We start from the raw sequence: 113,896 nt of genomic DNA, 5'->3' as shown, positions 1-113,896 counted from the left end.
TGACAGCGCCCGGCCGACGCTGCGCACGATCTTTGCCGTGGGTGACGAGAAGCAATCGATCTATTCGTTCCAGGGTGCCCGTCCCGAACGATTTTCGGAGGAGAGCGACCGCACAAGGCGGCGCGTGGCGGCGAGCGGCCAGCAATTCTCGTCGATCCGCCTGCCCCTCTCCTTCCGCTCGACGGCCGATGTGCTCGGCGCCGTCGATCATGTCTTCACCAGTGCGGAGAATGCCAGGGGGCTTAGCGCCGTCAACGAGCCTGTCGTGCACCGCTCCAGCCGCATCGGCCACCCCGGCGCCGTTGACCTCTGGGAGATAATCGCGCCAGAGCCGGCCGCCAAGGAAGAGGACTGGACGGCACCTTTCGATTCGACGCCGGAAAGCGCACCCGCGGCCATTCTGGCACGACGGATGGCACATACGATCGGCAATCTCGTCGGGCGGGAAACAATTATCGAGAAGGGCAAGGCCCGTTTTATCGAGGCCGGCGACATTCTGGTGCTGGTGCGCAAGCGCGACAGCTTCGTCAACGCGCTGACCCGCGCCCTGAAGCGGCGCGGCAACATTCCCGTCGCCGGTGCCGACCGTCTTGTCTTGACCAGCCATATCGCCATTCAGGATCTTCTGGCGCTCGGCCGCTTTCTGTTGCTGCCGGAGGACGATCTCTCGCTGTGTGCGCTCCTGAAAAGCCCATTGTTCGATCTGAGCGAGGAAGATGTCTTTGCCGTTGCCGCCTATCGCGATGACGAGGAAAGCGTCTGGAGCCATCTGCAGAGATTTGCAACCGACGGCCACGACCGTTTCAGCCAGGTGGTCGAACGGCTGAAGACTTTCCTTGCCCTCTCGAAGAGCCTGCCCGTGCACGATTTCTATGCGCGCGTGCTCGGCAGCTTCGGCGGCAGACGGAAGTTTCTGGCACGGCTCGGCACGGAGGTCAGCGATATCCTCGACGAATTCCTGACCTTCACGCTCGATCACGAGACGAGCGGCCTGCCCGGCCTGCAATCCTTCATCTCGACGCTGGAGTTGGAAGCGCCGACGGTCAAGCGCGAGCAGGACAAGGGCCGCAACGAAGTGCGAATCATGACGGTGCATGCCTCGAAGGGGCTGGAAGCGCCGATCGTCTTTCTCGTCGATGGTGGCGGCAAGGCCTTCACCCACACACATCTGCCGAAGTTGCGGCTGATCCAAACCAGAGGAGATGAGATCCCGCTGCCGGTCTGGGTACCAGTCTCGGCGCTCGCCAATTCGCTGACGCAGACCGATACGGCGCGGCTGCAGGCGCTGGCGGAGGAGGAATATCGCCGACTGCTCTATGTCGGCATGACCCGCGCCGCCGACCGGCTGATCATTTGCGGCTACCGTGGCGTCCGCGAGAATGCCGATACCTGGCATGCGATGATTTCAACCGCCCTGCGTGGCGATGAGCTGCGCTGCACGCAGAAGACTTTCACCGGCCCTGATGGCGATTGGCAAGGCTTGAGCTGGCGGGTTGCCCAGGTCCAGCTCGAATTCGAGACCGCTAAGGGGCATGAGAAGCGTTCCGAACGCGCTGGCCTGCCTGGCAGCCTCCACCGCCCCCTACCACCGCAAAGAAGCCTGCCGCGGCCTCTCAGCCCCTCCGGCGTCGGCACCGTCATCGATGAGGAAGCCGACGATCTGTTGGTGACTTCGGCGCTTTTCGGCGAGAAGGCGAAATCCGACCGCGCCCTGCAGAAAGGCCGCTTCATTCACCGGATGCTGCAGACCTTGCCCGAGATCGCGCCCGAGGAGCGCGCCGATGCCGCCCGCCGCTATGCCGAACGGGCCGCGCGCTTCTGGCCGCAGGCCGAGCGCGAGGCACTGGTAAAATCTGTCATGGCGCTGCTGTCGCATCCGGATCTGCAGGGCGCGTTCAGCACCCATGCGCAGGCCGAAGTATCGATCATGGGCACGCTAAAGCTCGGCAGTCGGTCCTATGCCGTCTCTGGCCGTATCGACCGACTCGCGGTGCTCGACGACCGTGTCGTCATTCTCGACTACAAGACGAATCGCGTGCCGCCTGACGAGGAAAACGCCATTCCCTTCGCGCATAAGGCACAGCTTGCCATCTATCGCGAGATCCTTGCGCCGCTTTACTCCGGAAAGCGCATCGACTGCATGCTGGTCTATACCGAAAATGCCTCGATCTACATGCTGTCGGACGGGGCGCTTGCATTGGCGCTTGCGGAGCTCGAGACAAAGTGAAATACCACATATTGACATATGGGCACCGCACCATCACATATCTTGCAACCCGCAAATCCTGGTAAGGAGCAGCCTATGGCTACCGTTAAAGTCGATACCTCCAACTTCGCCACTGAAGTGCTGCAGTCTGCAGAGCCTGTTGTCGTTGATTTCTGGGCCGAATGGTGCGGCCCGTGCAAGATGATCGCCCCGGCTCTGGAAGAACTCGCCGTGCAGTTCGAAGGCAAGGTCAAGGTTGCCAAGCTTAACATCGACGAGAACCCGGAACTGGCCGCCCAGTTTGGCGTTCGCTCGATCCCGACGCTCGCCATGTTCAAGGCCGGCGAAGTTGCCGACATCAAGGTTGGCGCCGCCCCCAAGACAGCCCTGCAGAGCTGGATTTCCAGCGCATCCTGATCCGTATCGATCGCATGGAACAAGAGCCCCGCTTCGGCGGGGTTTTTTGTTGGTGCGGAGAGAGCGAGCCATCCTCGCCCTTCGAGGCTTCGCACCTCAGGGTAAGGATGGGGCAGGCTCGTCGCCGTGGCAAAGCACAGGCAACGAAGAAATGAGCCCGGAGCGGCTGGGCGCAAAGGTTAGCCCTCATGCTGAGGAGGCCCCCAGGCCGTCTCGAAGCACGAGGGCGGATGGTTGACCACCCGACCAAAATCACCGCGGCGGCGTGCCGTTATCCGCAAGCACATCGCCGACCAGATAAAGCGAACCGCCGATCAGAATGCGCGGCGCTGACGAGTTCGGCACTGCGACGGCCTTGATGGCATCCAGCGCCTCGACGACATCAGACATGGGCTCGCCTATGAGGCCGGCATCATAGGCGGCATTGGCCAGGATGACCGGATCGATCATCGCTTCACTGCCGCGGATCGGCACGCAATAGACCTTCTCCGCAAGGCCAGCAAAGGCCTTGAAGTATCCCACTGGATCCTTGGTATTGATCATGCCGATGATCAGGAACAGAGGCCGCGGCTGACGTTCCTCGAAATTGGCCATGGCCTCCGCGATGACTTCGCCGGCGCCGGGATTGTGGCCGCCATCGACCCAGATTTCCGCACGCTCGGGGGCATGCGGTAGCAACTCGCCATCCGTCAGCCGCTGCAGGCGTCCCGGCCACTCGACCGATGTCATCGCTTTTTCCATCATCGCTTCGGTGACGACGAAACCGGCGGCCTTGACCGCCCGTATGGCGGCAGCGGCATTGCCATATTGATGACGGCCCGGCAGGCGCGGCAGCGGCAGATCGGCCAGACCGAACTCGTCCTGATAGACCAGCTTGCCATATTCCTCATGGGCGGAAAAATCCTGACCGAACACGGCCGTCGGGCAGCGAAGCCGCTCGGCCGTCGAGATCAGCACATCGAGCGCGGCATCATAGTCCTGATGGCCGATGACGACCGGATGGCCGGCTTTGAGGATGCCCGCTTTCTCGGCCGCGATCAGCTCGACGCGATCGCCGAGGTAGGGCTGATGATCGAGCGAAATCGGCATGATGACCGAGACGGCGGGATCGGAAATGACATTGGTGGCATCGAAGCGACCGCCGAGACCGACCTCGATGACGGCAACATCGGCCGGATGCTCGGCAAAGAGGAGAAAGGTCGCGGCTGTCAGGATTTCGAAAACGGTGATCTTCTGCCCGTCATTGGCCTTGGCGATACGCCTCAGCACATCGGCGAACACGGTATCGTCGACAAGCCTGCCGCGGCCGCCCTTGACGCCGATGCGGTAGCGCTCGTGCCAGTTGACGAGATGGGGCGAGGTATGGACATGAACGCTATAGCCGCCGGCTTCGAGCAGCGCGCGGCAAAAGGCCGTCACCGAGCCCTTGCCGTTGGTGCCGGCAACATGGATCACCGGCGGCAATTTCTGGTGGGGATTTCCGAGGACTTCGAGCAGCCTTGTTATTCTCTCCAGAGAAAGATCAAAGCCCTTGGGGTGCAACCCCATGAGCTTCTCTATCTCGCGTGCTGCCTCGCTCATTGCGGACTGATCCATAGACGTCATGCCGCACCTCCGCCCGTCGGCAATCGATGATGTCAGGCGCTCGCTGCTATCGCCAGTGCCGCGCCATTCTTGCTCTTGACCGATACGTCGTTTGCCGGCGCCTTGGTCAGGATCCTCAGAAGCGTCGCCAAAGTGTCCGGAATGTCGTGACGCTTGACGACCATGTCCACCATGCCGTGCTCCAGCAGGTATTCCGAGGTCTGGAAGCCCTCGGGAAGCTTTTCCCGCAGCGTTTGCTCGATCACGCGCTTGCCGGCAAAGCCGATTTCGGCGCCGGGTTCGGCGAGATGGATATCGCCAAGCATGGCGTAGGAAGCCGTGACGCCACCGGTCGTCGGATTGGTCAGAACCACGACATAGGGTTGGCCCGATTCCTTCAGCAAATCGACGGCAACGGTCGTGCGCGGCAACTGCATCAGTGACAGGATGCCCTCCTGCATGCGGGCGCCGCCCGAAGCCGGGAACATCACGACGGGGCATTTTTCGGCAATCGCGCGCTCGAAAGCCTTTACGATGGCTTCACCTGCTGCCATGCCGAGCGAACCGCCGATGAAGTTGAACTCATGCACGATGGCGACGAGCTTCAAGCCGCGAACCTTGCCGAGGCCGGAGAGGATCGTATCATCCTGCTCGGTCTTCAGGCGGCTATCCTTGAGGCGATCGGTGTATTTCTTCGAGTCGCGGAACTTCAGCGGGTCCTGCGCGACCTTCGGCTGCGGCAGGGCTTCGTATTCGCCATTGTCGAAGAGATCGGCAAGACGTGCCTTGGCCGGCATCTTCATATGGAAGCCGGATGCGGGGATAACCCACTTGTTCTCTTCCAGATCCTTGTGGAAGACCATTTCGCCGGTTTCCGGACATTTGATCCAGAGATTCTCCGGAACCTCGCGGCGGCCCAGCATGGAATTGATCCGCGGGCGGACGTAGTTCGTGATCCAGTTCAATTCGAAACTCCTAATCGACCGAATTAATCGATAGCTCAGTCGTCACCAAATGCCCATAGGCCTTTTCCTCAATCCGCAGCGGATTGCCGAAGGGCCTATATGGGGAAACTATTCGGCGGCAACAAGGCGGGCGGAACGAGTGCCTGTCGACAGACCGCGCACCAGGGTGGCCACGGCCTGGATGGTATCGGCCGTTGCCTTGCCGTCCTTGGTGAGACTGGTGGCGATCTGGTTGACGATCGCGGTGCCGACAACGACGCCATCGGCGGCAGCGCCGATCAGCTTGGCGTGCTCGGCCGTCTTGACACCGAAGCCGACGCAGACCGGCAGGTCCGTGTGCTGCTTGATGCGCGTGACGGCGCCGGAAACCAGCGACGGATCCGGTAGAGCCGAACCGGTGATGCCATTCATCGAGACATAGTAGACGAAACCGGTCGTGTTCTTCAGAACCGCCGGCAGGCGCTTATCGTCGGTGGTCGGTGTTGCGAGGCGAATGAAGTTGATGCCCTTGCGGATCGCCGGAATGCAGAGCTCGTCATCCATTTCCGGCGGCAGGTCGACCACAATCAGGCCGTCGATCCCAGCGGCAAGCGCGTCATCGAGGAACTTCTCGACGCCGTAAATATAGATCGGATTGTAATAGCCCATCATCACGATCGGCGTATCGGCATCGACTTTACGGAAATCGGCGGCGAGCTGCAGCGTCTTCTTCAGCGTCTGTCCGGCCTTCAGGGCGCGCTGGCCGGCAAGCTGGATCGCCGGGCCGTCAGCCATGGGGTCGGAAAAGGGCATGCCGAGTTCGATGACGTCGGCGCCGGCTTCCGGCAACGCCTTCATGATGCCGAGCGAGGTCTCGTAGTCGGGATCGCCGCCCATGAAATAGGTGACGAGTGCCGGGCGGCCTTCTGCCTTCAAAGCGGCGAAGCGTTTGTCCATACGTGCGGTCATGGCGTCTAACTCACATTCCCAGAATCTTGCCGACGGTGAAGATGTCCTTGTCACCACGGCCGGAGAGGTTCATCAGGATGATCTGGTCCTTGCCCATCTTCGGGGCGCGCTTGATCACTTCGGCGAGCGCATGGCTCGGCTCGAGCGCCGGAATGATGCCTTCGAGGCGCGTCAGCATCTGGAAGGCTTCGAGCGCCTCATGGTCCATGATCGGCACATATTCGGCGCGGCCGATATCGTTCAGCCAGGAATGTTCCGGGCCGATGCCGGGATAGTCGAGACCAGCCGAAATCGAATGACCTTCTTTGATCTGGCCGTCGCCATCCTGCAGCAGATAGGTGCGGTTGCCATGCAGCACGCCGGGCGAGCCGGCAGTGATCGAGGCGCAATGCTCATCGCCCTGCAAACCCTTGCCGCCTGCTTCGACGCCGACGATCTTGACGCCCTCGTCATCGAGGAAGGGATGGAAGATGCCGATGGCATTCGAGCCGCCGCCGACGGCCGCGATGACCAGATCCGGCAGGCGGCCTTCGGCTTCCAGGATCTGCGCTCGGGCTTCGGTGCCGATCACGGCCTGGAAATCGCGAACCATTTCCGGATAGGGGTGCGGGCCGGCGGCCGTACCGATCAGGTAATAGGTGTCTTCGACATTGGTAACCCAATCACGAAGGGCTTCGTTCATGGCGTCCTTCAGCGTGCCGCTGCCGGCCGTTACCGGAATGACCTCGGCGCCCAAGAGCTTCATGCGGAAGACGTTCGGCGCCTGGCGCTCGACATCGGTCGCGCCCATGTAGACGACGCAGGGCAGGCCGAAGCGGGCGGCAACGGTCGCCGATGCCACGCCATGCTGGCCGGCGCCGGTTTCGGCAATGATGCGGGTCTTGCCCATGCGCTTGGCGAGCAGGATCTGACCGATGCAGTTGTTGATCTTGTGCGAGCCGGTGTGGTTCAGCTCTTCACGCTTGAAATAGATCTTGGCGCCGCCAAGCTCGGCCGTCAGGCGCTCGGCGAAATAAAGCGGGCTCGGGCGGCCGATATAATGGGCGCCGAGAGCCTTCAGCTCCGCCTGGAAGGCCGGATCGTCCTTCGCTTTCGCCCATTCCTCCTGCAGATCCAGGATCAGCGGCATAAGCGTTTCGGCTACGAAACGGCCGCCGTAAATGCCGAAACGGCCGTCCTCGTCGGGGCCGGAGCGGAAGGAATTGGGTTTAGGCGTCTGGTTCACTTTCTACTCCCTGCTGCCGGTTCCGGCAGACATGCTTCTGCAAAAGCGTCGAAAAACTGGTCGATCTTGCCAAGATCCTTCACACCAGGCGCACTTTCCAGCGCGGAGGAAAGATCGATACCGCTGGCCCTGGTGGAGGCTAGCGCCTCGGCGACATTGTCCTTGTTGACACCGCCCGACAGCATATAGTCCACGCGATCGTCGACCCAGTTCATCAGGCTCCAATCGAAGGACACGCCGTTTCCACCCGGCAGCTCCGAACCAACAGGCGGCTTGGCGTCGAACAGGAAGCGGTCGGCGATGCCGATATAGGATTCCACCCGCTTCAGATCGTCAGCATCGCGCACCGACATGGCCTTCATGACGGGGACATTATAGACCGCTTTGATGGTCAAGACACGCTCGGGGCTCTCATTGCCGTGGAGCTGCAGCATATCCGGCTTCACTAGCGACATGATCTCGTCGAGATCGTCATTCGACGGATTGACCGTAACGGCAACGACCTTCGCCTTGCCGCGTGCGCGCTCGGCAAGCTCACCGGCGAGATCCGGCTCGATATAGCGCGGGCTCTTTTCAAAGAAGATAAAGCCGATATGGGTGGCGCCGCGCTCAAGAGCACGATCCACCGCTTCCGGCGTCTTCAGACCACAAATTTTGATATCGGGGTTCATGGCAGCGGAGTGACACGAAATTTCGCAAGAGTCGAGCCTAAAGGCGACGTTAGCGGGATTTTTGCGGTGTTCCAGAGCCATCGCATATGAAATAGAAAGTGCCCCTCACCCCGGCCCTCTCCCCGTTTTGACGGGCAGAGGGGGACGACAGCGCCAAATCCTTCGCTCCGTCCTGAGCTTGTCGAGAGGCGGGGAGAGGTGGACTCGAACAGTTGAGTGAAGCGAACTGTGAGAGGACGGATGAGGGTCCAACCTGCCTATACGCGAATGCCTTGCGCGCCATTATGCAGTTCAATCAAAATCAATCGCGTGCAGCTGGCTGCCATGGCGTTTCAGCCAGGCTTTGGCCTCGTCCATGTCGGGGCAAAGCTTGCGGCAGAGGGCCCAGAAGCGCGGGCCGTGGTTCATTTCGCGCAAATGCGCGACTTCATGGGCGGCGAGGTAATCGATGACCAAAGGCGGCGCCATGACGATGCGCCAGGAGAAGCTCAGGTTCCCTTGCGAGGAGCAGGAGCCCCAGCGGCTGCGGGTATCCTTCATGGTGATGGACGTGACGCTGGCGCGGATGGCCCTGGCGTGGACAGCCACAAGCTTTTCGAGATCGGCGCGAGCCTCCTTCTTCAGGAAAGTGGCGATGCGGCGGCCGGCATGTTCCGGCAGGCCGCTGACGCGCAGCACCGGAACGCCCTCGACGACGATGGCTTCGGTGAGGCCGCGCAGGGTTCCGGTATGCTCGATCCGGTGGCGCACGCCGCGCAGAAGGATTTCGCTGCCGCTGCGCAGACTCGTGTCGACGGAGAATTTTGCAAGCTTCGTCAGCAGCCAGCCCTGGTGCCGGTCGAGGAAGGCATTGACCTCGCGTGCCGCCAACCCACGTGGAATGGTCATCTTCAGCGACCTACCGCCGGGCTCGATCCGGAGCGTAATGCGCGTGGCCCGCTCGTGCTGACGGATTGTCAGCGGCATCAGCCGGCCGGCGACATCGAGCGTGCGCGTTTCCGGCGCGGCCAGCTTGGCTTGCGATTTGCGGGATCTGGAGAGCAGCGGAAACATGAGGCAGTTTTATATGATTCGCAGGGATTTCTGGCAAAGAAAAACCGGCATCGTTTGATGCCGGTTTTGACCTCGCGACGGAACTTCCGTCACGGCGTCTGGAATTCGGTCGGCGAACCGCCATTGTCATTGCGCTTGACGCTGTTGCGCTCGCGCATGAAACGGTCGAACTCCTCCTGATCCTTGGCACGGCGCAGCTCGCGGACATAGGTGTCGAACTCGGCGCGCATCTCGTCGAGCTTGCGGCGCTCCTCTTCGAGGCGCTCGAGTTCAGCCTTGCGCCAGTCGTCGAAGGCGACGTTGCCGGTGGAGAAGGAATGACGGTGACGGCCGCGATGACGGCCGCAGCCGGCAAACATGCCATCGGTCCTTTCGTTCACGTCGCGTTTGAATTCCCGCAAACGTTCTCCGAAGAGAATATAGGCGAGCATGGCAAAGCCCAGCGGCCAGAAGACCACGAAGCCAAGCACCATCAAGGCAATAGTAGCCGGAGTCCAATCCGGGCGAAGCAATGCAGATTGGTTCATTGTCAGGTATCCTCGCACGGCGCATCGCCCCTCGACCGACAGCGATCGATGGAAAGGCTTCTGCGCGGTTTTTAAAGCTCTACCTGCATCTCAGCGCGTTCCAAGGACGCGCGGCGCGGTAAACGGCCCGATCATCTCTGCGGTACCGCCGGAATCGAGATGGTAACCTCTTCGTGAGGCTTCAATGGGATCGCCAGGCGGAATCGGACAAGTGTTTGAATCGGCGCGGATAATTCAACAAAAGCTAATAGTTTGCACAGCAAAAGCGGTTCGGCTTCCAACGAAGCTCCGAACCGCTCTATCCGTTTGATTTTACTGTCTCTCAGGCGGATTTTCCGCCCTTGATGACCCGTTTGACCACCGGCCGGCCGGTGCGGGCATGCTCGCGGGTGAAGGCCAGAATGCGCGGCGCGATCTCGCGGCGAAAACGCGAACCGTTGAAGACTCCGTAATGGCCGACATCCGGCTGCAGATAGTGCATGCGCATATGGTCGGGGATATTGGTGCAGATGGTCTGTGCCGCATGCGTCTGGCCGACACCGGAAATATCGTCGTTCTCGCCTTCGACAGTCAGAAGCGCAATGTTGCGGATGGCGGAGGGATCGACCCGTTCGCCGCGATGCATGAGCTCGCCCTTGGGAAGCGCATGCTTGATGAAGACCTGATCGACCGTTTGCAGATAGAATTCCGCCGTCAGATCCATGACCGCCAGATATTCGTCGTAGAAATCGCGATGCTTCTCGGCCGGCTCGCCGTCATTCTTGACGAGGTGTACGAAGAAGTCCTTGTGAGCGATCATATGGCGATCAAGATTCATCGACATGAAGCCGGAAAGCTGCAGGAAGCCGGGATAGACGGGCCGCATGAAGCCCGGCTGCGGCCAGGGCACGTTCATGACGACATTGTCGGCAAACCATTCCAGCGGCTTTTCCTTGGCAAGCTGGTTGACGGCGGTCGGATTGATGCGGGTATCGATCGGGCCACCCATCAACGTCATCGACGACGGCGCCAGGCGATCGCCCGCCGCTTCCATCACGGCAGCGGCGGCCAGGACCGGCACCGAGGGCTGGCAGACGGCCACGACATGCGTATCTGGCCCGAGATGGTGCAGCATTTCGATGACGTAATCGATATAGTCGTCGAGATCGAACGTGCCTTCGGTCATCGGCACCATGCGGGCATCGATCCAGTCGGTAATATAGACATCGGCGGCCGGCAGCAGGGCTTCCACCGTGCCGCGCAGCAGCGTCGCATAGTGGCCCGACATCGGCGCGACGATCAGGATGCGCGGATCGGCGCTGTGGCCGGCGGGCAGGCTGCGCTCGAAATGGATGAGATTGCAGAAGGGCTTCTTCCAGACAATCTTTTCATGCACTGAGACCGATTTGTCGTCGATCGTCGTCTCCGGAAGTCCGAATTCCGGCTTGCCGTAGCGCCGAGTGGTGCGCTCGAAAACCTCTAGACTGGCCGTCAAGGTGCGGCCGAACGCCGTATGCGAAAGTGGATTAAGCGGATTGGAATAGGCCAGGCGCATCATGTCCGCCGCGGCACGAAAAGGTGCGAGAGCGGCGTGATTGAGTTCGTAAAACTGATAAAACATGGGGGGCTTTACCTCTTGCGATACGGGCATTTCGCCGCGCAAATCACTTAAATCATTGAAGCGCACGCGCCTTGCGTGTCGCTGCCTCGCTGCGGCGCTCCTCCGGTCGCGCTGTGCAGCAGGAGGATACGGCTCTCGGGCGCGATCCTCATCCTTCCTCTGATCCAACCTAGCAGTTTTTGCTGCAGAGCAACATAACTACAATTGGTTCTTATCTATAAAAAACGCCGGAGAATCGCTTCCCCGGCATCAACAATGATCTCGAAAGGTTAAAGTTCCTGAGTTTCGCAGGCCTTACGCGTCGGCGAGGAAGGTCTGGCGCTGCGTGCCCAAGCCTTCCATGCCGAGCTCGACGACATCGCCAGGCTTCAGATACTGAGGCGGTTTCATGCCCATGCCGACGCCGGGAGGTGTGCCGGTGGAAATGATGTCGCCCGGATGCAGCGACATGAACTGGCTGAGATAGGAAACGAGGTAAGCGACGCCGTAGACCATCGTCTTGGTCGAACCGTTCTGCATCATCTTGCCGTTGACCTTCAGCCACATGCCGAGATTCTGCGGATCGGCAATCTCATCCTTGGTAACGAGCCAGGGACCGATCGGGCCGAAGGTGTCGCAGGACTTGCCTTTGGTCCACTGTCCGGAACGCTCGGTCTGGAACGCGCGTTCGGAGACATCGTGGGAAACGCAGTAACCGGCGACATAGTCGAGCGCGTCAGCTTCGCTGACATATTTCGCCGTCTTGCCGATGACGACGCCGAGCTCGACTTCCCAGTCGGTCTTCTCAGAGCCGCGCGGGATCAGCACGTTGTCGTTCGGGCCGACGATGGCCGAGCTTGCCTTCATGAAAATGATCGGCTCCGGCGGCACGGTGGCGCCGGTTTCGGCGGCGTGATCCGAGAAATTCAGGCCGATGCAGATGAACTTGCCGGTGCCAGCAACGCAAGCGCCGAGACGGCCTTCCGGCAATTCAGGTAGGCTTTTCGGATCAAGGGCTGCGATCTTCGCAAGACCTGCGGGCGAAATGGCCTCGCCGCCGATATCGGCGACATGGGCGGAAAGATCGCGGATCTTGCCGTCGCTATCCAGAAGCGCCGGCTTTTCCTTGCCGGCTTCGCCAACACGCAACAATTTCATGGATTTTCCTTCCCTGCATTTTCAAAAGACGAGATTGATAACATCATATATGAACGAATTATTCACCAGTGTCATCAATCGATTTTCGAGAGCCTAGCATGGCTCGGGGGCTTCGCGCTGGAAAAACAGCTTTTCTAGTTCGGGGATAATGACCTGGCGATTTCGACGATGACGTCGAAAGCCATGGCGATATCGTCAACCGTCGACTCGAACTGGCCGGCCTGGAAGCGAATGACCAGCCGGCCGCTGACACGAGTCTGCGTCAGGTAGATGCGGCCGTCGTTATTGATAGCCGTAATCAGTCGCTGTGTGTGCTCTTCCTGACCGACACCCGCAGGCGCCTTGTGATCGAAAGAGAACAGCGACAGAAAGGGCTCGGTGACGATTTCGAAATCAGGCTCGGCAGCAAGACGCTTAGCCAGATTCTGCGACCAGGAGACATGGTTGCGGATCATCGTCCGCAATCCTTCCAAGCCGTGATAGCGCAACAGGAACCAGAGCTTTAGTGCGCGAAAGCGGCGCCCAAGCGGCACGGACCATTCCGAGTAATTGATGATGCCGTCATGGCCATGCGTGCGCAGATATTCGGGCTGGATCGCCAGTGTGCGGACCAGCGTCTCCGGCTCGCGAACGAACTGGACAGAGCAATCGAATTGCGCGCCAAGCCACTTATGCGGGTTGAAGACCACGGAATCGGCCTGCTCGACGCCTTGCCACAGGGTGCGGAACTCGGGGCAGATCATCGCCGAGCCCGCCCAGGCGGCATCGACATGCACATAAAGTCCGTGCGCATGGGCCACTTTGACGACAGCAGCGACATCGTCACAGGCGCCGACGCTGGTGCCACCGACGCAGGCGATGACGCCGGCCGGCAGCAGCCCGGCAGCGCGATCACGCTCGATCGCATCGGCAAGTGCTTTCGGATCCATAGCCTTGTTGGGACCACCAGAGGGAATCCGCACCAAATTTTCCTGCCCGACACCGGCAATCCAGATGGCACGGTCAATTGAAGTGTGGACCTGATCTGTAGAATAGATGCGCACTGCCTTGTTTGTCGCAAGGCCGCTTTTGTTGCCCTGCCAGTCCAGCGCCCTCTCGCGCATCACGAGGACGGCGGCAAGCGTGGCGGTCGAGGCGGAATCCTGAATGACGCCGGTGAAGGTTTCCGGCAGGCCGAGCGCCTGTCGCAGCCAATCGACGACCTTCGTTTCAAGTTCGGTCGCGGAGGGCGATGTCTGCCAGAGCATGCATTGGGCGGCGATGGCGCTGACCAGATATTCGGCAACCACCGAGACAGGAGCGGCGTTGGCTGGGAAATAGGCAAAGAAGCGCGGGTGTTGCCAGTGCGTCATGCCAGGCACGAGGATATCCTCAAAATCGCTGAAGATATCTTCCATGGCTTCGCCCGTCTCCGGTGGAGAATCAGCTATATGCGCCGATATTTCGCCCGGTGCCATCTTCGCCCGGACCGGTCTGTCGCGAAGCGATGCGCGATAATCGGCTCCCCAATGTGCCGCCTTCTCCGACCACTGCCGGAACTCTTCCCAATCCATGACGGCCCTCCCTATTCCATCGAACGAGGCGGACCTTAGACCGGTTTTGATATGTGGTCGAGTATCAGAACAGCTCGTCGAGAGCAGGTCCTAGCGGTACGATGCCACTGGGATTGAGCGTCGAAATCGAGTAGTAGCCGCGCTTGATATGATCGAAGCTGACGGTTTCGGCAATCCCCGGCCAATCCAGCATGCGACGGCAGAAGGACTGGAGGTTGGCATAATCCGACAGCCGGCGGAGATTGCATTTGAACAGGCCGTGATAGGCGAGGTCGAAACGGACGAGGGTGACGAAGAGCCTGATATCGCTTTCGGTAGGATTGATAGCAAAGAGGAAATCCTTGCCTTCCAGCTCGGTCTCGACCTGATCGAGGCAATTGAAGACTTCATTGAAGGCTTCCTCATAAGCGATCTGCGTCGTAGCGAAGCCTGCGCGATAGACGCCGTTGTTGAGAGCGGGATAGATCCGGGCATTGAAACCGTCGATTTCGTCGCGCTTTCCGGCCGGATAAAGATCGATGTCATGCCTTGCGAGATCGCCGAAACCGTCATTCAGCATGCGCAGGATATCGGATGACTCGTTGTTGACGATTGTACCGGTGCGCTTGTCCCATAGGACTGGCACCGTGGCGCGGCCGGTGAAGGCCGGATCGGCTTTCGTATAGATCTCGTGCATATAGGTGGCGCCGTTGATGGCATCGTTCGTGGCGCCTGGATATTCGCCGAACCGCCAGCCTTGTTTGGACAGGGCAGGTTCGACGATGGAAACGGAAATGGCCTCTTCCAGCCCCTTCAGTTTGCGACCGATCAGGGTCCGCGACGCCCAGGGGCAGATCAGCGCGACATAAAGATGATAACGGCCAGCCTCAGCTTTGAACCCGCCTTCGCCCGTCGGTCCTGCGCGGCCATCGGGCGTGACCCAATTGCGAAAGCTCGAAGTCTGGCGGACGAAGCCGCCCTTCTCATCCTTTGCCTGGACCGGCTGCCAATCCTCAGTCCATTTCCCATTTACCAGCAAGGCTCTGTCTCCACTCGCGCGCGTTCCTTCGTGAGGGCACCATAGCGGAACAGAATTTCACCGGAATAACGCAAACTTGAAACAGACTGTCTACCTGGCGAATGCGGATAGCTCTATGTATGCAATGATGCGTTTGCGATCAGCTTTATCGGACAAATCCTGTGGCGACATCCGTTTCCAACGTTAAAACCGACCATGCCAGCCGTTATCTCCAGCAGCTCTGCAAGCACTGGAGCCACCGCTTCAGCGTCGAATTCAATGCGACCGCCGGCAGGGTACCGTTCAGTGCGGAAAGCTTCCTCGATCTGGCGGCCCAGCCCGGCAACCTGATCATGACGCTGACAGTCGAGAAGCCCGAAGACCTCGAGCGCATGCAGAACGTTGTCGTGGATCACCTCAAGCGCTTCGCCTTTCGCGAGGAGCTCGACGTAAGCTGGGCTGCCCGAGTTTAAGTTCGCATCCTCTATCTATAACCAGCCAACGGCCGGTTTCGACCGCCTGCGACCGATCATCTCCAAGGAAAGAAGCCCTCATGACATCAAGCAACAGCCGCGAATCTCAATATCCGATCGACAAGCTCTTTCTCGACCGCTGGTCGCCGCGCGCCTATTCCAACGAGACCATGCCGGAAGCCGATCTGCTGACTATTCTGGAAGCGGCGCACTGGGCACCCTCCGCCTCAAACCTGCAACCCTGGCGCTTCCTCTATGCGCTACGCGGCTCGGAACATTGGGACAGGTTCCTGAGCGTCCTCATCGACTTCAACCAGGGCTGGGTGAAATCCGCATCCGCCCTGCTTTTCGTCATTTCGCGCACCCACAGTGGCGAGCTCGGCTCGGCCGAACAGAAGCCCAGCTACAGCCATTCCTTCGATGCCGGAGCGGCCTGGGGCTTCCTGGCGATCCAAGCGCATCTAGCCGGCTACGAAGCCCATGGCATGACCGGCTTCCATGTCGAAAAATCCTATGAAGTTCTCGGCATTCCCGACGGTTTCCGCGTCGAGGCCGCGGTCGCGATCGGCAAGGTCGGCGACAAGAACCAGCTTCCGGAAAAGCTGCGCGAGCGCGAGGTGCCGAGCCAGCGCAAGCCGCTCTCGGAGCTGGGCTTCAACGGCACCTTCATCGCCAAGTAATTGATAGAAAAGAAAAAGGCCCGCGAAACCTTCGGTGGGCCTTTTTGCATCTGACGTAAATGGTCAAATGTCGAGATTGGCGACGTTCAGCGCGTTGTCTTGAATGAACTCGCGCCGCGGCTCGACTTCATCACCCATGAGCCGGGCAAACAAGCCGTCGGCATCGGTCGCATCCGTTACCTTCACTTGCAGCAGGGAACGGACATTCGGATCGAGCGTCGTTTCCCAGAGCTGCTCGGCATTCATCTCGCCAAGACCTTTGTAACGCTGCAGCGTCAGGCCCTTGCGGCCGCCGGCAAAGATCGTATCCAGCAGCTGGCGGGGACCTGAAATCTCCGTCTCTCCATCGCGGCGAACAAGCTTCGGCGGTGTGACATAGACTTCCTTCAGCCGTGAGCCGAGTTGGTCGATGAGGCGGGCATCCTGCGAACCGATAAGCGCCATGTCGAGGAACACGACTTCCTTGACGCCGCGTACGGTGCGTTCAAAGCGCAGGCCACCCTCGCCGGTCACAGCGCCGCTCCAGCCGCGTTCGGTTTCTTCGGCGATGACATCGAGCCGCTTGGCAACGTCGTTGGCGAGCGCTTCCGCTCGCGTGGGATCGCTGACCATTTCGGCGTTGAGGGCCCCTGCAATAGCAGCCTGCTCGACGACAGCGCGATTGTAGCGGGAATGCAGATTGTCGATCAGCGTGCGCAGGCGCAGCGCATCATAGATCGCCTCGCGCAGATCCTGGCCGATGCGGACTTCGCCGTTGCCGAGGCGCAAGCTAGCATCCTCCGTGCCCTGGCCGATCAGATATTCTTCCAGCGCCTTCTCGTCCTTGACATACTGCACCGACTTGCCGCGCGTCACCTTATAGAGCGGCGGCTGGGCGATGTAGAGATGGCCGCGCTCGATGAGATCGGGCATTTGGCGGAAGAAGAAGGTCAGGAGCAGTGTGCGAATATGCGCGCCGTCGACGTCTGCGTCCGTCATGATGATGATCTTGTGGTAACGCAGCTTCTCGGCGTTGAATTCGTCCTTGCCGATGCCAGTGCCGAGCGCGGTGATCAGCGTACCGATTTCCTGGCTCGACAGCATCTTGTCGAAGCGGGCACGTTCGACATTCAGGATCTTGCCGCGCAGCGGCAGGATGGCCTGGTTTTCGCGCGACCGGCCCTGCTTGGCCGAACCACCCGCCGAGTCACCCTCGACGAGGAAGACTTCGGATTTGGCGGGATCGCGCTCGGAACAATCGGCAAGCTTGCCGGGCAGCGATGCGATATCCAGCGCGCCCTTACGGCGGGTCAGCTCGCGCGCCTTGCGGGCAGCTTCACGGGCGGCAGCGGCCTCGACGACCTTGCCGACCAGAACCTTGGCCTCGGACGGATGTTCTTCGAGCCAGGTGCTGAGCGCTTCGTTGACGAGACTTTCGACGACGGGACGAACTTCGGAGGAAACCAGCTTGTCCTTGGTCTGCGACGAGAACTTCGGATCGGGAACCTTGACCGACAGCACGGCCGTGAGGCCTTCGCGGCAGTCATCACCCGTCAGCGTCACCTTTTCCTTCTTGGTAATGCCCGAGGTGTCGGCGTAGGAGGTGATTTGGCGCGTCAAGGCCGCGCGGAAGCCGGCCATATGAGTGCCGCCGTCGCGCTGCGGGATGTTGTTGGTGAAGCAGAGCACGTTTTCATGGTAGCTATCGTTCCACCACATCGCCACTTCGACAGTAATGCCATCCTTTTCGCCGCGGATTGAGACCGGCTTGTCGACCAGCGGCTTCTTGGCGCGATCGAGATAGGAAACGAAGGCTTCCAGGCCGCCGTCATAAAGCATTTCTTCCTGCTTGATGTCGGAATGGCGCTTGTCGGTCAGCAGGATGCGGACGCCGGAATTGAGGAAGGCGAGTTCGCGCAGGCGATGTTCCAGCGTGCCGTAATCGAATTCCGTCATGGTGAAGGTTTCGGAACTCGGCATGAAGCTGACTTCCGTGCCGGTGGCATCGCCGGCATCACCCGTCTCCTTCAGCGGTGCATCGGCAACGCCATGGGTGAAGCTCATTTCGTGGATCTTGCCATGACGGCGGATCTTCAGGCGCAGCCAGACGGACAGCGCGTTGACGACCGAAACGCCGACGCCGTGCAGACCGCCGGAGACCTTGTAGGAGTTCTGGTCGAACTTACCGCCGGCGTGAAGCTGGGTCATGATAACCTCAGCGGCCGAAACACCTTCGCCGCTGTGAATATCCGTCGGGATGCCGCGGCCGTTGTCTGTGACCGTGACGGAACCGTCAGGGTTGAGCGTCACCGTTACGATATCGGCATGGCCGGCCAAGGCCTCGTCAATGGCGTTGTCGACGACCTCATAGACCATATGATGCAGGCCCGAGCCGTCATCCGTGTCGCCGATATACATGCCGGGACGCTTGCGCACCGCATCAAGTCCTTTCAGGACCTTGATGGAATCTGCGCCATACTCGGCGTTGCCGCCGTTGTCGGTTACGGATGTGTCGGTCATATATTGAAGTCTTTCCAGTGTTTTAGAGAACCCTGCCGATCGCTAGAGCGTGATGCCGAACGGTGTGAGCGGTTTCCGGACGACATCATGCTCTACTTCTTTGAGTTTAGAGCGGATTCGGATTTCCGGTCGCTGCGACCTGAAATCATCCGACCCTAACGAATCAGCGGTTTTTCCTAGCCTATATATAGGATGTTTCGCCCTGAAGTTCCAAACGGAAGGCCCCGAAATCAGGTATAAAACAGGGGATTACGGCGGTTTTCAGCCGGTTTTCCCGGCATTTTCCAAAACGCGGGTCAGTTCACGGATCGTCGCGGCGTCAAGGCTGCGGATCCTGCCGGCCAAGTGGTTGACAAAGGCCGTATATTCGGGCGCAAGCCCGGACGTATCGACAACCACGCGCGGATCGGAAAATCGGGCCAGCAGGAAGAGTTCTTCGGCTTCGTCCCAGATGATATTGAAATATCCGGCGATGCGCTGCAGCAAATCGAAGGTCGGCAGACCGCGCTTTCCGTGTTCTAAGGCGGATAAGTAAGCCGGAGTCACATTGAGGGCGGCCGCCATCTGCTTCTGCGAGACGCCCTTGCGCAGCCGCAGCTTGCGCACTGCTTCGCCGAACGGAGTCACGGCTTTTCCCCCTTCAAGCGCGACAGGCGGATATAAAGCGCACCCTCGCCACCGTGATGTTGTGCCGCCGTCTCATAGGAGGAGATCAGAAAGCGGAATTCAGGCTTGGAAAACCAGAGCGGCACGGCACGCTTCAGCGCACCCTCGCTACCCATGGAGCTGCCTTTGCCTGTTATGACCAGGACATGGCGAAGGCCGCGGCTATGAGCCCGCAGCAGAAAATCGAGAAGCATGGAATGCGCCTCGCTCTGGATGAGGCCGTGAAGGTCGATGCGGGCTTCGAGTGCCAGATGGCCTTTGGCGATCTTGCGCTTGACCGGACGTTCCAGCGGATGGTGCCGGCCGCTGGGCTGCTTCGCAGGCGCTGATGCTTCCTGGATTTCTGCTGGGGCAGGCGCCATCTTCGCCTTTGCGGCGCGGCTGTTTTCCTCATTTTCGGCTTCCGCGCGCAGCGCTGCTTCAAAAGCCTCGATATCGGCCATTCGGCCCGGCATGGGGCGGGTGCTCTTGGCGACCTTACCCCACAGGATGCGGTCTTCCGCGCTGAGCTTTCGATCCTTATTCTGCCGTTCCGGGGCCATCAGCCGAACCTCTGCGCCGCCGCCTTCGGAATGAGTATATAAAAATCGGCGTCATTGCGCACGGTGCCGGCGAGCTCTCCCGCATCATAGCCCGAACCGGTAAAGATATCGCCGCGCGCCGGCCCGACAATCGCCGAGCCCGTGTCGAGCGCCAGCATCAGCCGCGCGAAAGGCTTGCCGCCATCGAGATGGGTCAAGCTTTCAGACCGGATGAAGAAGGGAAAGCCGAAGGTGTGGATCAGCCGGTCGACCGCGAGGGAGCGGCCCGGTACCAGCGGCACCTTCGCCGCTGCGATCGGCCCGAGAGCGGGATCGCTGACATCGGCTTCACGGAAGAAGATATAGGATCGATTGTGCCAGAGGACCTCATCGACCTGATCCGGGTGGGCGTAGAGCCAGTCGCGGATCGTCTGCATGGAGATCGTCGCGCGGTCCAACACACCGCGGTCAATGAGCAGGCGCCCGACGGCCGAGAAGGGATGGCCGGCCTTAGCGGCATAGGTAATACGGCCGAGACGCCCATCCGCATAGCGCAGACGCGCCGCGCCCTGCACATGCACGAAGAAGACATCGACCTTGGATTTTGCCCAGGCGATCTCCAGCCCTTTCCCTTCCAGATAGCCGCGATCGATCTCGCCGCGATCGGGATAGGCGGAAATTGCGCCACCCTGAAGCCTGCCGAACATATAGGAAGGGTCAAGCTCGGCAGGCCGATTGCCGTCATCCAGATCGATCAGATCATCCGGTCTGCGATAGAAGGGGTAACGATAGGTTTCGTCCGCCTCGGCTGAAACTGCGATTTCCGGCTCATAGAAGGCGGTCACGAAACCGGTCGCACCGCCATTGCGACGAATGAAGAAAGGCCGGCAATGCTCCTCGAAAAAAGCCCTGGCCTCCGCTGCATCGCGCGGTTTCCATCCTTCGGCGGCATCGAGGAGTGTCAGGAGATCATCGGCCGTCAGTCCCGCCGCGCCCGTGCGATAGGGCTTCACGTCGCGAATATAGGTCCGGCAGTCCATCATCGTGCGAAAAAGGCTGGAAGGATCATCGTCCTTCCAGCCCTTCAGATCGGCGAAGGTTGCCGGCTCCAGCCTGAATTCCTGCGATGGGATCGTCATTGTTCGGATTCGGTCGCCACGAGTTTCCAGTTCGGATCGCGCGAACGCGTGTCGCGGGCGAAGGTCCAGAGATCGCTGATCTCGGCCACGGCTTCGGCATCGCCATCGATCAAAGTGCCGGCCTTGTCGTAGGTAGCCGAAATCATCTGGCTGACGATGCGCATGGTGATGAAAGATTCCGTGCCCTTCATCTCGGCGCTGAGGATATCGGCCTTGTCGATGCCGACGAAGGTCGATTTGACTTTCTCGCCCTTGGCCTCTCGGTCGGAGATGGCAGCATCGAATCCTTCGTAGACTTCGCGCGACAGCAGACCCTTCAGCGACTTGCGGTCCCCCTCGGCAAAGGCCATGACGATCATTTCGTAGGCCATGCGGGCGCCGTTGACGAATTCCTTCGGATTGAAGGCAGGATCGGCCTTGCTCACTTCACGCAGAGAATCGTTCAGCGGCGTGCCGGCTGGTGTGAATGTATCGATGGCAGCAAAACGGTCTTCCTCTTCGGCCGCGTCGCGCCGCGGCAGGGTCACGACCTTGCCGGCATCCGGCGGCGTCGGGCCATTTACCGGATCTGCGGAACCATAGAGATCGCGCGGCGGCTTCTCATTTCCCGTGCGGCGGCCAAGAACACTACGCAGCTGAAAGAAGATCAGCACCGCCGCCACCAGGAAAAAGATCGTCACAAAGTCGTTTGCACCCATCTCGTATCGGAACCACCGTTAAAATTGAAAGATCAATCCCCATATAGTCCGCATCGATCTATCATTCAAATAGCGGACCGGTTTCTTTATTATACGCGGAGAAACCAACGCCTAACCGAAGAAACCCGCTTTCAGGACCACCGTAACATGCGCCTATCACTTCTTCCTGTCTTCATTTCTCTGATGCCTCTGGCAGAAATTGCCGGATTCATCATCGTCGGAAAGATGATCGGCGTCTGGGCCACATTGGGGCTCGTCATCCTCAGCGTGCTGCTCGGTGCCGCTCTTTTGAGGATCCAGGGGATCGGCATTCTCCAGCGCATCTCGGCCGAAAGCCGCAATGGCGGCGATCCCGGCCGGGAGATGGTGCATGGCGCCATGATTGTCGTCGCCGCCTTCTTCCTGATGCTGCCCGGCTTCATTTCCGACATCATCGGCCTGCTGCTTTTCATTCCGGCAGTGCGCGATCTCGCCTGGACGGTCCTGCGCAAGCGCATCGTCGTCGTCGGCAATTCGCGTGCTTTCCGGCGAGGACAGGGTCCGGGCGCCGAACCGCAAGGCCGGCCGAATAAACCCGGAAACGTTGTCGATCTCGACGAAGACGATTTCCATCGCGAGCCGAACCGGAAGTCACCGTGGTCGGATCAAAAGCGTCTGGAAGACTAGGGGACGGCCTCGGGAGCGCCGGATCCATAAGGGTTGTAAGCCCCTTTTCTAAATGCTAGATGGCGACACCCATCGAGACGTGAGAGGACACCCCCATGGCCAACGAGACCAACGGCAACGGTGCAGCCAGCCCGAGCCTTAGCATCCTTGCTCAGTACACCAAGGATCTTTCCTTCGAAAATCCGGGTGCTCCGCGCTCGCTTCAGGCCCGGGAAAATGCTCCCGACATCAATATCAATGTGAACGTCAACGCCAATCCGCTGTCGGACGAGGATTTTGACGTGGTACTGACGCTGAACGCCGAAGCCAAGGATGGCGAGCGTGTTCTCTTCCATACCGAGCTGGTCTATGGCGGCGTCTTCCGCGTCACCGGCTTCCCGCAGGAGCACATGCTGCCGCTGCTCTTCATCGAATGCCCGCGCCTGCTGTTCCCCTTCGCACGCCAGATAATCGCCGATGTCACGCGCAATGGCGGCTTCCCGCCGCTGATGATCGACCCGATCGATTTCGCGCAGATGTTCACGCAGCGCATGGCCGAAGAACAGGCCCGCGCCCAGGTTTCGGCCGTTCCGAACTAAGCCTGAACTTTCCTATTCTGGAAAAGAAAATGCCCGGATTACAGGTCCGGGCATTTTCTTTTGGTGTTTTGGAAAGTGCTTTTACTCGGAAGCGCTATATTTCGACCAGATTCCCTTCGCGCCGAGTTTGGCGACCAGCGCCGCATGAGCCGCGAGTTCCTCCTCGGTCAGCCGGCCCGGCAGCGGAGCGGGCCGCGCGAAGATGTCGACGACGACTTCTTCCACGAGATCGTTCTGGCGTGAGCGCATCGACGAACCGGTGGCGCTGCCAAGCCCGAGTGCCGTCTGCCGGCCACCGATCATCTCGATATAGACTTCGGCCAGCAGTTCGGAGTCGAGCAGGGCTCCGTGTTTCGTGCGGTGCGAGTTGTCGATGCCGTATCGACGGCAGAGCGCATCGAGCGAATTCGGACCCATCGGATGCTTGCGCCGGGCCATGGCCAGCGTATCGATCACCATGTCAGGCAGGATCGGCGGACGGCCGAGTCTTGCAAATTCCGCGTTGACGAAACCCATATCGAAGGTGGCGTTGTGTGCGATCCACTTGGCATCGCCGAAAAATTCGAGGATCTGATCCACGACGGTTTCGAAGGGTGGCTTGTCCGCCAAGAACTCATCGGTAATGCCATGCACCGCCAGAGCATCGGGGTGTACTTTGCGGTCACCCGGATTGATATAGATGTGCAGCGTCTTTCCGGTCGGGAAATGGTTGAAGAGCTCGATGCCGCCGATTTCGATGATCCGGTCTGCCCTGTTGTCGAGGCCGGTGGTTTCCGTGTCGAAAATGATTTCGCGCATGTCGAAGTTCCGCTTTCCTATTTCTCAATCTGCTGTTTGCGCCGCAGATCCGCGATGATCTCTCTTACCTGCTTGCGGGCCTCATCGATACTGCCGCCGGTATCGATGACATAATCGGCGCGCGCCCGCTTTTGCGCATCCGGCGTCTGCCGGGAGAGAATCATGTTGAATTTTTCCTCCGTCATGCCCGGCCGGGCAAGCACTCTCTCTCTCTGAATCTGTGGATCACAGCTGACGACGACGATCTTATCGACCCTCTTGTCCGCGCCGGTTTCGAACAGAAGCGGGATATCCAGCACCAACATGTCGGCGCCGGCCTGCCGCTGGCGTTCCAGGAACTCACGCTCGCGCTCGCGAACAAGCGGATGGATAATGGCTTCGAGACGCTTGAAACCGGAGGGATCGTCTGCAAGCTTCCGGCTAAGTTCCTGCCGGTCGACCTTGCCGTCACTGGTCGCACCGGGAAATGCAGCCTCGACCAGAGGAACCGCTTCGCCGCTATAGAGATCATGAACGACCGCATCGGAATCGTTCACCGGGATTCCGGCTTCGGCAAAGAGCTTCGCCGAGGTGGATTTTCCCATGCCGATCGATCCCGTCAGCCCGATCCTGATCATCAGTGTTTTTCCATATCCGCGATGATCAACGCCCTCAAACTATCGTCAACCGCCGGACGCTTTCCGAACCATTTTTCGAAACCTGGCGCCGCCTGGTGCAACAGCATGCCAAGACCATCGACGATGGCAAAGCCCTGCTCCTCGGCCTGCGCCAGAAGCGGCGTCTTCAAGGGTACATAGACAATGTCGGTGACGGCAGCCCCTTGTGCAAGAGGCGAGAAATCGATCCGAGGTGCTGCTTCGCCGTCCATGCCGAGGGATGTCGTATTGATAAAGAGGCCGGCACCCTGCATGACCTCACCGAGCGCGGCCATCGGATGAGCATGGACCCGTTCGCCAAAGCGATCCGCCAATTCCTGCGCCCGCTCGACCGTGCGGTTGACGACGTGGATTTCCTTGAAGCCGCGGTCGCGCACGGCCTGGATCACGGCCCGGCTGGCACCGCCTGCCCCAAGAATGACGGCGCTATCGGTGCGATCCCAGCCGGGATGGCGCTCGTCGAGGTTCGCCGTGAAACCGCGGCCATCGGTATTCGTCGCATGCAGCAGCCCGTCCTCGAGCCACAAAGTGTTGGACGCGCCAAGTTCTTCCGAAAGCTCATCAGGCCGATCGGCGAGCTTGAACGCCGCTTCCTTGTGAGGGATCGTGACGTTGCCGCCGACGAAGCCGCTGGTGCCAGCTTTCAAAGACGCGACGAAGGCAGCGAAATCCTCTATAGAGACTTCATGGGCACGATAGGTCCCAGCCAAACCAAGCTGCTTCAGCCAATAACCGTGGATCAGCGGCGAGCGCGAATGCTTGACCGGATAACCCGTTACGAAAGCGTTTACGGGCGATGTTTCACGTGAATCATCCATCGATCGTCCCCAACTCACGCAGTTTTTCCAGCAGCGGCAGCATCGGCAATCCAACGATCGTGAAGTAATCGCCGTCGATTTTCGAGAAGAGCTGGATGCCCTCTCCCTCGAGTTGATAAGCGCCGACGCTTGACAATGCCTTCTCTCCGACGCGCCCGAGATGCCGGTGGATGAAGTCAGCCGCGAGGTCCCGCATGGTCAGATCGGCGTGAGACACGTGCTCCCAGATGATATCGCCATTGCGCGCCAGCGCCATGGCGCTGTTCAGGCGATGCGTCTTGCCCGACAGGGTTCGCAGATGATTTTCCGCATCCGCCATTGTTTTCGGCTTGTGAAAGACCTGGACACCAAGCGACATGGTCTGGTCCGAACCGATGATGAGGGAACCGGGGAAGCGATCGCTGACCTCCTTCGCCTTCGCCTTTGCCAGCACGAGCGCGACGGTATCCGGACTGGCGCCATCCCGTTCGAGCGGGGCTTCGATCGCGCGTTCATCGATATCGGCGGCGATGGCCTGGAAATGCAATCCGGCATTTTCCATCAGCATTCGTCGGAACGGGCTGGATGATGCAAGAATAAGGGGCGCGGTCATGAAGGCTGCCTCCGAGATAATAATGTGCAGCGCTTAACGCAGCTTGGGGCGCAGGGCAACAATGGCGGCGGCGGTCTCTTCGATCGAGCGCCGCGTGACATCGATGATCGGCCAATTGTGCCGCGCGCAGAGTGAGCGGGCATATTTCAACTCTTCGGAGATGGCGGCGCGATCCGTGTAGTCGCCACGATCGAAGCCGGGTGTCGTGCCGAGAATACGGTTTTCGCGTACCTGCGAGATCCGGTCGGTCGTTGCCACCAGTCCGACGATCAACGGCTTCGTCGCCCTGCTCAAGCTCTCCGGCAACGGCACGCCGTGGACAATCGGGATATTGGCGGTCTTGATGCCGCGATTGGCCAGGTAGATGCTCGTCGGCGTTTTCGAGGTGCGGCTGATGCCGATGATGACGACATCGGCTTCATCATAATCATCGGGCATCTGGCCATCGTCATGATCCATGGTGAAGTTCAGCGCTTCGATGCGAGCGAAATAATCGGCATTCATCACATGCTGCGCACCGACTCGGCGGCGCGATGCCGTGCCGAGATAGGTCTGGAAGACATTCATGACCGGTTCGAGAACGTTGACCGATGGTACGCCCATTTCCTTGCACCGCTCGGCAATGAAATCGGCGAGTTCACGATCGACGATCGTATAAAGGACGATGCCGGGGCTGTTATCGATCGCCTCCAGAACCGGCAGCAACTGCTTGCGGTTTCTGATCAGCGGATAGACATGCTCGATCGGCTGGCTGGCATGGAATTGCACCGAGGCGGCACGGCCGGCGGAGATGAGAGTCTCACCCGTTGAGTCAGAAATCAGGTGCAGATGAAAGAAGCTTGTTCGGTTTTCCACGCTACTTTCCATCACCTGTTGATATCTCGGGAGAAAAGACAGGTACGAGAAGGGGCCCGTCCTCGGCAAGTGGAAAACGGCCAAGTTTTCCACATTTGGAATTTTCGCGAGACGGCTTCCGCCGCGGCTGTGGGCAATGTGGACAAGATCGGTAGCGCCACTTCCATCCTCGATTTATCCACAGAACGGCGAGAGACAGATCTCTTTGCAAGCTCTTCAAAAGATTGAAGGATCATCTTTTCTTTCCACATATCGACAGCTCGCGTCAAAATCTTTGCAGATTCATGCCGAAGGCGCGACAAATTGGACAGGCGCTGGATGAACTTTAATCCTTGCTAGTCACCGACTCTAAGAAATAGAAACCTTTCAATATATGTTTGGTTTTATATAGGACGACGTCTGTGAGCGATGAACGCCGGAAGATCATGCGAGTGCTGAGCGGTGAAACGCTCACCCCTCCCCCTCTCTGGCTGATGCGGCAGGCGGGCCGTTATCTTCCCGAATATCGAGAGACTCGCGCAAAGGCAGGGAGCTTCCTTGATCTCTGTTATACGCCCGATCACGCCGTCGAGGTAACACTGCAGCCGATACGACGTTATGGTTTCGATGCCGCCATTCTCTTTTCCGACATCCTGGTCATCCCCGACGCATTGAAGCGGAATGTCCGCTTCACCGAAGGGCATGGGCCGGTGATGGATCCGATCGATGAGACCAGCATCCTTGCATTGAAGCCGGAGGGCATCATGGCGCATCTGGCGCCGGTCATGGAGACGGTACGGCGGCTGCGTCAGGAGTTGCCGGTGGAGACGACGCTCCTCGGCTTCTGTGGCGCACCCTGGACGGTTGCGACCTATATGATCGCCGGCCATGGTACGCCCGATCAGGCCCCTGCCCGGCTGTTTGCCTATCGCTATCCCAAAGCGTTCGAACATCTGCTGATGCTGCTTGCCGATATCTCGGCCGATTATCTCGTAGCGCAGATCGACGCCGGCGCCGATGCCGTGCAGATTTTCGATTCTTGGGCCGGCGTGCTCGGCGAGAAGGAATTCGAGGCTTTTGCGGTCAAGCCGGTTGCGAAAATGATCGCATCGGTGAAGGCACGGCGGCCAAAGGCGCGGGTGATCGCTTTTGCCAAAGGGGCCGGATACCTGCTGAAAACCTATCGGCAGAAGACGGGAGCCGATGCGATCGGTCTCGACTGGTCGGTGCCGTTGGCCTTTGCTCGGGAACTGCAGAAGGACGGGCCGGTGCAGGGCAATCTCGATCCGATGCGCGTGGTTGCCGGCGGCAAGGCTTTGGACGTCGGGATCGACGATATCCTGCAGCAGCTCGGGAATGGCCCGCTGATCTTCAATCTCGGACATGGCATTACCCCGCAGGCGGATCCCGATAATGTTGCCAGGCTTGTTGAGCGTGTGCGGGGATGGAGGAACTGATGACGGTGGAAAAGCAGACGGACGCCGCTCCGGGTCAGAGGGCTGGACGACGCGCCTATGTCATGATCCTCATTTTTGCGGTTCTGGCGATCGGACTTTTCGCCTGGCATCCGGCCGATCTCTATCTCTGGATCAAGGCGCTGCACATCATCGCCGTCATCTCCTGGATGGCCGGCATGTTTTATCTGCCGCGGCTGTTCGTCTATCACACCGACGCCGAACCCGGTTCGCAGCAATCCGAGACGTTCAAGGTCATGGAACAGCGACTGCTGCGCTACATCATCAACCCGGCAATGATTTTGACTTGGATTTTCGGGCTTTATCTTGCCTGGTCCGTCTATGATTTCCAAGGCGGATGGCTGCACGCCAAGATCGGGCTTGTCTTGATTCTCTCGGGCGTTCACGGCCATTTCAGCGCTGCGGTGCGCGCCTTTGCCCGCGATCAGAACAAGCATTCTGCCCGATACTGGCGGCTCATGAACGAGGCGCCGACGCTTCTGATGATCGCGATCGTCATTCTCGTGGTCGTCAAGCCCTTTGCGTGAGGCGGGGCTATATTAGACACGACGTAAAATTTCTTTCATTTTGCGTGCCCCCCTTGCGGTTCAGAAAGTGAGTCGCTATTTTCCCGCCATCTTCTCTTCGTGGCATGTATCCATTCTGTCTCCCGCGAGCGCCCCTATCGCGGTTCTGAATACGAGCAACATTGCCTTCCCCTCCTAAAAAATGAGTAACTCCCTTCATGGCTGAAATGAAGCTTCAGGAACTGAAAAATAAATCCCCGACCGATCTCCTGGCCTTTGCCGAATCGCTCGAGGTGGAAAACGCCAGCACGATGCGCAAGCAGGAATTGATGTTTGCAATCCTGAAGGTGCTGGCAAGCCAAGACGTAGAAATCATCGGCGAGGGCGTCGTCGAAGTTCTGCAAGATGGTTTCGGTTTCTTGCGTTCCGCGAACGCTAACTATCTTCCCGGTCCGGACGATATCTATATTTCCCCCTCCCAGATCCGCCGCTTCTCCTTGAAGACGGGCGACACGGTCGAGGGACCGATCCGCGGACCGAAGGAAGGCGAACGCTACTTCGCGCTGCTGAAAGTCAACACGATCAATTTCGATGATCCGGAAAAGATCCGTCACAAGGTTCACTTCGATAACCTAACGCCGCTTTATCCGAACGAGCGTTTTCGTATGGAACTCGACGTTCCCACGTCGAAGGATCTTTCGCCCCGCGTGATCGATCTCGTAGCACCGCTCGGCAAGGGCCAGCGCGGCCTGATCGTCGCACCGCCGCGTACCGGTAAGACCGTTCTCCTTCAAAACATCGCCCATTCCATCACCGCCAATCATCCGGACTGCTATCTGATCGTTCTCTTGATCGACGAACGTCCGGAAGAAGTGACAGATATGCAGCGCTCCGTGCGCGGCGAAGTCATCTCGTCGACTTTCGACGAGCCGGCCGTGCGCCACGTCCAGGTTGCTGAAATGGTCATCGAGAAGGCCAAGCGCCTGGTTGAGCATGGCCGCGACGTCGTCATCCTGCTCGATTCGATTACCCGCCTCGGCCGCGCCTATAACACCGTGGTCCCCTCCTCTGGTAAGGTTCTGACCGGCGGTGTCGACGCCAACGCCCTGCAGCGCCCGAAGCGTTTCTTCGGTGCTGCGCGTAACATCGAAGAAGGCGGCTCGCTGACCATCATTGCGACGGCCCTGATCGATACCGGCAGCCGCATGGACGAAGTTATCTTTGAAGAATTCAAGGGTACCGGTAACTCGGAAATCGTGCTCGACCGCAAGGTGGCCGACAAGCGCATCTTCCCGGCAATGGATATTCTCAAGTCCGGTACGCGTAAGGAAGACCTGCTGGTGCCGCGCCAGGATCTGCAGAAGATCTTCGTCCTGCGCCGCATTCTGGCGCCGATGGGTACGACCGACGCGATTGAGTTCCTGATCGACAAGCTCAAGCAGACGAAGAACAATCCGGACTTCTTCGATTCGATGAATACGTAATCCTTAGCCGGATTCCGTGAGCGTATCGCTTTAGAGATACGGTGCACATGCTATGATCGGGGTCGCCTTCTAGCGGCCCCGATTTCGTTTTATTGAGCAGAATTTCTTAGGCGAAGTATCAACGAAAATCGATTCGGATACGGATCAGTTCAATGACGGCAGACCAAACCATCTATGCACTCTCCAGCGGCGGCTTGCCAGCCGGCGTCGCCGTTATCCGCATCAGCGGTCGTTCCGCTTTTTCCGTCGCTGGGTCCCTTGCCGGAACGCTGCCAGCTCCTCGGCAAGCCGCGCTGAAAACGATTCGGACTCGTAACGGTTTAACTATCGACCGTGGTCTTGTTTTAATTTTTCCGGGGCCAGCCTCTTTCACCGGAGAGGATTGCGTCGAGGTTCATGTTCACGGCGGCAAGGCGGTTGTGAATGCGCTTCTGGCAGAGCTTGCCACTTTTGATGGGTGCCGTCTTGCGGAGCATGGAGAATTCTCGCGCCGTGCCCTTGAGAACGGCAAAATGGATCTTGTCGAGGTGGAGGGCCTGGCGGATCTCATTAGTGCCGAGACGGAAATGCAGCGCCGGCTCGCGTTGGAACACGCTGCCGGCGGATTATCGGAGCTCTATAATGGCTGGGCTGACCGGCTGACCCGCGCGCGGGCGCTGATCGAAGCCGAGCTGGATTTCGCAGACGAGGATGACATTCCCGGCTCCGTATCGGATATGGTATGGGCAGACATGCAGCGTCTGCATTCTGAGTTGTCCGACCATCTCAAAGGCGCCGATCTTGGCGAGATTATACGCGATGGTCTGAAAGTGGTGATTGCCGGGCCGCCGAATGCCGGCAAGTCCAGCCTCATGAATGCGTTGGCGAAGCGGGAGGTGGCGATCGTCACCGACATCGCCGGAACAACGCGGGACGTTCTGCATATCGATCTGAATATTGAGGGATATGCTGTCAAGCTTTATGATACGGCAGGCTTGCGGGAAACCGATGAGATTGTCGAGCGCGAGGGGATACGCCGCGCCCTTAACACCGTCGCTGATGCCGATCTTGTCCTATCGTTAGCGGAAATCGGCCATGGTCCGCAGCTCGATTTCCCCGGTTTCTCCGGCAAGATCGTCACGCTCGGGACGAAATCAGACTTACACCCTGGTCAGGGCGACGGCGAGTATGATGTGCTTATCTCCTCGGAGACGGGGGCGGGCTTGCCGGCGCTACATCAATTTCTCCGGCAAGATCTGCAGGATCGCTCGGAATCTCTGTCGTTGGCATTGCCGAGCCGCTTGCGGCATCGGATGCTGCTGGGTGAGAGTTTAGCTGCCGTCGCTGCGGCACTCGCCTCCGAGGACAGAGGTCTTGATATCAGGGCGGAGTATTTGCGACGGGCCGCTACGAGCCTTGGGCGGATCACAGGACGCGTCGATGTCGAAGATCTGTTGGATGTGATTTTCTCGGAATTCTGCATCGGCAAATGATTCACGTGAAACATGCCGATCGGATATCGAATTGGATTCGAACCGACGTTTCACGTGAAACCTTCTTGACTCCTGAAATTGGTGTGCCAAACAGACGGCACGACCGAGGACTTGATGATGTTCGATGAATCATATGATGTGATCGTTGTAGGTGGCGGCCATGCCGGCAGCGAGGCCGCGGCCGCGGCCGCACGCCTGGGCGCGCGCACCGCGCTGGTGACGCATAAACGAGATACGATCGGCGTCATGTCCTGCAACCCCGCCATTGGCGGTCTTGGCAAAGGCCATCTCGTGCGGGAAATCGATGCACTCGACGGCCTGATGGGGCGGGTTGCCGATGCGGCCGGTATTCAATTCCGCATGCTCAATCGCAAGAAGGGCCCTGCTGTCCGTGGGCCGCGCACACAGGCCGATCGTAAGCTTTATCGTTTGGCCATGCAGGCCGAAATCGGCGCGATCGACAATCTTGATGTCATAGAAGGGGATGCGTTTGATCTCGTCCTTGAGCACGGACGCGTTTCTGCAGTCACGTTGAAGGATGGCAGGATCATCCGGTGTGGCGCTGTCGTTTTGACGACAGGAACCTTTCTTCGCGGCCTTATTCATATTGGCGACAAGAAAATTCCGGCTGGGCGCGTTGGCGAAGAGCCTTCGGTAGGCCTTTCAGGCACGTTGTTGCGGCATGGGCTCGCCCTCGGGCGCTTGAAGACGGGAACCCCGGCTCGGCTCGATGGCACGACGATCGACTGGGCGTCAGTCGGAAGACAAGGCGCTGATGAAGATCCCACGCCCTTTTCCTTCATGACTGATTCCATCGTGAATCCACAGATCGAATGTGGCGTGACGCGAACGACGCCGGATACGCATAGGATCATCGCCGAGAATCTGAAACGTTCGGCGATGTATTCAGGGCAGATCGAAGGCGTTGGACCACGCTATTGTCCCTCTATCGAGGACAAGATCGTGAAGTTCGGTGAGCGCGATGGCCATCAGATATTCCTGGAGCCGGAAGGCCTCGATGACACGACCGTCTATCCGAACGGCATATCCACCTCCCTTCCGGAGGATCTCCAGGAGGACTTCATCAAAACCATTCCGGGTCTGGAACGAGTTACAATTCTCCAGCACGCCTATGCCATTGAATATGATCATGTGGATCCGCGCGAACTGAAACTCTCCCTGGAGGTGGAGAAGATTCCCGGTCTCTTTCTGGCCGGACAGATCAACGGCACAACGGGATATGAAGAGGCAGGCGCACAGGGCCTTGTTGCCGGCTTAAATGCGGCGCGTCTTGCCTCCGGTGGCAAAGCGATCGAATTCAGCCGAACGGACTCCTATATTGGCGTAATGATCGACGACTTGACCTCGCGCGGTGTCGCGGAGCCTTATCGCATGTTCACTTCCCGCGCGGAGTATCGTCTTTCGCTCCGAGCCGACAATGCGGATGTGCGCCTGACGCCGGTTGGCCTGTCCATCGGTTGCGTCGGTGCTGATCGCGCATCGCGTTTCGACCGATATGTGAGGAAGCTTGAACAAGCACGCATTCGTCTGAAAGATTTGAGGATCACTCCGAACGAAGCCGAAAAAGCCGGCATGCACCTGAACAAGGATGGTCAGTGGCGTTCGGCGTATGAACTCCTCTCGCATCCGGGTCAGTCGATCGAAGCGCTGTCGCGCCTTTGGCCGGAGCTGCAATCCATGGAACGGAGCGTCGCCGAAGCGGTCGAGATCGAAGCGGCCTATGCGGTCTATATGGATCGGCAGACTGCGGATATAACGCAGGCTCGGAAAGAAGAAGAGCGCGCTATTCCTTCTGGCTTCGACTTCGCCGTTCTCTCTGGTCTGTCCAACGAGTTGAAGCAGAAGCTGGCCGCAGCGAATCCGAAGAACATTGCTCAAGCGTCGCGGATCGACGGAATGACGCCAGCGGCCATTTCTCTGTTGCTGGCGCATCTTAAAAAGATGAGCACTCAGGATGCGCAAAAACTCGTATCTTGATACTACAAGGTTAGAGAGTCCAAAGCATGGAATTGAACGGTGTACGTGTTTCACGTGAAACACAGGAGCGACTGCAGCATTTCGCTGAGCTCTTCCAGAAGTGGGCGAAGACGATAAACCTTGTTGCGCCCTCGACCATTGATGATCTCTGGCGCCGCCATATTGCCGATAGCGCTCAAATTTTTCAGCTTCATCCCACGCCGAGCCATTGGGTCGATCTCGGTAGCGGCGGTGGCTTTCCTGGAGTGATAACGGCGATTCTCCTGGCCGAAACGGGCACCGGACATGTCGATTTAATCGAGAGCAATCAGAAGAAGGCTGCTTTCCTGCGGGTTTGCCTGCGAGAATGCGAAGCCCGGGGTGCAGTTCACGCGGTTCGCATCGAGGAGGCGCCGGGGATTGTCAGACATTGCGACTTGATCTCGGCGCGGGCTCTTGCGGAGCTGGACTTACTGCTGGACTATGCAGCGCCTTGGGTGGAGCGCAATGAAAATCTGCGCCTTTTCCTGCATAAAGGCCGGGATTACGAGCGTGAGCTTGAGAAAGCCCGTGGCCGTTGGGAATTCGATCTGGTAAAACATCGGAGTGTCGTCGAGCGAGATTCCGTTATTTTGGAGCTCAATCGCCTGCGACGCCTGAATTAACCATCATTGGATATGCGGCAGATGATCGGCGAGCGAAACCGGATTATTACCATCGCAAATCAAAAGGGCGGCGTCGGCAAGACCACGACCGCCATCAACTTGGCGACTGCGCTTGCCGCGATCGGCGAGCGCGTTCTGATCGTCGATCTCGATCCGCAGGGCAATGCCAGCACGGGTCTCGGTATCGAGCGCCGGGATCGGAAGCTGTCTTCCTATGATCTCCTGGTTGGCACTCATTCGGTCATGGATACCGTTCAGGAAACCGCTGTTCCCAATCTTTTCATTGTGCCATCGACAATGGACTTGCTCGGTATCGAGATGGAGATCGCGCAGCAGTCGGATCGCGTCTTTAAGCTGCGCCGGGCGTTAAATGCCTCGGAGGCCCTCGCCTTCTCTTATATTCTGGTCGATTGCCCGCCTTCTTTCAATTTGCTGACGATGAATGCCATGGCGGCGGCCCATTCGGTGCTCGTACCGTTGCAGTGCGAATTTTTCGCACTAGAAGGCCTCAGTCAACTCTTGGAAACCGTCGATCAGGTCCGCCGCACGGTCAATCCGTCTCTGGATATTCAGGGGATCGTTTTGACGATGTTCGATTCCCGCAACAATCTGGCGCAGCAGGTGGTCAGCGATGTCCGCACTCACCTGGGAGAAAAAGTCTACCATACGTTGATTCCGCGCAACGTACGCGTGTCCGAGGCGCCTTCTTACGGTAAGCCAGCCATTCTCTACGACCTGAAGTGTGCGGGCAGCCAAGCCTATCTGCAACTGGCCTCGGAAGTGATCCAGAGAGAACGGCAGCGCAAGGCTGCCGCATGAAATAGTATTGTTCCAGAGTGAGTATTGGTGATGAATGATGATCTTTCGAAGCGGCGTCTCGGGCGCGGATTGGCTGCTCTCATCGGTGAGATGGACCAGCCGACGCCGGTGGATGCGGGCAAGCCGGCTGTCAATCCGGATCGCCTTGTGCCGATCGAATTCATCAGCCGTAATCCGAGAAACCCGCGTCGCTATTTCGATGAGACCGAGCTGCATGATCTGGCCAGCTCCATCCGCCAACACGGCATCGTCCAGCCGGTTGTCGTACGCACGGTTTCGGCGGACCGCTATGAAATCATAGCCGGCGAAAGGCGATGGCGGGCCGCGCAGCTCGCCGGCCTGATCGAAATTCCGGTCATTGTCCGGGATGTCGACGACAAGACCGCCCTTGAAATTGCGATCGTCGAAAACGTCCAGCGCGCCGATCTCAACCCGCTGGAAGAGGCATTGGGTTATGAGCAGCTGATTGCCGAGCACGGCTATACGCAAAACGACCTTGGCGAAATCATCGGCAAAAGCCGCAGCCATGTCGCCAATTCACTACGGCTGCTGAAGCTGCCCGATACGGTGCGCGATATGCTTGCCGGCGGCAGTCTTTCTGCCGGCCATGCGCGTGCCCTGGTGTCGACCTCGGATCCGGCCTCGCTGGCCCGCACCATTGTCTCCAAAGGCATGTCGGTGCGCGATGCCGAGCGGCTGGCGCAGAATGACATCAAGGCTCAGAACGATCCCCGTCCCGCAGGCGCCCGCAAGGACGAAAAGGATTCTGACACGCTGGCGCTGGAACGCACGCTCTCCGATACGCTCGGTCTGGACGTTTCGATCAACCATCGCGGCAATGGCGGCCAGGTGAAGATCAGCTATAAGACGCTGGAGCAGCTCGAGGAGATTTGCCGACTGCTGGAGCGGCGCTAAAGGCAGCCCGTAGCCCTGGCGATTACAGTCAGCATACCGAGGCAAAACTGGGTCCATCAGGAATGGGCCCCGTAACTTTTCCTGTCATTTCCGGTGAAACATCAACCTTTTCGAGCCGATTGCAACGTGGTCGATAATAGGGTCTGTGTGGCAATAGTATCTTCCAGGCTAGCCCGCTGGCGTGTCTGGAGAATCGCTGTCTGCAATCTATTCATTTCCCGGGCAATGGCCGGCCCGGTCCAGCTTTTCAGTGCCTGTTCGATGATGGGCTTGCGGCGGAAATGCAGATAACGGCCATGTGTCTGCATGACCTGGGCGGGAGCGATCCGCCTTTCATCCATCTCTGCTCGCATCGTATCAAGCATCTGAAACTGCCTCAAACAGCCCTGAAGCACGAGGAACATCGGAGTTTTGGATGAAGCAATTCTCTGCATCGCGCGCAGAAAAGCCTCCGAATCACCCTTTAGGATGGCGTCGACCGCGTCATCTGCGGAAACCGCGCTGGCGTCGCCGATAATTTCGATGACGTGCTGCTCCTCGATCATGTCCTGACCGCGGCAATAAAGGGCAAGCTTGCGAACCTCATTGCGGGAGGCGATGCGATCGCCGCCGAGAAGCTCCAGCAGTGTCTGGCGAGCCGCCTGCGTGATGCGCAGCCCTTCGTTTGCCAGCTCAGTATCGATCAGGCTGTTGAGAGCCCTGATGTCATCAGCATAGCAAGGGATCGTGGCGATGCTGCGAGCCGGCTCCGCGACCTTGCGTAGCCCCGATCCTTTCTTGAGATCACCGGCTTCGATGATGACGAAGCTCGCATCTGGAGGATTGTCAGCAAGGATCTGCAGCGAATCGATGAGCACCTTTTCGTTGGCGGCACCGCGAATCCAGACGAGCTTCTCGCCGCCGAACAAACCGATGGCGTTTACTTCATCGAGCAGGCGGCCGGCATCATTCTGCAGATCCGCGACGTCGAGCTTGATGAGAGAGAAGGCGTCGTTCAGGTCTACGCCGGTCTTGCCGGCGATTTGGGCGGCACGTTCGGATACCAAGCCACGATCTGGCCCATAAATGGCAAAGATGCGGTAGTTTCGCGCGGCATTTTGGAGAAATCCGTCGAATTCGTGAGACTTGATTTCCGCCATGCCGCGCTCTTTGTCAGTGGCTGAGTGCAGCTGCTATGTCGGCAGCCACCATCTCGGCAACTTCGCGGGCTGCGCGGTCTTCCGAATCCCGGATCGCGCGCTGCTTGGCGAATTCCTGTGTCGGGAAGTCGACAAGCGACGTCACCGAGCGGCTACCGGATTTGAGGACCTTACCGGTGACTGCTTCCTTCAACGTAAAGGACGCTGTCACCGTGGTGCGGCCGGCTGCCGATGTACTGGACGACGGCAGATAGATAACGCCTCCCGTACCGGAGGTGACACTGAGGTCGACGGTATATTTCGGCGTCTTCGTTTCGCCGGCGCCCCGGCCCGCAATGAAGATCAGCTGATTGCGGACCTGCAGTCCGACGCGCGAACCGACGTCGGAGAAAGCGACTTCGGAGAGCTTCTGCGTCACACCGGTGCTGACGGCATACAGCGGCCGAACTTGGCAGGAGGACAGAAGGCCGGCAACAGCCACAAGGGAAGCGACGCCAGCGATGCGGGCGAACTTGAAAAGACTATCAGACGACAATGTTTACGATCCTCTGTGGAACGACGATGATCTTCTTTGGCGCCTGACCATTCAATGCGCTCGTAACGGCATCCAGGGCGAGCACGGCTTGCTGCACGGCATTCTGATCTGCATCGCGCGCGATTGTCAATTCGGCGCGCTTCTTGCCGTTGATCTGAACGGGATAGACGATTTCGTTTTCGATGACGAGCGCCTCGTCATAGACCGGCCATGCACTGGTCGCGACCATATGCGTGTTGCCGAGGGCGGCCGAGCATTCTTCGGCCAGATGCGGCGTGATTGGCGCAACCAGCGAAATCAGGATTTCGACGGCCTCGCGGACAGCAGAGCGATAGGCGCCATCCGCCTGACCGGCCGCCACCTTGCCGAGTGGTGCGGCCAGCGCATTGACGAATTCGTAGATGCGCGCCACGGCCTTGTTGAAGGCGAGCTTATCGTAATCACCTTGAACGGCCTTCAACGTACGATGGGCGACCTGCGAAATCGCCAGCCCCTCGCCTTCCTTAGCCGGAGTCGATTCAACTGTCTTCAGAGCATCGGCGGCTTCCGACACCAGCCGCCACATGCGCTGCGTGAAACGATGCGCGCCTTCGACGCCGGCTTCCGACCAGATGACGTCGCGATCGGGCGGCGAATCGGAGAGCACGAAGAAGCGAGCCGTATCGGCGCCGTAGGAGGCGATGATGTCATCCGGATCGACGACGTTCTTCTTCGACTTCGACATTTTTTCGATCGAGCCGATGGCGATGTCCTCGCCGGTCGACAGCAGCGTGGCGCGGCGCTGGCCGTCCACCTCCTCGATCTTGATATCCGCCGGCGAAACCCATTCGCGCGTCAGGCCATTGCCGCGGCTATAGGTCTCGTGCACGACCATCCCTTGCGTGAACAGGCCCTTGAAAGGCTCCTTCACGTCAAGATGGCCGGTTTCGCGCATCGCGCGCGTGAAGAAGCGCGAATAGAGCAGGTGCAGGATCGCGTGCTCGATGCCGCCGATATACTGATCGACCGGCAGCCAGTGGTTAGCCGCCTTTTGATCCGTCGGCTGGTTCTCCCAGGGAGCAGTGAAGCGGGCGAAATACCAGCTCGAATCGACGAAGGTGTCCATCGTATCGGTTTCCCGCCGCGCATCCTTGCCGCACTGCGGACAGGCGACATGCCGCCAGGTGGCGTGCCGGTCGAGCGGGTTGCCTGGCTGGTCGAAGGTGACGTCGTCGGGCAACCGGACCGGCAGATCCTGCTTCGGCACCGGCAGCACGCCGCAATCGTCGCAATGGATGACCGGGATCGGGCAGCCCCAATAGCGCTGCCGGGAAATGCCCCAGTCGCGCAGACGGAAATTCACCTTGCGCTCGGCCTGCGGCGCGTTGCCAAGACTCGTTTCCGAAAGCTTCGTTGCCACCGTCTCGAAGGCTTCCTCGGTGCTCATGCCGTCGAGGAAGCGCGAGTTGATCATGACGCCATCACCATCATAGGCAGTGTCGCCGACGGTAAAGCTCGCAGCATCGCCATCAGCGGGCATGACGACGGGAACGACGGGCAGGCCGTACTTGCGGGCGAAGTCCAGGTCGCGCTGGTCGCCGGACGGGCAGCCGAAGATGGCGCCCGTGCCATAGTCCATCAGCACGAAATTGGCGATGTAGACTGGCAGTTCCCAGGACGGATCGAAGGGGTGACGGACGCGGATGCCGGTGTCCATGCCTTTCTTTTCCGCGGTTTCCAGCGCGGCCAGCGAGGTGCCGGCACGACGGCATTCCTCGCAGAAAGCCTCGATCGCCGGATCCTTGGCAGCCGCTTCCTTGGCCAGCGGATGGTCGGCAGAGATCGCTAGGAAGGAGGCGCCGAACAACGTATCGGGGCGGGTCGTGTAGACTGTGATCTCGCGATCGCTATTGGGAGCGGTTTCGGCCACGATTTCCCAGCGGACGGTCAGGCCTTCCGACCGGCCGATCCAGTTCTTCTGCATCAGCCGCACTTTTTCCGGCCAATGATCGAGTGTGTCCAGGGCATCCAGCAGATCCTGGCTAAACTCGGTGATCTTGAAGAACCACTGCGTCAGCTCGCGCTGTTCCACAAGCGCGCCGGAACGCCAGCCGCGGCCGTCGATGACCTGCTCGTTGGCGAGAACGGTGTTATCGACCGGATCCCAGTTGACCTTCGATTTCTTGCGGTAGACCAGACCTTTCTCCATCATGTCGATGAAGAGCATCTGCTGGCGATGATAATAGTCCACATCGCAGGTCGCGAATTCGCGGCTCCAGTCCAGCGACAGGCCCATGGCCTTCAGCTGGGTGCGCATCGAGGCGATGTTCTGGTAGGTCCATTCCTTGGGATGCACCTTGTTGTCGCGCGCTGCGTTTTCTGCCGGCATGCCGAAGGCGTCCCAACCCATCGGATGCAGCACGTTGTAGCCGCGGGCGCGCTTGTAGCGGGCAACGACATCGCCCATGGCGTAGTTGCGCACATGGCCCATGTGGATGCGGCCCGACGGATAGGGAAACATCTCTAGAACGTAGTATTTCTCACGCGGATCGGCATTGTCTGTCACGAAGACCTTTTCTTCGTTCCATTTTTCCTGCCAGCGGGGCTCGGCATCGCGCGGATTATAACGTTCGGTCGTCATCTGATCTTGTATTCCGGAAAATCATGGGGAGTTAGGGGGTGACCTTCACCACGAAACTACCCAAGCGTCAAGTTTAGCGGTTGCGGCAAGTGCCTTATCTTGCAAAGCAAAGCCGGATTCGGCCGTATTCGCCCTTGGCAAAGCCTGCCCGCCTCATTACTGCAAGGGTTGAAAAAGCAAGCGAACATATCGAGGCGAAAAGATGGAACTTCAAGAGCGCCTGAACGAAGTCCGTTCCCATATCGCTGCGGCCGAGCGTCAGGCCGGCCGGCCGGCGGGTTCCGTGCAGCTCGTTGCCGTTTCGAAGACTTTCGATGCCGACCAGATCCGCCCGGCGATTTCGGCCGGCCAGCGTGTGTTCGGCGAAAACCGTGTGCAGGAAAGCCAGGCAAAATGGCCGGAGCTGAAGGCCGAAACGCCCGGGATCGAGCTGCACCTGATCGGCCCGCTGCAATCGAACAAGGCGGCCGATGCCGTGGCGCTGTTCGACGTCATCGAGACGATCGACCGGGAAAAGATCGCCCGCGCCATCGCCGATGAAATGAAGGTGCAGGGCAAGATTTTGCGGCTTTATGTGCAGGTCAATACCGGGCTGGAGCCGCAAAAGGCCGGGATCGCCCCTGATGACACAGTCGCTTTCGTCGATTTCTGCCGCAAGGAACTCGGACTTCCGGTCGAAGGCCTGATGTGCATTCCGCCCGCGGAGGAAAATCCGGGGCCGCATTTTGCCCTCCTGGCAAAGCTCGCCAAGCGGGCCGGCGTCGAAAAGCTCTCGATGGGCATGTCTAGCGACTACGAAATTGCCGTCGCCTTCGGCGCGACAAGCGTCCGGGTCGGTTCTGCGATCTTCGGGGCGCGATAAATTCGGTCGAAAATAAAAGCCACGGCTACCGCCTCGTGGTTCGAGGCTCCGGCCTCACGGCCTACGCACCTCACCACGAGGGCTAGTTTCCTATGCAAGACGGTACGTTAAACTGTGCCTCAGCTACAGGAGCTGGGCCTTACACCGCAGAGCGCTTCCATCCTCACCCTGAGCCCGTCAAAGGACGAGTTGGCCGTGTCTCCCGACAAAAAACCCCGGCTGTGAAAACCGGGGCTTCGTAAATCTGCGATGAAACCGGATCTTAGAACTGGTCGTCGTCCTCGTCGTCGCGGCTGGTCGACTTCAGCGACTTCAGCTTGGCGAAAACGGCGTCGGCGTCGATTTCCTTTTCCTTCTCGTCATCGCGATCATAGCTGAAGCCGAGCTTTTCGGTTTCCTGAGCCGGCTGCAGGGTCGCGCCGAGTTCGGCGGCGGTCGGCAGCGGACGGCCCTTGGAGGCCTTTTCGACTTCCATGTCAAGGTCTATCTGGCTGCAGAGGCCGAGCGTGACCGGATCCATCGGCGTCAGGTTGGCTGCGTTCCAGTGCGTGCGGTCGCGGATCTGTTCGATGGTCGACTTGGTGGTGCCGACGAGGCGGGAAATCTGCGCATCCTTCAGTTCCGGATGGTTGCGCACCAGCCACAGGATGGCGTTCGGGCGATCCTGCCGCTTGGAGACTGGCGTGTAACGCGGGCCGCGGCGCTTGGATTCCGGCACGCGGACCTTCGGCTCGGAAAGTTTCAGCTTGTGGTTCGGATTGGCTTCGGCGCGGGCGATTTCGTCACGCGTCAGCTGGCCGGTCGAGATCGGGTCGAGGCCCTTGATGCCCTGTGCGGCTTCACCGTCGGCAATGGCCTTCACTTCGAGCGGGTGCAGCCTGCAGAACTGCGCGATCTGGTCGAATGACAAGGCCGTATTGTCGACAAGCCAGATGGCGGTTGCCTTCGGCATGAGCAATTGTTGAGCCATGGATATAGTCCTTCTGTCAGTCCGCGCCGGTGTCGCGGTCCGGGGTGTAACACCACATTGTCCGGGAAATACGGCCCTATATAGCGACAGTGTCGCGGAATTGCAATTCTTTGCGGATGAAATGCACTTTGTCCAATTGCTGTCGTAGTTTGACCTGCTATTTATTGCGCGGAAAGAGTGCTCGCGGTTACAAATCGGAGTGCTAGGGATTTGAGGAGGAAACAATGTCGGAGAAGATCCATCCCGTGACGAAACCGGTTAAGGCACGCGCCCTGATCGACAAGGCGAAGTACCAGAAATGGTATGAGCAGAGCGTCGAGGATCCCGACAAGTTCTGGGGCAAGCACGGCAAGCGCATCGACTGGTTCAAGCCCTACACGAAGGTCAAGAACACGTCCTTTACCGGCAAGGTGTCGATCAAGTGGTTCGAGGATGGCGTCACCAACGTCTCCTACAATTGCATCGACCGGCATCTGAAGAAACATGGCGATCGCGTCGCCTTCATCTGGGAAGGCGACAATCCCTATATCGACAAGAAGATCACTTATAGTGAGCTCTATGAGCAGGTCTGCCGGCTCGCGAATGTGCTGAAGAAGCACGGCGTCAAGAAGGGCGACCGCGTCACCATCTACATGCCGATGATCCCGGAAGCCGCCTATGCGATGCTGGCCTGCGCCCGCATCGGCGCGGTGCATTCGGTCGTCTTCGGCGGCTTCTCGCCGGAAGCGCTTGCCGGCCGCATCGTCGATTGCGCCTCGACCGTCGTCATCACCTGCGATGAAGGTGTCCGCGGCGGCAAGTCCATTCCGCTGAAGGAAAATACCGATACGGCGATCCAGATCGCCGCCAAGCAGAAGGTCGCGGTCAAGACCGTGATCGCCGTGCGCCGCACCGGCGGCAAGGTTGCCTGGGAGCCCGGCCGTGATGTCTGGTATCACGAGGAAACCGCCAAGGTGAAGGCGGATTGCCCGCCGGCGAAGATGAAGGCGGAAGACCCGCTCTTCATCCTCTATACCTCCGGTTCCACGGGCAAGCCGAAGGGCGTGCTGCACACGACGGCCGGTTATCTCGTCTATGCGGCGATGACGCATGAATATACGTTCGACTATCACCCCGGCGATATCTATTGGTGCACGGCCGATGTCGGCTGGGTCACCGGCCATTCCTATATCGTCTACGGGCCGCTCGCGAATGCCGCGACCTCGCTGATGTTCGAAGGCGTGCCGAACTACCCGGATCAGGGCCGTTTCTGGGATGTGATCGACAAGCACAAGGTCAATATCTTCTATACTGCGCCGACGGCGATCCGTTCGCTGATGGGCGCCGGCGATCAGTTCGTCAAGCGCGCTTCGCGCTCCAGCCTGCGCATTCTCGGCACGGTCGGCGAGCCGATCAATCCGGAAGCCTGGGAATGGTATTACAAGGTGGTCGGCGACAGCCGCTGCCCGATCGTCGATACCTGGTGGCAGACAGAAACCGGCGGTCACATGATCACGCCGCTTCCGGGCGCGACCGATCTCAAGGCCGGTTCGGCCACCCTGCCCTTCTTCGGCGTGCAGCCGCAGCTGGTCGACAATGAAGGCAATGTGCTGGAAGGGGCGGCCGACGGCAATCTCGTCATCACCGACAGCTGGCCCGGCCAGATGCGCACTGTCTATGGCGACCATGAGCGCTTCATCCAGACCTACTTTTCCACCTACAAGGGCAAGTACTTCACCGGCGACGGCTGCCGCCGCGATGAGGACGGCTACTACTGGATCACCGGTCGCGTCGACGACGTACTCAACGTCTCGGGCCATCGTCTCGGTACGGCGGAGGTGGAATCGGCGCTCGTATCCCACAAGCACGTCTCGGAAGCCGCCGTCGTCGGCTATCCGCATTCGATCAAGGGCCAGGGCATCTATTGCTACGTGACGCTGATGGTCGGGATGGAAGGCACCGAAGCGCTACGGCAGGAATTGGTAAAACATGTCCGCGCCGAAATCGGCCCGATCGCCTCGCCCGACAAGATCCAGTTCACCCCCGGCCTGCCGAAAACCCGCTCGGGCAAGATCATGCGCCGTATCCTGCGCAAGATCGCCGAGGACGATTTCGGCGCTCTCGGCGATACCTCGACGCTCGCTGATCCTGCTGTTGTCGATGATCTGATCGCCAATAGGCAGAACAAGGCGGATGCGGCTTGATGCAAGTGGGAGCGCCGCTCCCACTCATATCGTAAAATCAGGAAATTTGCGTTGGCGAGGGCTTGTCTCTCGCCAATTTTTTTCACGTGAAACCTTCACTGATTTCGAGAGCTCATTGCAAAAGCCAGATTGGCAAGTCTGGATATTCCACGGATCGCCCTCAGCAATGAGCTTTCCTTCGTCAATAAGGGCCATTAATCGCGCATGCAGCATTATGTCGCCAACTTGGTAGTAGGGTTCGGAAATTGAACCCATTGTCTCTCCAATAATGCGCGCCTGGTTCCGATAGGGGAAGTACAGTTCATATCAACGTAGCGAATGCACTCGAACTTCGTCGAGAATCAAAAATCAATCGCGCGGCCGTTGATTTCCCAGTCGCCGAAGCGTGCGGGGTCGGCACCGCCGCGGCCGCCGATTTCGGGGGGAAGTTCGGCCTGCGCTTGAGCTTCCTGCGCCTTACGGCGCTCCTCGGCTTCGGCAAGCGCGCGCTTGGCGGCGGGCGAGAGTGGCTTGCGGGTGATATCGCCGGCTTCGGTGTCGAGTTTATTGTCGTTATCTGCGGTTTGCATGGTCTCGCGCGACCTCCGAAATATTGAAATGGAGGGAGGAATAGCCAAATCATAGTGCGTCCGGCCGCAAAGAGAAAGGTTTGGACGACAGATGTGTTGGAGACCTCTCGATGAATCTCATGCGTACTGCCATGCTGCTTGCCTTCATGACCGCTTTGTTCATGGGCGTCGGCTATCTGATCGGCGGTCAATCGGGCATGCTGATCGCATTGGTCGCCGCCGCGGGCATGAATTTCTTTTCCTACTGGAATTCCGACCGCATGGTGCTGTCAACCTATGGTGCTCAGGAGGTGGATGAGCGTAGCGCGCCGGAATTCTACCGCATCGTCCGCGATCTCGCCCGCAACGCCGGCCTGCCGATGCCTAAGGTTTATCTCTATGACAGCCCGCAGCCGAACGCCTTTGCAACGGGCCGCAATCCGGAAAACGCCGCTGTTGCAGCCTCCACCGGCCTGCTGCACGCGCTGACGCCGGAGGAAGTAGCCGGCGTGATGGCACACGAGCTTGCGCACGTGCAGAACCGCGACACGCTGACCATGACGATCACGGCGACGCTTGCCGGTGCCATCTCCATGCTCGGCAATTTCGCTTTTTTCTTCGGCGGCCGCCGCGACAACAACAATCCGCTCGGCATCGTCGGCGTTCTCGTGGCGATGATCGTCGCCCCCCTGGCTGCCATGCTGGTGCAGATGGCGATCAGCCGGACGCGCGAATATTCTGCCGACCGCCGTGGCGCGGAAATCTGCGGCAATCCGCTTTGGCTCGCCTCCGCGCTCGGCAAGATCGCTCGCGGTGCAGCGCATATTCCGAACGAAGAGGCCGAAGGCCATCCGGCGACCGCGCATATGTTCATCATCAATCCGCTCTCCGGCGAACGCATGGACAATCTGTTTTCCACCCATCCGAATACGGAAAACCGCATCGTCGCGCTGCATGACATGGCTCGTTTCGGTGGCGGCGGCGGCTCGCCTATGACATCCTCTTCCGCCCCATCTTCCGGCTTTGGCTCGACGGGGCCGTCCTTCACTGATAATCCGGGGCGCAAATCGCGTTCCGTGCCGAATACGGGTCGCGGTGGTTCGCAACCGCCGAAGGGTCCCTGGTCTTGAGTTCTGACACGAAAAACAAAGCTTCCAATAGAGACGGAAAACGATCGGGCAAGCGGCCGCAGCAATCGCGGCCGCTTGATTCGTCTCCGCCCAAGCCCGGGCTTGAGGCCCGCGCGGCGGCGTCAAAGATTCTGGGAGCCGTGCTCGACCGCAAGACGCCGCTCGACGGCATGCTCGATGCCGAAGGTGGCAGTGCCGCCTATACCACGCTCAGCGACAGCGACCGGGCACTGGTACGGGCCATCCTGAACAGCGCGTTGCGGCACCTGCCGCGCATCGAGGCGGCGATATCGTCGTTGCTGGATTCGCCGCTGCCGGAAGGCGCCCGTGCCCTGCATCATGTGCTCGTCGTTGGTGCTACGCAGATCCTCTATCTTGACGTGCCGGATCATTCCGCCGTCGATCTTGCTGTCGAGCAAGCCAATCGCGATCCGCGCAATCGCCGTTTCGCTAAGCTGGTCAACGCCATTCTCCGCCGCATCGGCCGCGAAAAGCAGGAAATCCTCGAGCGGGTTGCGAACGTGCCGGCCATGCCGGCCTGGTTCCTGTCCCGCCTGGAAGCCGCCTATGGCGCCCCCGCCGCGCTAAAGATTTCTGACACGCAGCTCGAGCCTGCCGCGATCGACCTCACGGTCAAATCCGATCCCGAAGGCTGGGCGAAGCGGTTGAACGGCGTAGTGCTGCCGACCGGCGGCGTGCGGCTTGCCGCTTTCGAAGGGTCCATTCCCTCGCTGGAAGGCTTCAATGAGGGTGAGTGGTGGGTTCAGGATGCCGCCGCCAGCATTCCCGCAAAGCTTTTCGGCTCGCTGACCGGCAAGCGGGTGGTGGATCTCTGCGCAGCACCTGGCGGCAAGACGGCGCAACTCATTCTCGCCGGCGCTAAGGTCACGGCCCTCGATCAATCCGCCAATCGGCTGAAGCGGCTGTCCGGTAATCTGGCACGCCTGAGCTTCGAGGCAGAAACCGTCGTTGCCGATATGAGCAAATATCGCCCTGACGAACTCTTCGACGCGGCTCTTCTCGATGCCCCCTGCTCCTCGACTGGAACGACACGCCGCCATCCGGACGTGCTGTGGACCAAGGGACCGGAGGATATCGCCAAGCTGGCCGCCCTGCAGGAGCGCCTGCTGCGCCATGCCCTGACATTGGTCAAGCCGGGCGGTGTGGTGGTCTTCTCCAATTGCTCGCTCGATCCCGAGGAGGGCGAAGATCTGGTCGCGCGCCTCCTCTCCGATACCGACAATGTCGAGCGCATACCGATCGCTGCGAGCAATTGGCTAGGTCTCGAAACGGCGATCTCGCCGCTTGGAGCGTTCCGCACCACGCCGGACATGCTGCCGCTTGCCGATGGCTTTGCTTCCGGTCTCGACGGCTTCTTTGCCGTCGTGCTTCGCCGCACGCGTTAGTTCCCCAGCTCAGATCGCTTTTACCGGATGGTTAAAAAACCGGTGAACATGTCTTTAATTGGTATATTTGTAACCTCTTTTTAACCACGGGTAGTGAGAGTAAGCAGAAGCAAATATGCAGATCTGCGGCAGGGTTTTGTGAGTTCATACATGCGGGAAGCATGGCGGCGGATGTCGCGCCGCGCGGCGTTGACGCGATTGCGTCTCACCCGCCACACGATGCGTGTGCCGGAGCGCTTGATCGTGGCACCGACCGACCTGCGTAGCATCGATCCCTTTTTCGTCGAAGAGCTTTTGAACGGCCGCATTCTGCTCGCCGGGCGCGTCCTGGAAACGCAGGGCGCATCGCCCTTTTCGCTGGAGCTGCCATCGCTGGCCTTTGCCGCCCGGCTGCATAATTTTCGCTGGCTGCGGCATTTACGGGCGGAAAAGAGTGATCAGGCCTCAGCCGCGGCGCGATCGATCCTCACCGACTGGATTGCCGTCCACGGCCGCCGGCTGCATGGCCTTGCCTGGTCGCCCGATATAGCGGCGCAGCGGCTGATCGCGCTTCTGTCGCATTCGCCTGTACTCCTGCAGGGCACGGATAGTGCTTTCTACCGCCGCTTCATGCGCATGCTCGTCTTTCATGTGCGCTTTCTGCGGCGGATCGTTGCGTCATCCCCTGACGGGATCACAAGGTTCCGCGTGCGTATCGCGCTTGCCATGGCCTCGGTCGCCATGCCGAGCAGTTCCCTTACACTGAAGCGAGCGGGGCAGGCACTCGACCGGGAGATCGACCGGCAAATCCTCCAGGATGGCGGCCATATCTCGCGCAATCCGCGGGCATCGCTCGAGCTCCTGCTCGATCTGCTGCCGCTCCGCCAGACCTATGTCAATCTCGGCCATGACGTGCCGATCCGGCTCATTCCCGGCATCGACCGCATGTATCCGGCACTGCGCTTCTTCCGCCATCAGGATGGCGATCTGGCGCTGTTCAACGGTGCGACCTCGACGCTCGCCAACGAGCTGATGTCGGTGCTGCGCTATGACGAAACAGCAGGGCAGGCCTTCAAGGCGCTGCCGCATACCAAATATCATCGGTTGGCGGCCGGTCCGGCCGTCGTCATCGTCGACGTGGGAACCGCGGCTTCGGCCGATCTCAGCCGCACGGCCCATGCCGGCTGTCTTTCCTTCGAAATGTCGTCGGGCAAGACGCGCTTCATCATTAATTCCGGTTCGCCGGAGTTTGCGGGTGATCGCTTTGCGCAAACCGCGCGGGCGACCGCGGCGCATTCGACCGTCACGCTCAACGACACCTCGTCCTGTCAGTTCTCCAAATCGAAATCGCTTGGGCCGATCATGGTCAGCGGCGTCAAGAAGGTCATCGTCGAGCGCGCCGAGACGGAAGACGGGCGAGACTATGTCCGCGCCGCGCATGACGGCTATCTCTCCGCCTTCGGCTATGTTCATGAGCGCGAGATCAGTCTGAATGCCAGCGGCACGATCGTCGCCGGCCGCGACCGGTTCTTCGCGCCGGAGGGCAAGAAGCATCAGCCGAAGGGTGAGGGCATCGCTTCGGCCCGCTTTCACATTCACCCCTCCATCAGCCTGCTGCAGACCGAGACGGATGCCGCGCTGCTGATCGCGCCGGATGGAGAGACCTGGGTCTTCTCCTCGCCCGGCAATGAAGTGCTTGTCGCGGAGGATATCTTCTTTGCCGATCCCTCGGGCATGCGCTCCTCCGATCAGCTCGAGATCGTCTTCCGGATCACGGAAAAGCCGGAAATCCGCTGGTTTTTATCGCATCGGCCATAGGCTAAGCGCGTGAGCTATGCTAACGGGGCGGCATTATCCGTCCCGCGCCTTCCCGCCGGACGCTTCATCTCCTCATTCCAGAGCGTTTCCGCTCTGTTTTTTGTTATCGCAACTCCGGACGGAAAACCGCCATACACTTTTCCTGGAGTTGCTCTAGACCGGAGAAAGCCCATGGCCGTCGTTTCCAAGAAAATTCCCGCTCCCGACAAGGTGAAGGTGAAAACCGCGCTTCTGTCCGTCTTCGACAAGACCGGCATCGTCGAGCTGGCGCGTGCGCTGAGCGAACAGGGCGTGCGCCTGCTGTCGACCGGTGGCACGCACAAGGCGATTGCTGCAGCAGGGCTTGCGGTGACCGACGTTTCGGAAGTGACAAATTTTCCGGAGATCATGGACGGCCGCGTCAAGACGCTGCATCCGAAGGTGCATGGCGGCCTGCTGGCCATTCGTGACGATGCCGAGCATCAGGCCGCGATGAAGGAACACGGCATCGAAGGCATCGATCTTGCCGTTATCAACCTCTATCCCTTCGAGGACGTGCGCAAGGCCGGTGGCGACTATCCGACGACGGTGGAGAATATCGACATCGGCGGCCCGGCGATGATCCGCGCTTCGGCCAAGAACCATGCCTATGTAACGACACTGACAGATCCCGCCGATTACGCCGAACTGCTGGCGCAGCTTTCCGCCGACGCCGGCCAGACGACCTATGATTTCCGCAAGCGCATGGCCGCCAAGGCTTTTGCCCGCACCGCTGCTTACGACGCGATGATCTCCAACTGGTTTGCCGAAGCGCTCGATATCGCCACGCCGCGCCACCGTGTCATCGGCGGCGTTCTTCGCGAGGAGATGCGCTACGGCGAGAACCCGCACCAGAAGGCGGCTTTCTACCTGACCGGCGAAAACCGCCCCGGCGTCTCGACGGCGACGCTCATCCAGGGCAAGCAGTTGTCCTACAACAACATCAACGACACCGACGCGGCCTATGAGCTCGTTGCCGAATTCCTGCCGGAAAAGGGGCCAGCCTGCGCGATCATCAAGCACGCCAATCCCTGCGGCGTTGCCACCGGCCCAAGCCTGGTGGAAGCCTATAAGCGGGCGCTTGCCTGCGATTCCACCTCTGCGTTCGGCGGCATCATTGCGCTGAACAGCCTGCTCGATGCCGAAACGGCCGAAGAGATCGTCAAGCTCTTCACCGAGGTCATCATCGCGCCTGAAGTGAGCGAGGAAGCCAAGGCGATCATTGCCCGCAAGCCTAATCTCCGCCTGCTCGCGGTCGGCGCCCTGCCCGATCCGCGTGCAGCTGGCCTGACCGCAAAGACCGTCTCCGGCGGGCTGCTGGTTCAGAACCGCGACAATGCTTTGGTCGAGGATATGGAGCTCAAGGTCGTGACCAAGCGTGCGCCGACGGCGCAGGAGCTGGAAGACATGAAGTTCGCCTTCCGCGTCGCGAAGCATGTGAAGTCGAACGCTGTCGTTTACGCTAAGGATGGCCAGACGGCCGGCATCGGCGCCGGACAGATGAGCCGCGTCGATTCTGCCCGGATCGCCGCTATCAAGGCCGAGGAAGCCGCCAAGGCCATGGGGCTTGCCGAGCCGCTGACGCGCGGTTCCGCTGTTGCTTCCGAAGCCTTCCTGCCGTTTGCCGACGGGTTGCTTTCGGCGATTGCCGCGGGCGCCACGGCCGTCATCCAGCCCGGCGGCTCGATGCGCGACCAGGAAGTGATCGACGCGGCCAACGAGCATAACGTCGCAATGGTCTTCACGGGCGTTCGCCACTTCCGCCACTGAGCGGCGGATATACCGGATTTGTAAAGCGTATATCCCGGTTGGTTTGCCAGCCGGGATTTTCTTTGCCTACTTCGCCTTGTCGGCTGGATAGGGTGTCGGCAACAGAAGCAGCAGGCCACCGGCGAGGAAGATGACGAGCGTCGTCATGCCGAGGCGGGCAGAGCCGCTCCAATAGGTCACCAGCGAGAAGAACAGGGTCGCCATGAAGCTGGTGGCGCGGCCCGAGAGCGCATAGATGCCGAAGTAACGGCCGGCCTCCGAAAGACTGACGCTGCGAGCAAGATAGGAGCGCGAGGAGGCCTGGACGGGACCGAAAGCGATGCCAATCAGCAGCCCATAGCCGATATAAGCTTTTTCCGCTGCCGTGCCGAACAGGCCGCCGGCATCGAGGGTCGAAAGCGGCACGAGGCCGAAGAGCGTAAAGCCCGGTCCGGTCGATATGATGCCGAAGGTGGCCACGAGCAGCAAAGTCAGGCTGATGACGACTGTTGTCTTCGATCCCAGCCAGCGATCGACATAGCCGGCGGCAAAGCAGCCGAAGATGGCGATGACGTTGAGAATGATGCCGTAGATGCCGATTTCGATCGTCGCCCAGCCAAACATGCCGGCCGCGAAAGTGCCTCCAAGGATCAAGAGCCCGTTGACGCCATCCTGATAGATCATGCGGGCGACAAGAAAGAGGCTGATGCCGCGCCGGCGCCTGAGCTCGACCAAGGTCGTGGAGAGTTCCTGCAGGCCGGAGCGGACTGCGGCGCGAAGCGGCAGGCCGCGTGCGGCATCCGGCGTGAAGAGCAACATCGGCAGAATGAAGATGAAATACCACACGGCCGAGATCGGCCCGGTGATACGCGCATCCTCGCCCAGCGTGGCGTCGAGGCCGAAGAGCGGGCTGAGGCCGAGAACGGTCTTGCCGGTCTGCGGATTGCCGGCAAGCAGGGTCACGACGGCGATCAGCACGATCATGCCGCCGAGATAGCCGAGCCCCCAGGCGGCGTTCGACAGCCTGCCGACATCGTCCTTGCCCACCAGCCGCGGCATCATGGAATCGTTGAAGACGATCGAGAATTCGGCCGAGATCGAAGCCAGGATCATAAAAATCACCGGATAGATGACGGGTGATCCAGGGGCTGCGCCCCAGAGGCAGAAAAGGCTTGCAATCTTGATGACGGCGAAGAAGGCGATCCATGGTTTGCGGGCGCCGGATTGATCGGCGATCGAGCCAAGGACCGGGGAGAGAATGGCGATGATCACCGAGGAGATCGTCGCCATATTGCTCCATGTCGTCTGGGCGGAGACGGGATCGGCCGTCAGCCGCGCGACAAAATAGGGGCCGAAGATGAAGGTGGTGACGACGGTGAAGAAGGGTTGGGCCGCCCAGTCGAAGAACATCCAGCCCCAGATACCGCGTGCCGGCACTTTTGCCGGCACGTTATCGTCAACAATTTCGGTCGCCACCAGATTCCGCCCTCATTCCCTCACCCGCATGACGGGGTCGGGCGGACTGTGTCATCTTGCCCGGCCGTTCGCAAGATCGGTGAGCAGACCGGCGGCGACGGTGATGCGCGCGAGATTGGGATCGCCGCTTTCGCTTAGGCCGCCGAGCTCTTCGGCGATGCGATTGATGCGGATACGGTCTTCCGCATGCCATGCCTGAACCGGCTGCTTGTCCTTCGGATGGTTGGACAATGCGGAAATGACGATATCGCGGCGAGCGCCGGCGATCTGGTCGAGGCTGCGCGCCAAAGCGAGGCTCTCATAATGATCGCCTGTCACGATCCGGCTGCCGGCGAGCAACAGACGGCCGACGCGGAAGGTCTGCGAGACGGTGAAGTAGCTTTCTGCGGCCCGGTTCAGCGTATCGCCAGTGCGCTCGGCGATCTGCATGATCTCAGGCACGAGGACGAGCGCGTAGATCGTGGCGATCTCCGAAGCGAGCTTCTCCGGCAGGCCGGCAGCCTGGTATTCGGCTTCGCGAGCGGCGATTTCGGCTGCAAAATCTGCTGGGATATGAGTCAGGAAGACTGGCCGCAGCTTCTTCAGGGCCGCACCAAGCCGGCTAACGGTTTCGTCGATATCGCCCTTGGTCGCTCCGGTCTTCAGGAGGAGGCGCGTCAGCGCGGTATAGACCTCGGTGATCTCGCCATAGACTCGGTTCTGCATCTGGCCGCCGACCTTACCGTCAAGCGCGTCGGTCTCGTTCCAGAGCCGGTCGAGATCGAAACCGTCGCGCGCGATGACGGCCGCCTTGACGACTTCGGCAGCCGATACGGCCGTCGCGTCCATCATACTGACGACAAAGCCCGGGCCACCACGGTTGATCGCTTCGTTGGCAAGCGCCGTGCCGATGATCTCGCGGCGCAGACGATGGTTTTCGATATCCGTGGCATTCGAGCGCTGCATCTTGGCCGGGAAATAGCGGCTGAGGGTGGCGGCGAAATAGGGATCGTCGGGCAGGTCGCTGGCAACGATCGCATCGAATAGAACGATCTTGGCGTAGGAGAGCAGCACACCGATTTCGGGGCGGGTCAACGGGCGTCCGTTGGCATAGCGTTCGGCGAAGGTCTGATCGTCCGGCAGGGTCTCCACCTTGCGGTTGAGCTGCTTGGCCGCTTCCAGCACGCTCATGAAGCGGCTGAGTTCGAGAGCGTTGCCTGTGCCCTTGCGCTCTGACAGCGAGATTGCCAAGGATTGCAGATAATTGTTGCGCAGAACGAGCGCTGCGACCTCGTCGGTCATGGAGGCGAGCAGCGTGTCACGCTTGGCGCGTGTCAGCCGGCCGTCATGCATGGCATTCGCAAGCGCGATTTTGATGTTGACCTCGACGTCGGAGGTGTTGACCCCGGCGGAGTTATCGATGGCGTCGGAGTTGCAGCGCCCGCCCTTCAGGCCATAGGCGATGCGGCCTTTCTGAGTGACGCCGAGGTTGGCGCCCTCGCCGATCACCCTGGCGCGAACCTCGTCGGCCGTGATGCGGATTGGATCGTTGGCGCGATCACCGACGTCCGAGTCCGTTTCAGCGGTTGCCTTGACGTAGGTGCCGATGCCGCCGAACCATAGCAGGTCCACCGGCGCCTTGAGGATCGCCGTCATGATCTCGAAGGGGGTTGCGACCGACTTCTCGATGCCGATGGCAGCGACCGCTTCCGGCGTCAGCGTGACCGATTTGGCCGAGCGCGAGATGATCATGGCGCCCTTCGACAGGACCGACTTGTCGAAGTCCTGCCAGCTCGAACGCGGCAGGTTGAAGAGGCGTTGCCGTTCGGCGAGCGTCTTGTCCATGTCCGGATCGGGATCGATGAAGATGTCGCGATGGTCGAAGGCGGCAAGCAGGCGGATTTTCGGCGACAGCAGCATGCCGTTGCCGAAGACGTCGCCGGACATGTCGCCGACGCCGACGACGCTGAAGGGCGTCGTCTGGATGTCGATGTCCATTTCGCGGAAATGCCGCTTCACCGTTTCCCACGCACCGCGGGCGGTGATGCCCATCTTCTTGTGATCGTAACCGGCCGAGCCGCCCGAGGCAAAGGCATCGTCCAGCCAGAAGCCGGCTTCCTGCGCCAGCGCATTGGCGGTGTCGGAGAAGGTGGCGGTGCCCTTGTCGGCGGCGACGACGAAATAGGGGTCGTCGCCGTCAAGCCGCACGGTGTCGGCCGGTGGAATGATATCGGCGCCGGAGATGTTGTCGGTGATCGACAGCAGCGTGCGGATATAGGTCTTATAGGCCTCGCGGCCGGCGTTGAAGATTTCGTCGCGGCTGCCGCCGACCGGAAGCTTCTTCGGATAGAAGCCACCCTTGGCGCCGACGGGCACGATAACAGCGTTCTTGACCTGCTGCGCCTTTACGAGGCCCAGCACTTCGGTGCGATAGTCTTCCGCACGATCCGACCAGCGCAGGCCGCCGCGCGCCACCTTGCCGAAGCGCAGGTGGACGCCCTCCACTTCGACGCCGTAGACGAAGATTTCGCGGAAGGGGCGCGGTTCGGGCAGGCCATCCAGCAGTTTCGGATCGAGCTTGAAGGCAAGCATGGCCTTTGGCGTGCCGTCGGTGTTCTTCTGGAAATAGTTGGTGCGTAGCGTCGCATCGATGGCGTTGACGTAGCGGCGCAGGATGCGGTCGTCGTCGAGGCTTGGAACGTCGGCAAGCTGGGCTTCGATGCCCGCATGCAGGTCGACAAGCTTTTTCGTGCGGTTCTTCTCGCTGAGCTTCGGATCAAGCGTGTCATGGAAGAGGCGGAAAAGCGAGGCAGCGATGCGCGGGTATTTGTCCAGGGTCGCGGCGATGTAATCCTGCGAATAGGCGATGCCTGCCTGGCGTAGATAGCGGGAATAGGCGCGGAGCACATTGGTCTCGCGAGCGGAAAGGTCGGCGGAGACGATCAGCCGGTTGAAGGCATCATTGTCGATCGTGCCGTCGAAGGCGGCGAGGAAAGCTTCCTCCAGTGCCGCGCCATGGCGGGCGAGATCGATCGTCGCGCCGCTGCGAGCTTCGAGCTCCATATCGTGAAGGACGACATGGCCGGTCGAGCCGTCCCTGGCAGTGACATAAATATCGAAGGTGCGCTCGCTCATGACGTTGAAGCCGAGATTTTCGAGGAGCGGCACGCGGCGCGACAGCGCCAGGTTGCCCTGGCCATGAAAGATCTTCAGCGAGAAAATGTCGCCGGCCTCATCCTTGCGGATATAAAAGGCGATGCGGATCGGTTCGGCGCCGGCGGTTGCCGTGATATCAGGCAGATCGGCAACAGCGTCTTCCGGCGAGAAGGCTTCCTGAAAGGCCTGGCTGACGGAGATGCTCGGCGCCTTCGGGCCTGCCAGCATGACGAAGCGTTCGTCCCAGCGGGCGGTGATGGCGCGGATCGCCTCTTCGAGTTTCGCTTGCGGAATATGCGGCGTCTTGCCGGCGCTGCGGCCGATGATGAAATGCACGCGCGCCACGCCGCCTTCCGGGAAGGCCGGATAATAGGCGGAGACGCGACCGTCATAGACTGACTTCAGGTAGTTGCCGATCTTTTCGCGGACGACGGAATCATATTCCTCGCGCGGAACATAGACGATCACCGAGACGAAACGGTCGAAATGGTCGATGCGCGGCAGCGCCCGCACCCGCGGCCGGTCTGTCAGGTCATTGATTTGTTCGGCGAAGCTTGCGAGCAGCGTGGTGTCGATCTGGAAGAGATCGTCGCGCGGATAGGATTCCAGCGTGTTTTCAAGCATGCGGCCGGAATGGCTCGTGGGATCGAAGCCGAAATGATCCTTGACCTTCTGTACTTTCGAGCGCAGCAGCGGCACTTCGGCTGCCGCACTGGTATAGGCTGTGGAGGTGAAAAGGCCGACAATGCGCAGTTCGCCCGTGACATTGCCGTCCGCATCGAAGCGCTTGACGCCGACATAATCCATATAGGCACGGCGGTGGACGATCGATTTGACGTTGGCTTTGGTGACGATCAGGAAATCCGGCCCGTCGAGGAAGGCGAGAATTTCCGGCGTCGTGGTGACGGCGTCCTTCCCCTGTCGGAGAACGCGCACATCCGGATTGGAGAGAATGCCGAGGCCGGTGCCCCGATCGCGCTCCACCTTGGCATTGGCGCCCTTGCCGGAATAGACATATTCGCGCATGCCGAGGAAGGTGAAATTACCATCCCGTAGCCAGGCAAGGAAGGCGAGCGCCTCGTCGCGATCGTTCTTGCGGCGGCCAGCTGCCTCATAGGTGGAAAGTTCGGAAATGACGGTATCGAGGCGCGACAGCATCGGCTTCCAGTCGGAAACGGTGAGATGCGTCTGATCGAGCACGGTCTGGACCCGCTTGGTCAGATCGGTCGCCTGCGCTGTCGTCAAGGGCGAGAGATGAAGCTGGATATGGCTGACGCGATGGGCTGGGTCGCTTGGCTGATCGGCGGAATAGAGGCTCGGCTGCTTGCCCTTCTCGATGACCAGGATAGGGTGCACCGCCATATAGAGATCGCGGTAGCTGCTGGTCACCTCGCCCATGATCGATTCGTAAAGGAAGGGCATGTTGTGGTCGGTGATGGAGAGGATCGACACGGCGGTGCCATCGGGCTCGATATTGGCGACCTGCTCGATGCTGACGCGCGGAGAGGTACCGCTCCAGGCTGCCAGTTCCCTGGCCGCGTGCCTCGCGGCAAGAGCTAGCATTTCCGGAGTGTACCGCTCCATATCGTCATTGCTGGCGCGACCGAACAGGATTTCGGGATCAAGATGCGCCTTGCCCGATGCCGCGGCTATTTTGCGTGCCGTGTCGATCTGTTTTTCCCGTTTCGGATTGGTTCTGGGCGCCATGAAATTCCTCCCGATTTTCAAATTCTGACCACAGTAGCAGAAGGTTTAGCGAAAAAACTGGCAAAAAGAATGCGGATTTGGTTGCTTTTGGACCGATTTCGCTCCGTTTTTTTAAAAATCTTGCTGGAATATGCGATCTGGATGCAAAGCAGATGAACATTGGCATGAAATTGGCGAAACACGGACGTCAACAGAGGTTTTCATGACTCTGTGAAGCGCGGTTGACAGAGTGGCGCCAAAGGGATCATCAACGGCGCCATGCAGTGCGAAGCCCTGAACTGAAAGCAAGATCATGTCGCAAATGTCGGCCGGCGCCGTTATCGTCATTTCCAGTCATGTCGTCAGAGGCTCCGTCGGCAATCGTGCGGCCGTTTTCGCGCTGGAAACGCTCGGCCACCCTGTCTGGGCGCTGCCGACCATCGTTCTGCCCTGGCATCCGGGGCATGGCCGCTCTACGCGGCTGACCTTCAACGAGGCGGATTTCGACCACGCCGTCGACGATCTCATAGCGGCACCCTGGCTTTCCGAGGTGAAGGCGGTTCTCTCGGGCTATTTCGGCAATGCCGCACAGGCGCGCTCCGTCGCCAGGCTGGTGACTGCCCTGCGGGAAAAGAATCCCGATCTTTTCTATGCCTGCGATCCTGTGATCGGCGACGCTGGCGGCCTTTACGTGCCCGAGGCAACGGCCGAAGCCATCCGCGATCTCCTGATCCCGCTAGCCTCCTTGGCCACGCCGAACCGTTACGAGCTTGCGTGGCTGGCCGGTGCGCCACTCGAGGATAACAACGCCATCATGGAGGCGGCCCTTGCGCTGGGACCTTCGCGCATGCTGGTAACCTCGGCTGTGCCGATGATGGCCGGCGGCATCGGTAATCTCTATCTCAGCGGCCGAAACGCGCTGCTTGCCGAGCATCGCAGCATCGAGGGGGCGCCGAACGGCCTTGGCGATCTCCTGTCCGCCGTGTTCCTGTCGCGCCTGCTCTCCGGCGTGGACGAGGAAAGGGCACTGCAGCTGACGACGGCCAGCGTCTACGAAGTGCTGGCGCGCGCCGTCAAACGCGGCAGCAACGAGCTGACGCTTGCCGTCGATTCAGCGAGCCTGTCGACGCCGATGGCGATGGTGCAGCTGCGGCACCTGGTCCATCCGGCGCAGAGGCGAAAAAAATAGCGGCTTACGACGGTTAACGCTTTTTGCAGCGCAACAGTTGCCATCGGCCAAACTGCGCTGTAATTCAATGTCATGCAAAGCTTTCCCGACACCCTTCTGAACGGTTATCGTAACTTCATGAGCGGGCGTTACGTCGATGAGCGCGAACGCTATCGCAATCTGGCCGAGCTCGGCCAGAACCCATCGACCCTTGTGATTGCCTGTTGTGACTCCCGCTCGGCCCCGGAGATCATCTTCGATGCCGGCCCGGGAGAGCTCTTCGTCATCCGCAACGTCGCCAACATGGTGCCGCCCTATGAGCCGGATGGCAATTTCCATGCAACGTCGTCGGCACTCGAATTCGCTGTCCTGTCGCTTAAGGTCTCCGATATCGTCGTGATGGGCCACGGCCGTTGCGGCGGTATCCGCGCCGCGCTGGACCCTGATGCCGAGCCGCTGTCTCCTGGCGATTTCATCGGCCGATGGATGGGCTTGCTGAAGCCGGCCGCCGAACAGATCCAGAGCAACGATATCATGACACCGGCCGAGCGCCAGACGGCGCTTGAGCGCATTTCGATCCGCAATTCGCTGGAGAATCTGCGCAGTTTCCCGGAGATCAAGGCGCGGGAAGAAGAGGGCAAGTTGCACCTGCATGGTGCATGGTTCGACATTTCGACGGGCGAGCTATGGATCATGGACCCAAGCACCCGCGATTTCATCCGCCCTGACGTTTAACGGCCGGACGTTTATTGGGGCGAACGGCAGATCAAATGAAAAGGCGCTGCGCACCATCCGGTCGCAGCGCCTTTTTAATTCATGGTATCAGGCTTACCTGCCGTCGATCTGCTGACCGATATAGGCGATCGCCTGCTGATAGACCCTTGCGTCATTCCAGCCGGCAATAGCGGAGAAATTCGGCTCGCCGGGCTGATAGCCGGCGCCGGGCTGCCAGCCATGGCCGCGCAGGAAGTTGGCCGTCGAAGCGAGTGCATCCGCGCGCGAGCCGACGAGGTCGACCCTGCCGTCGCCATCTTCGTCGACGCCGAAGGCAACGACGTTCTTGGGCATGAATTGCGTTTGGCCGATTTCGCCATGCGCCGCGCCGCGCGCCGACGGGCTGAGGTAGCCTTCGCCGACAAGCTTCAGGGCGGAGTAGAGCTGCTCGGTGAAGAAGGCCGAACGACGGCAATCATAGGCAAGGGTCGAAACGGCGGAGAGCGTATGCTGGTCACCCATATAGCTGCCGAAGCCAGTTTCCATGCCCCAGATCGCGATGATAGGGCCTGGGGGGACGCCGAAACGCTTCTCGATCTTGGCAAACAGTGCCGCGTTGGCCTGTTTCATGCTCCTGCCACGATTGATGATGGTCTGGCCGCCGCGCTTCTTCATGAATTCCTCGAAGGAAAGCTTGAAGCTCTTCTGGCCGCGATCGGCGCGGATGGTGGGCTGGTTGTAATGAACGTTGGCGAAGGCCCTATCGAGGATCGAGGCGCTGACGCCTTGTCCTTGCGCTTCGCGTTTGAATTCCTGCACCCAATTCTCGAAACCGGCGGAAGTGTTGCCACAGGATGCCGCATTTGCGGCAATCGGCGTCGCCAGCAACAACCCGCCCGCCACGAGAGTTGCCATTCCAGACTTTGTGATGCGCATTCAGTGTCCCCGAATTCTCACCGCGCCGCGGGCGCGGTAACCGTTTTGAAAGGCGCATAAACCCTCCAGTTTCCAGGCTTATGCGCTGTCTAGTTGCCACTGGACCATGCCAGCATCCAACCGTTCTGTCATTATCTCATTTTAGCGATCAATGTTTCGCTTCACGTGAAACACGACCCCCAAACCCATTTGCAAAAGCCCCGCCTTTCATCCGAAATGGCGAGGCTTTCATTCGATCCTGCTTAGCCGGCAAGGATTTATAAACCGTAAATTGGTTTACGGATCCTTACGCAGCCTGCTTGCGCGGCTTGATCAGGCCGCGGTTGACGAGCAGTTCGGCAATCTGGATGGCATTGAGCGCGGCGCCCTTGCGCAGGTTGTCGGAGACGACCCAGATGTTGAGGCCGTTTTCGACCGTTGCGTCCTCACGGATGCGCGAAATGTAAGTCGCGTCCTCGCCGGCGGATTCGTACGGCGTGATGTAGCCGCCGTTTTCCTGCTTGTCGATGACGAGGCAGCCGGGAGCTTCGCGCAGGATATCGCGGGCTTGGTCGGCGGTGATCTCGTTTTCGAACTCGATGTTGACGGATTCGGAATGGCCGATGAAGACGGGGACGCGCACAGCCGTGCAGGTGACCTTGATCTTCGGATCGAGCATCTTTTTGGTTTCGGCCAGCACCTTCCACTCTTCCTTGGTGTAGCCGTCTTCCATGAAGACATCGATGTGCGGAATGACGTTGAAGGCGATGCGCTTGGTGAACTTCTTCGCTTCGATCGGGTCGGCGACGAAGACGGCGCGGGTCTGGTTGAACAGCTCGTCCATGCCGTCCTTGCCGGCGCCGGAAACCGACTGGTAGGTCGAAACGACGACGCGCTTGATCTTGGCGAAGTCATGCAGCGGCTTCAGCGCAACGACGAGCTGCGCGGTCGAGCAATTCGGGTTGGCGATGATGTTGCGCTTGGTGAACTGCGTGACGGCATCCGGGTTCACTTCCGGAACGATCAGCGGCACATCGGCGTCGTAGCGCCATGCGGAGGAGTTATCGATGACGACGCAGCCCTGGGCGCCGATCTTCGGCGAGAACTTCTTCGAAACGTCGCCGCCGGCCGACATCAGGCAGATGTCGGTGTCGGAGAAATCGTAGTTCTCCAGGTTGGAAACCTTCAGCGTCCGGTCGCCGAAGGATACTTCGGTTCCCTGCGAACGGGCCGATGCGAGTGCCACGACCTCATCGGCCGGGAAGCCGCGTTCGGCCAGGATGTTGAGCATTTCGCGGCCGACATTCCCGGTCGCGCCCGCTACTGCAACTTTGAAACCCATTTCTCAAGCTCTCTTTCTCTTCTCTCCTCTTTGGCGAGGGGGGAACCGCGGTCATAACGACCGGTTCCTGTCCCCGGCCGAGCCGGGGAGAGAGCGGCAGGCCAGAGACGTCAGACGGTTTTCGTCGTCGTTTTGGCCTTGGTTTTGGAAGAAACCGGAAAATGGAAATCCCGCCCGGCACATTGCGCCAGGTGACTGAAGCTATCGAGCTGTTCGAAGCGAACCATGGAAGTCTTCCTTTTCCGTCGCCGGTTCTAAGATGTTTTCCACAGGAGTCAAGGATTTCCTCGCTTCCATCGGTGCGGAAGCGAGGAAATCGAGCGTGCCGAAACGGGCCTTCACCATGTTCGAAGGCGCGCCGTTTCAGTATCAGCGGTTGGACTTGCGTGTGGTTTCAAACAGGAACCAGGTACGGCGCTCGGTCTCGTCAATCCAGTTTTCCAGAAGGCTGGCTGTAGCGACATCGCCGTACTCGTCGCAGACGTCGTGGACGGCGCGCATTTCGGCAGAGAGCTTCAGATTATCGTCCGCCAGTTCTGCGAGCATGTCCTGCGGATCGACATATTCGGCGTCATTGTCCGGAATGCGCTGCAGCTTGGCGATTTGACCGATCGACCGCAGGGTCGTTCCGCCGATCTTCCTGGCGCGTTCGGCCATGGGGTCGGTCATATCGAAAATCTGCTCGCCCTGTTCGTCGAGAAGCAGATGATAGTCGCGGAAATGCGGCCCGCTCATGTGCCAGTGAAAATTCTTGGTTTTGAGATAAAGGGCAAAGACATCCGCCAGCAGGGCGCTCAAGGCTGCGGAAATATCGCGCGTTGCCTCCTCGCTGAGATTGGTGCGCGTACCCAATTTCGATTTGGTATTGGCGGTATTCATAAAGACGTCCTCCGTTGTTGTTCACGACAGCGATCGCCGGCGGATCTTAGGGGAGTTCGATGGCATTCGCTGCCGCGTAGGATCGCATTGAAGATAGAATCGTTTTGAAATCTCACGGCCTGATATTGCCGCTTTGCGGCCTGGCGGCTGTGATGCTTGGTCGGAAAACCCGAACGGATCTACTAAATAGGAAAATGAGGTGGTTTGGCAATTGTTTGCTAAAGTATCGACCGGGCGCGCGGTTGTGTCGCGCCCGGCAAACCGCCCTCCTCTCGGAGGGAAATATCGCGAACAGCGACTACTTCAGACCACCACCGACATAGAGGGTTTCGCCGGTTACCCAAGCGGCATCCTGCGAAGCGAGGAAGACGGCGACCGGAGCGATATCGGTCGGCTGGCCGAGACGGCCGAGAGGGGTCTGGGAGACGAGATGCTTTTCAAAATCGCTGCCGATAATACCTGCGGCGACGACGCCTTCGGTCTCGACGCCGCCCGGTGCCAAATTGTTGACGCGGATATTGCGTGAACCGAGTTCCTTGGCGAGGATCTTGGTGATGGAATCCACAGCGGCCTTGGTTGCCGTATAGACGGAGGCAGTCGGCAAGTTCATGCTGACGGCGTTGGAGCCGATGTTAATCACACTGCCGCCTTCGGAGCCGAAATGCTTTACGGCTTCCTGCGTAGTCAGCAATGTGCCCAACACATTGATATTGAACTGGCGATGAAATTCCTGCTCGGCGAATTCCTCGATCGAGGCGAATTGGTAGACGCCGGCATTGTTAACGAGGATATCGACGCGTCCGAAGGCCTGTTTAGCTTCGGCAAAGAGTTGCTTGACGTCGTCGGCCTTGGAAACATCGCCATGAACGGCGAGCGCCTTACCGCCCTTTGCCGTGATTTCCGCCACCACCTTATCGGCACCTTCGCGGCTCGAGGCATAATTGACGATGACGGCTGCACCCGCCTCGCCCATCGCCTTGGCGATGCCCGCGCCGATTCCCTTGGATGCTCCGGTCACGATCGCGACCTTGCCTGCCAGTTTGCTCATGTCATCTTCCTTCGGAAATTGTAAGACAGTTTTATAATCATCAAATCATTTGGCGCATGCGACCCGAAAACCGATCCGCATCGTCACTTTGATATTTAGATAATCATCTAACTGATACAAGAGCAGCGACAGCAAATGCTGGCGAGATTGTCGGAAGCGTCAGATCTTGGAAAGTTCCGCCATATAGGCGTTCAATGTATCGCGACGCAGGACAAGGTTTGCGAATTTGCCGTCCCGCTGGATCTCGATGAGACCGGCATTCTCAAGTTCCTTGATATGATGGGACATCGTCGCGGCGCTGACGGCATGGCACTCGTTGAGCGTGCTGCAGGGCATGGGTTCGCTGCGCGTGCCGATTTCCTTGAGGATCTGCACACGTCGCGGCTCGGCAAGTGCCCGGGAGATCAATCCCATCTGCCTTTCGCTCAAACGTATCGGCCCGGCATCCATGATTTTCATCGCAAATGAACGAAATCGGGTTGACCGCCTTCGGTGACCCGCCTCTCAGATATATGAATGTACGGCGGGCTTGGCAACCTTTGCGGCGCGGTTGCTATTGAAAGCTGCTTTTACCGCGCTGGTGGAAGCTTTGCCTTGGTTCATCGAGAGTTCTGTCGGTTCGATGCTGCGGATGCCGATAATGCGGATCGGATCAAGTGTTGGCTTGACCTGACTTGCTGCCCTTGAACAACTGCCATTTCGGCGTCGGCCAGCCGGCGGCGTTGATGCGGAAAAGCAGGCCGTAGCGGGAATAGACGATCGCCGTCATGAAGGAAAACCAGCCGCCGAGCGCCAGGCCGGCGATGACGTCGCTTGGATAGTGCGCACCGACCATGACACGCGTGATCGCCAGCCACAGAGCGCAGGCAGCAAAGATGTAGCGGTAGCGCGGGAACAGGAAAGCAAGCGCCACGAAGAGGGCGCCGATGGTGGTCGCATGGCCTGACGGGAAGCTCTCGAAGCTGGCCCGGCCGTTGAAGGGCGAGAAGCCGAACGGCCCCCAATCGGCAAAATGGGTCGGACGGGCGCGGCCGATGGCGCGCTTGAGCAGATTGGCGAGAAGGCCGGAAAGCACGACTGTCGTCAGCAGGTAGCCGCCGATCTGGCAGATACGCAACGCCTTGCAGCGACAGCGCTGCGAATGCAGCAGACGGCTACCGGCCCAGCCTTCGAAGAACAGGAAGGCGCTGATGATGATGATCCACTCGGAATCGCCGAAATTCGTCAGCATCTTGCCGAAGAAGTGAAGGGGTGGCGAAAGGTTCTTGATGGTGGCTCCGACAGGCCAGTCGAACAGAAGCGCCGAGAGCAGCACAATATTGGCTGTCAGGAAAAGGCAGATTTTCCAGTGAGACGGTGCCAGTGCCGCATCGCTTCGCCGCCAACGCCTGTCGAGAGACGTCAAGATCGCCTGCATAACCATTGCCCGTTCGATTTCCAATCAGCCGGATGACTAGCAGGTTCCTGTAACAGTATTTTTAAGAGCTCCGAGATCGGTCCGCCGATCCGAGGAAAAGCGGAAACGCTCTAATGAAAACCCCGCGCTGCGCTGCAGAGTGGGGTTTCGTGTTTCACGTGAAATATATCAGGCGATCTGTCTGGCTTAGGCTGAGAGCGCCTTGAATTCGGCGAGGATGGCGTCGCCCATTTCTGTCGTGCCGACCTGACGGCTGCCAGCCGACATGATGTCGGCAGTGCGGATGCCGCTGTCGAGCACGTTGGCGATCGCCTTTTCCAGCGCATCGGCTTCAGAAACCATGCCGAAGGAATAGCGCAGGCACATCGCGAAGGAGGCGATCATGGCGATCGGGTTGGCGATGCCCTTGCCGGCGATATCGGGGGCCGAGCCATGCACGGGTTCATAGAGCGCCTTGCGCTTGCCGGTCTTGGCGTCCGGTGCGCCGAGCGAAGCGGACGGCAGCATGCCGAGCGAGCCAGTCAGCATGGCGGCGACGTCGGAGAGCATGTCGCCGAACAGGTTGTCCGTCACGATGACGTCGAACTGCTTCGGCTGGCGAACGAGCTGCATGCCGCCGGCATCGGCGAGCATATGCTCGAGCTGCACATCGGCATATTTTTCCTTATGCGTTGCGGTGACGACCTGGTTCCAGAGCACGCCCGACTTCATGACGTTGCGCTTTTCCATCGAGCAGACGCGGTTGCTGCGGGTGCGCGCCAGTTCGAAGGCGACGCCGGCAATACGCTCGATCTCGTAGGTATCGTAGACCTGTGTGTCGATGCCGCGCTTCTGGCCGTTGCCGAGATCGATGATTTCCTTCGGCTCGCCGAAATAGACGCCGCCGGTGAGTTCGCGGATGATGAGAATATCGAGGCCGTCGACCAGCTCCGGCTTCAGCGATGAGGCCGATGCCAGCGCCGGGTAGCAGATAGCCGGGCGCAGGTTTGCGAACAGCTGCAGATCCTTGCGCAGGCGCAGCAGGCCCGCTTCCGGACGCACTTCATAAGGTACAGCATCCCACTTCGGGCCGCCGACGGCGCCGAAGAGGACGGCGTCAGCCGCAAGCGCCTTGCCCATGTCTTCTTCGGAGATGGCGGAGCCATGCGCATCATAGGCGCAGCCGCCGACAAGGCCTTCATCCGTGACAAAGCCGGCATTCTTTGCCTCGTTCATATAGGCGATGATCTTGCGAACTTCGCCCATGGCTTCGGGACCGATGCCATCACCCGGAAGGAGGAAAAGATTGCGCACTGTCATGGGAAAGCCTCCGCGAAAGAAAAAGTTGCGGGGTTTTTAGACCTGCAAATACGGCTTTTCAAGCGGGGAAAGGGCCGAAACGGTACGGTTTTCGGGCGTATTGAACCGAAAGCTTACCCTCGTCCCATCGGGGAGAGGGCGCGCGGAACGCGCGGGGTGAGGAAGCGTTACCGGAGATTTTAGGTAAATCTGGTAGCGGCAGCTTGGTGCCGCCCCTCATCCGCGCCCTCCGGGCACCTTTCCCCAAGGGGAGAAGGGATATCCGAACCTTACTCCGCCAGTCCGAGCGAAGCGAGGTAGGCGGCCGATGCCGGAATCTTTGACTTGTCCTTGATCTCGATGATCAGGCGCGGATTGCTGTTAAGCTTGGCAAGGGCGGCAAAGACGGCGCGCCAATGGATGCTGCCTTCGCCGAGGCTCCAGTGACGGTCGGCATAGCCGTCGGCGTCCTGCAGGTGGACATGCTGCAGGCGATTGCCGGCGGCGTGGACGTAGTAGTCGACCGGCGGAGCGCCCGTGTAGCCGTGGGCGTAATGGGCATGGCCGGTGTCGATCGAAACCGCGACGGCGGGCGAATTGAAGCTGTCGGCGAGGCCAACGCGGATATGGGGATCCTTGTCCTCGATATTCTCGATGACCATGGTCAGCCCGATATCTTCGGCACGCTTCACGGCTTCTTTCAGCGTCAGATGCGTGTATTCGATGATCTTTTCGCGCTCGCCCTTGTTGTTGTCGAGGTTGTTGTAGGACCACGACGTATAGGGGCTATGGATGACCATCTGCGTGGCGCCGATATTGGCGCAGACGTCAAGGGCCTGCAGCAGGCGCCTGGAGACGACGGCGCGGATATCCGGATCCTGAGAAGCGATGACGAAGCCCCAGAACGGGCCGTGGATGCCAAGGCGGCCCTGATGGCCGTCGAGCAGCTTGCGGGCGCGTTCGGCCAGCGGAGCCCAGTCGCCGTTGAGGATTTCGGCTTCGACGAAGCTCTGCAGTTCCAGGTCGCGCGGCTTTTCGAGCAGCCAGTTACGATGAATTTCGACGTCGTCAAGCGTCATTGCGGCGCCGACAATGGGAAGGGAGGTCATGAGGGGCTCCAATGCGTGGAGAAATTTAAGGGTGGGAGAGATGCCCGAAGGTTCTCGGCACGCCTGTATGGACCTCCTTCTTGTCGATCATATTACAGCGGATGAGAAAGGTGATGTCTCAGCTGTTTTCGCGGGATTTGCGTTTCCCGCTCCTGAGGTGCTGCAACTGCGGGATAGTCCCTTCTCCGCCTCTTCGACAAGCTCAGGACGGGGCGAAGGGGTTTGACGGAATTGCCCCTTTTTACGGGGAAAGGGGGGCGGGACAGGGAGTCCGTTTCGGCATGAAAAAAGCCGGGCGCAAGGCCCGGCTTCGAAACGCGAAATAATGATAAAACCGATCAGGCTGCCCAGGGGCGCGATGCGGCGTTCGTCTTTTCGAAATTGTTGATCGCGGAGGATTTTTCCAGCGTCAGGCCGATATCGTCGAGGCCGTTCAGCAGGCAGTGACGCTTGAATTCGTCAAGTTCGAACTTCAGCGAGCCGCCGTCCGGTCCGGTGATTTGAAGGTTTTCCAGGTCGACCGTCAGGATGGCGTTGGAGCCGCGCGAGGCGTCGTCCATCAGCTTGTCGAGGTCTTCCTGGCTGACCTTGATCGGCAGGATGCCGTTCTTGAAGCAGTTGTTGTAGAAGATGTCGGCGAAGCTGGTCGAGATGACGCAGCGGATACCGAAGTCGAGAAGTGCCCAGGGAGCATGCTCGCGCGAAGAGCCGCAGCCGAAATTGTCGCCGGCGACGAGGATCTTGGCGTTCTGATAGGCCGGCTTGTTCAGCACGAAATCCGGGTTCGGAGAACCGTCTTCATTGTAGCGGGCTTCAGCGAAGAGGCCCTTGCCGAGACCCGTGCGCTTGATGGTCTTCAGATAATCCTTCGGGATGATCATGTCGGTATCGACATTGACGACCGGGAGAGGTGCTGCGACACCGGTCAACTTCACGAACTTGTCCATGGGGTCCTGCCTTCATTCTCGTCTAAGCACGAATTATCTTGCCAATAGAGCAAATCCGGCCCGAAATGAAGGAGAATCTTGGAAATGCTATAAAAGGCGGCGCTTTGGGTCGCATTCCATCCTTCGAGCACGTGTCCGAGCTTGGGTGAATGCGTTCGGCAGCCCGCGAGAGGCTACCCTCACCTGTTTCGACCTCAGAGGTCGATGATCGTGCCGCGACCGTCGTTCCAGATGCGCATTTCGCGCTGGCCGTTCGTCTTTGCCTTGGCGTGCACCGGCGCCGGCTTCATGCGCAGCGAAATCGCGCGGGCTGCCATGAGCACGGTCAGGATGCCGCCGACGGCAAGCGTGACCGAAACGGTAAACAGCGCCATGGCTGCAAACACGGTAATACCGGCGAGCGCGATGAACAGGGAACGGATATTCTGCATGGTCGAGACCTCTCTACTCCGAGCAATGTGGTCCTCATCTCTGTCATCTGCAAGAGGAGCGTGGCTTTTTGTTGACTTGCCTGATGATCAAAAGCGCGGCAAAACAGCACAATGAGCCATTCCGCGAGCCAAGATTCCCCTTCCCGCCCCGCCCGCCTGCGCCGCTCGGTCTTAAGCGTTCCCGCCAGCAATCGGCGCGCGCTGGACAAGCTTTCAAGCCTCGATTGCGACGCCGTTATCTTCGATCTCGAGGATTCGGTCTCGCCGGAAAAGAAGGCCGAGGCGCGGGAGAATTTGCGGACCTTCTTTTTGGCCTCGCCGCTTCCGGGCAAGGAGCGGATCATCCGCATCAATGCGCTTTCCTCCAATTTCGGGGCCGACGACCTGGCGCTGGTCACGGAGCTGGAGCCGGATGCGGTCCTCTTGCCCAAAGTGGACGAACCGCAGAATGTGACCGGCGTCAGCGACAGGCTCGCGGAAGCCGATGCGCCGGAAAGCTTGCGCATATGGGCGATGATCGAGACGCCGCGCGGTATCCTGAACGCTGCTTCGATCGCCGAGGCCGGACGCACGGCGGGCAGCCGGCTCGATTGCTTCGTCGTCGGCCTTAACGATCTCAGAAAGGAAACCGGTGTCCTGCCGCAGCCTGGTCGCGCCTATCTCGTGCCTTGGCTGATGCAGGTGGTGCTTGCTGTCAGCGCCTATGGGCTCGAGGCTATCGACAGCGTCCTCAACGATTTCAAGGATGACGCGGCATTCGAGGCCGAATGCGGCCAAGGCCGCATCATGGGCTTTGCCGGCAAGATGCTGATCCATCCGAACCAGATCGAAGCGGCCAACCGGCATTTCGGCCCCGATGAAGCTGCCATCGCCGAGGCTGAAGCCATCATATCAGCCTTTGCCGAACCGGGCGCTGACGCTCTCAATGTCGTGAACCTTGGTGGGCGGATGGTGGAGCGGCTGCACCTTGTCCAGGCGGAGAGACTCGTCCATAAAGCTCGCCTGATCGAGCAGCGCTCTTCGGGCGCTGCCGGAACGCCCCGTAGCGACGTCTGATTGCTAAATACAAGAAAGATGCTTTGATGAAACTCTACCGCTTCCTCACTGGTCCCGATGACGCTTCCTTTTGCCACAAGGTAAGTGCGGCGCTGAACAAGGGCTGGGAGCTGTACGGTTCGCCGACCTATGGCTTCAATGCCGCGAGCGGCCGGATGGAGTGCGGCCAGGCCGTCATCAAGGACGTGGCCGGCAAGGATTACGATCCGGATATGAAGCTTTCCGAACAGTAAGCCATAACTGAAGTTCTTCCCCCGGCCGTCTTGCGGTCGGGGTGGTATCAGCGATCCGTTGCTTCTTCAGCGCTTGCCTCGATGCGCTCCATGTCCTCGTCGCTCAGGCCGAAATGGTGGCCGATCTCATGGATCAGGACATGGGTGATGATGTCGCCGAGGGTTTCGTCGTTTTCAGCCCAATAGTCGATGATCGGTCGGCGATAAAGGCGGATCTTGTTGGGCATATCCCCGGTCTGGGCGGTGAAGCGCTCCGAAATGCCGCGGCCTTCGAAGAGACCGAGCAGGTCGAAAGGTGTTTCCAGCGCCATGTCCTCGAATACCTCGTCATCCGGGAAATCTTCGATGAGGATGATGAGATCACCGGTGAGTGAGCGGAATTCATCCGGCAGATGGCTGTAAGCCTCCATTGCCAGAGATTCGAATGTGCTGATGGAGGGCGAGTGGCGATCCCGCCAATCTTCGCTCTGGTCGACGCGAGCCATGAATATTCCTTCCTTGGCTGGTCATATAGAGGCTTTGCGCCGCTTTTACGAGTGTAGATTGCGGCAGAGGAATATTTTCTCATGAAATGGTGTTGACTCTTTTCGCAAGCTCTGGAATCCATAAGAACATAACAGGAACATTATCGATCTGGAGTGAACGTCATGGCCGAGGCCGCCGTGGCGCGGGAAACGCTTTTTGCCCTGCGTGAAACCATTGCCAGACTGGAAGGCAGGCCGATTCCGGCACTGGCAGCGGCGGCGCATGAGATGCTGGCGGCCAAGCCGGCCATGGAATCGGCAGGTATTGCGAAACCTCTACCTGTCCAGCCAGGGTCTGCTCAGCCTAAGCCGGCTCAGCCGTTTCTTGCGACCGGCGTCGACGATCTCGATGTTGGCCTGCAAGGCGGCCTGCCGCTCGATGCGCTAACGGAAATCCGTTCGCTCGGCCTGCGCGATGCGGGGGCCGCGAGCGGCTTTACCCTTGCGCTTGCCGCGCGGCTTCACGCGCAAACGTCGGATACGGCCGTGGCCAAGTCTCCAATCCTGTGGATCGGCGATACGGTCGCCACGATGGAGGCGGGCCTGCCCTATGTCATCGGCATCCGGGATTTCGGCTTGGAACCTGAGGCTTTCCTGCAGGCGTCGCCGCGCAAGCTGGACGATGCGCTCTGGGTGGCGGAAGCAGCCCTTGGCAGTGCGGCCTTTGCCGTCGTCATTCTGGAAGTGCGCGGCAATCCCGCCCGTTTCGGCCTAACCGAAAGCCGGCGGCTGGCGCTGAGGGCCAAGGCGGCGGGGCGGCCCTTATTTCTGTTGCGACAGGGAGGCGAGGAGGAGGCAAGCAGCGCCCTCTTCCGCTTTTCGGTCGAACCCGCGCCGGCGCTGGCGCGACCCCTGCCGGACGGATCGGTGCTTGGCGGCAGCATCGGTCATCCGGCCTTTCGTCTGACCTTGGAAAAGAGCCGAAATCCGGCGCCCCTTTCCATAACCCTGGAGTGGAATGCCCATGACCGCCGCTTTGCCCCTATCCTCGACACTCAACGCCCCGCCTTTCCCGGCGAACACGCAGCGCATTCTGGCGCTGACCTTTCCGCATCTGCCGACCGACCGCATCGCGCGCAAGCGATGGGGTCTGTCTTGGCGTTCGACAGGCAGGCTTGAAGCGCCGCCGCTCGCCTGCGCCGGCAAGCTCAACAATGCCATGCGGCTGACCGCCCTTAACGAGCGCGCGGAGATGATCGGCCTGAAGCAGGGTCAGGGTGTGGCCGAGGCAAAGGCGATCTGTCCCGATCTCGATGTCGTCGAGGAGGACCTCGCCGCGGATCGCAAGCTTTTGGAAGCGATTGCCGACTGGTGTGACCGCTATACGCCGCTGGTGGCGATCGACGGCAAGGATGGCCTTTTTCTCGATATTACCGGCTGCGCCCATCTTTTCGGAGGCGAAGAGGCACTCCTCGAGGACATCCTGATCCGGATTTCCCGGCTCGGTCTCGATGTGCGCGGCGCCATTTCCTCCGCGCCCGGCCTGTCCTGGGCGGTTGCTCGTTTCGACGATAGCCGTGTCGTTCCTTCGGAAGCCATGGAGGAAGCCTTGGCGCCACTGCCTGTGGCGTCTCTGAGGCTCGGTGAAGAGACCATTGCCGCGTTGCAGAAGCTGGGATTGAAGCAGGTGGGCGACCTTCTGGCCGCGCCGCGGGCGCCGCTTGTCCGCCGGTTCGGCGCGCAGCTGCTGCTGCGGCTCGATCAGGCCGTCGGCCTCGTCGAGGAGCCGATCTCGCCGCGCCGTCCAGTCGCGCAATTATCGGCCGAGCGGCGGCTGGCCGAGCCGGTGCAGGCGGAAGCCGATATTCTCCAGCTTGCCCGCCAGCTTGCCGAAAGCCTGAAGTCGGGGCTGGAAGCCCGCGGCATTGGCGGTCGTTCCTTCGAGCTCCTGCTCTTCCGTGTGGATGGTGCGGTCTTCCGCATCGCGGCCGGCGCGTCGCAGCCGCTGCGGGAGCCGAGCAGGATCGCCAGCCTGTTCACGGAGCGCTTTGGCGCCATTCATGACGATCTCGATGTCGGCTATGGTTTCGAAATCATCCGCCTCAATGTGCTGCAGCATGCGCCCTTCGATGCCATGCAAGGTGATTTCGTCGGAGAAGGCCGCCAGGAAGGGTCGCTTGCCGCCTTTGTCGATCGCGTGGCCGCCCGGCTCGGACCGGACTGCCTGCAAGGATTCGAGCTGCGGCAGAGCCATATCCCCGAACGAGCCGTGCGGCCACTGCCGGCCATGACTATCCTCGCATCGAGGCGGCGGGCAGGTCAGGAGGATGCCGGCCACGGCTTCTTCCGCGGCGAGCGGCCGCTGCGGCTGCTTCGCATGCCGGAACTAGTCGAAACCATTGCTGCCGAAGTGCCTGACGGCCCTCCCCGGCAGTTCCGCTGGCGGCGGGTCATGCATCGGGTCAGCCGGGCCGAAGGGCCGGAGCGGCTTTCGGCGGAATGGTGGCTTGAGGAAAAGGAAGAACCTGTCCGCGATTACTTCCAGATCGAAGATGAAGAAGGTCATCGTTTCTGGCTGTTCCGCAAGGGGCTCTATGGCCGAGGCAGCACGACGCCGGACTGGTATATGCATGGGGTCTTCGCATGAATGCGCGCCCGAGCTTTCACGAACCCATGCCCTTCTTCGAGATCGGTGTGAGAACGAATTTCTCCTTTCTCGAAGGTGCCTCGCATCCGGAGGAAATGGTGGCGCAGGCCGCCATCCTGAAACTGTCGGGGTTTGGGATTGCCGACCGCAATTCGGTTGCCGGCGTCGTCAAGGCGCATGCGCATACCAAGGTTCTCTGGGAAAAATATAAGGAAGGCATTGAGAAAAATCTGACGCTTCGAGCCAAGGGCGAGCCAGAAAAGCCGCTTCTGAAGCCGGTCCCTTTCCAGCCGGGCGCCCGCCTCGTGTTTTCAGACGGCACCCCCGACATTCTTGCCTATCCGGAAAATCGCAAGGGCTGGGCGCATCTCTGCCGATTGCTGAGCGCCGGTAATCTGCGCGGCGAAAAAGGCATATGCATCCTTAATGAAAGCGACCTCGTAGAATGGGGTGACGAGATGATGCTGGCGCTCGTTCCCGATGCTGAAAGTGTCGAGGCGCCGGAGGAGCAGGCAAGGCTGGAACAATGTCTGAAGCGGCTCTGGATGCGCTTCGGCCGGAAGTTCCACATGGTCCTGTCGCCAGCCTATGACGGGCGGGACCGCATGGTCTTCGCGACGCTTTCCATCCTGGCGCAGCGCAATGGCGTGCGGCTGATCGCCAGCAACCAGCCACTCTATCATGCGACCGAACGCAAGCCGCTTGCCGATATCGTCGTTTCGATCCGTGAGCATGTACCGATCGCCGAGGCCGGCTTCAGGCTGGCGGCGAACGCCGAACGCTACATGAAGGACGCTGCCGAGATGGCGCGACTCTTCAGAGATTATCCGAAGGCTATCGCCAATACGCAGAAGTTTTTTAGCCGGCTGTCTTTCTCATTGGATGAGCTGAAACATAACTATCCCGACGAAAGCACCAAGGGCGAAACCGTTGCGGAAACGCTGAAGCGACTGACCTGGGAGGGCGCCAGATGGCGCTTTCCTGGAGGGATTCCTCCGAAGGTTTCGACGCAGATCGAACATGAACTCAAACTCATCCGGGAGCGGCAATATGAGCCTTATTTCCTGACGGTGCATCGCATCATGGAGTTTGCCCGCAGTGCGAATATCCTGTGTCAGGGGCGCGGATCGGCGGCCAATTCGACGGTCTGCTATTGCCTCCGGATTACCGAGGTCAATCCGGAAATAACAAGCTTGCTTTTTGAGCGCTTCATCTCGACGGAGCGCGAGGAACCGCCCGATATCGATGTCGATTTCGAGCACGAGAAGCGGGAAGAGGTGATCCAGTTCATCTACAGGCATTACAAAAAGGAGCATGCCGGGCTGACGGCGGCGGTCACTAGCTATCGGGCGCGCTCGGCTGGCCGTGAAGTGGCGAAAGCCTTCGGTCTGTCGGAGGATGTGCAGTCCGCCCTTGCCAGCGGTGTCTGGGGCTGGTCGACGGAAGAACTGTCCGAGCGTGAGGCGAAGATTGCCGGCCTCGATCTTACAAACAAGACGACGCAGAACGTCCTTTCCTATGCCTCGACGCTAATGGGGTTTCCGCGGCATCTGACCCAGCATGTCGGCGGCTTCGTCATCACCCGGGATCGGCTGGATGAGGTCGTGCCGATCATGCATACGGCGATGGACGATCGCTATATGATCGAGTGGAACAAGGACGATCTCGACAATCTCAACATCTTGAAGATCGACGTGCTCGCGCTTGGTATGCTGACCTGCCTTGCCAAGGCCTTCGACCTGCTGCTGCTGCATTACGACGTGAAGAAGCAGCTCTCCGACCTTGGCAGCGGTGAATACCCCGACCGGTTCCCGGTCTATGACATGATCTGTCGTGCCGATACGATCGGCGTCTTTCAGATCGAAAGTCGGGCACAGATGAGCATGTTGCCGCGTCTTCGGCCCCGCAAGTTCTATGATCTGGTCATCGAGGTAGCGATCGTCCGTCCCGGCCCCATTCAAGGAGACATGGTTCATCCTTACCTCAAGCGGCGGGATGACGATCTTCACAAGCGGCCGATCGAATATCATCGTCCGGAGTTGAAGGCTGTTCTGGAGCGAACTTTGGGGGTTCCGCTGTTTCAGGAACAGGCGATGCAGATCGCCATCACCGCAGCCGGATTTTCGCCCGCCAAGGCCGATCGGCTGCGCCGATCCATGGCGACGTTCAAGCGAACGGGGAGGGTCGATGAATTCAAGAAGGATCTGGTTTCGGGCATGGTCGCGAATGGCTATCCTCAGGACTTTGCCGAACGCTGTTTCAGCCAGATCGAAGGTTTCGGCGAGTATGGCTTTCCCGAAAGCCATGCGGCCTCCTTCGCTCTGCTCGTCTACGCCTCCTCCTGGCTCAAGGCCTATTATCCCGATGTCTTCTGTGCGGCGATCCTCAATGCCCAGCCGATGGGCTTCTATGCCCCGGCGCAGTTGGTGCGTGACGCACGCGAGCATGGCGTCGAGGTGCGGCCGGTGGATATCAATCGTTCCAGCTGGGATTGCCTGCTCGAGCGGGGACGCTTCGATAAGGATGCGGTCGAGCCGCGCCATGCGTCGATGCGCGGGATCATCAAGACGCAATGTGCCGTCCGCCTCGGCTTCCGGCAGGTCAAAGGCCTATCCGAGGAGGAGATGCAGCAGCTCGTCGAGCGTCGTGGTGATGGCTATCGGTCCGTGCGCGATCTCTGGCTGCGCTCCGGTCTTGCAAAGGCGCAGATCGAGCGTCTGGCGGATGCGGATGCGTTCGGCTCGATCGGCTTGAGCCGACGGGAGGCGCTATGGGCCGTGCGGGCCCTCGATGCCGGAAGTGCCGCCGAAAAGCTTCCCCTCTTCGATCTCGGCGATCATGCGGAGCTGCAGGTCGAGCCGGCGGTTGCGCTGCCGGAAATGCTGCCCGGCGAGCAGGTCATCGAAGATTATCGCTATCTGTCGCTGTCGCTGAAAGCACATCCGGTTTCATTCCTGCGCGCCGATTTCGCGCGGCAGGGCATCGTGCAAAGCCGGGATCTGCCAAAGGTGGCGAATGGGCAGATGGTGACGATCGCGGGCCTGGTGCTGGTGCGCCAGCGGCCGGGTTCGGCCAAGGGGGTGATCTTCATGACCTTGGAGGATGAGACCGGTGTCGCCAATGCGATCGTCTGGCGGAAAAAATTCGAGAAATACCGCGCCATCGTCATGGGCGCGCGGCTGGTGAAGATCCGTGGCCGGCTGCAGAGCGAGAGCGGCGTCATCCACGTGGTGGTCGATCATATCGAGGATATGACGCCGGCGCTCGGCATTCTTCAGCGCGAGGCACGGCGTTTCGGCGTCAGCGATCGGGCGGATGAGGCGCTGCGGCCGACTATGGACCACCGACGAAAGGAGAAGTCCCCTATGCTGCCAGGTGGAACCGCTGCCGGGACAGCGGCGGACGACCGCAGCAACGGTGCCGAAACGGCCAGAGTCATGCCGCGAGGTCGTAATTTCCATTGAGATTCCGGCCTTCGCATGCCAGGCGAAAGGTCAATGGCCTCATCGACGGATGAATTCGAATCGTTTCTTTCTTGACAAAGGGCGTCTTCTTTAGCAGATAACAAGACAGCGGATGTCATGTTTGACGGGCTGAACGAAGAATGCTGGTTTGCAGTTGTAATTACATCACCGACAAGGAAATCAGGGACGTCATCACTGAACTCCTCGATCAGGACTGTTGGCAGCTCATCGTTCCCGCCAAGGTTTATCACGCTATGGAAAAGCGCGGCCGTTGCTGCGGCTGTTTCCCAAATGTCGTTGATATCATTATACAGACAACCGAGGATTATCATGCCCGTCGCCACTCGACGGAAGCGGAAATATTTGATTTCATGTCCCGCCTGAAAAAATTCCATGAAGACAACAGGAGAGCGGACATTGAAAGGCGACAAAAAAGTCATCGAGCGGCTTAACGAGGCGCTGTTTCTCGAGCTTGGTGCAGTCAATCAATATTGGGTTCATTATCGACTCCTCGAAGACTGGGGCTACACCAAACTCGCCAAAAAGGAGCGCGCAGAATCCATAGAGGAAATGCAGCACGCCGATCGCCTCGTTGCCCGCATCATCTTCCTCGAAGGTCATCCCAACCTGCAGACGCTGGCGCCGCTGCGCATCGGCCAGAATGTCAAGGAAGTGCTGGAAGCCGATCTCGCTGGCGAATACGACGCCCGCACGGCCTACAAGAAATCCCGCGACATCTGTCACGATGCCGGCGACTATGTTTCGATGAAGCTGTTCGAAGAGCTCTTGGCGGACGAGGAAGGCCATATCGATTTCCTGGAAACCCAGCTCGAACTCCTCGGGAAGATCGGCGAAGCCAAATATGGCCAGCTCAACGCCGACTCCGCCGATTCCGCAGAATAGCTGACGCTTTGCAGAACCGGCCGCTTTCGCGGCCGGTTCTCTTGTAATCAGTCCTCGGCTTTCAGGCCCGCGAGATGGCTGAATTCCGAGACGACCCGCTCATAGACCGATCGCTTGAAGGCGACGATGAGTTCGGGTAGCGCCTCCATTGGCTTCCACTCCCATGCATCGAATTCCGGCTCATGGCCGCCCGGCGGCGGGTTGATGGCGATCTCGCTTTCGTCGCCATCGAATCGGAAAGCAAACCAGCGCTGCGTCTGGCCGCGGTATTTTCCCCTGAGGCCGATGCCGATCAGCTGCGGCGGCAGATCGTAGTTGATCCAGTCTTTCGCCTCCGCCAGCAGGGTCACGGTTTTCATACCCGTTTCCTCGTAGAGCTCGCGATAGGCGGCTTTCAATGGATCTTCGCCCTCGTCTATTCCCCCCTGCGGCATCTGCCAAAGCTGCGGCGAGCCGTCGTATTCGGAATTGCCGTCGGGAATGCGGCGCCCGGCCCAGACCAGACCATCCCGGTTCAGGATCATGACGCCGACACAGGGGCGGTAGGGCAGGTCTTCAGCTCTCACGGGCGCGTGGGGCGTGCTCATCTTTCTCTCCAGCGATCAGGGATGTTTCGGGTCTTCGGCAAGCGCCGAGACAGCAACGATTTCTATGCCGCGCATGGCGGCTTCCTCACTCCATTTGCCGATGGCGTCGACGCTTTCATCGAAGGCGGAGGCAACGCCGATCGCCGAACCGTTGCGGCGCGCAATGCGCTCCAGCTCATCGAGCTTCTTCAGGATCGCATCCTGCTGCAGCTCTCCATCGAGCTGGATATCGGCAAAGGCATGCGGCACTTCCAGCGTTTTCGACAGCATTCCGGATTTCGATTGTGCCGATGAGCCATCATCGAAGAACAGCAGGCCGCGTTTGCCGATGTCGCGCAGCACCGGTTCCAGCGCATTGGGATTGGCAAGGAAGCGGCCGCCGAGATAGTTCATGACGCCGGTATAATTGGTGATCTTGCCCATTGCCTTATGCAGGTTGTCGATATTCTTCGCCGACGACAGCGAGGTCAGCAGCGTATCCGGGCCGGGATTGTTGCTGGGATAATCAAAGGGCTCGAAGGGCACCTGGATAAGGATCTCGTGGCCGCCGCGCCTTGCTTCCTGCATCCAGCGCTGCAGGCTGTTGCCGCTGGCGGCAAAGGCGAGCGTGATTTCCTCCGGCAGCTTTTCGATGGCGCGCTGGGTGCCCGTCTGGCTGAGGCCGAGGCCGCTGACGACGATGGCGATGCGCGTGCCGCGGGTACCGGACCAGGGTCGCGCATATTGATCCATCGGTCTAAGCCCGCTCGGCGCGGTGATCGGCAGCTTGCCGAAGGGCGAATCCTCCAGCAGGCTTTCGTTCGGCGTTGCCGCCATGCGCGGATCCTGGCCCACCTGATTGGCGTTGATCAAGACCGGGCCGCTTCCGTCGCGATTGCCGGGGCTGAACATGGTGACGACCGAACCGTCGTCGGTGACGACACGCGTCGTATTGGCGCCGGATTGCGGATCGACCTGGGTCAGGGTCGATTGGCCGTTCGGCGTCGCCTTGGTCTCGGCTTGCGGCGCTGGCTCTTCCTTCTTTGCGGTCTCGATCGGCCGGGTTTTCTGAAGCTCGTCGCGCTGCAGCGCGGAATAGAGGGAGAAACAGGCAATCGCGATCAGACAGAAGCTGCCGAGAATGCGCCCAAAGGGTGGAAGACGCCGCTGGCGGCCGGGGCGGCGATTCTGTCCCAACGGTGCATGCAGATCCGTTCCCAAAGTTCCTATCCACCTCAAGCGGAAAACTGTATCGGCGCCGGGCACTCTCTCCCCCGCAGCCGAGCGGCAAGATGCCCGCAACACTCAAAGTTCCAAAACGTGAACAAAGCTGTTTTGAACAAGGCCGATGTCATCCGGCCAAGGGGAGCGGACCAACGCAAATGCTGCTCCCTCCTTCGTGAAAGCGCCGGGTCTGTTTCCAGCCCGGCGCCATCCCCTTACTTGGAGGAAACTGCCTTTTCCGGGTTCGGCGGGAAGGCCGGATCGGTCTTGGCGCCGCGCAGAAGGTCGAGCGCATAGTTGAGCTGGAGATCGTCCTTCGGGTCCGGCGGCACATAGGCCGAAGAGCCGGAGCCCTTGTCGGTTTCGCTCTGGCCCTTGATGTGGCCCGGCAGGCTGGATTCGCCTTCCGTCGTCAGCTTGCCCTTAAGGTCATCCGGCAGCGGCTGGTCGACCTTGATGTCAGGTGTGATGCCGGTGCCCTGAATCGAACGGCCCGAGGGCGTATAGTAGAGTGCCGTCGTCAGGCGCAGCGCGCCGTTGCCGTCGCCGAGCGGAATGATCGTCTGGACAGAGCCCTTGCCGAAGGACTGCGTGCCGAGGACGGTGGCGCGACGCAGATCCTGCAAGGCGCCTGCGACGATTTCCGAAGCGGAAGCCGAACCGCCGTTGGTGAGCACGATGATCGGCTTACCGTCGGTCAGATCGCCGGGAGTGGCGTTGAAGCGGCGGGTTTCGTCCGGATTGCGGCCGCGCGTGGAAACGATCTCGCCACGCTCGAGCACGTCGTCAGCGACATTGATCGCCTGGTCGAGCAAGCCGCCCGGGTTGAGACGCAGGTCGAGCACATAGCCCTTTAGCTTGTCGGCCGGAATATCCTTCTTGATCTTCGCGATCGCGGCTTCGAGATCCGGCGTTGTCTTTTCCGTAAATGAGATGATGCGGATATAGCCCACATCGCCGCCTTCCTCGCGCGACTTGACGGCGGCGACGGCGATGACGTCACGAACAACGGTGAGTTCGATCGGCTTGTCGACGCCCTTGCGCATCAAGGTGAGCTTAATCGGCGTCTTGACCGGGCCGCGCATTTTCTCGACGGCGTCTTCCAGCTTCAGGCCGCGAACGGACTGGCCATCGATCGCGGTGATGTAGTCGCCGGCAAGAACGCCGGCCTTGGCGGCGGGCGTGTCGTCGATCGGAGTGATGACCTTGACGAGGTCGTTGTCCATCGTCACTTCGATGCCGAGACCGCCGAATTCACCCTTGGTCTGGGTGCGCATGTCTTCGGCATCCTTAGCATTCATATAGCTCGAATGCGGGTCCAGAGAGGTCAGCATGCCGTTGATGGCGGCTTCGATGAGCTTGTCTTCCTGCGGCGGCGTCACATACTGCGCGCGCACGCGCTCAAAGACGTCGCCGAAAATCGACAACTCCTTATAGGTGGAAGTGCCAGCGGCTTCCGCCGGCGCTACCGCCGAGTAGATAACGCCCATCGCGGTCGCACCCATCAATGCGCCGACGAGAACAAGAGAAGCCCTACGTATCATTGCGTGCCTTTCCAGTGTCTTTGGAGGTCCACCAGGGCCGGGAATCGACTGGTTTTCCATCTTTTCGGAATTCAATGTAAAGCGTTGGCCGATCCGTTTCCAGCGCCAATGCGGTCGCGCTCGCGACTCTTTTTTGGCCCATCGTGGCGAGCGGCTCGCCGGCGAAGACAAATCTGCCTGGGCGCGTCTTGATCGCGTCCATTCCCGACAGCACCATGTGGTAACCGTCACCCGTATCCAGGATGATCATCTGACCGTAGCTGCGAAACGCGCCGGCATAGACAACCGTGCCATCGGCAGGAGCCGTGACGAGTGCTTCCGGACCTGTCGCAATGGTCAATCCCATCGCCGTATGACCGGTACCGTCGTCGTCGCCGAACTGGCGGAGGGTATCGCCCGCCACGGGCAGCTCCAACTTCTGTTTAAGGTCCGAGAAGGGATATGCGGGCGTAATGCGGTTTTTATCGGGCACACCGTTCTCGGCCAGGGCTTTCGCCTGCTCGCGCTGCTGTTCGGTCATTTGCGCCCGGCGCGCCTCTTCCGCACGCGCGGCAGCAGCAGCGTCGCGTACCGAGCCGATCTGGCTTTCCAGCGAGGCGACGAGTCCTTCCAGGCTGGTTGCCTGGCTCGCCAGTTCCTCGGCGCGCTTGCGCTCGGCGCCGAGCTGGGCGGCATTCTCCTTGCTGTGCTTGTCGTTTTCGGCAATCAGCAGATCCATGCGCCGCTCCTCCTCCAGACTGTTGGTCATGGTGGCGGTGAAGCTCGCCTTTTCGGCGGCCGTGTCGGCATGCAGCTTGCTGAGATCCGTGAGATCGGCGATGAGCTTGTCCGTCTCCTTGCGCATACCGGGCACGACGGCGCCGAGGAGAATGGCGCTGCGCACCGAGGCGAGCGCATCGTCCGGCGTCACCAGCAACGCTGGCGGCGGGTTGCGGCCCATGCGCTCGAGAGCGCCCAGCACTTCGGCCAGCAGGGCGCGGCGGTCATGCAGGGAAGCGCGGATCTTGCCTTCCTTGACGGCAAGGCCCGTCAGCGTCTTCTCGCTCTGCTGGATCTTGCGGTCGAGTTCCTTGCGGCGGGCGGCGCTGTCGATCAGCGCCTGGCGCAGGCTGTCGGTACTCTTGTCGAGAGAGGCGATGCTGTCTTCCAGCTCTTTCGTCTTGCCGGAGGAGAGATTGATCGTCTTCGACAGTTCATCCAGCTGAGCGCGGGTTTCGTCGCGCTTGCGAGCGAGATCCGCTGCCGGGTCGGGCGCTTCTTGCGCTGGCGGCACCGATGCGGTCGTCGCGGCGCGATCATCTGGCGCCTGGGGTGCAGTGCTATCGGCCTCCTGTGCCACGGCCGCGCTCAGCAAAGGGAAAGGGGCGGTCATATAGACGCCCACACCGAGACATGCCGCCAAGGGTGGCAGCAGAAGACGGGAAAGCATGGGCTGGGCTTTTCTCATCCAGTCGATTCGGGCCTGGTCCCTTCGGATCGCGTGAAAATAGGCTGATTTGCCGCGATCAGCTAGGAAGCATCGTCATTTTCAGGGCGAGAATCAAAACACGCCTCTGTGAGCGTTTCGTTAACGCAAAAAGCCCGAAAGCCAAACTGTTTTCGAAACGGGATGGGACGGTTACACCCTGTGGTAGGGATGGCCGGAGAGGATGGTGACGGCGCGGTAGAGCTGCTCGGCGATCAGGATGCGGACCAGCTGGTGCGGCCATGTCAGCTTGCCGAGGCAAATGGTCAGATCGGCCTTGTCGTAAAGGGACGGGTCGAGGCCGTCGGCGCCGCCGATGGCGATCGTCAGGTCGCGCTTGCCCTGATCTCGGTATGTCCCGAGCATAGCGGCGAAGGCTTCGCTGTCGAGCGCCTTGCCGCGTTCGTCGAGGAGAATGAGGACGCCGCCTTCCGGATGGGCCTTTTGCAAGAGACCCGCCTCTTCGCGCTTGCGGGTCTCGCTATTGGAAGCGCGGCTTTCGGCAACCTCGGTCATGCGCGCCAATTCCAGGCCGATCGCCGGTCCGGCCTTGGCGAAACGGTCGAGATAGCGAGCCGCAAGATCCTTTTCCGGGCCGGCTTTCAGCCGTCCCACCGCAAAAAGACCTATCCGCATTCCCGCTCCCAAGCCTATCCGCCGTCATGGCGGCACAAAACGAAACTCCTGCCGGAAGCTCATGTCCGGCGATGTAAAGCTGCCAACCGGGGCCGGGAAAGCGTTCCGGGGTCGGTTAGTGCAGCGTGCCTTCGTCGAGATCGGGTGCTGCCCACATCTTTTCGATGTTGTAGAACTCACGGATCTCGGGTCGGAAGACATGAACGATGATGTCGCCGGTGTCGATCAACACCCAGTCGCCGCCATCAAGACCCTCGACGCGGGCAGTGCCGAAGCCCTCGTCCTTAAGATCGGTCATGAGATGGTCGGCAATCGCCAGGACATGGCGGTTCGATCGGCCGGAGACGACGACCATGTAGTCTCCAAGCGCGGATTTGCCAGCAATGTCGATGGTGACGATATTCTCGGCCTTGGAATCCTCGAGGCTTGCGAGGACGGCTTGCAGGGCGCGGGCAGCGGCATCGGCGCCACGTTCCGAGCTCTTCGGGATAACGACAGGCGTTCTTCCCTTGGCGTGTACTGTTGTCAGTGCTCTTCCTTCCTTGAGTAACAGAACATGCACGGAGGTGATCTGAGTCGATCACCTCGTAAAGATAGGCATCAAAGCATTAAGGTTTCAAGACGCCAAAGGCCATCTTGGGGCGTTCAGGACAAGGATTTGTGTCCGACTAGGGCTCTTTCGCACCAGATATGGGTAAATATTCGCGCCGCGGGCCAAAAATCAAGCTTCCGGGCTCACGCCGTCGACAAGAAGGAGATTGCGGGTGAGGGCCCTGTCGCGGATGTCGAGCGCGGTTGCGTATTCCGGCGAGCGATACCAGGCTTTGGCCTGCTCGATGTCGGGAAACTCCACGATGACGAGGGCTCGCGGCGACCAGTTGCCCTCCAGTTGTTCGATTGGACCGCCGCGGACCAGATAGCGGCCGCCATAATGGGCTATGGAGGCGGCAGCGCGGGTCCGGTAGGCCTCGAAAGCTTCGGCATCCCTCGCCGTGACGTCGGAGATGATATAAGCCGGCATAGTGTCTCCCTCCCACGCGAAGCCGAATTCCCGCGCAATCCCGCTCGGGCCTCGGTTTCCATGTGGACGCGTCTTTTATATTGGAGATCAGATAGGCCGGTGTCGCCGCTCGTCCATTCCCGCCGGCATATACAGGCAGGCGGAGGCCGCGCCACCGCCGCTGTGGGTTTCAGCTCGAATTGACCTGAAATCTGAATCCGCGCTAGCATCAAATAGATAGAGCATGATGTTATCCGAAAATCGCTTACAGTTTTCGGCATCGTGTTCCCGGTAAACCAAACCGTTACAGATGCCATGACAAATGCTCCGCAACCGCCCTTGAAGCCTATTCTCCGGATCAGTTTTTCGGGGCAGGATCGGCTCGGGCGCGGCAAGATGGAGCTTCTCGAACATATACAGGAGACCGGCTCGATCTCGGCCGCCGGCCGCGCCATGGATATGTCCTACCGCCGGGCCTGGCTGCTCATCAGCGAATTGAACCATATGTTCCGCGAGCCTGTGGTGGAGTCGCAGCGCGGTGGGCAGAAGGGCGGCGGCGCGGCCCTGACGCCGTTCGGCGAGGAGTTGCTGCAGCGTTTCCGTGGCATGGAAACGACGCTGCGGGCAGCAATAGCCGACGATCTCAACTGGCTCGAGGCCAATCGCAACCCCGCTAAGGCTTCCCAGGAAAAATCCTGATCAATGTTCGAGCGCCACGGTCTTGATAACAGCATGGATCGGTAGGCCGATGCGTAATCCCAGCCGCTCGGCGGAGAATTGCGTGATGCGTGCAAGCACCGCGTCGCCGCCGCAATCGATCCTGATCTCCGCCGTTCCGTCCGCGGCCGCACCGATCCCCAGCACTTCGCCGTCGAGGATATTGAGGGCGCTGAGACCTTCTGGCCGCGTTGTCGCCAGCATGACGTCGCGGGCGGGGATATGGACGCGCACGGTCTTGCCGATAGCGACGGCCTGACCCGGCACCACCAGTTTCGCCGTCTTCAGGGCAATAACGGTCAGATGATGCTGGTCGTCCACCGACTCCACGCGGCCTTCCAGCAGTACACCGGCTTCGCGGCGATCGGCCGCCAGCGGGCCGGACAGCTGGCTGAAAATATCGACGGCGGCGCCGATCGTCTCGACCTTGCCATCACGCATGACGACGACGCGGCTGGCGAGGCGTGCCACCTCGGCCATCGAGTGACTGACATAGATGATCGGGATCTTCGTCTCGTCGCGCAGCCGCTCGAGATAGGGCAGGATTTCCGCCTTGCGGGCTTCGTCGAGGGCGGCAAGCGGCTCGTCCATCAATAGGAGGCGCGGCGAGGAAAGCAGGGCGCGCCCGATCGCGACGCGCTGCTTCTCGCCGCCGGAAAGTTTTGCTGGCCGGCGATCGAGAAGAGCACTGATGCCAAGGAGATCGACGACGCCGTCAAAGCTTTCACCGCGCTCGCTTTTGGGCGCAAACCAACGGCCGTAATTGAGGTTCTGTCGTACCGAAAGATGCGGAAACAGGCGTGCTTCCTGAAAGACATAGCCGAAGCGGCGGTGGTGACGCGGCACGAAGACCTGCCTGCTGGTGTCGGCAAGTACGGTATCGTCGAGGCTGACATGGCCGTGATCAGGGCGCGTGAGGCCGGCAATGATGCGGACGATCGACGTCTTGCCGGAGCCGGAGCGGCCAAAAAGGGCCGTCACGCCGCCATCGGACGTGAAGGCAGCCTCCAGCGAAAAGGCGCCGAGGCGGTGGCGGATATCGACCGAAAGCGTCATTCGAAATCCACCCTCCGTCCGGCGAGATAGGCAAGGAATTCAGAAGCGAGCAGCGCTGCCATGGAAATGACGATGGCGACGATGGTGAGCCGCATGGCGCCGGCATCGCCGCCCGGAACCTGGGTGAAGGTATAAATGGCAGACGATAGCGTCTGCGTCTCGCCGGGAATATTGGAGACGAAGGTGATGGTGGCGCCGAACTCGCCCATGGCCTTGGCGAAGGAGAGAATCATGCCGGCGATGATCCCGGGCAGGATCAAGGGCAGGGTGACCGTCAGAAAGGTCCATATGGGGCTGGCGCCCAATGTGCCGGCGGCTTCCTCCAGCTTGCGGTCGACGGCTTCGATCGACAGGCGGATGCTTCGGACCATCAGCGGGAAGCCCATGACGCCGCAGGCAAGTGCGGCACCCGTCCAGCGGAAGGAGAAAACGATACCGAGATATTGATCAAGCAAAGATCCGATCGGCCCCTTGCGGCCGAAGAGGATGAGGAGGATGAAGCCAGTAACGACGGGCGGCAGGATCAGCGGCAGATGGATGATGCCATTGAGGACCGATTTGCCCCAGAACCGACCGCGTGCGAGCAGGAGTGCGGCGACAATGCCGAAGGGCAGGCTGACCAGCATGGCGACGATGGAAACCCGCAAGCTCAGCTCTATCGCCGTCCATTCGTCGCTGCTCAGACCCAACGCTTCCAAATACCCGCCCCCTTAAACATCTCAGGCTCGCCACGAGCCTGCGAGCCTGATGGCTTGAACTTTTCATGCCTGACTTGCGGTGATGACGCTCACTGCTTCAGGATCGTGAAGCCCTCGTGCTCGAAGAATGGTCCAGCCTTAGCCGATTTCACAAAGTCGAAATAGGCTTGTACATCCGCGTTCTTGCTGCTGCTGGTGATGGCGATCGGATAGACGATCGGCGGGTGGCTGTCGGCCGGGAAGGTGCCGACGACGGCAACGCCCGGATCGGCCGAGACATCGGTCTGATAGACGATGCCGTAAGGCGCTTCGCCGCGCGAAACCAGTGCGAGGGCGGCGCGCACGCTTTCGGCGCCGGCGATCTTCTTTTCGACGGAAGCCCAGATGCCAAGTTTTTCCAGCGCCGTCTTGCCGTATTTGCCAGCCGGCACCGATTCCGGTTGGCCGATCGCTAGGCGGCCGTCGCCGAGCAGGCCGGCCAGGTCCAAGCCCTGCTTGATTTCGACGGGCTTCACCTTGTCCTTGGCGGCAACGAGGACGAGCTTGTTACCAAGAAGGTTGACGCGGCTATCGTCCTTGATCAGCTTCTTGCTGGCAACATAATCCATCCAGTTTGTGTCGGCGGAGATGAAGACATCGGCCGGTGCGCCGTTTTCAAGCTGTTTGGCGAGCGGGCCACTTGCCGCATAGGAGACGGTGACTTCCTTGCCGGTTTCCTTGGTGAAGGCGGCGTCGGCATTATCAAGTGCGTTTTTCATGCTAGCGGCGGCAAAAACCACGATCTTGTCGGCGGCGAATGCCGGCACAGGCGCGCTCGAGAGGCCCAGCCACGCGGCGGAAAGGGCGGCGGTTGCAAGCTTGATCCATCGGCGTCGGCTGGTGGCCATTTTATTCTCTCCAAAGATATCGACATATTTTGAGAGATATAACGACACGCGAGACTTGACTAGGGATGTATTTACAAAAATACATCGCGAAGCGATCGTGTAACCCTACGAATTCTATGGATTTTCCGTGGCGCAGCGCATACGAACGATCTTGGGCATTACAAAAATGCATGACTGGATTTGCCCAGTGGATTGGCGAACGCTCACGAAGCGAGACTTAACGTTACGAAACGTGGGGTCCCGTGCCATTCTTTCGCCGAATTAAGTTCGACAATGAAAATCAAATCCTGAAAAATTTGGAAAAGAAGCGTTTTTTGGGCAGAAAATTTTCAGAGACATGCGTCTGTTGCATTGCTGCATTGCGCAATCGGCCATTTATATATCGGTAAAATCTGCTAAAACATAATCATCGAAACGGCAATCTCCTCCTCCCAATGCCGTTCGATATGGATCAGCAACTCTCCTCCTCCCAGTTGCTGATCAGGTTCAAAAGCCCGACGCACCTCCTCCCGCGTCGGGCTTTTTATTTTTAAACTCTTCCTAAAAATTTTGGCCAGGAATTTGGATCGATTATTGTGCGTCGCGTAGGGCTGTCGAGCTGAGCGCCGAGCGCGGTCCGTGAATGAAGGTCCAGGCCGGCGCCCGCTTCTTCCAGAGCACGCGGGCGTCATCCTCGTCGACGCGCGCGTAATGGAAGGTCTTGGCCATCTTGGCCGAGAGATAGGATAGCGTCGATCCCGGCCGGTCAATGACGGCGATCGGGAAGGTGCGGGCGATTTCCTGCCATTTCTGCCAGCGGTGAAACGTATTCAGGCTGTCGGCACCCATGATCCAGATGAAGTGGACATGACTGTTGCGTGCCTTCACATGCGCCAACGTGTTGGCGGTGTAGCTCATGCCCAGCGTCTGCTCGAAGGCGGTCACCTTGATGCGCGGGTCGTGGAGAAGCCGTTCGCTGAGCGTGATACGTTCGGCGAGCGGCGCCAGATGATTGCGGCTCTTAAGCGGGTTGCCCGGCGTCACCATCCACCAGAGCTGATCGAGGCCCAGCCTTCGGATGGCGATCTCGGCCACGAGTGCGTGGCCTTCATGCGGCGGATTGAAGGATCCCCCGAAAAGACCGACCACCATGCCGCGCTCGGCATGGGGCATGCGCAGATAGCGTTGATCGACCTCTTCCTTCAGCACGTCAGGGCCGTATCTGTCCGGTGCCGCGAACGCGATATTTGAAAGAGGTGAGCTGCTCGACGCCAACAGGCCCGCGCGCGTGCATCTTGCCGGTGGCGATGCCGATTTCAGCACCCATGCCGAATTCGCCGCCATCGGCAAATTGCGTCGAGGCGTTGTGCAGCAGGATCGCCGAATCGATCTCGGTGAAGAAGCGTTCGACAACACGAGGATCTTCGGCAATCACGGCTTCGGTATGGTTCGACGAATATTTGCCGATATGGTCGATTGCTCCGGAAATGCCATCGACCAGCGCGACGGAGATGATCGCGGCCAGATACTCCGTCGTCCAATCCTCTTCCGTTGCCGCTTTGAGGCCGGGAACGACCTGCAGGACATCGGTGGAGCCACGGATTTCGCAGCCTGCCGCGGCAAGGCCGTCGAGCAGCGGCTTCAGATGGGTGGAGGCAACCTTCTTGTCGACCAGCAACGTTTCGGCGGCACCGCAAATGCCGGTGCGGCGCATCTTGGCGTTGACGACGATGGATTTCGCCATGTCGAGATCAGCCGACGCATCGATGTAGATATGACAAAGGCCCTCAAGATGGGCAAAGACCGGCACGCGCGCCTCGGTCTGCACGCGTCCGACCAAGCTCTTGCCGCCGCGCGGGACAATGACGTCGATATTGCCTTCGAGGCCGCGCAACATGGCGCCGACGGCGGCGCGATCGCTGACGGGCACGAGTTGGATAGCATGTTCCGGCAAGCCGGCAGCCTTCAATCCTTCGACCAGGCACTCATGGATCGCCTGCGAGGAGCGGCGCGAGTCGCTGCCGCAACGCAGGATCACGGCATTGCCGGCCTTCAGGCACAGTGCGCCGGCGTCGGCGGTCACGTTCGGTCGGCTTTCGAAGATGACGCCGATGACGCCAAGCGGCGTGCGGACGCGCTCGATCTTCAGGCCGTTGGGGCGGTCCCAGGCGGCAATGACTTCGCCGACGGGATCGGCGAGGGCAGCAATGGCGCGGATGCCTTCGGCCATCTCGGCGACGCGCTTGTCGTTCAGCGTCAGGCGATCGACGAAGGAGGCGAGCATATCGGTGCCTTCGACGTCTTTCAGGTCCTTGGCGTTCTCAGAGAGGATATGATCCTTTCGGGCCAGAATGGCATCCGCCATGGCATTCAGGGCCTTGTTCTTGCTTTCAGTCGACGCGAAGGCCAACGGTCGCGACGCAGCCCGGGCCTTGCGGCCGATATCATTCATCAGCGCATCGATGTCGGGGCTTTGTGCGACAGTATCAAGCATGAGCTTCATCCTTCTTCGATTTCTCGGCCTTCGTCTTGACGGAAGCGGTCATGACGAGGTCGTCGCGATGCACCATGGCGGCGCGGCCGGCATAGCCGAGGATCGCCTCGATCTCAGCCGATTTGCGGCCGGTAATCTGGCGGGCCTCTTCGGCGTCGTAGCCGACAAGGCCGCGGGCGATCTCGCGGCCGGAGGGCCCGATGACGGCAACGGTATCACCGCGGCCGAAATGGCCGACGACGCGGCGCACACCGGCGGGCAGCAGGCTCTTGCCGGCGCCAAGCGCGGTCACCGCGCCATCGTCGACATGCAATTCACCCGCCGGCTGCAGCTGACCGGCAATCCAGGTCTTGCGAGCGGTAACGGGTGTGCCTGACGGCGCGAACCAGGAGGAGCGGGCGCCGCTTTCGATCGCGTTCAGCGGCCGGTCGGTCTTGCCCGATGCGATGATCATGGCGCATCCGGCGCCGGTTGCGATCTTGCCCGCGTCGATTTTCGTGCGCATGCCGCCGCGCGAAAGTTCCGAGGCGGCACCGCCGGCCATGGCCTCGATCTCGGGCGTGATCTCGGCGATCGTATCGAGGAATTTCGCCTGGGGATCGAGATGCGGCGGGGCGGTGTAGAGGCCGTCAATATCCGACAGCAGCACCAAAAGATCGGCGCCGGTCATGGTGGCGACGCGGGCGGCGAGGCGATCATTGTCGCCATAGCGGATTTCGCTGGTCGCGACCGTATCGTTCTCGTTGATGATCGGCACCGCGCCGATCTTCAGGAGCTGGTTGATGGTGGCGCGGGCGTTAAGATAACGGCGACGCTCTTCAGTGTCGCCGAGCGTCAGCAGGATCTGGCCGGCGACGATATTGTCATGCGACAGGCTTTCCGACCAGGCGCGGGCCAGCGAAATCTGCCCAACCGCCGCCGCTGCCTGGCTCTCCTCCAGCTTCAGCGCTCCGGAGGGCAGGTCGAGCACGGAACGGCCGAGCGCGATCGCGCCCGAGGAAACCACCAGCACATCGATGCCCTTAGCTTTCAGTGCGGCGATATCCGCACACATGCCGTCGAGCCAGGATTTCTTCAAGCCGGTCTTGCGATCGACGAGAAGGGCAGAGCCGATCTTGATGACGATGCGGCGGTAGCGATCAAGCGGCTTGCGGGCAGTCATCCCTGATGATCCCCGTCGTCACTACGGCGATCATCCTCGCCCGCATCGTCGGAAAGCTGCATGTCTCGGTGCCGCAGCTTCGGCGTTTTCGCGGGCTTATCCGCTTCGCCGGCATTGGCTTCGACAATCACGTCGCGCAGCGCGCGCAACACTTCCGTCATGCCGCGTCCGGTGGCGGCGGAAATCTGGAAGGGCGTCTTACCGCAGGCCCGCGCCAGCTCGCGCGTCTTCTTCTTCAGCGTTTCCTCGTCCAGCACGTCGATCTGCGAGAGGGCGACGATTTCCGGCTTGTCCGTGATGTCGTTGCCATAGGCTTCCAGCTCATGCTTCACGGTCTTGTAGGCCTTGCCGACCTTCTCTTCCTGGGCGGAGACAAGATGCAACAGCACGCGGGTGCGCTCGACATGGCCGAGGAAGCGGTCGCCGATGCCGACGCCCTCATGGGCGCCTTCGATCAGGCCGGGAATGTCAGCCAGAATGAATTCCTGGCCGTCGATGGTGGCAACGCCGAGATTAGGGTGCAGCGTCGTGAAGGGATAGTTGGCGATCTTCGGCCGCGCGCGGCTGACGGCTGCAAGGAAGGTCGATTTCCCGGCATTCGGCAGACCGACGAGGCCGGCATCGGCGATCAGCTTCAGCCGCAGCCAAAGGGTCTTTTCTTCGCCCGGGAGGCCTGGATTGGCCCAGTCCGGCGCCTGATTGACCGAGGATTTGAAATAGGCATTGCCGAAGCCGCCATTGCCGCCGGCGGCCAGGCGGAAGCGTTGGCCCTCTTCCGTCAGATCGCAGATCAGCGTTTCCTGGTCTTCTTCGAAAATCTGCGTTCCCACCGGCACTTTCAGCGTCACGTCATCGCCCTTGGCGCCGGCGCGGTTCTTGCCCATGCCGTGCATGCCGACCTTCGCCTTGAAGTGCTGCTGGTAGCGGAAATCGATCAACGTATTCAGGCCGTTGACGGCCTCGACCCAGACATCGCCGCCGCGGCCGCCATCGCCGCCATCCGGGCCGCCGAACTCGATGAATTTCTCGCGGCGGAAGGAGACGCTGCCTGCGCCACCATCGCCCGAGCGAATATAGACTTTTGCTTCATCGAGAAATTTCATCTTACGTCCGTCACCCGGTGTCGGCGCATATCCCTTCGGATCGAATGGGATTCACAAAAGCCTATGCGCTCTTTTCAATATCTGCCGCTCTTTCTGCATCCAAAAGACACATCGGGCGGCCGTTTGCCCGTCATGTCGCCTTCGATATAGGCGCTTCGGGCTGAGGTCAAAGAATATCGTGCGGTTCCAGTGCCATAAAGAGGCGGAACTTCATGATTGGTATGACAGTCATCGCCGGACGAGCCGGCGATGACCTGTTCTCAGGGCCTTAGGCCGCCTGCGAGAGCCGCAGCGCGCCCGGCTTCAGCACGGTTTCGATATGCGGAACCATGGTGTTGCGGGCAAAGCTGTAGATCTCCGAGCAATCGGTGATCTCGAAGCCGAGCTTCTGCTGCAGCTTGAGCGATGCCGGATTGTCGGCGAAGACGCCGGAATGAACGGCGACTTCGGGCATGCGGCGGGCAAAACGTTCGAGCGAAGCCTTGACTGCTTCGGTCATGATACCTTGCCGCCAGTAGAAGCGGTTCAGCCAGTAACCGAGGTGCCAGCGGCCGTGGCGAAGCTCGATGCCGACACAGCCGATATGGGCATCATCCCGCTCGGAGATGGCGAGCTGCCAATCGACACCGAGGCCGGAGGTGTGCTCGATCAGCCAGTCGAGCGCATCCTGCCGGTCATAGGGCGCGGGAATGCGGGCCAGCATGCGGGTGACGGCGAAATCCGAAAGCGATTCCGCAATCATATCGGCGTCGCTGAGCCGGTGCGGGCGCAGCGTCAGTCGGCCGGTCTGGATGACCGGCGTCGGCCCGGGCATTAGGGTCCGGGCATCGCGGCGGGTGAGGGCGAGAGCGTTCATCTCATGCCTCCCCAGCTGCGCAGCGAGATCCAGGTCTTGCGGTCGAGCCTGTACCATTCAACCGGCACGGTGCTGCCAAGCGCCAGCGACGCGGCAAGGCCGGATCCCTGGAACTGGAAGCCGCACTTCTGCACGACGCGCCTGGAGGCGACGTTCGTCACCCGGCAGCGGGCATCGATCTGCGCGACGTTCTCACGCGTGCGGAAGACCATGTCGATGAGGGCATGGGCCGCTTCCGTGGTGTAGCCCTGGTTCCAGTAGGGCTCGCCCAACCAGTAACCGATCTCGACCGTATTCGGATCGCCAGTGGGCTCGACCCCGCAGCAACCGAGAAAGGCGCCATTGTCGGCTTTGGTAATGGCATAGACGCACTTGCCAATCTCGCCAAGCTTCGTGCGTCGCACGAAATCGGCGGCATCGGCGTTCGTATACGGGTGCGGCATACGCGATACCATTGTGGCGACATTGGCGTTGTTGGCGAGATGGGCAAGGGCGTCGATGTCTTCTTCGTGGGGCGCGCGCAGAACGAGCCTTTCCGACAGTAAGACAGGGCAATCGGTCCTTAATCTATCCGGCCTCAGCCGTTCTTCGGGAGACCTCGATTGGCCTTCCCTTAACAATTCGCCTTGCATGGTTCAGTCCTCCTTGGTTGAGGGTAAAGAAAAAGGGGAGATGGCGCCCCATCTCCCCTGTTTTCTGGACTGAACCTGATGCGGTCAGCCGGGTCGATGAGACGCCGGCTGTTTTAGAGCGCTACCGGCTTATTCCGCTGCTTCCGCTTTCGGCATTACAGACACGTACACGCGGCCGTTGGCCTTCGTACGGTAATTCACGTTGCCCGCCGTAAGCGCAAAAATCGTGTGATCCTTGCCGAGGCCGACATTGGCGCCCGGATGCCACTGCGTACCGCGCTGACGCACGATAATGTTACCTGCGATGACGGCTTCGCCGCCGAACTTCTTCACGCCAAGGCGCTTGGATTCGGAATCGCGACCGTTGCGCGAGGAACCGCCAGCTTTTTTGTGTGCCATTGGAGTTCTCCTTTAAACCTTGATCCCGTTACTTACTTGGCAGCCACGATGTCCGTAATGCGGACAACCGTGTGATGCTGGCGATGGCCGCGCGAACGCTTCGAGTTCTGACGACGGCGCTTCTTGAAGGCGATGACCTTCTTGCCGCGGTTGTGCTCGACCACTTCGGCCTTGACGGAGGCGCCCTTGACGAAGGGAGCACCAATCGCAGCGTCGGCGCCTTCGCCGATAACGAGGACTTCGGTGAATTCTACGGTGTCGCCGGCGGTGACTTCGAGCTTCTCGATGGTCAGCACGTCGTTGGCTGCCACACGGTACTGCTTACCGCCGGTCTTGATGACTGCGAACATTTTTTATCCTTTCATGTTCGTTCCGGCTCTCTCGCCCAAAGGACGAGCGGCCGTCTTTTTATCAGTCGAAACTTAGCAGGGATTCCAAAGGCTTGAGCCCTCAAAAAATTCTGCCGGTGAAACCCTGCGCGAAGCAGGGTGAGAAAGGCGCGGACTTATCCACACCTATTGCGTCGCACGGGATATATAAGCGCCCCTGATCTGTCAAGGCGAAAGGATGAAAAGCTTTCATATTCGCCCTTGCCATCCTCCTCTTCTGTCGCTATGAGACAGCCCGCGCTGAAAAACGCGCCGACCAGCATAACCGGAGAGGTGGCAGAGTGGTCGAATGCACCGCACTCGAAATGCGGCATACCTGCAAGGGTATCGTGGGTTCAAATCCCACCCTCTCCGCCATTTTGGGCCTGGGTTACCCCGCACTATACGAATCCGTTGAAGCTAGTTAGAGCCAGCGCTGAACTATGCTTTCGATAGTTCATCCACACCCCCGGCACTTCCATTTCGCCGAACGATGTCGTGCGATAGAGGCTGCCGTCTCACCGAAGTTCACCTAGGCACGAATCGAACAACGATTTAGATCTTGATTGAACTGATAGGAGCGGAGCCCATGCAATGAGCAAGCCTACCGACAGGCGCATTTCCTATATGGACGGAGTGGCGCTGGGGGCGTTTATTTCCACTCTGGTATTTCTGGTGGCATTCACGATGATCGATTTTCATTTGAAAGACGACGACTGGGTGAGCTTCTTCGGAAATATCGTAGTCGCACTTTTTTCGATTGGGGCAGCTCTTTTTGCACTCCAGGGGAACAAAGCTCAAATCCGTCAAGCATACGAGATCGAGGAAGAGCGACGGCAGCGATCGTTGGCTGCCGCGCGAGCGGTGTTACCTGCGATACTCTCCGAACTTTGCTTGATAGCCCTGAATAACATGAGGTTGAGGTTTGCGGAGGGGCACCAGCCTGTAGGCTATGAGTTACCTCCTGCAGTGGTATTCCAGACTGTGCCAGACCACTGCATTTCAGTTTTGAAGGAGGTAATTGAAAATGCAGACCTTATTTCACAAGAGAGATTGAGCAACCTTCTTAGGCACTTCCAGGTCTTTCAGGCGAGGCGCACGGGAACGGAGGCGGCTATCATCCTCCCCCACGTCGCAGAATTGTCATTGCCTGCTTATTCCGCAATATCCGAGGTAATTGGATGGGCCGTCGTATACGCCATGACGACCAGCGCTTTTGGATTTGCGCGGGGGACGCAAGCCGCCATTCCCAGCGCGGTTGAAGTTCCAGAGGTTCGAAATGCGTTCTTTTCCGCGGGTGTTGTCCTTGAAATCTATCCGAACCTCGAGCAGATCCTTGCCCTGCGTGCTGAAGAAGGTCGACTAGAGCTTAATTGGGCTCGCCAATAGATATTCTGCAGACAGCTAGCCCTTAGCTGTCAGTGCTTGGAATATTGGCTGGAACGATATGATTGCGATGATGCCGGCAACGGAGACAAGCCATATTGCATAAAAGATAGTCGCCACTTTCGACCCCAAATCCTCCCTTAACCATTTCACCTCGCTATAAAGAAGCATCAATGGAATTGTCACAAGGCAAACTCCCATCGGGAATGCAAAGACTAGCGTGCTCACATAAAGGGGCCAATAATACCAGTTAGGCCACCTTAGTGATTCTGTAATAAATTGAGGATTAACGTTTATCCAAACGAAGAGACCCCAGATAAATCCAAATCTTGTGATCATTCCTAGGTAATCTGAAACTAACTTTGCATTATTGAACCTTTTTGCTGCTTCTCCTGTGAATAAAACTTTACAGAATCCTAGGAAGTCGACTTTTTCCTTAATGTCGAGTGTAGATTCCGGATGTTTCAAAGCGGCTGAGTTTTCCATAATTAAATCTCGTGGTCGAAATTGCCGAGGCATCATTAGGCATAGAAGATTGCTGAATTGCTTCTTCGAGCGTTCGATTTCGACCGATTACAGGGAAAATGTAAGGCGGTCGCCCTAACGGGATTATTCTTGGCACTCCCTGCCGGGGCGCATCGTATATCGGTGTGAGCGCTCACCGGAGAGTATTCTAGTTAAGTGTAACTTCAATTTCCTTCGCGTTCACAAGGGCTGCGACGTCGGAATAGAGGTCGATGTTCTGGCCCGGAGCAGAGATCGAGATGACTAAAGCGTATCGGCCCGTATCGGTCATGCGCTTTTGCCCTGCGTGGGACTTCCACCAGCCCCCGACTGGATAGACGGCGATCGCGTCGTGCAGAGCCAAATCCGCTGCGTAGCCTCGCCACAGATCGCAATGCAACGATCCGGCCTGCACAGCTTTCGGTCCTAACAACCAATAGCTCTGCTCACTATCAGATTCCGTGCCGTCTGTTTGTTGACTTGCCGACACCCGGCTGCGGAAGTGTGCATCCGTCTCACCGCGCTTCTTCATATCGAAGCGAAGGCCGAAGGAGCGATAAGTGTCAGGTCGCGTGGCCGCTTTGCCGGTGAGGTTCGGTTCGATGAAGTAGGAGAGCGTCACTTTCATTGTGACAATCTCGTTTTCGAGCTGCTCCAGCGCTGTTTTCGGCCAGGGAAGGTCGTAGAAGTGCATCTCGTTGAAGACGCCGGTTCTACCGTCTGCACTGACGGCGAAAGGTTGGATCTCTGCCTGGGCAATCAACGTCGCATCGTTCTGCGCTGAGAGAATCGCTCGCTCTATATCAGGAACGCCATATCCAAATTCTCGAAGGTTTTTCTGCTTCTCTGCTTTGCTCCCGGTTTTCCAGTGCGCGCCGCGCCCAATGAAACGCTTACGAATAGGCTCTGGCCACCGAGCTGAGTCTACCGCCAGCGCGCGATGTGTTTCTGGCCATAGATCGGGCCTAGCGGATTGCAGGCGTCCAATAAAGTTGCCGGCCATGCCAGCTGCTGCGCTCGTCGCCCAAAAAGGCACCAGCGGCTCCCCAGTCACATCTGAACCCGTCGAGAGAAGCGATACCGCGGGGTCCCAGCCACAAAAGCCCGCTGCGTCAGATACCATGTTTCCCGCCTCGAAAAGGACTTCCGGCTTGATAGGCGTTAGGTCCTCAGGAAGCGATTGCGATCCCCGGCTGAACGGGCTGCGGTGGTTAGCCGGCACGGCAGGATTGAGTGCGGGTGGAGGTGTTGGCGCCTGTTCTTTTCGGGTGAACCCACCGACCGTTAGAGCGTTCCAGCTCTGCGAGGGATCTTCCAGCGACTGCGACGGAAGAACTTCAATCGCCATTCCACCGGACACGTTTCCGGTTGCCACGACCAGCAGACGCTTGGGGAGCTCAGCGGCGGGGACTTTACCATCCGCTTCACCAGGCATGGCGCCAGATGCGATCTGGTCGATCGCGCCGCTCCAGGTTGACGGTCGGCTTGAAGGGAAGTCCGTCGCGGACGTTGCGATGCAAAAGCTGCGAAGAATGCCCGGGCTTTCGATCTCGACTGAGCTGACTGCGCCCTGTGTAACTATGCCATAGCTTGGTGGCTCGGTCGGCGGAAAACCGTGCGGTGGCAGAAGCTTCATCGACTCCGCGCCGTGCGTCAGGACGACAGGTCGCATGTCACTCATGAGCGGCTCGAGATCGCCATATAGCACGAGTCCCACAAGTGGTGTTCCATGGCCGCCGTTCGGCTGGTGATCGTCTGGCCCCCAGGTTGCGTCATATGCCCACGCGCCACGAAGGCCAGGTGCGATCAGAGGATGCGCAGCGGCGACGCCGGTATCTAGGGTGCAGACGACGGGTGTCTCTTGCCCGGGTGCTGTGACACGTTGGGCAAGCTCTGCGACCCAATCATGCTGGCCAATGCCCGTCGCACCCCGATCAAGGAGCGGTTCAATAGTTCCTGTCGCCCGGCGAATTTCCGTAATGGCGCCTGGGACCATCGCCGCGAAGGTGAAAATCGTCGCCGCGGATGCGTGAAGAAAGAGCACCGTTGTATCGGGGAAGAGGAGCCGGTCTTCATGCGTGTCGATATTCGCATTGCGCGCTGCTGCAGCGATACGATCGGCCAGGGCGATCGGTTGGCGCACCCAAAGTTCCCACCAGAGAATATTCGGTGCATTCAGGTCCACCTTGCCGGTGAATAGCGAAGAAGCCTCTGACGCCCGGACTTCCTCGACGACTTCGAATCGTTCGACGTCCGGTCGGCGTTGATTGCCCGGAGCACGACCATATTCGGCTATTCGCCCTTGCAAAAAGGTTCGCGCATCGTCCGGCACGAAGAGCAAGGCACTCTCGGTGCGATCGTCATTACGTTGAGAACGAAGCACCATTACGTCCTGCGTCGGAAATTCGAGTGCAGCAGGAATTTTAACGGCTTTGGTGCGAGAATTTTCGGCCGGTGCGAGGGTCGTGATCTCGACAATCGTTCCTGGCTTCAACCCCTGAACCGCAAGGCGCGGATCGAAACTAGCCTGCGGCTGCTCTCCGAGAGCAGCGGCCAGTTGGCTCAGTAGCTGGGCAGCGTGTGCTGCATAATCATCACGGAGCGGTTTGCGCTCCTGATTTCGTGAGGGAAAAGTGTATGCCGCTGTGTCACGGAAGAGATCGATCAATATATGTGGACGATTTCTTGCGTCGAAATTACTAGACTCCGCCATAGGACCTGCTTGTGCAAGTGTGTTCCATTCAATCCGACCAGTGGAACCTGCCTAGTGGTCGAACTGACGACGAAACTTATACTTCAACGTCTGGCGGTTTTTCAAGGCGTTGTATAGCGCATCGGTTGAAACTTTCGATACGCCCTCAAGAATAGCGTCCTTAACAACTGCGTCGGTGGCCCTGACCAATTCGCCCTGGCTCAGACCTTCAAGCGCCGTCGCAAGTGCAGGCCAAGATTTGGCCGCGAACTTAAATTTACCCAGCCGTTGTTCGATGATTGCACGAGCAGATTCAGCATTGGGAAGAGTGTATTCAACCACTTCGTCAAAGCGCCGAGCCAAAGCCTCATCGAGGATTTCAACGTGGTTCGTCGCAGCTAGAACAAGGCTATCAGTCGAGTTCGGCTCTTCCATGAATGCCAGAACCGAGTTCAAAACACGACGTATCTCGCCGACATCATTTGGATCGCCACGGCGTGCGCCGATCGCGTCGAACTCGTCGAGTAAGTAAACTCCGCGGGTCTGCGCAATCTGGTCAAAGAGCAGACGCAATTTGCCGGCTGTTTCCCCGAAAAACCGGCTGAAAAGAGACTCCAGACGCACAGTAAAAAGTGGTAGGCGAAGTTCACCAGCCAACACCGAGGCCGTCATGGTCTTGCCAGTTCCAGGTGGACCGACAAGGAGCATATGCGTAGCGGGCGTCTGCCCATGCTCGCGTAAGGTCACACGCTCCTGTTGCTGTCGAACGATGCGCCTGAGACGGCCGGCGATGTCATCGGACAGCACCATGCTCGACAGCGTGACTTTAGGATAGGTGCTTTCGACAAGCCCCTGTAACTCGCCCCGCGGGCGGGCAAGCGGAATGGGGGTCTGACCACTCGCAGACTTACCGAGGCGTCGCTGGTCGCGGGCCTTCTGGACAAGCCGCTTGAGCTTATCGGCATCCTCTGGGCGCCCCTGGCGGGCCTCTTGGGCAGCGATCTGCAAGGCGATCGACAGAAGCTGATCTTCATCTCCGTCGATGTGCGAGTTAAGGAGCGCGAGAATTTGCTTCGTAGACATGCTCGCCTCCTTCGTGTTGAATCAAAGAAAGCGCAGAAACATTAAGTTTCCACGCCTATTTCCAGTTGAATATAGTATGATTCTTGTGTGATTCCTAGAGTCCGCGACTTGACTCGGTTAGAATCAATTGTGGAGAAGATTGCCGAATCTGCGCCGGGATAATCCTTGGTTCCCCTTCCGGGGCGTCCTACGCATGATCTTCAATATCGATTGGAGATTACATGGCGACAATTCGGAAGCTCAGAGGACGCTGGCAAGCACAGGTGCGTCGGCGCGGTATGAAACCCCGCTGCAAGTCATTCGATAGCAAGGTCGAAGCCGAGAAATGGGCACGCGATCTTGAGGCTCAGGTCGATCGCTTCGGTGCCGCGCCGGACACGAAGATCCTCGAAACGACAACGCTCGGTCAGCTTCTGGAGCGCTACCAGCTCGAAGTCTCGCCCATGAAGCGCGGCTCCGTTCAGGATGACCTGCCACTGAACTTTCATCCAACGGCGATTAGAGCCTCGGCGGTTTTGAATACGCCAAGTGGCGCGGTGTGAGCAACCGGCGGAAACGCGAAGCTTTCATCTTGCGCAGCGTTGGAGCCGGTTGCGGCGATGATCCCGGCGTAGCCTGCCGGGGTCTGATAACCGAGCGATGAGTGCGGCCGGAAATGGTTATAATCCTGCGCCCATTCGGAAATGGCGCTACGGGCGTGGCCGAGACCGAAGAACAGGCTCTCGTTCAGCAGCTCGTCGCGCATGCGGCCGTTGAAGGATTCGACGTAGCCGTTCTGCATCGGCTTTCCCGGCGCGATGTAGTGCCATTCGACCTTGTGCTCCTTCGACCACGCGAGGATGGCGTTCGAGGTGAACTCCGTGCATTGACCGTTCATCACCAGACAACTCTGAGCACATTCCGCAGCGTCGCTTGCGCGGATAGAAGAAATGTCGTCGCCGAAGAGATCCAAGCCGGTATAGACGGCGATCCGATTTGGGCGCTTCGTGAATTCTTCGATCGTTGAGAGTTTCGCTTGTGTCTGCGGCGTCGGCGTTGCGCTTACCGTTGTTTCTGTCGAGTGCGGCTGCTCCGGTGTCACCGGTTGCGTAGTTGATTCTGTTGTGCTCGTCGCGTTTGGGGCGGGCGGAGTTGTATCTGGTGCTGCCGACGCGCCGGCGGCAGAGGGCTTTAACGCATCGCCAGTTCGATTGAGCTTATAACGGTCAATCTCTTCTGGCGTGAAGACGTGCATGTCATTCGGCGGCGTCTTGAACATGACGCTCAACACGTCAACCGGAGTATCGAAGCGGTTGAGGACGTCAATGATGTCGGAAATCGTGAGCTGCGCTCCCACAAGGTCCGATGTATCAGAGGAAATCTGATGCACGCCGAGCTTGCCGTCAACTTTCCGCTCGATGCCGGCAAGAAACATATAAGCACATGCGGATAGGCATGCGCTGTCTTTCGGGATGTAGGTCGCGAGCTTTCGCTCATGAATATCATCCGCCATCAGCAGACCCATTTGCACGGCGCCGCCTGAGCTGTTCAAGGTAATAAGCTTAGCGCCGGGGGCTGCGTGAAGAGCCCGCCGGAAGTTGAGCGCTGAGCCGACGTCGATATCGCCGTTCATCACTATGACATCTGGCTTGGCGTCGTCCAAGACAAACGGACCAAAGACTTTCTCAGACGCGGCTGCAGGGCTGACCATTGTTGTTACACATAGCGCAGCGCTCAACGCGGCAGATCGAAGCAATTTATGCATGAACAAGCCCCCAGCCCAAGATTATCAAACTACATAGACCTCAAGCTGACAAGGTTGTTGTAGGCGCGAGGCTGTATATTCTGGATTGCGGTTAATGGACGACGCTCGTTCCGGGATAATCCTTGGCACCTCTCCAGGGGCATCCTACGCGTGATCTTCAATTTCGATTGGAGATGACATGGCAACGATCAGAAAGCTTAGGGGACGTTGGCAAGCGCAGGTGCGTCGTCGCGGAATGAAGCCCCGAGCAAAAAGCTTCGACAGCAAGGCCGACGCTGAGAAGTGGGCACGCGATCTAGAGATTCAGGTCGACCGCTTCGGTATCGCGCCGGACACGAAGATCCTCGAGACCATGACGCTCGGTCAGCTCTTGAAGCGCTACCAGCAAGAGGTTTCGCCAACGAAGCGCGGCTTTACTCAGGAAAGCCAGCGCATCGATGTCCTGCGGCGTCACGATATTTCCCATCGAACGCTGATCGGCCTGGCGCAACAAGACATCGTCTCCTTTCGCGATGAACGTCTCCGGGCTGTTGCGCCGTCGACAGCGCTAAGGCAGAAAGCTTCGTTCTCGACACTGCCTGCAAGCCGTTTTGAATCCGGCTTCAGAATATGGGTCGAGGGCGTCCCATCGACGGGAATGGAGATGGAGCTGCCCTCATCCACGAAAACCGGCAGCTTCTCTTGCACGCCCGCGAGAGACATGGAGACGCCGCGTTCGCCGACCAGGAAGGGTTTTGCGGGAAGCTCGTCCAGGATGCGCTCCAGTGCCGCCGCATCTGGCACGGGCTGCAGATGAATGCCCGGCTTGCGGGGTGCACCAATCGACAATGCGCCGGCGGTGTCCCGGCCGATATGGCCCAGCAGACCGACGATGTCCTGGGGAGACACTTTCAGCCGCTGGCCGATTTCGGCGAGGTGCGTTTCCGGGAGCAGATTGGCGAGCCAGGGCAGGAGCCTGTCGGCAGCGACGGGGCCCGAACGGAGCGGCATGGTCAGCGATGTCGGAAAGGCCGAGCGGCGCGCTTCCCAGCTCGGGTCATAGTCCAGCCGCCAATCGCCATCGAAGGTCAGGTGGCTGACAGGGAGGGCTTCGTAGAAGATCGTCGTCATCGACCGTCACCGAAGGTCGGTAGGAAGTCCAGGTCATCGTCAGGCGAGGTCGACGCGGCTTGGGCCGTCCTGAGATCGCCGATCTCGATGCCGACAGTGCGCGCTACGATCAACGACTTTTCAAGCTGGCGCTTGGCTTGCCGGATTCAAGCTCGACGATGAAGCGCTCACCCGTGCCGGACCGAGCGGCAAGCTCTGTCTGCGTCCAACCAAGCGCCTTGCGTTTCTCCCGGACGGCGGTGCCGAAATCGCGTGCGGATCTGAACATCGAGCATCGCCTGAGATGGCTTACCGTACAGGAAGATTTCTCGTAGATCAACGCGATCCTTACCGATCGGGAAGCGCGCGCAGACACGCTCTTCGGGAATTTCCGTGCTTCATCACGACGTCGAAAAATGAGATCCTTGAGATCCGGGTATCGCGGGCTTAATTGGCGGAGAGTCCCACCTTCTCCGCAATAAAAGTATGTATTATCATATATTTACGATGTTTATGCTTGCGATAGCCGTAGCGGGTTTTGCCTGTTTGCGATCACAATTGATCACAGGGCCACGCTGAAGGCGCCGCTCGGCGAATCTCTTTCTTGGAATTCAACTCAGATCTTGCATTGCCACGCATTGGCGATCAGGGGGATGCGGATTTAGGGTGTTGCGCATATGTTAAAGGAATCGAGTTTTTTTAACTTACTGAGTCGCACATGTTAAATCCGTCCTATCAGCTTCCTGATCTGACATCGCTTGGAGGGTTTGGAAACCATTGAAGTTTTCAAAGCGCTCGCCGCCGCGGAGGAGCAATGGGCAAACCGACAATCGTCCTGGCTGCAGCATTTTTGCTGGCCCCATTCACTGCACAGGCACAAAATACGCCCTGCAGCGGTCATAAGGGCGGCATCAACCATTGCCAAGGCAATACCTTCATCTGCAATGACGGATCTGTCAGTAGCAGCAAGAAATCCTGCCCAGCCTATACCGGAGGCCTCGGGATGGCCGCAGGCTTGCTGGGATCAGGCTCGACCGAAATGGCGCCGACGGAGACCGGCGACTGTTCCTGCGACAGCGGCAAATATTGCACCGGCCCTCGCGGCGGCCGCTTCTGCATGACCCATGAAGGAAAGAAGAGCTATATGCGGCACGATTGAGAGATTACGAAATCCAAGAGGAAAGCATAGTGGCAAACTCGGCAAGAGTGTTTTCCGGACTCCGATCGTCAGGCCACAGGGCCGACACTACCTTTTATCCGTTCTTACTTTTCGGTTTGCGGTTCGTCGTAAGCTCACGCCCATTGCGCGTGCGATGGTTCGCCAATCACGGCCGCCCATGCCTGGGATTCTCAAGAGTTCGGCGTTTTTGGAGCGCTGGAGGTCGTCCGGCGTCTCATAACCAAGCTGATGGAGTTCCGCGAGAAGGTACGGCTTCAGTTTCAAATCTGCGAGCTTTATGTCCATTACCTAATGGAACCCCGCGCGGCGGAAAAGTTCAATACGGTGAATTCTACAACAAGATTCACATTCGATCGCCATATCGCGGCCGGCGATAGTCCAGCCTGCGGTGCTCGAAGTAAAACCATTGCGCACCAAGCTTCATCACAAAATGCCATCGCCCGCCGGAACGGGCGCATTCTTACGATTACATGCCAAACGACACAAAGCTAGTAGGCGGCGGCGTTGCGTTGCGACCGCTAGGCACGGTTCTTCGCTGCGCTTCACGGTGGGCATTTGGCCGGTCCGATTAGTGATCAACCTATGGGCTGAGATGTCATTATATATCAGCCTTCAAGCTGATATATGAAAACAAGGATCAGTTTGTAGGCTGAAAGATGAAAGTGATACTCGAAAAGGGCTCGGCAGCGGCTCGATGAAAGACTTCGGGCGCTACAGCCAAGTGACCGGTTCAAGACATCGCCGAAGGGTTGGATACGAGCCCTTCGCGATGCCCTTGGCATGACGGTGCGCAGCTCAGCGCACGCATAGGAATCCGGCCGCAGACAGTTGAATCAATCGAAAAATCCGAAGCAGCTGGAACAATCCAGCTCAATACGTCGCGCCGTGCCGCTGAGGCATTAGATTGCACGCTCGTCTATGCTCTTGTCCCCAACACTTCGCTTGAGACCGTTGTCGAGGCGCGGGCGCGCAAGATCGCGATACGTGAACTCCAGCGTGTCGCCCACACGATGCGTTTGGAAGCTCAAGGCACGGATAATGCGGATTTCGAATCTCGTGTTTAGGCATATATCCGCAACAAGCTCGCTGAACGTGACCTCTGGAACGAGGCATGACAGATCTCTTTCAGGAACCTGAAGACGCTAGACCGCTCGAGCCGCAGGAGCGAGAGGGCTTGCTTCAGACGTGGATCACTCACCGACGCGACCTCAACGAGGCGGAGGAGGAAAATATCGTCGATGGTGCGGCTTGGGCGCTTGGCCGGCGGCGCTTGCCGCTCGAGCGGATGCTAAGCGAAGATTTCATGCGGATGCTTCATAAGCGGATGTTCGGTGACGTCTGGCAGTGCGCCGGCACGTTCCGAGCCACGTAACGCAATATTGGCATTCAAGCTTATCGCGTCGGAACTGAGCTCGCGAGCCTATTGAATGACGTTCGATATTGGATTGAGCATGAGACATTTCCCCCCGATGAAATAGCGGTCAGATTTCATCATCGCCTCGTCGCCATCCATCCGTTCCCGAACGGAAACGGTCGCCACGCGCGGCTGGCGGCCGACCTCCTAATCGAGCGCCTTGGCGGCTCGCTTTTCAGTTGGGGTGGCGGCAGTCTGGCCAATGTTGGCGAATTGCGAGCCCGCTACATCGCAGCGCTACGCGCCGCAGATAATCGTGATATCGCTCCGCTTATAGAATTCGCGCGCGGCTGATTGCAAAGATCCCAGTGCCCGTCCGTGTCGACGCGACTCTTCGGGACTGAGTCCTCGTCCGCCGTGCTCGCTGTGCCGGCGGGCCCATCTTTGCGGATCCGTCAGCACGATCAGAACTGAGTAGTTCTTGGCGGGGGAGTCCGAATTGCAGATCAGCACATTGAAGATGACTGCATCGAGAAACTTCAGGCGCTCGGCAGGCGAAACCAGACCGGACAAAGTCCAACATCATTTCCAGTGTCACGCCACATCCTGTTGAGGATCCCTTGTACTTCTGGCATGGGAAGCGGCGCAATTGGGAGCAGGGGGGAGCCTTAACCCTCGGGGAACCGATAGACCACCTCGCCAAAAGACCCGGTCGGAAACACGTAAAAGAACTTCAAATTAGCGGATGATTCATTGCGGATGCCGTGTTCGGCGTTGCCGGGGATGAAGACGGTCGTGCCTGGTTTGACCGTCGTTTCCTGGCCGTCGATCCGGACGATACCGGTTCCCTCGAAGATGAAGTAGATTTCCGATGGGTCGTGGCGATGCGGTTTGAGTTCGCCGCCGGGCGCAAGGTCGGCGATGCCGGCGCTCATGCTGTCGGTGGGGGTGATGTCGCTGCTGAGGAGCGTGTGCCAGGAGATGGAGCCGTGGACGGGGTCATTCCATCCGTCGCGCGGGCGTTCTTCGGCTGTGGTGATAACGGCTTGCGATCTCTTTGTCATTTTTCCTCGAAACGCTGGGTCAGCAACCAGCCGGAACGGTGTCACAGCCGTTGGGAATGTCAATTGAATGGTGCATCGAGTCAGTCGATATCGGCTATCGTTCGCCGAGTTTCGATGGCTTGTCGAAGCGCCATACGGCGAGGGGTGGTAGGCGTCGAGCTATGTCTTAATCGCCAGACGCGGGAAGGTCTCCCCGCTCCTGCGCTTTGCTTTGAATTCGATCTTGAACCGCGGGTTCAGGTTCGCCGCAGGAAGTCCACGATCAGGTTCGAGATGATTTCCGGGGCATCTTCGAAGCAGTAATGGCCGACGCCTGGGAGGCGCTCGATGGGAGCTGATGGGAATAGGGCGGAGAAGAGCGGCAGGAAATATTCGGCAAGCAGCGTTCGATCCGCCTCGCCCCAGATGGCGAGTGCCGGCTTGCTGCGGATGATGCGCTCGGCTGCCGGATCGGGCCTTTCGAATTCATGCGCGCCGGTCGCAAAGCCCTTGGCCCAGCCGAGCGCGCCGAGGCAATCGGCCTCCGTTGCGAAGGGTGCGCCATAGGCATCGAGCCAGGTGTCGGTGATGACGGCGTTGTTCTCGAAGCCGTTGAGCTTGAGCGTGCTGAGAATGTTGAAGCCGAGATTGTTGAGCACCGGTTCGAGCGTGCCGTCGGCTTCGGCCTTAATGATCCATTGAAACCAGGGCGATCGAGCGGCGTTCGCTACCGCCCGATCGACAGCATCCGGTTGGCCGAAGGATGTCGGCCCGTTTGCCGAGATGATGCGGCGGATGCGCTCGGGATGGCGGGCGGCGAAGGCCATGCCGACCGGTCCGCCGAAATCATGCATGACGAGGGTGATGTCGGTGAGGCCGAGCGCGAGCACGAAAGCCTCAAGATTGGCGATGTGATCCTGCAGCCAATAGCTGCGGCCAGCGGGCGTTTCGCTCTTGCCGAAGCCCATATGATCGGGAACGACGACGCGATGCGTGCGGCTCAGCGTCGAGATCAGATAGCGAAACAGATAGCCCCAGGTCGGCTCGCCATGCAGGCAGAGGATGATTTCGCCGTCGCCAGGCCCTTCGTCGACATAATGCATGCGGAAGCCGGGTGCTTTGGTGAAATGCGGTGCGAAGGGGTATGTGCCGGCGAAGGTCGCATCGGAAGGAATCACGGTCGCTCTCCTAATATGGTTTTAATTTGAAACCACGATCTCAATATCTCTTGTGGTTTTAGTTTGCAACCGATATGTTGAGATGGTGCTGCAGCTGTTTGCCTGCGTTCTTGAGGCAGCATCGGCACAGATGCGGAAGCAAGTGAGAAAGATCAGATGGCCAAGAGAGTAAGCCACAAGGATTCCCTCTGCGGGATAGCGCGGCCGCTGGATGCGATCGGCGACTGGTGGTCGCTCTTGATCATCCGCGATGCCTTCGATGGTCTGCGCCGGTTCGGCGAATTTCAGAAAAGCCTCGGCCTTGCCAAGAATATCCTCTCGGCTCGGCTGCGCAATCTCGTCGCCCATGGCATCATGGATACCGTGCCGGCTTCCGATGGTACCCCCTATCAGGAATATGTGCTGACGCAGAAGGGGCAGGGCTTGTTTCCGCTGCTGGTGGCACTTCGCCAATGGGGCGAGGATTTCTTCTTCGAGCCGGATGAGCCTCATGTGATGCTCGTCGACAGGGCGACGCATATGCCTGTGCGGCGGCTGGAATTGCGGGCGCAGGACGGGCGCATGCTTATGGCCGAGGATACGGTGGTCGTGGCGCCGCCGCTCGCCGCAGGTGAGCGCGAATAAGTTAGCCGTTCAAAATCTTTGCTCGCCCTTTAGCAGAGTTTGCTCGGCCGCCGGGCTCCCTCGGCGCGAAAACCAGGCGAAGCGTGTGTCTCTGATCTAGTCGACGATCTGCGAACCAAACTTCGCTAGAAAATGCTGAGGTGGGCATGAGGGGAGTTCAGTTCGAAGCGAAAATTCAATATCAGGATTTAGATGCATCCGCTGGTAGTTTTCGACAGTGAAAATACATGGAATGTAATATATTATCCCAGCTTCATTAATTAATGTGGTACTCCGGGCATTTATTTTATAATTATCGAATATTAAAGATCGAAAACCAAACAAAAAGTTCTTTAACCATATTCATATACGAATCCCACTCTCATCGAGCATCTTTTGAGAGGGGATGATGAACAAGGCCATACTTGCTGCAATAATCATGTCGATAGCAGCCTCGACTGCAAATGCCCAGACGATCGGCGTGGCCATGTCCGATCTCGATAAATTCCGAACCGCATTGCTCGACGGCATTGTCTCCCACGGAAAGACGATTTCGGGATTGAAGGTGGTCACCCAAACCGCCAAGGGCGACAATGAGCTGCAAAAGAAGCAAGTTCAACAGTTCATCGCGGACAAGGTCGACGCGATTATCGTTGCCGTTTCGGACGGTGACCTCGGCCCGCAAATGACGAAACTTGCCTCGGACGCCCATATTCCCCTCGTCTACATCAACAATGTGCCTTCCAATCTGTCGGACCTGCCCGAAACTCAGGCCGTCGTCGCGTCAGACGAGAAGGAATCAGGAACGCTACAGACGAAAGAAGTCTGCTCTCTGCTAAAGGGAAAGGGGCGCCTGGTGGTGTTGATGGGTGAACCCTTCCATGCGGCGGCGCGCGCCCGCACGCAGGATATCGATAACGTCCTCGCCACATCCGCCTGCAAGGATCTGCAGGTCGTCGAACGGCAGGCCGCCTATTGGTCGCGTGACTATGCCGATCAACAAATGCAGGAATGGCTGTCGGCGGGTGTGAAGTTTGATGCTGTGATTGCCAACAACGACGAAATGGCGCTCGGCGCAATCCGTGCGATGAAGCGCAATGGCATATCGATGAAAAACGTCGTTGTTGCTGGCATCGATGCAACCGACGATGCTTTGGCGGCAATGCAGGCTGGCGACCTGGCAGTCACTGTTCTTCAAAGCGCCTCTGGGCAGGGAGCAGCGGCGGTCGATGTGGCCATCAAACTTGCCAGCGGACAGAAGGTGTCACGGGAAAACAACGTGCCTTTCGAACTGGTGACGCCACAAAATATCACTAACTACCTGCCGAAGACCCAGTGACCGAGGGAAACACGATGTTACGTTTTTGGAATAAACTTGGCATCCGAGGCCAGATTACCGCGGGTTTCCTACCACTAATCTTGCTTATGAGCTTTCTTTCGATCAACGCCCTTTCCGGTATGGCTGGACTTTCCTCGATCTTCACGTCCTATCGCGGGACTGCGGGACAAAGCCTTGCCATTTCCCGCTACAGCGATGAACTTAGCGAGATCCAAAAGGCAGTGGAGGCCTTTCGATCGAGCCCGACGCAGGATGTGATTGATCGTTTTCATGCGGGCGTCAAGTCGTTTGCCGAGGACGATCCGCGCTTCGCCGGCAATGTTACGCTTCAAGCAGGTATGACGGCAATTCGTCAGGATGTCGGCGCCTACGGCGCAGCTTTTGAGCGGATCGTGACGCTACAGGCGAAGCGAGATTCCCTGATTTCCAAAGTCACGGAGTTTGGACCTTGGACCAGTATCGCGCTCAATGACGTGATGCGGAGCGCCTGGCGTCAGAACGACGTGGCGTTGCTGCATGCGACGGCTGCGACGCTCGAGGCCTTAAACCGCAGCCTCTATTTCTCTGAGCGATTCATCCATTCCGGCGACCTTGCCGCCTACGATAAGGCGCAGTCGGCCTTGAATGAAGCGATGGGGTTAAACGACGTGGCCGCGAAGGCGGCAAAGAATGAACTGCAGCACAAGCGTGTCATGGGTGCGGGGCAGCTCATGCAAAACTATACAAGCCGCCTTGGCGATGTTCGGGATGTCCTGCTGGCGACCAACAAGATCCGCGACAACGAACTCAATGTTCTCGCGCCGAAGATCGCCAAGGGCTTCGAGGATTTGCAAGCGTCCGTCATGGACACGCAAAAGACGCTCGATGGATCGGTTGATGCGACCGTCGCCGCCGCGAGTAGCTCTACGCTTGCGATTAGCGGAGTTCTGATCGTCATCGGTCTCGTTCTTGCCTATTTTATCGGGCAGCTGATTTCTTCCAACGTACGCAGCATGGCACGCTTGATGGAACGCCTGGCTCGTGGCGATGACACGATGACCATAAGCGGTACCGAACAACGTCACGAGCTCGGGGCGATGGCACGCTCATTGAAGGTCTTTCAGGAGACCGGGCGAGCCAAGCTCATTGCCGAAGCCACGGCCGAACGGGCACGCATCGCAGCCGAAGAAGACAGGCTTCGCCAAGAGGCCGAGCGGCTTGCCGATGCACAGGTGATGGAGCACGCGTTCCAACAGATTTCGCTGGGCCTGGATGCCCTGTCTAAGGGTGACCTGACCGCCAGGGTCGGTGACGTCGATGTCCGCTATGCCCGCATCCGGGATCACTTCAATAACTCGGTATCCAGTTTGGAGGAGGCTGTCGATTCCGTTATCGGCGCGGTTGCCACCATCAAGTCCGGCCTAGCCGAAATCTCGACGGCGTCCAACGATCTTGCGCGCCGCACGGAACAGCAAGCAGCCTCTCTCGAGGAGACCGTTGCGGCCTTGGGCGATGTGACGCGCGGTGTCAATGGAACTGCGGAGGGAGCAAGCCATGCTCAAAGCGCGATGGTCAATGCGCGCGCTAACGCAGAAAATGGTGGTGCGATTGTCGCCCGTGCGATCGCGGCAATGACCGAAATCCAAAACTCATCATCCCAGATCGGCAACATTATCGGTGTCATCGACGAGATCGCATTTCAGACCAACCTGCTGGCTCTGAATGCCGGCGTGGAGGCAGCTCGGGCCGGGGAAGCAGGCAAAGGTTTTGCCGTCGTTGCCCAGGAAGTGCGCGAGTTGGCACAGAGATCAGCAACGGCGGCCAGGGAGATCAAGTCGCTGATATCCATGTCCACGGATCAGGTGAAGACGGGCGTCCAGCTTGTCGGGGAATCCGGTACGTCGCTTTCCCACATCGTGGAGCAGGTAGGTGCCATGAGCTCGACGATTGCAGAGATTGCTGTCGCAGCGCGTGAACAGGCGGCAAGCCTGAGAGAAGTTTCAGCTGCGGGTGACCAGATGGATAAAGTCACCCAACAGAACGCGGCCATGGTGGAACAGACGACGGCGGCCGCGCAAAGCCTGACGCAGGAAACCGAAAATCTCGCGGACTTGGTGCATCGTTTCAAGACGCGCAGCACCGGCGTTTCTGAGATACGTCTTTATGCGATGGCATCATAAGTGAGTGAACTGTCCAACCTGTTTTGGTCGCAGATGTGTTGCGGCCTACCCTCGGGCTAGGCATTCTCGGCCAGAAATATCTGGATATCTGGCGCAATAGAGACTGCTTCTTCCGGGAGCCGACCCAAGAGTTTGACGATTGTCTCGACTGCCAGACGGGCTTCCAGGGTAAGCCCACGGTGAAGGCCGTCTTGCGATAGAGGGCTGCTGACTGCCACTCCTAGTGATAACACTAGGAGTGGTCATATGACGAAGCATCCAATTGAGGTTATCACGTCCGTAGAGCGCCGTCGTCGCTGGTCACGCGAAGAGAAGAATGTTGGTGTACGGCCGGAGCGGAATTGGCTCCGCTTTACGCTGAAAACAACAGGGTCGATGGTTCAGTCCTCCAAGAGCAAAATAATCATTCATGAAACCCGCTATTCAAATCGCACACAAAAACGAGAGTTTGTGGGGGTATAGACGGCGTCATAGCTGGCCGTTATGCTGGCGTAATGACCAACGCTGCGCCCCCGAAACGCACCTTCGATCCGATGCTGCCGCGAACGGGGCACTATCGGCCCATTCCCGAGACGGAAGACAAGGCCTTCAGTGTCTGGCTGCAGGGCCAGTTCGACGAGATCCTGTCTTTGTCCGAAGCGCCGCCACGTTGTCCGCATTGCCAAGGCGAAGGGACAGTCCTCAAGGCGCGTGCGTCACCTCCCAGGCCCGTTATACCCGTGTTCAGCTGTCAAACGTGCGAAATACATTTTCGCCGCACCACTGGGACACCGCTGTCAGGCCTCAAGTTTCGGAAGCTTAGCCTATTCGTCTGCCTCCTGTCGCAACAGCGGCCAGTCACCGAGGCAGCCGAGGCTATCGGTGTGAAGGCCGTCACGGTAAAGCGCTGGATCGAACGAACGCGTGAGTGGATCGTGCAGCTCGATCCGACCGGCCATTGGGACGCAAAGGTTCGGCTTGGCATGGAGATCCGTCCTGATATTCCATGCCCGAACTGCGGCGCAACAGATGGCATGCACTATCGCGGCTTTGATTCAGACACCGGCGATCGCCGGTTCCGTTGTGATGCCTGCGGGCGGTTTGCCCGTCTGTCAAACGTGCTGCGCGACCAAGAGCCAGGTTTCGTGCTCGAGCATCGTGTCGTGATGCGTCCGCCATCGACCCGCCGTAAGGTCTGATCTACCGCCGCGAAAGAAACGTGATGACTGACAATGACGAGCGCCCGGATGACACGGCGTTGCCACCGGAAGACAAGATGGGTGTTGCAGTTCCGAAAACCCCGGCCCACTCGCTCATGCTCTTGAACAGCTACATGCGGACCGACATGCTCCAGCACGTCCATTTGCGCCTCCATAAGATGAGGGATGCGGACGAGCCTGGCTCGCCGTTACATCATATGGCGAAAAGCCTCTAACAGGTTATCGACACCTGGGATGGGATTCATCTGTTCGAGTGTTTTACTCGCAACCGCTTCCACATCGATCCGAACTGCGAATTTCAGCCGGAGCATGACTATCTCCATGACATCAAGCTGATGAAGCATCACCTCAAATGCCATAGGAAAACGATCAAGGGGCTGGACCGCTGGCGCTGACCGCTCTTATGTAGGGTTTCTGTTCCGTTGCATCTACCCAAACTCCAATATCCGCTATGCGTGTTCCTATCCGCATTAAGCAAAGTCATTGGTGTAAAATTCACACAGGCTTTACCAAACTTACGCGAACTCCCCAAAGTTTACTCTCCATATCCGTGTAAAGATTGACGTTCGCTGCCAAGTCCATCAAGAGAAAGGATCAATATGTGCCGCATGACGCGGCCTGGGCGAGGCGAGAAGTAGGCTACATTTTCCGGCGAGAACCGCGGACGTGGCCTGGCCTCAAAAGGGCGAGAGCGTATCGTGGGCAAGCATCCAGGGCACGATTCCAGTAAATCGTTCAACGAGCGGACCGGAGCAAGCAGAGTCGTTCGGCGGCTGTTGCGCCTCGGACACCAATCGCTTGCTGTCACACTTAGCGCGCTCTTGTTTTTACAGCCGGCGATTGCCAATGCCCAGTCGGTATCGGCAAGCACCACGGCACCTGCCGCTAATCAGCCGGGTGTCGGAGCCGCCCCGAATGGCGTACCGCTAATCGATATCGTCACACCGAACGCCAGTGGTCTCTCGCATAACAAGTACGACAGCTTCAATGTCGGCACACAAGGGCTTATCCTCAACAACTTCAAGGGTGAAGTGGGCACGTCGAACTTGGGCGGCGCGACACCCGGCAACCCAAACCTCAACGCCTCCAACCCGGCTTCCGTCATTCTCAACGAAGTCACGTCAGGCAATCGCTCGGCGTTGAACGGACCGACTGAAGTGTTCGGGGGCCGGGCAGACGTCATCATTGCGAACCAGAACGGCGTGACCTGCAACGGCTGCGGCTTCATCAACACGCCACATGCGACGCTGACGACGGGTGTTCCGAATATTGGCGCCGACGGCAGCCTGTCAGGCTTCACCGTCAATGGCGGCGACGTCACCTTCGAAGGGGCAGGCGGAAACTTCGCGGCCGCCCCCGGCGCCGTCGACCTGTTCGACGTCGTTGCCCGCAATATCCATGTCAATGCGCCGGTCTACGGCAAGACCATCCGCCTGACGGGCGGCGCCAGCCAATACAATTATGCCACCGGCGA

At 59.4% G+C, this 113,896-nt stretch carries 104 protein-coding genes, 1 tRNA gene and 7 pseudogenes (1 of these 112 cut by a window edge); 44 read left to right on the top strand and 68 right to left on the bottom strand.

The genetic code is table 11. The features are described 5' to 3' along the window. On the top strand, positions 1-2,227 hold the 3' portion of the coding sequence (addA, locus tag DQ393_RS00675) for a double-strand break repair helicase AddA (RefSeq protein ID WP_112339903.1). 1,340 nt of this gene lie to the left of the window's left edge; only the last 2,227 of its 3,567 coding nucleotides appear in the window; the start codon falls outside the window, past its left edge; the stop codon is at positions 2,225-2,227. Positions 2,228-2,302: 75 nt separating this feature from the next. Beyond that, complete coding sequence (gene trxA / locus DQ393_RS00670) at positions 2,303-2,623, top strand: thioredoxin (RefSeq protein ID WP_112339902.1); 321 nt, start codon at positions 2,303-2,305, stop codon at positions 2,621-2,623. Positions 2,624-2,875: 252 nt separating this feature from the next. Here the strand turns inward: trxA and DQ393_RS00665 are convergent, their stop codons facing one another. From DQ393_RS00665 to DQ393_RS00615, 11 genes are all read right to left on the bottom strand, one after another. Then, positions 2,876-4,204, bottom strand: coding sequence for a bifunctional folylpolyglutamate synthase/dihydrofolate synthase (locus DQ393_RS00665; RefSeq protein WP_181592262.1), 1,329 nt, complete (start codon positions 4,202-4,204; stop codon positions 2,876-2,878). Between the two features lie 56 nt (positions 4,205-4,260). Further along, positions 4,261-5,172: an acetyl-CoA carboxylase, carboxyltransferase subunit beta gene (accD, locus tag DQ393_RS00660; protein WP_112339901.1), complete on the bottom strand. Its 912-nt coding sequence runs from the start codon at positions 5,170-5,172 to the stop codon at positions 4,261-4,263. A gap of 108 nt (positions 5,173-5,280) precedes the next feature. After that, positions 5,281-6,120, bottom strand: a complete 840-nt coding sequence (gene trpA / locus DQ393_RS00655; protein WP_112339900.1) for a tryptophan synthase subunit alpha — start codon at positions 6,118-6,120, stop codon at positions 5,281-5,283. 10 nt (positions 6,121-6,130) lie between these two features. Continuing rightward, positions 6,131-7,345 (bottom strand): tryptophan synthase subunit beta, encoded by a 1,215-nt coding sequence (trpB, locus tag DQ393_RS00650; RefSeq protein WP_112339899.1) that lies wholly within the window; start codon positions 7,343-7,345, stop codon positions 6,131-6,133. Next, complete coding sequence (locus DQ393_RS00645; protein ID WP_112339898.1) at positions 7,342-8,016, bottom strand: phosphoribosylanthranilate isomerase; 675 nt, start codon at positions 8,014-8,016, stop codon at positions 7,342-7,344. The genes trpB and DQ393_RS00645 overlap by 4 nt, the downstream gene beginning before the upstream one ends. 291 nt (positions 8,017-8,307) lie before the next feature. Beyond that, entirely contained in the window at positions 8,308-9,069 is a 762-nt protein-coding gene (locus tag DQ393_RS00640; RefSeq protein WP_112339897.1) for a M48 family metallopeptidase, read from the bottom strand. Positions 9,070-9,158: 89 nt separating this feature from the next. Next, on the bottom strand, positions 9,159-9,596 hold the full coding sequence (locus tag DQ393_RS00635; RefSeq protein ID WP_112339896.1) for a DUF2852 domain-containing protein: 438 nt from the start codon (positions 9,594-9,596) through the stop codon (positions 9,159-9,161). Between the two features lie 322 nt (positions 9,597-9,918). Continuing rightward, positions 9,919-11,196 carry a polyhydroxyalkanoate depolymerase gene (gene phaZ, locus DQ393_RS00630; RefSeq protein ID WP_112339895.1) on the bottom strand — a complete coding sequence of 426 codons (1,278 nt, stop codon included), beginning with the start codon at positions 11,194-11,196 and terminating at the stop codon, positions 9,919-9,921. A gap of 294 nt (positions 11,197-11,490) precedes the next feature. Beyond that, positions 11,491-12,333, bottom strand: a complete 843-nt coding sequence (locus tag DQ393_RS00625; protein WP_112339894.1) for a fumarylacetoacetate hydrolase family protein — start codon at positions 12,331-12,333, stop codon at positions 11,491-11,493. 134 nt (positions 12,334-12,467) lie between these two features. Further along, positions 12,468-13,886, bottom strand: a complete 1,419-nt coding sequence (locus DQ393_RS00620) for a pyridoxal phosphate-dependent decarboxylase family protein (RefSeq protein ID WP_112339893.1) — start codon at positions 13,884-13,886, stop codon at positions 12,468-12,470. 64 nt (positions 13,887-13,950) lie between these two features. Further along, entirely contained in the window at positions 13,951-14,904 is a 954-nt protein-coding gene (locus tag DQ393_RS00615) for a glutathione S-transferase family protein (protein ID WP_112339892.1), read from the bottom strand. Positions 14,905-15,065: 161 nt separating this feature from the next. Here DQ393_RS00615 and DQ393_RS00610 point away from each other — a divergent pair, with 161 nt between their 5' ends. Beyond that, complete coding sequence (locus DQ393_RS00610; protein ID WP_112339891.1) at positions 15,066-15,356, top strand: DUF2218 domain-containing protein; 291 nt, start codon at positions 15,066-15,068, stop codon at positions 15,354-15,356. Positions 15,357-15,436: 80 nt separating this feature from the next. Further along, on the top strand, positions 15,437-16,036 hold the full coding sequence (locus tag DQ393_RS00605; RefSeq protein WP_112339890.1) for a nitroreductase family protein: 600 nt from the start codon (positions 15,437-15,439) through the stop codon (positions 16,034-16,036). 63 nt (positions 16,037-16,099) lie between these two features. Here DQ393_RS00605 and gyrB read toward each other — a convergent pair whose 3' ends face one another. From gyrB to DQ393_RS00580, 5 genes are all read right to left on the bottom strand, one after another. Further along, on the bottom strand, positions 16,100-18,535 hold the full coding sequence (gene gyrB, locus DQ393_RS00600; RefSeq protein ID WP_112339889.1) for a DNA topoisomerase (ATP-hydrolyzing) subunit B: 2,436 nt from the start codon (positions 18,533-18,535) through the stop codon (positions 16,100-16,102). Positions 18,536-18,796: 261 nt separating this feature from the next. Next, on the bottom strand, positions 18,797-19,162 hold the full coding sequence (locus tag DQ393_RS00595) for a helix-turn-helix domain-containing protein (protein WP_112339888.1): 366 nt from the start codon (positions 19,160-19,162) through the stop codon (positions 18,797-18,799). Then, entirely contained in the window at positions 19,159-19,743 is a 585-nt protein-coding gene (locus tag DQ393_RS00590; RefSeq protein ID WP_112339887.1) for a Smr/MutS family protein, read from the bottom strand. The genes DQ393_RS00595 and DQ393_RS00590 overlap by 4 nt, the downstream gene beginning before the upstream one ends. Further along, positions 19,743-20,861, bottom strand: a complete 1,119-nt coding sequence (gene mltA, locus DQ393_RS00585; RefSeq protein WP_112339886.1) for a murein transglycosylase A — start codon at positions 20,859-20,861, stop codon at positions 19,743-19,745. Before mltA ends, DQ393_RS00590 begins: the two co-directional genes overlap by 1 nt. Beyond that, positions 20,858-21,559: a Tim44/TimA family putative adaptor protein gene (locus DQ393_RS00580; RefSeq protein WP_112339885.1), complete on the bottom strand. Its 702-nt coding sequence runs from the start codon at positions 21,557-21,559 to the stop codon at positions 20,858-20,860. The genes mltA and DQ393_RS00580 overlap by 4 nt, the downstream gene beginning before the upstream one ends. 147 nt (positions 21,560-21,706) lie before the next feature. Here DQ393_RS00580 and DQ393_RS00575 point away from each other — a divergent pair, with 147 nt between their 5' ends. Together DQ393_RS00575 and secB are read left to right on the top strand one after the other, a co-directional pair. Next, positions 21,707-22,225 carry an FxsA family protein gene (locus DQ393_RS00575; protein ID WP_112339884.1) on the top strand — a complete coding sequence of 173 codons (519 nt, stop codon included), beginning with the start codon at positions 21,707-21,709 and terminating at the stop codon, positions 22,223-22,225. Positions 22,226-22,320: 95 nt separating this feature from the next. Beyond that, on the top strand, positions 22,321-22,803 hold the full coding sequence (gene secB, locus DQ393_RS00570) for a protein-export chaperone SecB (protein ID WP_112339883.1): 483 nt from the start codon (positions 22,321-22,323) through the stop codon (positions 22,801-22,803). An 81-nt stretch (positions 22,804-22,884) separates the two neighbouring features. Here secB and dnaQ read toward each other — a convergent pair whose 3' ends face one another. The 5 genes from dnaQ to DQ393_RS00545 are packed head-to-tail and all read right to left on the bottom strand — an operon-like array spanning position 22,885 to position 26,522. Further along, a complete protein-coding gene (gene dnaQ, locus DQ393_RS00565; protein ID WP_112339882.1) occupies positions 22,885-23,601 on the bottom strand; it encodes a DNA polymerase III subunit epsilon in 717 nt (238 codons plus the stop codon). 17 nt (positions 23,602-23,618) lie between these two features. Next, complete coding sequence (gene coaE / locus DQ393_RS00560; RefSeq protein ID WP_112339881.1) at positions 23,619-24,218, bottom strand: dephospho-CoA kinase; 600 nt, start codon at positions 24,216-24,218, stop codon at positions 23,619-23,621. Continuing rightward, a complete protein-coding gene (locus DQ393_RS00555; protein ID WP_112339880.1) occupies positions 24,218-25,075 on the bottom strand; it encodes a shikimate dehydrogenase in 858 nt (285 codons plus the stop codon). Before DQ393_RS00555 ends, coaE begins: the two co-directional genes overlap by 1 nt. Beyond that, complete coding sequence (locus tag DQ393_RS00550; RefSeq protein ID WP_112339879.1) at positions 25,068-25,667, bottom strand: Maf-like protein; 600 nt, start codon at positions 25,665-25,667, stop codon at positions 25,068-25,070. The genes DQ393_RS00555 and DQ393_RS00550 overlap by 8 nt, the downstream gene beginning before the upstream one ends. 33 nt (positions 25,668-25,700) lie before the next feature. Continuing rightward, the gene (locus DQ393_RS00545) at positions 25,701-26,522 is read right to left on the bottom strand and encodes a pyruvate, water dikinase regulatory protein (RefSeq protein WP_112339878.1); all 822 of its coding nucleotides are present in this window, start codon (positions 26,520-26,522) and stop codon (positions 25,701-25,703) included. 401 nt (positions 26,523-26,923) lie between these two features. On the opposite strand from DQ393_RS00545, the gene hemE reads away from it, so the two are divergent. The 8 genes from hemE (at position 26,924) to DQ393_RS00505 (ending at position 35,814) form a co-directional block, all read left to right on the top strand. After that, entirely contained in the window at positions 26,924-27,958 is a 1,035-nt protein-coding gene (gene hemE / locus DQ393_RS00540) for a uroporphyrinogen decarboxylase (RefSeq protein ID WP_112339877.1), read from the top strand. Next, a complete protein-coding gene (gene hemJ, locus DQ393_RS00535; protein ID WP_181592260.1) occupies positions 27,958-28,503 on the top strand; it encodes a protoporphyrinogen oxidase HemJ in 546 nt (181 codons plus the stop codon). The genes hemE and hemJ overlap by 1 nt, the downstream gene beginning before the upstream one ends. A 197-nt stretch (positions 28,504-28,700) precedes the next feature. Next, a complete protein-coding gene (gene rho / locus DQ393_RS00530; protein WP_004127423.1) occupies positions 28,701-29,966 on the top strand; it encodes a transcription termination factor Rho in 1,266 nt (421 codons plus the stop codon). A 152-nt stretch (positions 29,967-30,118) separates the two neighbouring features. After that, positions 30,119-31,438 (top strand): tRNA uridine-5-carboxymethylaminomethyl(34) synthesis GTPase MnmE, encoded by a 1,320-nt coding sequence (mnmE, locus tag DQ393_RS00525; protein WP_181592259.1) that lies wholly within the window; start codon positions 30,119-30,121, stop codon positions 31,436-31,438. A gap of 117 nt (positions 31,439-31,555) precedes the next feature. Next, complete coding sequence (mnmG, locus tag DQ393_RS00520) at positions 31,556-33,436, top strand: tRNA uridine-5-carboxymethylaminomethyl(34) synthesis enzyme MnmG (protein WP_112339940.1); 1,881 nt, start codon at positions 31,556-31,558, stop codon at positions 33,434-33,436. 26 nt (positions 33,437-33,462) lie between these two features. Next, positions 33,463-34,080, top strand: a complete 618-nt coding sequence (gene rsmG / locus DQ393_RS00515) for a 16S rRNA (guanine(527)-N(7))-methyltransferase RsmG (RefSeq protein ID WP_112339875.1) — start codon at positions 33,463-33,465, stop codon at positions 34,078-34,080. 21 nt (positions 34,081-34,101) lie between these two features. Then, positions 34,102-34,899 (top strand): ParA family protein, encoded by a 798-nt coding sequence (locus tag DQ393_RS00510; RefSeq protein ID WP_112339874.1) that lies wholly within the window; start codon positions 34,102-34,104, stop codon positions 34,897-34,899. Between the two features lie 30 nt (positions 34,900-34,929). Further along, positions 34,930-35,814: a ParB/RepB/Spo0J family partition protein gene (locus tag DQ393_RS00505; protein WP_112339873.1), complete on the top strand. Its 885-nt coding sequence runs from the start codon at positions 34,930-34,932 to the stop codon at positions 35,812-35,814. 101 nt (positions 35,815-35,915) lie between these two features. On the opposite strand, the gene holA is transcribed toward DQ393_RS00505, so the two are convergent. Genes holA through leuS form a run of 3 tightly spaced genes read right to left on the bottom strand, consistent with a single transcriptional unit; the run spans position 35,916 to position 40,108 of the window. Further along, positions 35,916-36,953, bottom strand: coding sequence for a DNA polymerase III subunit delta (gene holA, locus DQ393_RS00500; protein ID WP_112339872.1), 1,038 nt, complete (start codon positions 36,951-36,953; stop codon positions 35,916-35,918). Between the two features lie 13 nt (positions 36,954-36,966). Then, a complete protein-coding gene (lptE, locus tag DQ393_RS00495) occupies positions 36,967-37,488 on the bottom strand; it encodes an LPS assembly lipoprotein LptE (protein WP_112339871.1) in 522 nt (173 codons plus the stop codon). Further along, a complete protein-coding gene (leuS, locus tag DQ393_RS00490; RefSeq protein ID WP_112339870.1) occupies positions 37,478-40,108 on the bottom strand; it encodes a leucine--tRNA ligase in 2,631 nt (876 codons plus the stop codon). The genes lptE and leuS overlap by 11 nt, the downstream gene beginning before the upstream one ends. A gap of 202 nt (positions 40,109-40,310) precedes the next feature. Between leuS and DQ393_RS00485 the strand changes: the two genes are divergently transcribed. Further along, entirely contained in the window at positions 40,311-40,970 is a 660-nt protein-coding gene (locus DQ393_RS00485; protein WP_112339869.1) for a YggS family pyridoxal phosphate-dependent enzyme, read from the top strand. 262 nt (positions 40,971-41,232) lie between these two features. On the opposite strand, the gene DQ393_RS00480 is transcribed toward DQ393_RS00485, so the two are convergent. Continuing rightward, the gene (locus DQ393_RS00480; RefSeq protein WP_112339868.1) at positions 41,233-41,940 is read right to left on the bottom strand and encodes a DUF1013 domain-containing protein; all 708 of its coding nucleotides are present in this window, start codon (positions 41,938-41,940) and stop codon (positions 41,233-41,235) included. Between the two features lie 224 nt (positions 41,941-42,164). Between DQ393_RS00480 and acs the strand changes: the two genes are divergently transcribed. Next, positions 42,165-44,123, top strand: coding sequence for an acetate--CoA ligase (gene acs / locus DQ393_RS00475; protein ID WP_112339867.1), 1,959 nt, complete (start codon positions 42,165-42,167; stop codon positions 44,121-44,123). 24 nt (positions 44,124-44,147) lie between these two features. Here acs and DQ393_RS00470 read toward each other — a convergent pair whose 3' ends face one another. Further along, the gene (locus DQ393_RS00470; RefSeq protein ID WP_281023919.1) at positions 44,148-44,423 is read right to left on the bottom strand and encodes a DUF3658 domain-containing protein; all 276 of its coding nucleotides are present in this window, start codon (positions 44,421-44,423) and stop codon (positions 44,148-44,150) included. Positions 44,424-44,464: 41 nt separating this feature from the next. Then, positions 44,465-44,692 (bottom strand): DUF1674 domain-containing protein, encoded by a 228-nt coding sequence (locus DQ393_RS00465; protein ID WP_112339865.1) that lies wholly within the window; start codon positions 44,690-44,692, stop codon positions 44,465-44,467. Between the two features lie 110 nt (positions 44,693-44,802). On the opposite strand from DQ393_RS00465, the gene htpX reads away from it, so the two are divergent. The 4 genes from htpX to purH all read left to right on the top strand — a co-directional run bounded on the left by htpX (position 44,803) and on the right by purH (position 50,792). Continuing rightward, the gene (gene htpX / locus DQ393_RS00460; RefSeq protein ID WP_112339864.1) at positions 44,803-45,801 is read left to right on the top strand and encodes a zinc metalloprotease HtpX; all 999 of its coding nucleotides are present in this window, start codon (positions 44,803-44,805) and stop codon (positions 45,799-45,801) included. Beyond that, on the top strand, positions 45,798-47,207 hold the full coding sequence (locus tag DQ393_RS00455; protein WP_112339863.1) for an RsmB/NOP family class I SAM-dependent RNA methyltransferase: 1,410 nt from the start codon (positions 45,798-45,800) through the stop codon (positions 47,205-47,207). Before htpX ends, DQ393_RS00455 begins: the two co-directional genes overlap by 4 nt. 150 nt (positions 47,208-47,357) lie before the next feature. After that, positions 47,358-49,004, top strand: coding sequence for a heparinase II/III family protein (locus DQ393_RS00450; protein WP_112339862.1), 1,647 nt, complete (start codon positions 47,358-47,360; stop codon positions 49,002-49,004). A 171-nt stretch (positions 49,005-49,175) separates the two neighbouring features. Beyond that, positions 49,176-50,792, top strand: a complete 1,617-nt coding sequence (purH, locus tag DQ393_RS00445) for a bifunctional phosphoribosylaminoimidazolecarboxamide formyltransferase/IMP cyclohydrolase (protein ID WP_069613893.1) — start codon at positions 49,176-49,178, stop codon at positions 50,790-50,792. Between the two features lie 66 nt (positions 50,793-50,858). Here the strand turns inward: purH and DQ393_RS00440 are convergent, their stop codons facing one another. Both DQ393_RS00440 and DQ393_RS00435 read right to left on the bottom strand, forming a co-directional pair. Next, positions 50,859-52,250: an MFS transporter gene (locus tag DQ393_RS00440; RefSeq protein WP_112339861.1), complete on the bottom strand. Its 1,392-nt coding sequence runs from the start codon at positions 52,248-52,250 to the stop codon at positions 50,859-50,861. Between the two features lie 48 nt (positions 52,251-52,298). Next, complete coding sequence (locus DQ393_RS00435; RefSeq protein ID WP_112339860.1) at positions 52,299-57,089, bottom strand: NAD-glutamate dehydrogenase; 4,791 nt, start codon at positions 57,087-57,089, stop codon at positions 52,299-52,301. Positions 57,090-57,381: 292 nt separating this feature from the next. On the opposite strand from DQ393_RS00435, the gene pdxY reads away from it, so the two are divergent. Together pdxY and DQ393_RS00425 are read left to right on the top strand one after the other, a co-directional pair. Beyond that, positions 57,382-58,257 carry a pyridoxal kinase PdxY gene (gene pdxY, locus DQ393_RS00430; RefSeq protein ID WP_112339859.1) on the top strand — a complete coding sequence of 292 codons (876 nt, stop codon included), beginning with the start codon at positions 57,382-57,384 and terminating at the stop codon, positions 58,255-58,257. Positions 58,258-58,329: 72 nt separating this feature from the next. Then, entirely contained in the window at positions 58,330-58,971 is a 642-nt protein-coding gene (locus tag DQ393_RS00425) for a carbonic anhydrase (protein WP_112339858.1), read from the top strand. Between the two features lie 93 nt (positions 58,972-59,064). On the opposite strand, the gene DQ393_RS00420 is transcribed toward DQ393_RS00425, so the two are convergent. The 10 genes from DQ393_RS00420 to DQ393_RS00375 all read right to left on the bottom strand — a co-directional run bounded on the left by DQ393_RS00420 (position 59,065) and on the right by DQ393_RS00375 (position 68,316). Then, a complete protein-coding gene (locus tag DQ393_RS00420; RefSeq protein ID WP_112339857.1) occupies positions 59,065-59,886 on the bottom strand; it encodes a lytic murein transglycosylase in 822 nt (273 codons plus the stop codon). Positions 59,887-60,172: 286 nt separating this feature from the next. Beyond that, on the bottom strand, positions 60,173-61,207 hold the full coding sequence (locus tag DQ393_RS00415) for an aspartate-semialdehyde dehydrogenase (RefSeq protein ID WP_112339856.1): 1,035 nt from the start codon (positions 61,205-61,207) through the stop codon (positions 60,173-60,175). 369 nt (positions 61,208-61,576) lie between these two features. After that, the gene (locus tag DQ393_RS00410; protein WP_112339855.1) at positions 61,577-62,086 is read right to left on the bottom strand and encodes a Dps family protein; all 510 of its coding nucleotides are present in this window, start codon (positions 62,084-62,086) and stop codon (positions 61,577-61,579) included. 298 nt (positions 62,087-62,384) lie between these two features. Further along, positions 62,385-63,134: an SDR family NAD(P)-dependent oxidoreductase gene (locus DQ393_RS00405; protein ID WP_112339854.1), complete on the bottom strand. Its 750-nt coding sequence runs from the start codon at positions 63,132-63,134 to the stop codon at positions 62,385-62,387. A gap of 159 nt (positions 63,135-63,293) precedes the next feature. Continuing rightward, complete coding sequence (locus DQ393_RS00400; protein ID WP_112339939.1) at positions 63,294-63,548, bottom strand: ArsR/SmtB family transcription factor; 255 nt, start codon at positions 63,546-63,548, stop codon at positions 63,294-63,296. A 238-nt stretch (positions 63,549-63,786) separates the two neighbouring features. Beyond that, positions 63,787-64,551, bottom strand: a complete 765-nt coding sequence (gene lpxE, locus DQ393_RS00395; RefSeq protein ID WP_112339938.1) for a lipid A 1-phosphatase LpxE — start codon at positions 64,549-64,551, stop codon at positions 63,787-63,789. Between the two features lie 186 nt (positions 64,552-64,737). Further along, positions 64,738-65,850 carry a 3-isopropylmalate dehydrogenase gene (leuB, locus tag DQ393_RS00390; protein WP_112339853.1) on the bottom strand — a complete coding sequence of 371 codons (1,113 nt, stop codon included), beginning with the start codon at positions 65,848-65,850 and terminating at the stop codon, positions 64,738-64,740. Positions 65,851-66,119: 269 nt separating this feature from the next. Next, complete coding sequence (locus DQ393_RS00385) at positions 66,120-66,938, bottom strand: sugar phosphate isomerase/epimerase family protein (RefSeq protein WP_112339852.1); 819 nt, start codon at positions 66,936-66,938, stop codon at positions 66,120-66,122. A 338-nt stretch (positions 66,939-67,276) separates the two neighbouring features. Further along, a complete protein-coding gene (gene leuD, locus DQ393_RS00380) occupies positions 67,277-67,885 on the bottom strand; it encodes a 3-isopropylmalate dehydratase small subunit (RefSeq protein WP_112339851.1) in 609 nt (202 codons plus the stop codon). A gap of 194 nt (positions 67,886-68,079) precedes the next feature. After that, positions 68,080-68,316: a hypothetical protein gene (locus tag DQ393_RS00375; protein ID WP_112339850.1), complete on the bottom strand. Its 237-nt coding sequence runs from the start codon at positions 68,314-68,316 to the stop codon at positions 68,080-68,082. Between the two features lie 111 nt (positions 68,317-68,427). On the opposite strand from DQ393_RS00375, the gene DQ393_RS00370 reads away from it, so the two are divergent. Continuing rightward, positions 68,428-69,372, top strand: coding sequence for an HpcH/HpaI aldolase/citrate lyase family protein (locus tag DQ393_RS00370; protein WP_112339849.1), 945 nt, complete (start codon positions 68,428-68,430; stop codon positions 69,370-69,372). A 26-nt stretch (positions 69,373-69,398) separates the two neighbouring features. Next, positions 69,399-69,605 carry a DUF1737 domain-containing protein gene (locus DQ393_RS00365; protein ID WP_112339848.1) on the top strand — a complete coding sequence of 69 codons (207 nt, stop codon included), beginning with the start codon at positions 69,399-69,401 and terminating at the stop codon, positions 69,603-69,605. Positions 69,606-69,652: 47 nt separating this feature from the next. Here the strand turns inward: DQ393_RS00365 and DQ393_RS00360 are convergent, their stop codons facing one another. Continuing rightward, a complete protein-coding gene (locus DQ393_RS00360) occupies positions 69,653-70,090 on the bottom strand; it encodes a metallopeptidase family protein (protein ID WP_112339847.1) in 438 nt (145 codons plus the stop codon). A gap of 162 nt (positions 70,091-70,252) precedes the next feature. Here DQ393_RS00360 and DQ393_RS33735 point away from each other — a divergent pair, with 162 nt between their 5' ends. From DQ393_RS33735 to bfr, 5 genes are all read left to right on the top strand, one after another. Next, positions 70,253-71,248: an ImuA family protein gene (locus DQ393_RS33735; protein ID WP_245430221.1), complete on the top strand. Its 996-nt coding sequence runs from the start codon at positions 70,253-70,255 to the stop codon at positions 71,246-71,248. A 40-nt stretch (positions 71,249-71,288) separates the two neighbouring features. Next, the gene (locus DQ393_RS00355) at positions 71,289-72,716 is read left to right on the top strand and encodes a Y-family DNA polymerase (protein WP_245430225.1); all 1,428 of its coding nucleotides are present in this window, start codon (positions 71,289-71,291) and stop codon (positions 72,714-72,716) included. After that, the gene (locus tag DQ393_RS00350) at positions 72,713-76,180 is read left to right on the top strand and encodes an error-prone DNA polymerase (protein ID WP_181592257.1); all 3,468 of its coding nucleotides are present in this window, start codon (positions 72,713-72,715) and stop codon (positions 76,178-76,180) included. Before DQ393_RS00355 ends, DQ393_RS00350 begins: the two co-directional genes overlap by 4 nt. A 140-nt stretch (positions 76,181-76,320) precedes the next feature. Beyond that, positions 76,321-76,632: a (2Fe-2S)-binding protein gene (locus DQ393_RS00345; RefSeq protein WP_112339845.1), complete on the top strand. Its 312-nt coding sequence runs from the start codon at positions 76,321-76,323 to the stop codon at positions 76,630-76,632. Continuing rightward, complete coding sequence (gene bfr / locus DQ393_RS00340) at positions 76,598-77,083, top strand: bacterioferritin (RefSeq protein WP_069611399.1); 486 nt, start codon at positions 76,598-76,600, stop codon at positions 77,081-77,083. Before DQ393_RS00345 ends, bfr begins: the two co-directional genes overlap by 35 nt. Before the next feature lie 47 nt (positions 77,084-77,130). Here bfr and DQ393_RS00335 read toward each other — a convergent pair whose 3' ends face one another. The 7 genes and pseudogenes from DQ393_RS00335 to DQ393_RS00305 form a co-directional block, all read right to left on the bottom strand. Further along, complete coding sequence (locus DQ393_RS00335; RefSeq protein ID WP_112339844.1) at positions 77,131-77,670, bottom strand: RNA pyrophosphohydrolase; 540 nt, start codon at positions 77,668-77,670, stop codon at positions 77,131-77,133. 15 nt (positions 77,671-77,685) lie between these two features. Continuing rightward, positions 77,686-78,870 carry a divergent polysaccharide deacetylase family protein gene (locus DQ393_RS00330; RefSeq protein WP_112339843.1) on the bottom strand — a complete coding sequence of 395 codons (1,185 nt, stop codon included), beginning with the start codon at positions 78,868-78,870 and terminating at the stop codon, positions 77,686-77,688. Between the two features lie 218 nt (positions 78,871-79,088). After that, positions 79,089-80,417, bottom strand: coding sequence for a S41 family peptidase (locus tag DQ393_RS00325; RefSeq protein WP_112339842.1), 1,329 nt, complete (start codon positions 80,415-80,417; stop codon positions 79,089-79,091). Further along, on the bottom strand, positions 80,407-81,846 hold the full coding sequence (locus DQ393_RS00320) for a murein hydrolase activator EnvC family protein (RefSeq protein ID WP_245430220.1): 1,440 nt from the start codon (positions 81,844-81,846) through the stop codon (positions 80,407-80,409). Before DQ393_RS00320 ends, DQ393_RS00325 begins: the two co-directional genes overlap by 11 nt. A 189-nt stretch (positions 81,847-82,035) precedes the next feature. Beyond that, positions 82,036-82,518: a 23S rRNA (pseudouridine(1915)-N(3))-methyltransferase RlmH gene (gene rlmH / locus DQ393_RS00315; protein ID WP_112339840.1), complete on the bottom strand. Its 483-nt coding sequence runs from the start codon at positions 82,516-82,518 to the stop codon at positions 82,036-82,038. Between the two features lie 115 nt (positions 82,519-82,633). Continuing rightward, positions 82,634-83,076: pseudogene (gene rsfS, locus DQ393_RS00310) on the bottom strand (ribosome silencing factor). 163 nt (positions 83,077-83,239) lie between these two features. Next, positions 83,240-83,539 (bottom strand): DUF1330 domain-containing protein, encoded by a 300-nt coding sequence (locus tag DQ393_RS00305; protein ID WP_112339838.1) that lies wholly within the window; start codon positions 83,537-83,539, stop codon positions 83,240-83,242. Positions 83,540-83,833: 294 nt separating this feature from the next. On the opposite strand from DQ393_RS00305, the gene DQ393_RS00295 reads away from it, so the two are divergent. Beyond that, complete coding sequence (locus DQ393_RS00295; protein ID WP_112339836.1) at positions 83,834-84,217, top strand: winged helix-turn-helix domain-containing protein; 384 nt, start codon at positions 83,834-83,836, stop codon at positions 84,215-84,217. Here DQ393_RS00295 and modC read toward each other — a convergent pair whose 3' ends face one another. From modC to rplU, 11 genes are all read right to left on the bottom strand, one after another. Continuing rightward, positions 84,218-85,291 (bottom strand): molybdenum ABC transporter ATP-binding protein, encoded by a 1,074-nt coding sequence (gene modC / locus DQ393_RS00290; RefSeq protein ID WP_112339835.1) that lies wholly within the window; start codon positions 85,289-85,291, stop codon positions 84,218-84,220. After that, positions 85,288-85,989, bottom strand: coding sequence for a molybdate ABC transporter permease subunit (gene modB, locus DQ393_RS00285; RefSeq protein ID WP_112339834.1), 702 nt, complete (start codon positions 85,987-85,989; stop codon positions 85,288-85,290). Before modB ends, modC begins: the two co-directional genes overlap by 4 nt. 89 nt (positions 85,990-86,078) lie before the next feature. Next, a complete protein-coding gene (modA, locus tag DQ393_RS00280; RefSeq protein WP_112339833.1) occupies positions 86,079-86,876 on the bottom strand; it encodes a molybdate ABC transporter substrate-binding protein in 798 nt (265 codons plus the stop codon). Between the two features lie 570 nt (positions 86,877-87,446). Continuing rightward, positions 87,447-88,028, bottom strand: coding sequence for a nicotinate-nucleotide adenylyltransferase (locus tag DQ393_RS00275; protein WP_245430224.1), 582 nt, complete (start codon positions 88,026-88,028; stop codon positions 87,447-87,449). Positions 88,029-88,065: 37 nt separating this feature from the next. After that, a complete protein-coding gene (locus DQ393_RS00270) occupies positions 88,066-89,349 on the bottom strand; it encodes a glutamate-5-semialdehyde dehydrogenase (protein WP_112339936.1) in 1,284 nt (427 codons plus the stop codon). Further along, complete coding sequence (gene proB, locus DQ393_RS00265; RefSeq protein WP_112339831.1) at positions 89,342-90,511, bottom strand: glutamate 5-kinase; 1,170 nt, start codon at positions 90,509-90,511, stop codon at positions 89,342-89,344. Before proB ends, DQ393_RS00270 begins: the two co-directional genes overlap by 8 nt. Further along, positions 90,508-91,614 (bottom strand): GTPase ObgE, encoded by a 1,107-nt coding sequence (gene obgE, locus DQ393_RS00260; protein WP_112339830.1) that lies wholly within the window; start codon positions 91,612-91,614, stop codon positions 90,508-90,510. Before obgE ends, proB begins: the two co-directional genes overlap by 4 nt. A gap of 268 nt (positions 91,615-91,882) precedes the next feature. Next, positions 91,883-92,470, bottom strand: coding sequence for a GNAT family N-acetyltransferase (locus DQ393_RS00255; RefSeq protein WP_112339829.1), 588 nt, complete (start codon positions 92,468-92,470; stop codon positions 91,883-91,885). Continuing rightward, complete coding sequence (locus tag DQ393_RS00250) at positions 92,467-93,102, bottom strand: GNAT family N-acetyltransferase (protein ID WP_112339828.1); 636 nt, start codon at positions 93,100-93,102, stop codon at positions 92,467-92,469. The genes DQ393_RS00255 and DQ393_RS00250 overlap by 4 nt, the downstream gene beginning before the upstream one ends. A 129-nt stretch (positions 93,103-93,231) precedes the next feature. Further along, entirely contained in the window at positions 93,232-93,501 is a 270-nt protein-coding gene (gene rpmA, locus DQ393_RS00245; RefSeq protein WP_112339827.1) for a 50S ribosomal protein L27, read from the bottom strand. Positions 93,502-93,533: 32 nt separating this feature from the next. Next, complete coding sequence (gene rplU, locus DQ393_RS00240; RefSeq protein ID WP_028753733.1) at positions 93,534-93,851, bottom strand: 50S ribosomal protein L21; 318 nt, start codon at positions 93,849-93,851, stop codon at positions 93,534-93,536. Positions 93,852-94,157: 306 nt separating this feature from the next. Here rplU and DQ393_RS00235 point away from each other — a divergent pair. Further along, positions 94,158-94,247 (top strand) — tRNA-Ser (locus tag DQ393_RS00235). Between the two features lie 216 nt (positions 94,248-94,463). Continuing rightward, the gene (locus DQ393_RS00230; protein WP_112339826.1) at positions 94,464-95,258 is read left to right on the top strand and encodes a hypothetical protein; all 795 of its coding nucleotides are present in this window, start codon (positions 94,464-94,466) and stop codon (positions 95,256-95,258) included. 15 nt (positions 95,259-95,273) lie between these two features. Here DQ393_RS00230 and DQ393_RS00225 read toward each other — a convergent pair whose 3' ends face one another. The 3 genes from DQ393_RS00225 to DQ393_RS00215 all read right to left on the bottom strand — a co-directional run bounded on the left by DQ393_RS00225 (position 95,274) and on the right by DQ393_RS00215 (position 99,534). After that, positions 95,274-95,741 carry a hypothetical protein gene (locus DQ393_RS00225; protein ID WP_112339825.1) on the bottom strand — a complete coding sequence of 156 codons (468 nt, stop codon included), beginning with the start codon at positions 95,739-95,741 and terminating at the stop codon, positions 95,274-95,276. 187 nt (positions 95,742-95,928) lie between these two features. After that, positions 95,929-98,472 (bottom strand): S8 family peptidase, encoded by a 2,544-nt coding sequence (locus DQ393_RS00220; RefSeq protein WP_112339824.1) that lies wholly within the window; start codon positions 98,470-98,472, stop codon positions 95,929-95,931. A gap of 51 nt (positions 98,473-98,523) precedes the next feature. Beyond that, positions 98,524-99,534: an AAA family ATPase gene (locus DQ393_RS00215; RefSeq protein WP_112339823.1), complete on the bottom strand. Its 1,011-nt coding sequence runs from the start codon at positions 99,532-99,534 to the stop codon at positions 98,524-98,526. A gap of 221 nt (positions 99,535-99,755) precedes the next feature. Here DQ393_RS00215 and DQ393_RS00210 point away from each other — a divergent pair. Continuing rightward, positions 99,756-100,001, top strand: a pseudogene (locus DQ393_RS00210) (site-specific integrase); the annotation flags it as partial. 17 nt (positions 100,002-100,018) lie between these two features. On the opposite strand, the gene DQ393_RS33730 reads toward DQ393_RS00210, so the two are convergent. Continuing rightward, the gene (locus DQ393_RS33730) at positions 100,019-101,278 is read right to left on the bottom strand and encodes an integrase core domain-containing protein (protein WP_245430219.1); all 1,260 of its coding nucleotides are present in this window, start codon (positions 101,276-101,278) and stop codon (positions 100,019-100,021) included. A gap of 178 nt (positions 101,279-101,456) precedes the next feature. Between DQ393_RS33730 and DQ393_RS33725 the strand changes: the two are divergent. After that, positions 101,457-101,849: pseudogene (locus tag DQ393_RS33725) on the top strand (site-specific integrase); the annotation flags it as partial. 260 nt (positions 101,850-102,109) lie between these two features. Here the strand turns inward: DQ393_RS33725 and DQ393_RS34260 are convergent. Next, positions 102,110-102,388: pseudogene (locus DQ393_RS34260) on the bottom strand (HipA N-terminal domain-containing protein); the annotation flags it as partial. Further along, a pseudogene (locus DQ393_RS00190) lies at positions 102,385-102,656 on the bottom strand (helix-turn-helix domain-containing protein). The pseudogenes DQ393_RS00190 and DQ393_RS34260, both read right to left, overlap by 4 nt. Positions 102,657-103,181: 525 nt before the next feature. Here DQ393_RS00190 and DQ393_RS00185 point away from each other — a divergent pair. Beyond that, positions 103,182-103,526 carry a hypothetical protein gene (locus DQ393_RS00185; RefSeq protein WP_112339822.1) on the top strand — a complete coding sequence of 115 codons (345 nt, stop codon included), beginning with the start codon at positions 103,182-103,184 and terminating at the stop codon, positions 103,524-103,526. Between the two features lie 87 nt (positions 103,527-103,613). Here the strand turns inward: DQ393_RS00185 and DQ393_RS33720 are convergent, their stop codons facing one another. Beyond that, positions 103,614-103,832, bottom strand: coding sequence for a hypothetical protein (locus tag DQ393_RS33720; RefSeq protein ID WP_112339821.1), 219 nt, complete (start codon positions 103,830-103,832; stop codon positions 103,614-103,616). Between the two features lie 387 nt (positions 103,833-104,219). On the opposite strand from DQ393_RS33720, the pseudogene DQ393_RS00175 reads away from it, so the two are divergent. Together DQ393_RS00175 and DQ393_RS33715 are read left to right on the top strand one after the other, a co-directional pair. Then, a pseudogene (locus tag DQ393_RS00175) lies at positions 104,220-104,611 on the top strand (mobile mystery protein A); the annotation flags it as partial. 47 nt (positions 104,612-104,658) lie between these two features. Continuing rightward, positions 104,659-105,255: pseudogene (locus DQ393_RS33715) on the top strand (mobile mystery protein B). Here DQ393_RS33715 and DQ393_RS33710 read toward each other — a convergent pair. The 3 genes from DQ393_RS33710 to DQ393_RS00155 all read right to left on the bottom strand — a co-directional run bounded on the left by DQ393_RS33710 (position 105,199) and on the right by DQ393_RS00155 (position 107,122). After that, positions 105,199-105,474 (bottom strand): hypothetical protein, encoded by a 276-nt coding sequence (locus DQ393_RS33710; protein ID WP_245430227.1) that lies wholly within the window; start codon positions 105,472-105,474, stop codon positions 105,199-105,201. The pseudogene DQ393_RS33715 and the gene DQ393_RS33710 sit on opposite strands and share 57 nt — an antisense overlap. Before the next feature lie 95 nt (positions 105,475-105,569). Beyond that, positions 105,570-105,965 carry a cupin domain-containing protein gene (locus DQ393_RS00160; RefSeq protein ID WP_112339820.1) on the bottom strand — a complete coding sequence of 132 codons (396 nt, stop codon included), beginning with the start codon at positions 105,963-105,965 and terminating at the stop codon, positions 105,570-105,572. A 236-nt stretch (positions 105,966-106,201) separates the two neighbouring features. After that, complete coding sequence (locus DQ393_RS00155; protein ID WP_112339819.1) at positions 106,202-107,122, bottom strand: alpha/beta fold hydrolase; 921 nt, start codon at positions 107,120-107,122, stop codon at positions 106,202-106,204. 156 nt (positions 107,123-107,278) lie between these two features. Here DQ393_RS00155 and DQ393_RS00150 point away from each other — a divergent pair, with 156 nt between their 5' ends. The 7 genes from DQ393_RS00150 to DQ393_RS00120 form a co-directional block, all read left to right on the top strand. Further along, entirely contained in the window at positions 107,279-107,746 is a 468-nt protein-coding gene (locus DQ393_RS00150) for a winged helix-turn-helix transcriptional regulator (RefSeq protein ID WP_112339818.1), read from the top strand. A 388-nt stretch (positions 107,747-108,134) separates the two neighbouring features. Then, positions 108,135-109,064: a substrate-binding domain-containing protein gene (locus tag DQ393_RS00145; protein ID WP_112339935.1), complete on the top strand. Its 930-nt coding sequence runs from the start codon at positions 108,135-108,137 to the stop codon at positions 109,062-109,064. 14 nt (positions 109,065-109,078) lie between these two features. Continuing rightward, on the top strand, positions 109,079-111,223 hold the full coding sequence (locus DQ393_RS00140) for a methyl-accepting chemotaxis protein (protein WP_112339817.1): 2,145 nt from the start codon (positions 109,079-109,081) through the stop codon (positions 111,221-111,223). 246 nt (positions 111,224-111,469) lie between these two features. Continuing rightward, complete coding sequence (locus tag DQ393_RS33145) at positions 111,470-111,685, top strand: hypothetical protein (protein WP_145645485.1); 216 nt, start codon at positions 111,470-111,472, stop codon at positions 111,683-111,685. Between the two features lie 32 nt (positions 111,686-111,717). Next, the gene (locus DQ393_RS00130; RefSeq protein WP_112339816.1) at positions 111,718-112,401 is read left to right on the top strand and encodes a DUF746 domain-containing protein; all 684 of its coding nucleotides are present in this window, start codon (positions 111,718-111,720) and stop codon (positions 112,399-112,401) included. A 23-nt stretch (positions 112,402-112,424) separates the two neighbouring features. Further along, complete coding sequence (locus DQ393_RS00125) at positions 112,425-112,637, top strand: hypothetical protein (protein ID WP_112339815.1); 213 nt, start codon at positions 112,425-112,427, stop codon at positions 112,635-112,637. Between the two features lie 561 nt (positions 112,638-113,198). Then, on the top strand, positions 113,199-113,896 hold a 698-nt coding region (locus tag DQ393_RS00120; RefSeq protein ID WP_245430223.1), incomplete at its 3' end, for a filamentous hemagglutinin N-terminal domain-containing protein.

Source organism: Martinezella tropici, assembly GCF_003287875.1.
Classification (GTDB): domain Bacteria; phylum Pseudomonadota; class Alphaproteobacteria; order Rhizobiales; family Rhizobiaceae; genus Rhizobium; species Rhizobium tropici_C.
This window is presented reverse-complemented; position numbering and strand designations above follow the sequence as displayed.

Bases quoted from the DNA above. Each gene is read 5' to 3' on its own strand.
- rpmA (WP_112339827.1), bottom strand. From the start codon at position 93,501: ATGGCACACAAAAAAGCTGGCGGTTCCTCGCGCAACGGTCGCGATTCC.
- DQ393_RS00185 (WP_112339822.1), top strand. From the start codon at position 103,182: ATGGGCAAACCGACAATCGTCCTGGCTGCAGCATTTTTGCTGGCCCCA.
- DQ393_RS00355 (WP_245430225.1), top strand. From the start codon at position 71,289: ATGCGGCTGACCGCCCTTAACGAGCGCGCGGAGATGATCGGCCTGAAG.
- DQ393_RS00230 (WP_112339826.1), top strand. From the start codon at position 94,464: ATGAGCAAGCCTACCGACAGGCGCATTTCCTATATGGACGGAGTGGCG.
- DQ393_RS00150 (WP_112339818.1), top strand. From the start codon at position 107,279: ATGGCCAAGAGAGTAAGCCACAAGGATTCCCTCTGCGGGATAGCGCGG.
- lpxE (WP_112339938.1), bottom strand. From the start codon at position 64,551: ATGCAGGCGATCTTGACGTCTCTCGACAGGCGTTGGCGGCGAAGCGAT.
- rlmH (WP_112339840.1), bottom strand. From the start codon at position 82,518: ATGCGGATAGGTCTTTTTGCGGTGGGACGGCTGAAAGCCGGCCCGGAA.
- DQ393_RS00420 (WP_112339857.1), bottom strand. From the start codon at position 59,886: ATGCGCATCACAAAGTCTGGAATGGCAACTCTCGTGGCGGGCGGGTTG.
- coaE (WP_112339881.1), bottom strand. From the start codon at position 24,218: ATGATCAGGATCGGGCTGACGGGATCGATCGGCATGGGAAAATCCACC.
- DQ393_RS00160 (WP_112339820.1), bottom strand. From the start codon at position 105,965: ATGACAAAGAGATCGCAAGCCGTTATCACCACAGCCGAAGAACGCCCG.
- leuD (WP_112339851.1), bottom strand. From the start codon at position 67,885: ATGGACAAGTTCGTGAAGTTGACCGGTGTCGCAGCACCTCTCCCGGTC.
- phaZ (WP_112339895.1), bottom strand. From the start codon at position 11,196: ATGTTTTATCAGTTTTACGAACTCAATCACGCCGCTCTCGCACCTTTT.
- DQ393_RS00635 (WP_112339896.1), bottom strand. From the start codon at position 9,596: ATGAACCAATCTGCATTGCTTCGCCCGGATTGGACTCCGGCTACTATT.
- DQ393_RS00275 (WP_245430224.1), bottom strand. From the start codon at position 88,028: ATGCCCCATGCCGAGCGCGGCATGGTGGTCGGTCTTTTCGGGGGATCC.
- DQ393_RS00385 (WP_112339852.1), bottom strand. From the start codon at position 66,938: ATGACCTCCCTTCCCATTGTCGGCGCCGCAATGACGCTTGACGACGTC.
- DQ393_RS00465 (WP_112339865.1), bottom strand. From the start codon at position 44,692: ATGCAAACCGCAGATAACGACAATAAACTCGACACCGAAGCCGGCGAT.
- DQ393_RS00665 (WP_181592262.1), bottom strand. From the start codon at position 4,204: ATGAGCGAGGCAGCACGCGAGATAGAGAAGCTCATGGGGTTGCACCCC.
- DQ393_RS33730 (WP_245430219.1), bottom strand. From the start codon at position 101,278: ATGCATAAATTGCTTCGATCTGCCGCGTTGAGCGCTGCGCTATGTGTA.
- DQ393_RS00450 (WP_112339862.1), top strand. From the start codon at position 47,358: ATGCGGGAAGCATGGCGGCGGATGTCGCGCCGCGCGGCGTTGACGCGA.
- DQ393_RS00215 (WP_112339823.1), bottom strand. From the start codon at position 99,534: ATGTCTACGAAGCAAATTCTCGCGCTCCTTAACTCGCACATCGACGGA.
- DQ393_RS00640 (WP_112339897.1), bottom strand. From the start codon at position 9,069: ATGTTTCCGCTGCTCTCCAGATCCCGCAAATCGCAAGCCAAGCTGGCC.
- DQ393_RS00125 (WP_112339815.1), top strand. From the start codon at position 112,425: ATGACTGACAATGACGAGCGCCCGGATGACACGGCGTTGCCACCGGAA.
- DQ393_RS00480 (WP_112339868.1), bottom strand. From the start codon at position 41,940: ATGGCTCAACAATTGCTCATGCCGAAGGCAACCGCCATCTGGCTTGTC.
- DQ393_RS00305 (WP_112339838.1), bottom strand. From the start codon at position 83,539: ATGCCGGCTTATATCATCTCCGACGTCACGGCGAGGGATGCCGAAGCT.
- DQ393_RS00400 (WP_112339939.1), bottom strand. From the start codon at position 63,548: ATGGGATTGATCTCCCGGGCACTTGCCGAGCCGCGACGTGTGCAGATC.
- DQ393_RS00335 (WP_112339844.1), bottom strand. From the start codon at position 77,670: ATGAGCACGCCCCACGCGCCCGTGAGAGCTGAAGACCTGCCCTACCGC.
- leuB (WP_112339853.1), bottom strand. From the start codon at position 65,850: ATGACAGTGCGCAATCTTTTCCTCCTTCCGGGTGATGGCATCGGTCCC.
- DQ393_RS00425 (WP_112339858.1), top strand. From the start codon at position 58,330: ATGCAAAGCTTTCCCGACACCCTTCTGAACGGTTATCGTAACTTCATG.
- modC (WP_112339835.1), bottom strand. From the start codon at position 85,291: ATGACGCTTTCGGTCGATATCCGCCACCGCCTCGGCGCCTTTTCGCTG.
- rplU (WP_028753733.1), bottom strand. From the start codon at position 93,851: ATGTTCGCAGTCATCAAGACCGGCGGTAAGCAGTACCGTGTGGCAGCC.
- DQ393_RS00645 (WP_112339898.1), bottom strand. From the start codon at position 8,016: ATGAACCCCGATATCAAAATTTGTGGTCTGAAGACGCCGGAAGCGGTG.
- DQ393_RS00505 (WP_112339873.1), top strand. From the start codon at position 34,930: ATGAATGATGATCTTTCGAAGCGGCGTCTCGGGCGCGGATTGGCTGCT.
- DQ393_RS00365 (WP_112339848.1), top strand. From the start codon at position 69,399: ATGAAACTCTACCGCTTCCTCACTGGTCCCGATGACGCTTCCTTTTGC.
- DQ393_RS00345 (WP_112339845.1), top strand. From the start codon at position 76,321: ATGCTGGTTTGCAGTTGTAATTACATCACCGACAAGGAAATCAGGGAC.
- proB (WP_112339831.1), bottom strand. From the start codon at position 90,511: ATGACTGCCCGCAAGCCGCTTGATCGCTACCGCCGCATCGTCATCAAG.
- gyrB (WP_112339889.1), bottom strand. From the start codon at position 18,535: ATGACCGACACATCCGTAACCGACAACGGCGGCAACGCCGAGTATGGC.
- holA (WP_112339872.1), bottom strand. From the start codon at position 36,953: ATGGCGGAAATCAAGTCTCACGAATTCGACGGATTTCTCCAAAATGCC.
- DQ393_RS00375 (WP_112339850.1), bottom strand. From the start codon at position 68,316: ATGCAGAATATCCGTTCCCTGTTCATCGCGCTCGCCGGTATTACCGTG.
- DQ393_RS33735 (WP_245430221.1), top strand. From the start codon at position 70,253: ATGGCCGAGGCCGCCGTGGCGCGGGAAACGCTTTTTGCCCTGCGTGAA.
- trpA (WP_112339900.1), bottom strand. From the start codon at position 6,120: ATGACCGCACGTATGGACAAACGCTTCGCCGCTTTGAAGGCAGAAGGC.
- DQ393_RS00145 (WP_112339935.1), top strand. From the start codon at position 108,135: ATGAACAAGGCCATACTTGCTGCAATAATCATGTCGATAGCAGCCTCG.
- DQ393_RS00605 (WP_112339890.1), top strand. From the start codon at position 15,437: ATGACATCAAGCAACAGCCGCGAATCTCAATATCCGATCGACAAGCTC.
- DQ393_RS00295 (WP_112339836.1), top strand. From the start codon at position 83,834: ATGACAAATGCTCCGCAACCGCCCTTGAAGCCTATTCTCCGGATCAGT.
- rsmG (WP_112339875.1), top strand. From the start codon at position 33,463: ATGGAATTGAACGGTGTACGTGTTTCACGTGAAACACAGGAGCGACTG.
- mltA (WP_112339886.1), bottom strand. From the start codon at position 20,861: ATGACGATCCCATCGCAGGAATTCAGGCTGGAGCCGGCAACCTTCGCC.
- trxA (WP_112339902.1), top strand. From the start codon at position 2,303: ATGGCTACCGTTAAAGTCGATACCTCCAACTTCGCCACTGAAGTGCTG.
- DQ393_RS00225 (WP_112339825.1), bottom strand. From the start codon at position 95,741: ATGGAAAACTCAGCCGCTTTGAAACATCCGGAATCTACACTCGACATT.
- DQ393_RS00255 (WP_112339829.1), bottom strand. From the start codon at position 92,470: ATGAACGCTCTCGCCCTCACCCGCCGCGATGCCCGGACCCTAATGCCC.
- DQ393_RS00485 (WP_112339869.1), top strand. From the start codon at position 40,311: ATGGAACTTCAAGAGCGCCTGAACGAAGTCCGTTCCCATATCGCTGCG.
- DQ393_RS00370 (WP_112339849.1), top strand. From the start codon at position 68,428: ATGAGCCATTCCGCGAGCCAAGATTCCCCTTCCCGCCCCGCCCGCCTG.
- DQ393_RS00620 (WP_112339893.1), bottom strand. From the start codon at position 13,886: ATGGATTGGGAAGAGTTCCGGCAGTGGTCGGAGAAGGCGGCACATTGG.
- DQ393_RS00580 (WP_112339885.1), bottom strand. From the start codon at position 21,559: ATGGGTGCAAACGACTTTGTGACGATCTTTTTCCTGGTGGCGGCGGTG.
- leuS (WP_112339870.1), bottom strand. From the start codon at position 40,108: ATGACGACCGAACGTTATAATCCGCGCGATGCCGAGCCCCGCTGGCAG.
- mnmG (WP_112339940.1), top strand. From the start codon at position 31,556: ATGTTCGATGAATCATATGATGTGATCGTTGTAGGTGGCGGCCATGCC.
- DQ393_RS00350 (WP_181592257.1), top strand. From the start codon at position 72,713: ATGAATGCGCGCCCGAGCTTTCACGAACCCATGCCCTTCTTCGAGATC.
- DQ393_RS00320 (WP_245430220.1), bottom strand. From the start codon at position 81,846: ATGCTTTCCCGTCTTCTGCTGCCACCCTTGGCGGCATGTCTCGGTGTG.
- acs (WP_112339867.1), top strand. From the start codon at position 42,165: ATGTCGGAGAAGATCCATCCCGTGACGAAACCGGTTAAGGCACGCGCC.
- DQ393_RS00590 (WP_112339887.1), bottom strand. From the start codon at position 19,743: ATGGCCCCGGAACGGCAGAATAAGGATCGAAAGCTCAGCGCGGAAGAC.
- obgE (WP_112339830.1), bottom strand. From the start codon at position 91,614: ATGAAATTTCTCGATGAAGCAAAAGTCTATATTCGCTCGGGCGATGGT.
- DQ393_RS00415 (WP_112339856.1), bottom strand. From the start codon at position 61,207: ATGGGTTTCAAAGTTGCAGTAGCGGGCGCGACCGGGAATGTCGGCCGC.
- DQ393_RS00405 (WP_112339854.1), bottom strand. From the start codon at position 63,134: ATGAGCAAACTGGCAGGCAAGGTCGCGATCGTGACCGGAGCATCCAAG.
- DQ393_RS00140 (WP_112339817.1), top strand. From the start codon at position 109,079: ATGTTACGTTTTTGGAATAAACTTGGCATCCGAGGCCAGATTACCGCG.
- DQ393_RS00325 (WP_112339842.1), bottom strand. From the start codon at position 80,417: ATGATACGTAGGGCTTCTCTTGTTCTCGTCGGCGCATTGATGGGTGCG.
- DQ393_RS00555 (WP_112339880.1), bottom strand. From the start codon at position 25,075: ATGGATGATTCACGTGAAACATCGCCCGTAAACGCTTTCGTAACGGGT.
- DQ393_RS00220 (WP_112339824.1), bottom strand. From the start codon at position 98,472: ATGGCGGAGTCTAGTAATTTCGACGCAAGAAATCGTCCACATATATTG.
- secB (WP_112339883.1), top strand. From the start codon at position 22,321: ATGGCCAACGAGACCAACGGCAACGGTGCAGCCAGCCCGAGCCTTAGC.
- hemJ (WP_181592260.1), top strand. From the start codon at position 27,958: ATGACGGTGGAAAAGCAGACGGACGCCGCTCCGGGTCAGAGGGCTGGA.
- DQ393_RS00625 (WP_112339894.1), bottom strand. From the start codon at position 12,333: ATGAAATTGTTGCGTGTTGGCGAAGCCGGCAAGGAAAAGCCGGCGCTT.
- DQ393_RS00435 (WP_112339860.1), bottom strand. From the start codon at position 57,089: ATGGCGCCCAGAACCAATCCGAAACGGGAAAAACAGATCGACACGGCA.
- rho (WP_004127423.1), top strand. From the start codon at position 28,701: ATGGCTGAAATGAAGCTTCAGGAACTGAAAAATAAATCCCCGACCGAT.
- DQ393_RS33145 (WP_145645485.1), top strand. From the start codon at position 111,470: ATGACGAAGCATCCAATTGAGGTTATCACGTCCGTAGAGCGCCGTCGT.
- DQ393_RS00250 (WP_112339828.1), bottom strand. From the start codon at position 93,102: ATGCAAGGCGAATTGTTAAGGGAAGGCCAATCGAGGTCTCCCGAAGAA.
- purH (WP_069613893.1), top strand. From the start codon at position 49,176: ATGGCCGTCGTTTCCAAGAAAATTCCCGCTCCCGACAAGGTGAAGGTG.
- pdxY (WP_112339859.1), top strand. From the start codon at position 57,382: ATGTCGCAAATGTCGGCCGGCGCCGTTATCGTCATTTCCAGTCATGTC.
- DQ393_RS00510 (WP_112339874.1), top strand. From the start codon at position 34,102: ATGATCGGCGAGCGAAACCGGATTATTACCATCGCAAATCAAAAGGGC.
- DQ393_RS00270 (WP_112339936.1), bottom strand. From the start codon at position 89,349: ATGCTTGATACTGTCGCACAAAGCCCCGACATCGATGCGCTGATGAAT.
- htpX (WP_112339864.1), top strand. From the start codon at position 44,803: ATGAATCTCATGCGTACTGCCATGCTGCTTGCCTTCATGACCGCTTTG.
- dnaQ (WP_112339882.1), bottom strand. From the start codon at position 23,601: ATGCGCGAAATCATTTTCGACACGGAAACCACCGGCCTCGACAACAGG.
- DQ393_RS00130 (WP_112339816.1), top strand. From the start codon at position 111,718: ATGACCAACGCTGCGCCCCCGAAACGCACCTTCGATCCGATGCTGCCG.
- DQ393_RS00575 (WP_112339884.1), top strand. From the start codon at position 21,707: ATGCGCCTATCACTTCTTCCTGTCTTCATTTCTCTGATGCCTCTGGCA.
- modA (WP_112339833.1), bottom strand. From the start codon at position 86,876: ATGGCCACCAGCCGACGCCGATGGATCAAGCTTGCAACCGCCGCCCTT.
- DQ393_RS33720 (WP_112339821.1), bottom strand. From the start codon at position 103,832: ATGGACATAAAGCTCGCAGATTTGAAACTGAAGCCGTACCTTCTCGCG.
- DQ393_RS00550 (WP_112339879.1), bottom strand. From the start codon at position 25,667: ATGACCGCGCCCCTTATTCTTGCATCATCCAGCCCGTTCCGACGAATG.
- DQ393_RS00360 (WP_112339847.1), bottom strand. From the start codon at position 70,090: ATGGCTCGCGTCGACCAGAGCGAAGATTGGCGGGATCGCCACTCGCCC.
- DQ393_RS00410 (WP_112339855.1), bottom strand. From the start codon at position 62,086: ATGAATACCGCCAATACCAAATCGAAATTGGGTACGCGCACCAATCTC.
- mnmE (WP_181592259.1), top strand. From the start codon at position 30,119: ATGACGGCAGACCAAACCATCTATGCACTCTCCAGCGGCGGCTTGCCA.